At 59.9% G+C, this 113413-nt stretch carries 99 protein-coding genes and 8 tRNA genes (2 of these 107 cut by a window edge); 61 read left to right on the top strand and 46 right to left on the bottom strand.

Annotated elements, in window-relative coordinates:
* A protein-coding gene (brnQ, locus tag L8I05_RS12260) for a branched-chain amino acid transport system II carrier protein (protein WP_242169181.1) crosses the window boundary here: on the top strand, window positions 1-971 show its 3' portion. Its footprint begins 343 nt before the window's first position; the window shows 971 of its 1314 coding nt (coding positions 344-1314); the start codon falls outside the window, past its left edge; its stop codon occupies window positions 969-971.
* 233 nt (window positions 972-1204) lie between these two features.
* Window positions 1205-1939 (top strand): DUF599 family protein, encoded by a 735-nt coding sequence (locus tag L8I05_RS12265; protein WP_177018382.1) that lies wholly within the window; start codon window positions 1205-1207, stop codon window positions 1937-1939.
* A gap of 104 nt (window positions 1940-2043) precedes the next feature.
* Here the strand turns inward: L8I05_RS12265 and L8I05_RS12270 are convergent, their stop codons facing one another.
* Complete coding sequence (locus L8I05_RS12270) at window positions 2044-2301, bottom strand: hypothetical protein (protein ID WP_159955104.1); 258 nt, start codon at window positions 2299-2301, stop codon at window positions 2044-2046.
* 158 nt (window positions 2302-2459) lie between these two features.
* Here L8I05_RS12270 and L8I05_RS12275 point away from each other — a divergent pair, with 158 nt between their 5' ends.
* The 4 genes from L8I05_RS12275 to L8I05_RS12290 all read left to right on the top strand — a co-directional run bounded on the left by L8I05_RS12275 (window position 2460) and on the right by L8I05_RS12290 (window position 6174).
* Complete coding sequence (locus tag L8I05_RS12275) at window positions 2460-2936, top strand: PaaI family thioesterase (RefSeq protein ID WP_242169183.1); 477 nt, start codon at window positions 2460-2462, stop codon at window positions 2934-2936.
* A complete protein-coding gene (locus L8I05_RS12280) occupies window positions 2933-3385 on the top strand; it encodes a PaaI family thioesterase (RefSeq protein ID WP_159955106.1) in 453 nt (150 codons plus the stop codon). The genes L8I05_RS12275 and L8I05_RS12280 overlap by 4 nt, the downstream gene beginning before the upstream one ends.
* 89 nt (window positions 3386-3474) lie before the next feature.
* Window positions 3475-5379 carry a molecular chaperone HtpG gene (gene htpG / locus L8I05_RS12285; protein WP_242169185.1) on the top strand — a complete coding sequence of 635 codons (1905 nt, stop codon included), beginning with the start codon at window positions 3475-3477 and terminating at the stop codon, window positions 5377-5379.
* Window positions 5380-5445: 66 nt separating this feature from the next.
* A complete protein-coding gene (locus L8I05_RS12290) occupies window positions 5446-6174 on the top strand; it encodes a dienelactone hydrolase family protein (protein ID WP_159955108.1) in 729 nt (242 codons plus the stop codon).
* Between the two features lie 112 nt (window positions 6175-6286).
* On the opposite strand, the gene L8I05_RS12295 is transcribed toward L8I05_RS12290, so the two are convergent.
* Both L8I05_RS12295 and L8I05_RS12300 read right to left on the bottom strand, forming a co-directional pair.
* Window positions 6287-7153 (bottom strand): pirin family protein, encoded by an 867-nt coding sequence (locus L8I05_RS12295; protein ID WP_242169187.1) that lies wholly within the window; start codon window positions 7151-7153, stop codon window positions 6287-6289.
* Between the two features lie 65 nt (window positions 7154-7218).
* Window positions 7219-7635 carry an OsmC family protein gene (locus L8I05_RS12300; protein WP_242169189.1) on the bottom strand — a complete coding sequence of 139 codons (417 nt, stop codon included), beginning with the start codon at window positions 7633-7635 and terminating at the stop codon, window positions 7219-7221.
* Window positions 7636-7793: 158 nt separating this feature from the next.
* On the opposite strand from L8I05_RS12300, the gene L8I05_RS12305 reads away from it, so the two are divergent.
* A complete protein-coding gene (locus tag L8I05_RS12305) occupies window positions 7794-8816 on the top strand; it encodes an amidohydrolase family protein (protein WP_242169367.1) in 1023 nt (340 codons plus the stop codon).
* A 98-nt stretch (window positions 8817-8914) separates the two neighbouring features.
* On the top strand, window positions 8915-10543 hold the full coding sequence (locus tag L8I05_RS12310; protein WP_242169191.1) for a methyl-accepting chemotaxis protein: 1629 nt from the start codon (window positions 8915-8917) through the stop codon (window positions 10541-10543).
* A 177-nt stretch (window positions 10544-10720) separates the two neighbouring features.
* Here L8I05_RS12310 and fabB read toward each other — a convergent pair whose 3' ends face one another.
* The 5 genes from fabB to L8I05_RS12335 form a co-directional block, all read right to left on the bottom strand.
* Entirely contained in the window at window positions 10721-11941 is a 1221-nt protein-coding gene (gene fabB / locus L8I05_RS12315; RefSeq protein ID WP_017134470.1) for a beta-ketoacyl-ACP synthase I, read from the bottom strand.
* 11 nt (window positions 11942-11952) lie between these two features.
* Window positions 11953-12468 (bottom strand): 3-hydroxyacyl-[acyl-carrier-protein] dehydratase FabA, encoded by a 516-nt coding sequence (fabA, locus tag L8I05_RS12320; RefSeq protein ID WP_003210552.1) that lies wholly within the window; start codon window positions 12466-12468, stop codon window positions 11953-11955.
* 249 nt (window positions 12469-12717) lie between these two features.
* Complete coding sequence (locus L8I05_RS12325) at window positions 12718-14619, bottom strand: ATP-binding protein (protein ID WP_242169193.1); 1902 nt, start codon at window positions 14617-14619, stop codon at window positions 12718-12720.
* Entirely contained in the window at window positions 14616-15545 is a 930-nt protein-coding gene (locus L8I05_RS12330; RefSeq protein WP_177018374.1) for an ABC transporter substrate binding protein, read from the bottom strand. Before L8I05_RS12330 ends, L8I05_RS12325 begins: the two co-directional genes overlap by 4 nt.
* Before the next feature lies 1 nt (window position 15546).
* On the bottom strand, window positions 15547-17667 hold the full coding sequence (locus L8I05_RS12335) for a TonB-dependent receptor (RefSeq protein WP_347341217.1): 2121 nt from the start codon (window positions 17665-17667) through the stop codon (window positions 15547-15549).
* Between the two features lie 195 nt (window positions 17668-17862).
* On the opposite strand from L8I05_RS12335, the gene L8I05_RS12340 reads away from it, so the two are divergent.
* The 9 genes from L8I05_RS12340 (at window position 17863) to L8I05_RS12380 (ending at window position 25861) form a co-directional block, all read left to right on the top strand.
* A complete protein-coding gene (locus L8I05_RS12340) occupies window positions 17863-18888 on the top strand; it encodes an NAD(P)H-dependent glycerol-3-phosphate dehydrogenase (RefSeq protein ID WP_197623358.1) in 1026 nt (341 codons plus the stop codon).
* A gap of 10 nt (window positions 18889-18898) precedes the next feature.
* On the top strand, window positions 18899-19246 hold the full coding sequence (locus L8I05_RS12345; protein ID WP_242169197.1) for a DUF4389 domain-containing protein: 348 nt from the start codon (window positions 18899-18901) through the stop codon (window positions 19244-19246).
* Window positions 19243-19692, top strand: coding sequence for a phosphohistidine phosphatase SixA (gene sixA / locus L8I05_RS12350; protein WP_242169199.1), 450 nt, complete (start codon window positions 19243-19245; stop codon window positions 19690-19692). Before L8I05_RS12345 ends, sixA begins: the two co-directional genes overlap by 4 nt.
* Window positions 19693-19930: 238 nt before the next feature.
* Window positions 19931-21580 (top strand): AMP-binding protein, encoded by a 1650-nt coding sequence (locus L8I05_RS12355; protein WP_242169201.1) that lies wholly within the window; start codon window positions 19931-19933, stop codon window positions 21578-21580.
* 30 nt (window positions 21581-21610) lie between these two features.
* A complete protein-coding gene (locus L8I05_RS12360) occupies window positions 21611-22054 on the top strand; it encodes a hotdog fold thioesterase (RefSeq protein ID WP_169985755.1) in 444 nt (147 codons plus the stop codon).
* 97 nt (window positions 22055-22151) lie between these two features.
* Window positions 22152-22955, top strand: a complete 804-nt coding sequence (locus L8I05_RS12365; protein WP_159955121.1) for an alpha/beta hydrolase — start codon at window positions 22152-22154, stop codon at window positions 22953-22955.
* On the top strand, window positions 22952-23806 hold the full coding sequence (locus L8I05_RS12370; RefSeq protein ID WP_242169203.1) for an alpha/beta fold hydrolase: 855 nt from the start codon (window positions 22952-22954) through the stop codon (window positions 23804-23806). The genes L8I05_RS12365 and L8I05_RS12370 overlap by 4 nt, the downstream gene beginning before the upstream one ends.
* A gap of 102 nt (window positions 23807-23908) precedes the next feature.
* A complete protein-coding gene (locus L8I05_RS12375; protein WP_242169205.1) occupies window positions 23909-24727 on the top strand; it encodes a DUF4892 domain-containing protein in 819 nt (272 codons plus the stop codon).
* Window positions 24728-24799: 72 nt separating this feature from the next.
* Window positions 24800-25861 (top strand): AI-2E family transporter, encoded by a 1062-nt coding sequence (locus L8I05_RS12380; RefSeq protein ID WP_197623345.1) that lies wholly within the window; start codon window positions 24800-24802, stop codon window positions 25859-25861.
* Here L8I05_RS12380 and L8I05_RS12385 read toward each other — a convergent pair.
* Both L8I05_RS12385 and L8I05_RS12390 read right to left on the bottom strand, forming a co-directional pair.
* Window positions 25858-26892, bottom strand: coding sequence for an ATP-binding protein (locus L8I05_RS12385; protein WP_159955124.1), 1035 nt, complete (start codon window positions 26890-26892; stop codon window positions 25858-25860). The genes L8I05_RS12380 and L8I05_RS12385 overlap by 4 nt on opposite strands.
* Window positions 26892-27656 carry a response regulator gene (locus L8I05_RS12390; RefSeq protein ID WP_177018367.1) on the bottom strand — a complete coding sequence of 255 codons (765 nt, stop codon included), beginning with the start codon at window positions 27654-27656 and terminating at the stop codon, window positions 26892-26894. The genes L8I05_RS12385 and L8I05_RS12390 overlap by 1 nt, the downstream gene beginning before the upstream one ends.
* A gap of 260 nt (window positions 27657-27916) precedes the next feature.
* Here L8I05_RS12390 and pyrF point away from each other — a divergent pair, with 260 nt between their 5' ends.
* The gene (gene pyrF, locus L8I05_RS12395; RefSeq protein WP_159955126.1) at window positions 27917-28615 is read left to right on the top strand and encodes an orotidine-5'-phosphate decarboxylase; all 699 of its coding nucleotides are present in this window, start codon (window positions 27917-27919) and stop codon (window positions 28613-28615) included.
* Window positions 28616-28902: 287 nt separating this feature from the next.
* On the opposite strand, the gene L8I05_RS12400 is transcribed toward pyrF, so the two are convergent.
* On the bottom strand, window positions 28903-29910 hold the full coding sequence (locus L8I05_RS12400; RefSeq protein ID WP_242169207.1) for an NADP-dependent oxidoreductase: 1008 nt from the start codon (window positions 29908-29910) through the stop codon (window positions 28903-28905).
* A 228-nt stretch (window positions 29911-30138) separates the two neighbouring features.
* Here L8I05_RS12400 and L8I05_RS12405 point away from each other — a divergent pair, with 228 nt between their 5' ends.
* From L8I05_RS12405 to L8I05_RS12415, 3 genes are all read left to right on the top strand, one after another.
* Complete coding sequence (locus L8I05_RS12405) at window positions 30139-30900, top strand: SDR family oxidoreductase (protein ID WP_242169209.1); 762 nt, start codon at window positions 30139-30141, stop codon at window positions 30898-30900.
* Between the two features lie 203 nt (window positions 30901-31103).
* The gene (locus tag L8I05_RS12410) at window positions 31104-32516 is read left to right on the top strand and encodes a PLP-dependent aminotransferase family protein (RefSeq protein ID WP_242169211.1); all 1413 of its coding nucleotides are present in this window, start codon (window positions 31104-31106) and stop codon (window positions 32514-32516) included.
* A 113-nt stretch (window positions 32517-32629) separates the two neighbouring features.
* On the top strand, window positions 32630-34597 hold the full coding sequence (locus L8I05_RS12415) for a methyl-accepting chemotaxis protein (protein ID WP_242169212.1): 1968 nt from the start codon (window positions 32630-32632) through the stop codon (window positions 34595-34597).
* 39 nt (window positions 34598-34636) lie between these two features.
* On the opposite strand, the gene L8I05_RS12420 is transcribed toward L8I05_RS12415, so the two are convergent.
* Window positions 34637-35449: an alpha/beta fold hydrolase gene (locus L8I05_RS12420; protein WP_242169215.1), complete on the bottom strand. Its 813-nt coding sequence runs from the start codon at window positions 35447-35449 to the stop codon at window positions 34637-34639.
* Between the two features lie 116 nt (window positions 35450-35565).
* Window positions 35566-36324: a hypothetical protein gene (locus tag L8I05_RS12425; protein ID WP_242169216.1), complete on the bottom strand. Its 759-nt coding sequence runs from the start codon at window positions 36322-36324 to the stop codon at window positions 35566-35568.
* 370 nt (window positions 36325-36694) lie between these two features.
* Here L8I05_RS12425 and L8I05_RS12430 point away from each other — a divergent pair.
* The 5 genes from L8I05_RS12430 (at window position 36695) to gltS (ending at window position 38523) form a co-directional block, all read left to right on the top strand.
* Window positions 36695-36770, top strand: a tRNA-Glu gene (locus L8I05_RS12430).
* 4 nt (window positions 36771-36774) lie between these two features.
* Window positions 36775-36850, top strand: a tRNA-Gly gene (locus L8I05_RS12435).
* Between the two features lie 104 nt (window positions 36851-36954).
* Window positions 36955-37030, top strand: a tRNA-Glu gene (locus L8I05_RS12440).
* 3 nt (window positions 37031-37033) lie between these two features.
* Window positions 37034-37109, top strand: a tRNA-Gly gene (locus tag L8I05_RS12445).
* Between the two features lie 202 nt (window positions 37110-37311).
* A complete protein-coding gene (gltS, locus tag L8I05_RS12450) occupies window positions 37312-38523 on the top strand; it encodes a sodium/glutamate symporter (protein ID WP_242169218.1) in 1212 nt (403 codons plus the stop codon).
* A gap of 12 nt (window positions 38524-38535) precedes the next feature.
* Here the strand turns inward: gltS and L8I05_RS12455 are convergent, their stop codons facing one another.
* Window positions 38536-39327, bottom strand: coding sequence for a LuxR C-terminal-related transcriptional regulator (locus L8I05_RS12455; protein WP_159955134.1), 792 nt, complete (start codon window positions 39325-39327; stop codon window positions 38536-38538).
* A 139-nt stretch (window positions 39328-39466) separates the two neighbouring features.
* Between L8I05_RS12455 and L8I05_RS12460 the strand changes: the two genes are divergently transcribed.
* Together L8I05_RS12460 and L8I05_RS12465 are read left to right on the top strand one after the other, a co-directional pair.
* On the top strand, window positions 39467-40570 hold the full coding sequence (locus L8I05_RS12460; RefSeq protein ID WP_242169220.1) for a polyamine ABC transporter substrate-binding protein: 1104 nt from the start codon (window positions 39467-39469) through the stop codon (window positions 40568-40570).
* 35 nt (window positions 40571-40605) lie between these two features.
* Complete coding sequence (locus L8I05_RS12465) at window positions 40606-40857, top strand: hypothetical protein (RefSeq protein WP_177018359.1); 252 nt, start codon at window positions 40606-40608, stop codon at window positions 40855-40857.
* A 59-nt stretch (window positions 40858-40916) separates the two neighbouring features.
* Here L8I05_RS12465 and L8I05_RS12470 read toward each other — a convergent pair whose 3' ends face one another.
* Window positions 40917-42398, bottom strand: coding sequence for a PLP-dependent aminotransferase family protein (locus tag L8I05_RS12470; RefSeq protein ID WP_242169222.1), 1482 nt, complete (start codon window positions 42396-42398; stop codon window positions 40917-40919).
* A 78-nt stretch (window positions 42399-42476) separates the two neighbouring features.
* On the opposite strand from L8I05_RS12470, the gene L8I05_RS12475 reads away from it, so the two are divergent.
* The gene (locus tag L8I05_RS12475; protein ID WP_242169224.1) at window positions 42477-44132 is read left to right on the top strand and encodes a M24 family metallopeptidase; all 1656 of its coding nucleotides are present in this window, start codon (window positions 42477-42479) and stop codon (window positions 44130-44132) included.
* A gap of 29 nt (window positions 44133-44161) precedes the next feature.
* On the opposite strand, the gene L8I05_RS12480 is transcribed toward L8I05_RS12475, so the two are convergent.
* The 6 genes from L8I05_RS12480 to L8I05_RS12505 all read right to left on the bottom strand — a co-directional run bounded on the left by L8I05_RS12480 (window position 44162) and on the right by L8I05_RS12505 (window position 51584).
* On the bottom strand, window positions 44162-45901 hold the full coding sequence (locus tag L8I05_RS12480; RefSeq protein WP_242169225.1) for a dipeptidase: 1740 nt from the start codon (window positions 45899-45901) through the stop codon (window positions 44162-44164).
* A gap of 288 nt (window positions 45902-46189) precedes the next feature.
* Entirely contained in the window at window positions 46190-47407 is a 1218-nt protein-coding gene (locus L8I05_RS12485; RefSeq protein ID WP_242169369.1) for a phospholipase D-like domain-containing protein, read from the bottom strand.
* A 54-nt stretch (window positions 47408-47461) separates the two neighbouring features.
* A complete protein-coding gene (locus L8I05_RS12490; protein WP_159955140.1) occupies window positions 47462-48109 on the bottom strand; it encodes a MotA/TolQ/ExbB proton channel family protein in 648 nt (215 codons plus the stop codon).
* Between the two features lie 17 nt (window positions 48110-48126).
* Complete coding sequence (locus L8I05_RS12495) at window positions 48127-50409, bottom strand: TonB-dependent receptor (RefSeq protein ID WP_242169228.1); 2283 nt, start codon at window positions 50407-50409, stop codon at window positions 48127-48129.
* A gap of 24 nt (window positions 50410-50433) precedes the next feature.
* Window positions 50434-51174, bottom strand: coding sequence for an energy transducer TonB (locus L8I05_RS12500; protein ID WP_242169230.1), 741 nt, complete (start codon window positions 51172-51174; stop codon window positions 50434-50436).
* Between the two features lie 2 nt (window positions 51175-51176).
* Window positions 51177-51584, bottom strand: a complete 408-nt coding sequence (locus tag L8I05_RS12505) for a biopolymer transporter ExbD (RefSeq protein WP_005786670.1) — start codon at window positions 51582-51584, stop codon at window positions 51177-51179.
* Between the two features lie 190 nt (window positions 51585-51774).
* On the opposite strand from L8I05_RS12505, the gene L8I05_RS12510 reads away from it, so the two are divergent.
* Both L8I05_RS12510 and L8I05_RS12515 read left to right on the top strand, forming a co-directional pair.
* A complete protein-coding gene (locus L8I05_RS12510) occupies window positions 51775-52329 on the top strand; it encodes a GNAT family protein (RefSeq protein ID WP_242169232.1) in 555 nt (184 codons plus the stop codon).
* Window positions 52326-53900, top strand: a complete 1575-nt coding sequence (locus L8I05_RS12515; protein WP_242169234.1) for an alkaline phosphatase D family protein — start codon at window positions 52326-52328, stop codon at window positions 53898-53900. The genes L8I05_RS12510 and L8I05_RS12515 overlap by 4 nt, the downstream gene beginning before the upstream one ends.
* Before the next feature lie 187 nt (window positions 53901-54087).
* Here the strand turns inward: L8I05_RS12515 and L8I05_RS12520 are convergent, their stop codons facing one another.
* A complete protein-coding gene (locus L8I05_RS12520) occupies window positions 54088-54714 on the bottom strand; it encodes an alanyl-tRNA editing protein (protein WP_242169235.1) in 627 nt (208 codons plus the stop codon).
* 89 nt (window positions 54715-54803) lie between these two features.
* On the opposite strand from L8I05_RS12520, the gene L8I05_RS12525 reads away from it, so the two are divergent.
* On the top strand, window positions 54804-55736 hold the full coding sequence (locus L8I05_RS12525) for a LysR family transcriptional regulator (RefSeq protein WP_242169238.1): 933 nt from the start codon (window positions 54804-54806) through the stop codon (window positions 55734-55736).
* A gap of 145 nt (window positions 55737-55881) precedes the next feature.
* Here the strand turns inward: L8I05_RS12525 and L8I05_RS12530 are convergent, their stop codons facing one another.
* The gene (locus L8I05_RS12530) at window positions 55882-56289 is read right to left on the bottom strand and encodes a PA2817 family protein (protein ID WP_010567536.1); all 408 of its coding nucleotides are present in this window, start codon (window positions 56287-56289) and stop codon (window positions 55882-55884) included.
* Window positions 56290-56433: 144 nt separating this feature from the next.
* On the opposite strand from L8I05_RS12530, the gene L8I05_RS12535 reads away from it, so the two are divergent.
* The 7 genes from L8I05_RS12535 to L8I05_RS12565 all read left to right on the top strand — a co-directional run bounded on the left by L8I05_RS12535 (window position 56434) and on the right by L8I05_RS12565 (window position 64052).
* Window positions 56434-57900, top strand: a complete 1467-nt coding sequence (locus L8I05_RS12535) for a tyrosine-type recombinase/integrase (RefSeq protein WP_347341216.1) — start codon at window positions 56434-56436, stop codon at window positions 57898-57900.
* Between the two features lie 463 nt (window positions 57901-58363).
* Entirely contained in the window at window positions 58364-58654 is a 291-nt protein-coding gene (locus L8I05_RS12540) for a hypothetical protein (protein ID WP_242169241.1), read from the top strand.
* On the top strand, window positions 58647-59210 hold the full coding sequence (locus L8I05_RS12545; RefSeq protein ID WP_242169243.1) for a hypothetical protein: 564 nt from the start codon (window positions 58647-58649) through the stop codon (window positions 59208-59210). Before L8I05_RS12540 ends, L8I05_RS12545 begins: the two co-directional genes overlap by 8 nt.
* Window positions 59210-59527, top strand: coding sequence for a hypothetical protein (locus L8I05_RS12550; RefSeq protein WP_242169245.1), 318 nt, complete (start codon window positions 59210-59212; stop codon window positions 59525-59527). Before L8I05_RS12545 ends, L8I05_RS12550 begins: the two co-directional genes overlap by 1 nt.
* Window positions 59527-59910 carry a hypothetical protein gene (locus L8I05_RS12555; RefSeq protein WP_242169248.1) on the top strand — a complete coding sequence of 128 codons (384 nt, stop codon included), beginning with the start codon at window positions 59527-59529 and terminating at the stop codon, window positions 59908-59910. Before L8I05_RS12550 ends, L8I05_RS12555 begins: the two co-directional genes overlap by 1 nt.
* Window positions 59907-62156: a hypothetical protein gene (locus tag L8I05_RS12560; protein WP_242169251.1), complete on the top strand. Its 2250-nt coding sequence runs from the start codon at window positions 59907-59909 to the stop codon at window positions 62154-62156. Before L8I05_RS12555 ends, L8I05_RS12560 begins: the two co-directional genes overlap by 4 nt.
* A 666-nt stretch (window positions 62157-62822) precedes the next feature.
* Window positions 62823-64052: a hypothetical protein gene (locus L8I05_RS12565; protein ID WP_242169253.1), complete on the top strand. Its 1230-nt coding sequence runs from the start codon at window positions 62823-62825 to the stop codon at window positions 64050-64052.
* A gap of 4 nt (window positions 64053-64056) precedes the next feature.
* On the opposite strand, the gene L8I05_RS12570 is transcribed toward L8I05_RS12565, so the two are convergent.
* Window positions 64057-64407: a hypothetical protein gene (locus tag L8I05_RS12570; RefSeq protein WP_242169255.1), complete on the bottom strand. Its 351-nt coding sequence runs from the start codon at window positions 64405-64407 to the stop codon at window positions 64057-64059.
* Between the two features lie 142 nt (window positions 64408-64549).
* Here L8I05_RS12570 and L8I05_RS12575 point away from each other — a divergent pair, with 142 nt between their 5' ends.
* From L8I05_RS12575 to L8I05_RS12585, 3 genes are all read left to right on the top strand, one after another.
* Window positions 64550-65377, top strand: a complete 828-nt coding sequence (locus tag L8I05_RS12575) for a hypothetical protein (protein ID WP_242169257.1) — start codon at window positions 64550-64552, stop codon at window positions 65375-65377.
* A gap of 675 nt (window positions 65378-66052) precedes the next feature.
* Window positions 66053-66676, top strand: coding sequence for a recombinase family protein (locus tag L8I05_RS12580; RefSeq protein WP_242169259.1), 624 nt, complete (start codon window positions 66053-66055; stop codon window positions 66674-66676).
* 385 nt (window positions 66677-67061) lie between these two features.
* Window positions 67062-67799, top strand: coding sequence for a hypothetical protein (locus L8I05_RS12585; RefSeq protein WP_242169261.1), 738 nt, complete (start codon window positions 67062-67064; stop codon window positions 67797-67799).
* A gap of 631 nt (window positions 67800-68430) precedes the next feature.
* Here L8I05_RS12585 and L8I05_RS12590 read toward each other — a convergent pair.
* Window positions 68431-70878 (bottom strand): acyl-CoA dehydrogenase, encoded by a 2448-nt coding sequence (locus L8I05_RS12590; RefSeq protein WP_242169263.1) that lies wholly within the window; start codon window positions 70876-70878, stop codon window positions 68431-68433.
* Window positions 70879-71069: 191 nt separating this feature from the next.
* On the opposite strand from L8I05_RS12590, the gene L8I05_RS12595 reads away from it, so the two are divergent.
* From L8I05_RS12595 to L8I05_RS12610, 4 genes are all read left to right on the top strand, one after another.
* Window positions 71070-71729 carry a transglutaminase family protein gene (locus L8I05_RS12595; RefSeq protein ID WP_242169265.1) on the top strand — a complete coding sequence of 220 codons (660 nt, stop codon included), beginning with the start codon at window positions 71070-71072 and terminating at the stop codon, window positions 71727-71729.
* A 56-nt stretch (window positions 71730-71785) separates the two neighbouring features.
* Window positions 71786-72403: a glutathione S-transferase gene (locus L8I05_RS12600; protein ID WP_177018347.1), complete on the top strand. Its 618-nt coding sequence runs from the start codon at window positions 71786-71788 to the stop codon at window positions 72401-72403.
* 134 nt (window positions 72404-72537) lie between these two features.
* The gene (locus tag L8I05_RS12605) at window positions 72538-73470 is read left to right on the top strand and encodes an ABC transporter ATP-binding protein (RefSeq protein ID WP_159955150.1); all 933 of its coding nucleotides are present in this window, start codon (window positions 72538-72540) and stop codon (window positions 73468-73470) included.
* Window positions 73467-74246 (top strand): ABC transporter permease, encoded by a 780-nt coding sequence (locus L8I05_RS12610; protein WP_106580691.1) that lies wholly within the window; start codon window positions 73467-73469, stop codon window positions 74244-74246. The genes L8I05_RS12605 and L8I05_RS12610 overlap by 4 nt, the downstream gene beginning before the upstream one ends.
* A 96-nt stretch (window positions 74247-74342) precedes the next feature.
* On the opposite strand, the gene L8I05_RS12615 is transcribed toward L8I05_RS12610, so the two are convergent.
* Window positions 74343-74888: a TetR/AcrR family transcriptional regulator gene (locus L8I05_RS12615; RefSeq protein ID WP_242169267.1), complete on the bottom strand. Its 546-nt coding sequence runs from the start codon at window positions 74886-74888 to the stop codon at window positions 74343-74345.
* 91 nt (window positions 74889-74979) lie between these two features.
* Here L8I05_RS12615 and L8I05_RS12620 point away from each other — a divergent pair, with 91 nt between their 5' ends.
* From L8I05_RS12620 to L8I05_RS12630, 3 genes are all read left to right on the top strand, one after another.
* Window positions 74980-76167 (top strand): MFS transporter, encoded by a 1188-nt coding sequence (locus tag L8I05_RS12620; protein WP_242169269.1) that lies wholly within the window; start codon window positions 74980-74982, stop codon window positions 76165-76167.
* A gap of 114 nt (window positions 76168-76281) precedes the next feature.
* Window positions 76282-77430 (top strand): TDT family transporter, encoded by a 1149-nt coding sequence (locus tag L8I05_RS12625; protein ID WP_242169271.1) that lies wholly within the window; start codon window positions 76282-76284, stop codon window positions 77428-77430.
* Between the two features lie 67 nt (window positions 77431-77497).
* The gene (locus L8I05_RS12630; RefSeq protein WP_242169273.1) at window positions 77498-79372 is read left to right on the top strand and encodes an MFS transporter; all 1875 of its coding nucleotides are present in this window, start codon (window positions 77498-77500) and stop codon (window positions 79370-79372) included.
* A gap of 121 nt (window positions 79373-79493) precedes the next feature.
* On the opposite strand, the gene sugE is transcribed toward L8I05_RS12630, so the two are convergent.
* The 3 genes from sugE to rdgC all read right to left on the bottom strand — a co-directional run bounded on the left by sugE (window position 79494) and on the right by rdgC (window position 81984).
* Complete coding sequence (gene sugE, locus L8I05_RS12635) at window positions 79494-79808, bottom strand: quaternary ammonium compound efflux SMR transporter SugE (protein ID WP_010166396.1); 315 nt, start codon at window positions 79806-79808, stop codon at window positions 79494-79496.
* A gap of 105 nt (window positions 79809-79913) precedes the next feature.
* Window positions 79914-80879 (bottom strand): bile acid:sodium symporter family protein, encoded by a 966-nt coding sequence (locus tag L8I05_RS12640; RefSeq protein ID WP_242169274.1) that lies wholly within the window; start codon window positions 80877-80879, stop codon window positions 79914-79916.
* Window positions 80880-81063: 184 nt separating this feature from the next.
* Window positions 81064-81984 (bottom strand): recombination-associated protein RdgC, encoded by a 921-nt coding sequence (gene rdgC, locus L8I05_RS12645; RefSeq protein ID WP_003172886.1) that lies wholly within the window; start codon window positions 81982-81984, stop codon window positions 81064-81066.
* A gap of 159 nt (window positions 81985-82143) precedes the next feature.
* Here rdgC and L8I05_RS12650 point away from each other — a divergent pair.
* From L8I05_RS12650 to L8I05_RS12665, 4 genes are all read left to right on the top strand, one after another.
* Window positions 82144-82219, top strand: a tRNA-Val gene (locus L8I05_RS12650).
* 19 nt (window positions 82220-82238) lie between these two features.
* Window positions 82239-82315 (top strand) — tRNA-Asp (locus tag L8I05_RS12655).
* A gap of 176 nt (window positions 82316-82491) precedes the next feature.
* A tRNA-Val gene (locus L8I05_RS12660) sits at window positions 82492-82567 on the top strand.
* 19 nt (window positions 82568-82586) lie between these two features.
* A tRNA-Asp gene (locus L8I05_RS12665) sits at window positions 82587-82663 on the top strand.
* Window positions 82664-82741: 78 nt separating this feature from the next.
* On the opposite strand, the gene L8I05_RS12670 is transcribed toward L8I05_RS12665, so the two are convergent.
* Window positions 82742-84256, bottom strand: a complete 1515-nt coding sequence (locus tag L8I05_RS12670) for an MFS transporter (RefSeq protein WP_242169276.1) — start codon at window positions 84254-84256, stop codon at window positions 82742-82744.
* Window positions 84257-84360: 104 nt separating this feature from the next.
* Here L8I05_RS12670 and L8I05_RS12675 point away from each other — a divergent pair, with 104 nt between their 5' ends.
* Complete coding sequence (locus L8I05_RS12675; protein WP_242169279.1) at window positions 84361-85257, top strand: LysR family transcriptional regulator; 897 nt, start codon at window positions 84361-84363, stop codon at window positions 85255-85257.
* Window positions 85258-85552: 295 nt separating this feature from the next.
* Window positions 85553-86818 (top strand): M10 family metallopeptidase C-terminal domain-containing protein, encoded by a 1266-nt coding sequence (locus L8I05_RS12680; RefSeq protein ID WP_242169281.1) that lies wholly within the window; start codon window positions 85553-85555, stop codon window positions 86816-86818.
* A 157-nt stretch (window positions 86819-86975) separates the two neighbouring features.
* Here L8I05_RS12680 and L8I05_RS12685 read toward each other — a convergent pair whose 3' ends face one another.
* From L8I05_RS12685 to L8I05_RS12715, 7 genes are all read right to left on the bottom strand, one after another.
* Entirely contained in the window at window positions 86976-87668 is a 693-nt protein-coding gene (locus L8I05_RS12685) for a response regulator (RefSeq protein ID WP_197629695.1), read from the bottom strand.
* Complete coding sequence (locus tag L8I05_RS12690) at window positions 87665-90316, bottom strand: sensor histidine kinase KdpD (protein ID WP_242169283.1); 2652 nt, start codon at window positions 90314-90316, stop codon at window positions 87665-87667. The genes L8I05_RS12685 and L8I05_RS12690 overlap by 4 nt, the downstream gene beginning before the upstream one ends.
* Window positions 90317-90448: 132 nt before the next feature.
* Window positions 90449-92518, bottom strand: coding sequence for a potassium-transporting ATPase subunit KdpB (gene kdpB / locus L8I05_RS12695; RefSeq protein WP_159955162.1), 2070 nt, complete (start codon window positions 92516-92518; stop codon window positions 90449-90451).
* 12 nt (window positions 92519-92530) lie between these two features.
* The gene (gene kdpC, locus L8I05_RS12700) at window positions 92531-93178 is read right to left on the bottom strand and encodes a K(+)-transporting ATPase subunit C (RefSeq protein ID WP_242169284.1); all 648 of its coding nucleotides are present in this window, start codon (window positions 93176-93178) and stop codon (window positions 92531-92533) included.
* Window positions 93179-93188: 10 nt separating this feature from the next.
* The gene (kdpA, locus tag L8I05_RS12705) at window positions 93189-94895 is read right to left on the bottom strand and encodes a potassium-transporting ATPase subunit KdpA (protein ID WP_242169287.1); all 1707 of its coding nucleotides are present in this window, start codon (window positions 94893-94895) and stop codon (window positions 93189-93191) included.
* A 731-nt stretch (window positions 94896-95626) separates the two neighbouring features.
* Complete coding sequence (locus L8I05_RS12710; RefSeq protein ID WP_242169289.1) at window positions 95627-96790, bottom strand: catalase family protein; 1164 nt, start codon at window positions 96788-96790, stop codon at window positions 95627-95629.
* Complete coding sequence (locus L8I05_RS12715; RefSeq protein ID WP_242169291.1) at window positions 96787-98598, bottom strand: di-heme-cytochrome C peroxidase; 1812 nt, start codon at window positions 98596-98598, stop codon at window positions 96787-96789. Before L8I05_RS12715 ends, L8I05_RS12710 begins: the two co-directional genes overlap by 4 nt.
* Window positions 98599-98845: 247 nt before the next feature.
* Between L8I05_RS12715 and L8I05_RS12720 the strand changes: the two genes are divergently transcribed.
* From L8I05_RS12720 to L8I05_RS12735, 4 genes are all read left to right on the top strand, one after another.
* The gene (locus L8I05_RS12720; RefSeq protein ID WP_177018331.1) at window positions 98846-99577 is read left to right on the top strand and encodes an FKBP-type peptidyl-prolyl cis-trans isomerase; all 732 of its coding nucleotides are present in this window, start codon (window positions 98846-98848) and stop codon (window positions 99575-99577) included.
* Window positions 99578-100037: 460 nt separating this feature from the next.
* The gene (locus L8I05_RS12725; RefSeq protein ID WP_242169293.1) at window positions 100038-100493 is read left to right on the top strand and encodes a YkvA family protein; all 456 of its coding nucleotides are present in this window, start codon (window positions 100038-100040) and stop codon (window positions 100491-100493) included.
* 96 nt (window positions 100494-100589) lie between these two features.
* Window positions 100590-100928, top strand: coding sequence for a helix-turn-helix transcriptional regulator (locus L8I05_RS12730; RefSeq protein ID WP_159955170.1), 339 nt, complete (start codon window positions 100590-100592; stop codon window positions 100926-100928).
* Window positions 100925-101296, top strand: a complete 372-nt coding sequence (locus tag L8I05_RS12735; protein WP_005786715.1) for a hypothetical protein — start codon at window positions 100925-100927, stop codon at window positions 101294-101296. Before L8I05_RS12730 ends, L8I05_RS12735 begins: the two co-directional genes overlap by 4 nt.
* On the opposite strand, the gene L8I05_RS12740 is transcribed toward L8I05_RS12735, so the two are convergent.
* Window positions 101293-103059: a bifunctional diguanylate cyclase/phosphodiesterase gene (locus tag L8I05_RS12740; RefSeq protein WP_159955171.1), complete on the bottom strand. Its 1767-nt coding sequence runs from the start codon at window positions 103057-103059 to the stop codon at window positions 101293-101295. The genes L8I05_RS12735 and L8I05_RS12740 overlap by 4 nt on opposite strands.
* Before the next feature lie 118 nt (window positions 103060-103177).
* Entirely contained in the window at window positions 103178-105256 is a 2079-nt protein-coding gene (locus L8I05_RS12745; protein ID WP_242169295.1) for a carboxy terminal-processing peptidase, read from the bottom strand.
* A gap of 138 nt (window positions 105257-105394) precedes the next feature.
* Between L8I05_RS12745 and L8I05_RS12750 the strand changes: the two genes are divergently transcribed.
* Entirely contained in the window at window positions 105395-106357 is a 963-nt protein-coding gene (locus L8I05_RS12750) for a zinc-binding dehydrogenase (RefSeq protein WP_242169297.1), read from the top strand.
* 144 nt (window positions 106358-106501) lie between these two features.
* Here the strand turns inward: L8I05_RS12750 and L8I05_RS12755 are convergent, their stop codons facing one another.
* From L8I05_RS12755 to L8I05_RS12780, 6 genes are all read right to left on the bottom strand, one after another.
* On the bottom strand, window positions 106502-107155 hold the full coding sequence (locus L8I05_RS12755) for an HAD family hydrolase (RefSeq protein WP_242169300.1): 654 nt from the start codon (window positions 107153-107155) through the stop codon (window positions 106502-106504).
* 29 nt (window positions 107156-107184) lie between these two features.
* Window positions 107185-108174, bottom strand: a complete 990-nt coding sequence (locus tag L8I05_RS12760; RefSeq protein ID WP_010565203.1) for an ABC transporter ATP-binding protein — start codon at window positions 108172-108174, stop codon at window positions 107185-107187.
* A complete protein-coding gene (locus L8I05_RS12765; RefSeq protein ID WP_159955175.1) occupies window positions 108171-108971 on the bottom strand; it encodes an ABC transporter permease in 801 nt (266 codons plus the stop codon). Before L8I05_RS12765 ends, L8I05_RS12760 begins: the two co-directional genes overlap by 4 nt.
* Window positions 108958-109803, bottom strand: coding sequence for an ABC transporter permease subunit (locus tag L8I05_RS12770; RefSeq protein ID WP_159955176.1), 846 nt, complete (start codon window positions 109801-109803; stop codon window positions 108958-108960). The genes L8I05_RS12765 and L8I05_RS12770 overlap by 14 nt, the downstream gene beginning before the upstream one ends.
* Window positions 109800-110606 (bottom strand): alkaline phosphatase family protein, encoded by an 807-nt coding sequence (locus L8I05_RS12775; RefSeq protein WP_159955177.1) that lies wholly within the window; start codon window positions 110604-110606, stop codon window positions 109800-109802. The genes L8I05_RS12770 and L8I05_RS12775 overlap by 4 nt, the downstream gene beginning before the upstream one ends.
* Before the next feature lie 206 nt (window positions 110607-110812).
* Window positions 110813-111880: an ABC transporter substrate-binding protein gene (locus L8I05_RS12780; RefSeq protein WP_159955178.1), complete on the bottom strand. Its 1068-nt coding sequence runs from the start codon at window positions 111878-111880 to the stop codon at window positions 110813-110815.
* Between the two features lie 349 nt (window positions 111881-112229).
* Between L8I05_RS12780 and L8I05_RS12785 the strand changes: the two genes are divergently transcribed.
* Window positions 112230-112943 (top strand): UTRA domain-containing protein, encoded by a 714-nt coding sequence (locus L8I05_RS12785; RefSeq protein ID WP_010211607.1) that lies wholly within the window; start codon window positions 112230-112232, stop codon window positions 112941-112943.
* 163 nt (window positions 112944-113106) lie between these two features.
* Here L8I05_RS12785 and L8I05_RS12790 read toward each other — a convergent pair whose 3' ends face one another.
* On the bottom strand, window positions 113107-113413 hold the final stretch of the coding sequence (locus tag L8I05_RS12790; RefSeq protein ID WP_242169301.1) for a zinc ABC transporter substrate-binding protein. 650 nt of this gene lie beyond the right edge of the window; the window shows 307 of its 957 coding nt (coding positions 651-957); its start codon lies beyond the right edge, outside the window; its stop codon occupies window positions 113107-113109.

Raw genomic sequence — 113413 nt, forward strand, 5'->3', positions numbered from 1 at the left:
GCGAAAGCCCGCTGGCGCTGTTCCTCTACAGTTCGGTGTACTTCCTGGTGGTGTTCTTCGTCTCCCTGTACCCAGGCCGCCTGCTGGACACCGTTGGTCGTTTCCTGGCACCGCTGAAAATCATCGCCCTGGCCATCCTCGGCATCGCCGCGTTTGCCTTGCCGGCCGGTGACGTTGGCGTGGCCACACCGGAATACGTCGCTGCACCGTTCTCCCAGGGCTTTATCAATGGTTACCTGACCATGGATACCCTTGGCGCGCTGGTGTTCGGGATCGTCATCGTCAATGCCATTCGCTCCCGTGGCGTCGAGTCGCCACAGCTGATCACCCGCTACGCGATCATTGCCGGGCTGATTGCCGGCGTGGGCCTGGCGCTGGTGTATATCAGCCTGTTCCGCCTGGGCGCGGGCAGCCACGCCGTAGCCGCCGGTGCCAGCAATGGCGCAGCCGTTCTGCATGCTTACGTGCAACATACGTTCGGCTCCCTGGGCAGCGGCTTCCTGGCCGTGCTGATCTCGTTGGCGTGCCTGGTCACCGCCGTGGGCCTGACCTGTGCCTGCGCCGAGTACTTCAGCAAGATCCTGCCGCTGTCCTACAAGACGCTGGTGGTGATCCTCGCGTTGTTCTCGCTGTTTGTGTCCAACCTGGGCCTGACCAAGCTGATTGCCTTCTCGATCCCGGTGCTCACTGCGATCTACCCGCCGTGCATCGTGCTGGTGGCCCTGAGCTTCTGCAAAGACTTCTGGCTGGAGCAGGGCCGCATCGTTGGCCCGGTGATGCTGGTGTCGTTCATCTTTGGCTGCATTGACGCGCTCAAGGGCGCAGGCCTGGCCGATTGGATGCCGACGCAGTTGGCGCACCTGCCGCTGAGCGAGCAAGGCCTGGCTTGGCTGGTGCCGTCGGTGATGACCTTGGTTGTTGCTGTCGTGGTTGACCGCATGCTCGGCAAGCGTAGCGAAGCGATCGCCTAACGAAGGGTTTCGCGCTTCACTGAAATGCCTCGTATCAATCGATACGGGGCATTTTTTATGCCTGTGAGACAACTACCTTCTAGAGTTGGAACTCGGTCAATGTGGGCGCTGGCTTGCCTGCGATAGCGCAGGGTCAGACGGCGCAGTAGTGACTGAGCAGGCGCCATCGCAGGCAAGCCAGCTCCCACATTTTGAATCACGTTTGTCCCCATCCGCTGTGTTTAAGGACCCGCATGTCGTTCGTTGAAACCAATCAGATCCACCTGCTCGCCGCCCTCTGGTTCGTGCTGTGTTGGGGCGGCTACACCCGTTACGCGCTCTGGAAAGCCCGCGACACCGCCTGCCTGGCCAGCGTGCTGCACTTGTACCGCGAAGACTGGATGCGCCGCATGCTGCTGCGCGACAACCGTATCGCCGACGCCAGCGTGATCGGCAATCTGGAGCGCAACGCTTCGTTCTTTGCCTCCAGCACGCTGATCATTCTGGCGGGTATTCTCACCGTGTTGGGGGCTTCCGAGCGGGCAGTATTGTTGTTGGCGGACATTCCCATGGTGCAGCAGGCTTCCCAGGGCGTGTCGCAAATCAAGCTGCTGTGCCTGGCACTGGTGTTTGTCTACGCGTTTTTCACTTTTAGTTGGTGCATGCGCCAATACAACTTTGCGGCGGTGCTGGTGGGCTCTGCGCCGATGGTCGGTGAGCGGCAGGTGTCGGAGCAGGAGCGCAAGGCGTTTGCGCTGAGGGCGGCGCGGGTGATTTCGATGGCGGCCAACCAATTCAACTTTGGCCTGCGGGCTTATTACTTTGGCATGACCATGTTGGCCTGGTTTGTCAGCCCCTGGTTGTTTATGTTGATGAGCGGCGGGGTCGTGGTCGTGCTGTATCGCCGAGAGTTTCATTCCGACGTACTGCAGGTGATGGTCTATACCCCGACTGACAGCCCGTTGACGGAGTCGGCGAAGGAACCTTAGTGAGCGGCTTGAGAATTAGTGCAACTTTCTGGCGCCGAATAAGACGACGGACAACAAAAAGCCCGCTATATAAGCGGGCTTTTTTTGCAGCAACAACCAGGCGATTAAGGCTTGGCAGGCGCTGTTGGTGTGGCGGTGCCGTCTTCTTTTGCTTTTTCAGCGTTCGCATCAGCCTGAGCTTTGGCAGCATCGGCGTTTTCTTTTGCAGCGTCGTTCACTTTATCCTGAGCTTTGGCCATGTCTTTCTGAGCTTGCTCAGAATGCGCTTGGGCATCTTGGGCTTTGTCTTCGGATTTTTTATCGCAGGCAGCGAGACCGAGGGCAGCGGCGAACATCATGGAAATAGCTAAAGTCTTGCGCATGGGGTGTTTCTCCTTATTGAAGATATCTACTGGCCTTTCGAGCCTGGGCGTTCAGCATTAGTTCCTTTTATTCCTCAGATATATAAACGCGGGTGTTCGAGGAACTTTCACCCGTACCGCACACTCCGCGGATCAACACTAATAAGAGTCGAGAACATATGACCGAAAATCCCCTGTTAGCGCGTGCCACACGCTTTGTTTCGGCCTTGCGCCATTGCCAGGTGCTTGGCATCAGCGTCCATGCCGCGAGCGAGGAGGGCATGACGCTGGCACTGCCGTACGGCCCGCATATCGTCGGTGATCCTCAAACCGGGGTGATTCATGGCGGCGCACTCACCTCGTTGATGGACACGGCCTGCGGCATGGCCACCCTGTGTGTGTTACCCGAATTCGAGGTGTGCCCGACCCTCGACTTGCGTGTGGACTACATGCATCCCGCCGAACCGCACAAACCGGTGTACGGCTTTGCGCAGTGCTACCGGGTCACCACCGATGTGATCTTCACCCGTGGCTTCGCCTATCAGGATGACCCGCAACAGCCCATCGCCCACGTGGTGGGCACGTTCATGCGCATGGGCAAGCGCCTCAAGGGCGCACACGGACTGGGCAGCGCTATCAAGGGAGAACAGGCATGACGCATCGATTCAAGACTCGCTTGGAGCAGGCCCATGAACGCGGTAACTATGAAGCGCTGCTCGACCTGATTCCCTACGCCAAGCTGATCGGCATTGAATGCACGCGTTTGGGCGATGAATTGCTGTTTCGCCTGCCGGCCAACAAGGACAACATTGGTAACCCGATATTGCCGGCGCTGCACGGTGGCGTGATCGCCGGGTTTATGGAACTGTCGGCGGCGTTACATTTGCTGGTATTTACCGGTTCGCCAGGCATCCCGAAAATCATCGACTTTTCCCTGGATTACCTGCGCGCCGGGCAGTTTCGCGACACCTACGCCAAATGCCAGGTGTGGCGCCAGGGCCGTCGCGTAGCGAATGTGGCGATCACCGCCTGGCAAAGTACTGCGGCCGAACCGATTGCCACCGCCCGTGCACATTTCAAAATTGAGGAATCGGCCCGCCCTTGAAATCCTGGTCTTAGCCCCCAACTTTGATGACAACCCGCCGCCAACCCTCAAGGGCGCGGCCACTGCCATCCAATTGGAGTTTGATGACCATGAGTGTGGAAACTCAAAAGGAAACCCTGGGCTTCCAGACCGAGGTGAAGCAACTGCTGCACCTCATGATCCATTCGCTGTATTCCAACAAGGAAATTTTCCTTCGCGAATTGATCTCGAACGCCTCTGACGCTGTCGACAAATTACGTTTCGAAGCCCTGTCCAAGCCTGAGTTGCTGGAAGGTGGCGCCGAACTGAAAATCCGTGTGAGCTTCGACAAGGACGCCAAGACCGTCACCCTCGAAGACAACGGTATCGGCATGAGCCGCGAAGACGCGATCACCCATCTGGGTACCATCGCTAAATCCGGCACCGCCGATTTCATGAAAAACCTGTCGGGCGATCAGAAAAAAGATTCGCACCTGATCGGCCAATTCGGTGTGGGCTTCTACTCGGCCTTCATCGTTGCCGATAAAGTTGAAGTGTTCAGCCGCCGCGCCGGCCTCGCCGCCAGCGAAGGTGTGCATTGGTCGTCCAAAGGTGAGGGCGAGTTTGAAATCGCCACCATCGACAAGGCTGACCGTGGCACCCGCATCGTGCTGCACCTGAAATCCGGTGAAGACGAATTCGCCGATGGCTGGCGCCTGCGCAACATCATCAAGAAATATTCCGACCACATCGCTTTGCCGATCGAGTTGCCCAAAGAACAAGCGGCCGCTGAAGGTGAAGAGAAGCCTGCCCAGGAATGGGAAGTGGTCAACCGTGCCAGCGCCTTGTGGACCCGCCCTCGTACCGAAGTCAAAGACGAGGAATACCAGGAGTTCTACAAGCACATCGCGCACGACTACGAGAACCCGCTGAGCTGGAGCCACAACAAGGTTGAAGGCAAGCTGGAATACAGCTCGCTGCTCTATGTGCCAGCCCGTGCGCCGTTCGACCTGTACCAGCGCGAAGCGCCAAAAGGCCTGAAGCTGTACGTGCAGCGCGTGTTCGTGATGGACCAGGCGGAATCCTTCCTGCCGCTGTACCTGCGCTTCATCAAAGGCGTGGTCGATTCCAACGACCTGTCGCTGAACGTGTCGCGGGAAATCCTGCAGAAAGACCCGATCATCGATTCCATGAAGTCGGCGCTGACCAAGCGTGTGCTCGACATGCTGGAAAAACTGGCGAAGAACGAGCCTGAGCAATACAAAGGCTTCTGGAAAAACTTCGGTCAGGTCATGAAAGAAGGCCCGGCAGAAGATTTTGCCAACAAGGAAAAAATCGCCGGTCTGCTGCGCTTCGCCTCCACTCAGGGTGAAGACGGTGAGCAGGTGGTGTCGCTGGCCGAGTACCTGGCACGCGCCAAAGAAGGGCAGGACAAGATCTACTACCTGACCGGCGAAACCTACGCGCAGGTCAAGAACAGCCCGCACCTGGAAGTCTTCCGCAAGAAAGGCATCGAAGTGCTGCTGCTGACCGACCGTATCGATGAGTGGCTGATGAGCTACCTCAGCGAATTCGACGGCAAGACCTTCGTCGACGTGGCCCGTGGTGACCTGGACCTGGGTAACCTGGACTCCGAAGAAGAGAAGAAAGAAGCCGAAGAAGTCGCCAAGGCCAAAGAAGGCCTGGTTGAGCGGATCAAGACCGCTTTGGGCGACGCAGTCAGCGAAGTGCGGGTTTCCCACCGTCTGACGGATTCCCCGGCGATCTTGGCCATCGGCGAGCAGGACCTCGGCATGCAGATGCGTCAGATCCTCGAAGCCAGCGGCCAGAAGGTGCCGGATTCCAAGCCGATCTTTGAATTCAACCCGGCTCACCCGCTGATCGAGAAACTCGACGGCGAGCAGAGCGAAGAGCGCTTTGGCGACCTGTCGCACATCCTCTTCGACCAGGCGGCCCTGGCCGCTGGCGACAGCTTGAAAGACCCGGCGGCTTACGTGCGCCGACTGAACAAGCTGTTGGTTGAACTGTCGGTTTAACACCGTTGTAGAAAAACCCGCTTCGGCGGGTTTTTTCGTTCTAACGCACTTCAACTGGAGTAAATGATGAGCCAAGTCACTGTACGTTCCGTGGTCTATCAGATTGATGGCCAGTCTTACGAAAGCCGCCTCGCGTTCGATGCCGGCCACCAAGGCCCATTGCCGGGCCTGCTGATGGCGCCGAACTGGATGGGTGTGAGTGCGGGGGCCGAAGAGATCGCCAAAAGCGTGGCCGCCAAGGGTTACGTGGTGCTGATCGCCGATTTGTACGGGCAAACCGTGCGCCCCTCGAATGGCGATGAGGCCGGCGCGGCGATGATGCCGTTGAAGAACGACAACCCGGCGCTGATCAAGCGTCTGCAGGCGGCGTTCGAGCAACTGCAAAGCCAGACCGAAGCGGCGGTTGATACCTCGAAGCTGGCAACCTTCGGTTTCTGCTTTGGCGGTTTCTGCTCGCTGGAACTTGCGCGTACCGGTGCGCCGTTGAAGGCTGCCGTATCGTTCCACGGCACTATCGACACGCAGAACCCGGCAGGCGCCAAGCACATCAAGGGCTCGGTGCTGGTGTTGCACGGTGCTTCCGACCCATTGGTACCCAAAGAGCAACTGCCGGCATTTGAAGCTGAAATGAATGCGGCCGGTGTGGATTGGCAGTTGCTCAGCTACGGCGGCGCGGTGCATTCCTTCACCGACCCGCACGCCAATGTGCCGGGCAAGATGATGTACGACGCCAAGACCGCCAAGCGGGCGTTCAAGTCGATGCATGACTTGCTGGATGAAGTGTTCAAGGGCTGACGATGTGATCGTTCCCACGCTCCGCGTGGGAATGCCTGGCTGGACGCTCTGCGTCCGCTCTTTGTGACGCGGAGCGTCACGGGCTGCGTTCCCACGCAGAGCGTGGGAACAATCATCTCACCGGCAACTCAATCCTTTCTGTTTCCCCCGGCACTGTCGGCCAATCCCCAGCCGCCCAACGCTGTCGCGCCTGTTCAATCATGGCCGGGTCGCTCGCCACAAAATTCCAGTTGATCCGCCGTGGCCCATCCAGCGGCGCGCCGCCAAACACCACCACGTGGCAATCGCCTTCAGCAAACAGCGTCATGTCCTGCCCGGCAGGCAACACGACCAAGCTGTGCACCTCCAGCGCCTCGCCTTCCAGCTGCGCCTCACCCTCCAACACATACACCGCGCGTTCCTCATGCTCATCCGGGATCAGCAGCGTCGTGGCCGTCTGCATCCGCACCTCGGCATACAGGGTGGGCGACAGCACTGGCACCGGCGATTTGAGGCAAAAACCGCTGCCGGCGATCAGGCGAATCTGCACACCCAGGTTGTCACTCACCGGCAAGCTCGCCGCCGCGTGATGGCTGTAGTGCCCCGGCCCGGTCTCGTGGTCTTTGGGCGAGGCCAGCCACACTTGCAGGCCATGCAGGCTGAAACCTTCGGCCTTGAGCGCCTCGGGCGTGCGCTCGACGTGGGCAATCGCACTGCCGGCGGTCATCCAGCTGACGTCGCCGGCCTGCACCACCTGGTCCGAGCCGAGGCTGTCCTTGTGTTGCAACGCGCCTTCGAACAGATAAGTCAGCGTGGACAGCCCGATATGCGGGTGCTGGCGGATATTCATGCCGGTGCCCGGCGCATAGCGGGTGGGCAACATATGGTCGAAAAACACAAAAGGCCCGACGCTGCGGCATTCACGCGACGGCAGCGGGCGCAGGATCGGCTGGCCTTCGACATCTTCGGCGCGCGGGCGGATCACGGTGAGGGTGGTCATGGTGCGTCCCTGTCTGAGCGGGTTAGAGGCTGCTTGAGCATAACCCGCTCGGCGGCACAGTGGCGCTATTGGCTGAAGGCGCCTTCGGACAATTTCGTCTCGATGGTGACCTCGGCAGTGGTCATCAATTTGTGTACCGGGCAGCGGTCGGCCACGCGGTGCAGCTCGTCGCGCTGTGCATCGGTGAGCACGCCTTTGAGGGTCAGCTTCACGTTGAGCTTGTACTTGCCCTGCTGCTCCTCGGTACTGTCGTGGGTGACTTCCACGGTCACGCCGGTCAGCGGGATGTCTTTCTTCTGGGCGTAGAGCTTGACGGTCAGGGCCTTGCAGGATGCCAGGGCGGCATCGAAATAGTCGTGGGGGGAGGGCGCCGAGTCGTCGCCGCCCAGGCTTTTGGGCAGGTCGGTGAACAGTTCGTGATTATTGATATTCACACTGTGGCGAAAGTTGTCGTGGTTCAGGGTGTTGACGGTAACAGGCATGGTGAACCTCACGGTTTGGCAGGATGAAGGTCATGCAGTTATAGAACATGCTGGCACTTATAGAACATGCTGGCGCTGGGGTGTTCCGTGTTTTTTGACCGATGAACCCCTGGGGCGCGTGCAAGGTCTACCCGTATTCGCCGATATCGAGGTTTACCGTGCCCTGGAACCGCCTGAGTCTCGCCCTGTTGCTTGCCGCCAGCAGCCTTGCTGCGCAGGCGCGCGACTATGCCTACAGCGATGCGCACCTGCATTACGTGGATTTTTTCCAGGAAACCGCCGGCATGGACAAATTGCTCAAGGCGATGGCCGACGCGCGCATCGAGCATGTGATGATTTCCGGCATTCCCGTGGCGAAGAAATGGCACGAAGACGAACCCAAGCGCCCGCGTTACTACGCCGGTGACGATGCCGATGCCTATTGGTACAGCGCCACTGACGTGATAGTTGCCGCTGCGGTCAATAAGCTCACGCCCGAGCAGCGCCAGCATTTCCATCCGTTTCTGTCCGGGTTCAACCCTAACGACAAGAACTCTGCCGCGCATATCCAGCGCATGCTCGATCTCAATCCCGGGCTGTGGCAAGGCATCGGCGAGGTGTTTACGCGCCACGATGACCTGACCGCCTTGACCGCCGGCGACACCCCGCGCGCCAATAACGAAGCCATGGCAGCCATTTATCACCTTGCCGCCGAAAACGACCTGCCGGTGATGCTGCATTCCAATATCACCTCCAAACGCGAGCGCAACCCGCTGTACCTGGCGGAAGTCGAAGAATCACTGCGCAACCACCCGCACACCCGGTTTATCTGGGCGCATGCCGGCACCAGTAAAGAGATCCACCGGCATCAGGTGCAGATGGACTTTCTACTGCCGACCTTGAGCCGACTGTTGGAGGCCTATCCCAATCTGTACATCGACCTGTCCTGGAGCACGCTGACGCCGTACTTGCTCGACAGTGCGGGCAAGCCCAGGCCGGAGTGGGTAAAGCTGGTGGAGCGCTTCCCGGAGCGCTTTATGCTGGGTTCGGACGTGGTAGGGCGCTTCAACAAACTCGGTAAGGAGATGCGCCGCTTCGATCCTTTCCTCGATGCGCTGCCCGAGGCCGTAGCCCGCAAAGTCGCCCGCGATAACTTTCTGGCGATTCTGCCCAAACTCCCTCGCGATGAGCAGACAGATTGATATCGCCTTTTCGTCTTACGCAAAGTCGATAAAGCGCCGATACCTTTCAGGAGACCCGCTGCAGGTGGATGCAGCGCATTTTGGAAGGAATCCAGGCAATGAGTAGTATCCGTAGTCTGAATATCGCCCCCCGCGCCGGCTTGGGCTTTGGCGTACTGGCGTTGATGGTGTTCGTCTTGGGCGGCTTCGCCCTGCTGCAGATGGCCAATATGCGCCAGCAGTCGGACCAGGTCGAAAACAACTGGCTGCCCAGCGTGATGGCGGTGGGGGAGATGAGCCAGGACCTGTTGCGGGTCCGCGCGCTGACCCTGCGCTTGCTGGTTAACCGTGACCCCCAGGCGCTGGCGCAGAACGAGCAGAAACTCACCGACCTCAAAAATGGCCTGCACCAAGCGCAAACCCTCTATGAAGGGCTGATCGTGCTGCCCGAAGAGCGCACGCTGTTTGATCGCTTCAAAGCGCAGGAGCAGCAGTACCTGCAACGCCAGGAGCAGGTTATGGCGTTCTCCAAGGCCAATCAGCTGGAGGCCGCGATCAAGATCGTCAACGGCGAGATGAACCAACTCGCCGACGAGATGGCCGGCACGCTGCACGACTTGGTCGCCTTGAACAAAGCCAGCGCCAATCAGGCTGCGAACCTGGCGCAAAATGTGTTTACGCAGTCGCGCACATGGGTGGTCGGCATGATTGTGCTCACTGCACTGATTACCATCGGGCTGGCGGTGTGGCTGACGCGCAGCATCGTGCTGCCGTTGGCGCAGTCATTGAGGGTCGCCCAGGGCGTGGCCAGTGGTGACTTGACCGGTGAGATCAGTGTGACCGGCAGCGACGAGCCCGCGCGTTTGCAGCAAGCGCTCAAAGGCATGCAGGAGAACCTGCGCGACACCATCCGGCGAATTGCCGAATCCTCGAACCAATTGGCTTCGGCGTCCGAAGAACTCAGTTGCGTGACCGAGGACGCCACCCGTGGCCTGCACCAGCAGAATCAGGAAATCGAGCAGGCGGCGACGGCGGTCAACCAGATGACGGCGGCGGTAGAGGAAGTGGCGAGCAATGCAGTGGCCACCTCACAGGCCTCACGTGAGTCTGACCGCATTGCCCAGCACGGGCGTGAGCAGGTGCACCAGACGGTAGAGTCGATTGAGGCGCTGGCCACGGACGTGACCGCCAATGTGACGCAGGTCGAGGACTTGGCGCAGAAGGTCTATGGCATCAGCAAGGTGCTGGATGTCATTCGCTCGATTGCCGAGCAGACCAACTTGCTTGCGCTGAATGCCGCGATTGAAGCGGCGCGCGCCGGCGATGCCGGGCGCGGGTTTGCGGTGGTGGCGGATGAGGTGCGGGCCTTGGCCCATCGCACCCAGCAGTCGACCCAGGAAATTGAGCAGATGATCAGCGGGATTCAACAGGGCACCGATCAAGCGGTCAGCTCGATGCAGCAGAGCAATACGCGGGCACGGTCTACGCTGGACATCGCCAAGGCGGCGGGCACCGCGCTGGAGGAAATTGCATCGGCGTTTACCTTGATCAACGAGCGTAACCTGGTGATTGCCAGTGCATCGGAGCAGCAGGCGGCGGTGGCGCGGGAGGTGGATCGCAATTTGATGAATATTCGCGATTTGGCGCATCAGACCTCGACCGGGGCGAACCAGACCAGTGCGGCGAGCCAGGAGCTGTCGAGGTTGGCGGTGGACCTGAACACCATGGTGGCGCGGTTTTCGGTGTAGGGCGTTACACCGGGTTGGGCCTATCGCAGGCAAGCCAGCTCCCACAGTTTGATGTGTAAACACAGTCCACTGTGGGAGCTGGCTTGCCTGCGATGAAGGCGACTCGGTCTTGATTCAGTCACCCATAAAAAAGCCCCGAACCAGTCGGGGCTTTTTCATGCGATCAACCTGCGGGGCTTATTTACCCTGCCAGCGTTTCAGTACCAGGGTGGCGTTGGTGCCACCGAAGCCGAAGCTGTTGCTCATCACGGTATCGATTTTGGCGTTTTCAACAGTCTTGGTCAGGATCGGCATATCAGCCACCACCGGATCAATCTCGTCGATGTTGGCCGAGCCGGCCATGAAGTTGCCTTCCATCATCAGCAGGCAGTAGATCGCTTCGTGAACGCCGGCGGCGCCCAGGGAGTGACCGGACAAGCTCTTGGTGGAGCTGATGGCCGGCGCCTTGTCGCCGAATACCGCACGCACGCCTTCCATTTCCTTGGCGTCGCCGACCGGGGTCGAAGTGCCGTGGGTGTTCAGGTAGTCGATTGGGGTATCAACGGTGGACATCGCCATCTGCATGCAACGGATCGCGCCTTCGCCGCTTGGCGCAACCATGTCGTAGCCGTCGGAAGTGGCGCCGTAACCGACGATTTCCGCATAGATCTTCGCGCCACGGGCCAGAGCGTGTTCCAGCTCCTCGACCACCACCATGCCGCCACCGCCGGCGATGACGAAACCGTCACGCTTGGCGTCGTAGGCGCGGGAGGCTTTTTCCGGGGTTTCGTTGTACTGGGTGGACAGCGCGCCCATGGCGTCGAACAGGAACGACTGGCTCCAATGTTCTTCTTCACCGCCGCCGGCGAATACGATGTCCTGCTTGCCCAGCTGGATCTGCTCAACCGCAGTACCGATGCAGTGAGCACTGGTGGCGCAAGCCGAGGAAATCGAGTAGTTCACGCCCTTGATCTGGAACGGCGTGGCCAGGCAGGCCGAAACGGTGCTGCCCATGGTCCGCGTTACACGGTACGGGCCAACGCGCTTCACGCCTTTTTCGCGCAGTATGTCCAGCGCTTCCATCTGGTTGAGGGTCGATGCGCCGCCGGAGCCGGCGATCAGGCCGGTGCGTACGTTCGATACCTGGTCTTCGCTCAGGCCGGAGTCGGCGATGGCGTCTTTCATGGCCAGGTAGGCATAGGCGGCAGCGTGGCCGACGAAGCGGTAGATCTTGCGATCAATCAGTTCTTCGAGCGGCAGGTCGATGGAGCCGGAAACCTGGCTACGCAGACCCATTTCGGCATATTCCGGGTTGAAACGGATGCCAGGGCGACTTGCACGCAGGTTAGCGGTGACGGTCTCTTTGTCATTGCCCAGGCAAGAAACAATGCCCAGACCAGTGATAACGACGCGGCGCATGCGGATAACCCTTAAAAGTTGTCAGTGGAAGTGAATACGCCGACCCGAAGGCCTTCGGCAGTATAGATCTCGCGACCGTCGACAGTCACCGAACCGTCGGCGATGGCGAGGTTCAGCTTGCCCTTGAGGACGCGCTTGATTTGAATGTTGTAGGTGACTTTCTTGGCGGTCGGCAGGACCTGGCCAAAGAACTTCACTTCGCCCGAACCCAGGGCGCGGCCGCGGCCCGGCAGGCCTTGCCAGCCCAGGTAGAAGCCGACCAGTTGCCACATGGCGTCGAGGCCCAGGCAGCCCGGCATCACAGGGTCGCCTTCGAAATGGCAGGCGAAGAACCACAGGTCAGGGGTGATATCCAGCTCGGCGACCAATTCACCTTTGCCGTACTTGCCACCCTCTTCGCTGATATGGGTGATGCGATCCACCATCAGCATGTTCGGGGCGGGCAGTTGCGCGTTACCTGGGCCGAACAGCTCACCGCGACTGCAGCGCAGCAGGTCTTCCCGAGTAAAGGCGTTTTGTTTGGTCATGCGAGCTCCTCAATAATCCCATGCGGCAGGGTAGGGCAAATCTTCCCGAACCGAATGAAGCGTTCATGCCTCATGTCGGCAGCCTACACATAGACTATTGCGTTGTAGTGAAAGTCACAGCGATAAGGTACTGAATGTACACTTGTTCACTGAAATTTTAAACCGGGCCTGTTTATGGGCCCGTTCGGGTGCCTAAGACTGCCGCACTTTCGTCTTTCACGCCAGTCGCAGTTGGTTGATGGCGCGGGGCTATTGCACCCAACGCAGCAGGATTTGCTGCAAATCCGTGCGTTTGAACGGCTTGGCCAGGTAATCGTTCATTCCGGCCGCCATGCAGGCTTCGCGATCGCCCTGCAAGGCGTTGGCGGTGAGGGCAATGATCGGCAGATCGGCGCAGCCGGGCAGTTGGCGAATCTGACGGGTGGCCTCGTAACCATCGATCACCGGCAAGCGGCAATCCATCAAAATGGCGGTGAATATCAGGCTCTCGGCACTGCGTATGGCTTCGGCGCCGTCGGTGGCCAGGCTCACTTCAAAGCCCAGGCTGCGCAGCATCGCTTCGACCACCGTGCGGTTGACCGGGTTGTCCTCCACCAGCAGTACATGGCGGCCATCGCCGGCGCTGCTCTTGCCTTCGGCGTGCGGGGCAATCGCCGGCAAGCTCTGCTGGTCGATGGCCAACGGGATTTCCAGGGTAAACACCGAGCCCCGGCCTTCCTCGCTCTGGGCGCGCAGCGTACCGCCCATGCGTTCGGCCAATGTGCGGGCAATCGGCAAGCCCAGGCCGGTGCCGCCGTAACGTCTTGAAATGGAACTGTCGGCCTGCTGGAACGCGTCGAACATCAATTCCAGGCGTTCGGCGGAAATCCCGATACCGCTGTCGCGCACGGTGCAGGTGAACCACACCAACTCATGATCGAGGGTTTGCCAATGGGGCTCGACGGTCACCGTGCCGTGCTCGGTGAATTTCAACGCGTTGCCGATCAGGTTTACCAGAATCTGCCGGATACGCGTGGGGTCGCCCTGCACCCGCAGCGCGTCCATGCCCAGCGGAATCGGCAGCTCCAGCGCCAGGCCGCGTTGCTGGGCGCTGTGCTGGAAGGCCTGGGCGCAACTGCTGATCAGGTCCGCGAGGTTGAACGAAATATGTTCCAGCTCCAGCGCTGCGCGTTCGATGCGCGAGAAGTCGAGGATGTCGTTGATCACCTTGAGCAAATGCTCGGTGGACTCCGAAGCGAGTGCCGCGTACTCGGTCTGCTCCTCGGTCATCTCGGTGGTTTCCAGCAGTTGCAACATGCCCAGGACGCCATTCATGGGCGTGCGCAATTCGTGGCTCATCATCGCCAGGAAATCCGACTTGGCATTGTTCGCCCGCTCGGCTTCCTCGCGGGTCTGGATCAACTGGGCCATGGCCTGGTGCTGTTCGCGGCTGGCCTGGTTGAGGCCCTCGGCGAGGTTGTTGATATGCCGCGACAGGTCGCCCAGTTCCGAGTCATCCACAATCGGCAGCGGCGTCTTGTAGTCGCCTTGCTGGATGGCCTTCACCGCGTGGCCCATGGCGCTGATCGGCTGCGACAGGCTGGCGGCCAGGCGCCGTGCGAGCAGGAAGGTGAACAGCAGCGCGAACAGGGCAAGGATGCCGGCCTTGAACAGGATCTCCTGTTGGCGCTGGCTGAACGCATCGTTGGACATGCCAACGATCACCCGGCCGAGGTAGTCCGCACGCGGCGCCTTGGGTTCGTTGAGGTTGTCCTGGAAGAAGTCATTGCCCAGCTGGATGTGTTGCAGGCGGATGGGCGCCTGGAACACTTTCACCGACAGCGAGCGGTCGTGTTTTTCCGACGGCTGCTCGACGTACAACAGGATTTTTTCGGCGCTGTCCTGAATCTCCAGGAAGCGCACGTGCGGCGTAGCCAGTGTTGCGCGCAGCAAGCTGTCGAGCACGTCGATATTGCCGGAAATGACGCCGTATTCGGTGGCAGGGGCCAATTGGTTGGCGATCAGTTGGCCGGTGTGGTCCAGTTCCTGGCGCAGGTCCTGGATACGCACGAAGGTGAAGAAGCTGATCAACAGCAAGGTCAGCAACAGCGCCGGGCCCAGGGTGATGAGCTGGGTGCGGGTGTTGATATCCCAACGACGACGCAAGGTCATGGGCGTTTTTCTCCTTCGGCTAATCGGGCGGCGACGGCGACTTCGTCAACCTGTTCGATTCCCAGTGAGCGTGCGACTTGCGGGTTACCGACGACTTTAAAATGTTCCGGGTACAACGAACGCGGCCAACTGGTCGGCGGATGATCCAGTAGCCGGTCGAGCACATCGAGCCAGTCGGCCTGATCGCTGTAGGTGCTGGCCAGGCTGCCGGCCTTGACGAACCCCGCATTGGGGCCTACCAGCGGCAGTTGCTGGGCGTAGCTGCTGAGCAACAGGTTTTTCACGGTTTTGGGGTTGTACAACTGCGGGTCATCGAGGCCGAGCAGCACGTCACTGTTCTTGAACAGATTCTGCAGCGGGCGGCTGTCATTAATGTTGTCCCAGAGCTGCGGCACGATCTCCAGCCCCATCGGTGTCGCATACTCGCGCAGCTCCTGCAGCAGGAATTCACTGTCGGTGCCGTAGAGCACGCCGATGCGTTTAGCCTGCGGCAGGATGCTCGCGATCAGGTTGAGCTGACGCGCAAGCGGCGGGTCACTCCACAACAGGCTGATTTTCGCCGGATGAGTGTGGCCCAGGCGCTGCCGGGCTTGCAGGCGGCTGATGCGCAGCACCAGGGTCGGCGGGCCCTGGGCATCCTGCAGGCGCCAATCAAGACCGGGCAGGTCCAGCACGATCAGGCGGGTATTCGCCGGCAAACGGCTGGGTGCCGGCAGGTCTTTGAGCGGGGTAAAGGTCACGTGGTCTTCGGGACGCTGCTGGGCAAGGGCCTGCGCAAACGCTTGTACACCGGCCCCGTCTTCGGCAGAGGTCAGCAGAATGTCGGCGCTCCAGGCCGGCGCGGCCAGCAGCAGGCACACCCATAACAAGGCGCGCCTCCAGAAGCGTAAGACAAGCAGGAGGGTCATCCGTGACTGAGCGCCCATGTCAGAACTCTAACTCCGCGCTGAAGTAGAGGACGTGGCGACTGTCGTAATGGTTGTCGACAAAGGTGGTGGGCTGGTTATCGAGGCGTTGTTGCAACATGCCGGCCAGCTCCACGTTGGCTTTGCCCAGGGCAATGCGCTTGGCTACGCGCAGGTCGACCCGTTCGAAGCGATAGGTGTTGAGTGCGTCGTCACCATAATAGAACAGCGCGCTCGACCAGCCGTGGCCCCATTCACGCAGCCAGCCGGCCGAGCCGCTGTTGCGCGCGGTTTGTGCCTTATCGAGCGGGTTGCTGGAGGTGGCGTCGACGTAAGCATAGGTCAGCCGCAGGCGGTCGGCATTGCTCATGCGCCAATCGAATTGCGATTCTGCACCGGTAAACCGCGCGCTGTTGGCGTTGCTGGCAATGTATTGGTTGTTGCGCAGCGGCGAGCTGATCATGTCGGTGATTTCGTCGTAGAACAGTTTCACGTCGACATTCAGCCCGAGGTCGGCAAAGAAGCCGTTGTAGCCCAGCTCGCGCGAGCGCATCAACTCTTTATCAAGGTTGCCGGGGCCGCGTGTTACCACAAAATATTGCCCGGAGTTTTGCCCGAAGGTCGGGGAGCTCAGGTTGGTGACGCGGTAGCTCCAGTTGACGTTGTTTTCGAACATGTCCGGCGAGCGAATCGCCTCGGAATACACCGCCCGCAAGCCGTGGCGCGGGTTGATCAGGTAGTTGACCGCCACCCGCGGCGTCAGCGAATTGCCGCTCAAGTGGGTGTCTTCGTACATTGCACCGCCCTGCAACAGCCAGTGTTCGCTGGCGCGCCATTCCAGGTGGCCGAACAGGCGCCAGGTGGTGTCGTCGAGGGTGCCATTGAAGTAGGTGTCGGAGTCGGCGCGGTCGTAGCGATAATTCATGCCGCTGACCAGGCGCAGGCTATCGGACAGGCTCAGGGTGTCCTGGATCTCAATGTCATAGCGACTCTCGCGGGTGCTCTGGTCGATATCGCCACACACGCTCTGGTTGGCGCCCTGGCGCCACTGGTCCAGCACCTGGTTGCCGAGTGCTTGTTCGGCAGCGCTGCCGGGCGGCGCGGTGCCCTGGCTGTAGATATCCATGTGGCGGGCCAACTTTTCGGCGTAGTTGGGGTTGAGCTGCCACAGTTGGGTCAGTTCCGGGCTGAACGACACCTTGGCGTCACAGGCTTTCCAGACTTGCTGGCGGTCCCATTGCTGGGCCGAGCCCTGGACGTACAGGCTGTGTTCGGGGTTGAACTCGATGTTCCAGCGCATCGAGCCGGCATAGTCCTTGGCGGTAACGTCGGAATTGGTGCCGCCTTCGGTAATTCCGGCGAATACCGGTGTGTAGGTATAAGGGCGCTGATTGCTGCCTTCCTTGGCGTCCAACTGCCAGTCGATGCTCTGCTGCGCGTTCAGGGTCTGGCTCACCGCCAGGCTGAAACGGCTGAGGCGACGGCTATCACGGCGGTCGGCACCGAGCTTGTCGCTGTCAAACCCATCGTCCTGTTGCCCGGAAAGCGACAGGCGCAAGTCGCCGGTCTCCCAGCCCATGCCCTGGCTGGCGTAGAAGTCGTTGATGCCGCGTTCGCCACGGATCACTTTGACCCGTGAACCGTGGCTGTTGGACGGCGAGCGCGTGAGGATATTGACCACCGCCATCAAGGCATTGGCGCCATAGCTGACCGTGTTGGGGCCGCGAAACACCTCGATACGCTCGATGTCTTCCATGGCCACCGGAATATCGCTCCAGTCCACCGTGGCCAGGCCCGCGCGGTACACCGAACGCCCGTCGATCAACACCTGCATGCGCCGTGCATCACTGGCGCTGGTGCCGTGGTAGTTCACGGCCGCCTGGTTGCCGGTGGTGTAACCGACCATCATCCCCGGCACCAAACGCAGCAACTCGGCGATGTCGCGCGCACCGCTGGCCTTGATCAGCTCACTGTCGATGACGGTCATACTGCCAGGCACGGCGGCGGCCGATTGCTTGAGGCGCGTGGCCGTGAGTACCTGGGGCAGTGGCTGGCTGTCGAGGAACAGGTCATCCGCCAACGCAGGTGCGCTGCACAACAGCATCAATAATAGAGATGAGCGAGGAGGAGGGCCCAAATACACGGCACGGCCTTGATAATTACGGATAGCCGCCCATGTTAACTGAGGTGGGGCCATTTGCCAGTCGCCACACTTGCAATTACTTCACACAGACGTGGCATTTTCCGACAAGCGTGTGAATTGACGCGGGGGCTGGCCGCAAGCGGGTCGCCCCGTATAATGCCGCCATCGCCACTGCTATGGATTAACGGATTGCATATGACTGAACAGCGCCCTATTGCGGTCCTGGGAGGCGGAAGTTTTGGGACCGCCGTGGCAAACCTGCTGGCTGAAAACGGCCACGCGGTACGCCAGTGGATGCGCGATCCCGAGCAGGCCGAGGCCATTCGCGTCCACCGTGAAAACCCCCGTTACCTTAAAGGCATCAAGATTCACCCGGCGGTCGAGCCGGTGACCGACTTGTTGGCTACCTTGACTGACTGCGACCTGTGTTTTGTCGCGCTGCCTTCCAGCGCCTTGCGCTCGGTGTTGGCGCCCCACGCCGAGCGTCTGGCGGGCAAGCAACTGGTCAGCCTGACCAAAGGTATCGAGGCCCACACCTTCAAGCTGATGAGCGAAATCCTCGAAGAGATCGCCCCGCAGGCGCGCATTGGCGTGCTGTCCGGGCCGAACCTGGCGCGGGAAGTGGCTGAGCACGCGCTGACAGCCACCGTGGTCGCCAGTGAAGACGAGGCACTGTGCGAGCGTGTCCAGGCCGTGCTGCATGGCCGTACCTTTCGCGTCTACGCCAGCAGCGACCGCTTTGGCGTCGAGTTGGGCGGGGCGTTGAAAAACGTCTACGCCATTATTGCCGGCATGGCCGTGGCCTTGGGCATGGGCGAAAACACCAAGAGCATGCTGATTACGCGCGCCTTGGCGGAGATGACGCGTTTTGCGGTGAACCAGGGCGCCAACCCGATGACCTTCCTTGGCCTGGCGGGCGTGGGCGACTTGATCGTCACCTGCTCGTCGCCGAAAAGCCGCAATTATCAGGTCGGTTTCGCCCTCGGCCAAGGCCTTAGCCTGGAAGACGCGGTGACGCGCCTGGGTGAAGTGGCCGAAGGCGTGAACACGCTTAAAGTGTTGAAGGCCAAGGCCCAGGAAGTCGGCGTGTACATGCCGCTGGTCGCCGGGCTGCACGCGATCCTGTTTGAAGGGCGCACCTTGAATCAGGTCATCGAGTTGCTGATGCGCGCCGAGCCCAAGACCGATGTCGACTTTATTTCCACCAGTGGTTTCAACTGAGGAACGCGTCATGAACGATCCGAAAGCAGGCCCTAAATACGAGTCCATCCTCCTGCGCGTCCTGTGGATGCTGGTGTTTGCCCTGGTCTGGCAAGTCGCGCAGTTCCTGCTCGGTATTTTGGTGGTGGTGCAGTTGGTGTATCGCCTGGTCTACGGCGCGCCGAACCTGGGCCTGATGAATTTTGGCGACAGCCTCAGTCAGTTTCTTGCGCAAATCGGCCGTTTCGGCAGCTTCCACACTGATCAAAAGCCTTGGCCGTTCGCGGATTGGCCGACCCCGCGCGCACCGGAGGGCGAAGCCGCCCACAGCGTGCCACCGGCGGCGCACCCGGTGCGCGATGAGGAGCCCAAACTGTGAAGCTGTGGATTTTGCGTCACGGTGAAGCCGAAGCTCATGCCTCTTCCGACGCTGAGCGCAACCTGACCGAGCATGGGCGCGGCGAAGTGTTGCGCAGTGCTGCGCACCTGATCGGCCAGCCGATCAGCGCCATCATCGCCAGCCCGTATGTGCGCGCGCAGCAGACTGCGCAACTGGTGCGTGAGGCGTTGGGGTTTGAGCCGCAGATTCGCACGGAGCCGTGGTTGACGCCGGACAGCAGCCCGCTGCACGTGCTGGAAAAACTCGACACGGATGACAATGTGCTGCTGGTCAGCCACCAGCCGTTGGTGGGTAGCCTGATCAGCTTTTTGCAGCATGGTCATCTGCGTCAGCCGCAACCGATGCACACGGCCAGCTTGGCGGAGTTGGAAGGGGACTTTCCGTTGGCGGGGTTGATGAGCCTGGTGGGTGTGAAAAACCCGTAGGCGGTGGGCCTTCTGCACGCGACCATCGTGGTCAACGGTGCCTGTCAGATCAAAATCAGTTCTGCTCTGCTGTGGGAGCTGGCTTGCCTGCGATGCAGGCACCTCGGTACTTCTGGGAGAGGCGGTCGATGCCACCGCAGGCAAGCCAGCTCCCACAGAGATCGCCGCTTTGTGTGCTATATAGTCAACCAAGCAAGTGCTTGGTTGGCTATCATCGGATCACAAAGGAGCGCGTCCCATGCCTGTCGCTTTTCGTTTGCCGTTGCAGGTCTTCTACGAACGTGAAGCGCGGCATCCGCGCAAACCCTTTCTGGTGCAGCCGGTTGGCGGCGGCGAGGTGCAGACGCTCACCTGGGGTGACGTCGGCCACCAGGCCCGCTGCGCCGCGCATTGGCTGCGTGCCCGTGAGCTGCCCCAAGGCTCGCACATTGCCCTGATCTCTAAAAACTGCGCGCACTGGATCATCGCCGACCTGGCGATCTGGATGGCCGGGCATGTCTCGGTACCGCTGTACCCCAACCTCACCGCCGACTCTGTCGCCCATGTGCTGACCCATTCCGAGGCGGCGCTGGTGCTGATCGGCAAGCTGGACGACTGGTCGGCGATGGCGCCGGGTATCCCGTCCGGTTTGCCGACCATCAGCCTGCCGCTGTGCCCGGTGGGCGACTTCGATTACCGCTGGGCCGACCTGCAAAGCTGTGCGCCGATCCAGGACAACCCCGAACCTGCCGCGTCGAGCCTGGCCACCATTGTCTACACCTCCGGCACCACCGGCTTGCCCAAAGGCGTGATGCAAACCTTCGGCGCCTTGGGTTTCGCCGCCACCCGTGGCACTGAGTTGTTCGGCCTGGGGGAGGGCGACCGGCTGCTGTCCTATTTGCCGCTGTGCCATGTGGCGGAGCGCATGTTTGTGGAGCTGGCCTCGATCTACACCGGGCAAACCGTATTTTTCGCCGAGAGCCTAGACACGTTTCTTGAAGACTTGCGCCGCGCCAAGCCGACCGCGCTGTTTGGCGTGCCGAGGATCTGGACCAAGTTCCAGATGGGCGTCTACAGCAAGATCCCGCAAAAGCGCCTCGACCGCCTGTTGCGCCTGCCATTTATCGGCAGGCGCGTCGGCCAAAAAGTCCTTGCGGGGCTGGGCCTGGATGCGCTGCGCATTGCATTGTCCGGTGCCGCGCCGGTGCCCGAAGCCTTGTTGCATTGGTATAAGCGCCTGGGCCTGGATGTGCTGGAGGTGTATGGCATGACCGAAAGCTGTGGCTATTCCCACGTGTGTCGCCCCGGCCAGCAGACGCTCGGCTGGATCGGCCTGCCGTGCCCTGGCGTTGAAGTGCGCATCGACGCGTCGGGCGAAGTGCAGGTGCGCAGCGGCGCAACCATGCTCGGCTATTTCAAGGACCCGCAGAAAACCGCCGAGACCCTGACCGACGACGGCTTCCTGCGCACCGGCGACAAAGGCGAACAGGACGCCGACGGCCGCCTGCGCCTGACCGGCCGGCTCAAGGAAATCTTCAAGACCAGCAAGGGCAAATACGTGGCCCCGGCGCCAATTGAAAACCGCCTGGCCGAACATGCACGCATCGAACAGGTGTGCGTGGTCGGTGATGGCCTTACGGCGCCGATGGGCTTGTGTGTGTTGTCGGCGGGTAGTCAGGACCGACAGGCGCTGAGCACCAGCCTTGAACGCTGGCTGGCGCAGGTCAATGCCGTCTTGGACAAACATGAGCGCTTGCGCCAGCTGGTGGTGGTGAAAGACAGTTGGGCGGTGGAAAACGGCTTTCTGACGCCGACCTTGAAGATCAAACGCAACGTCATCGAGTCGACCTACGGCAATCATTTCCAGGCGTGGAGCGCGCGCAGCGAAACCATTGTGTGGCAGGATTAGGGTCGTAATAAAACCAATAAGGATAACTTCATGAGCTTGTGGCGCACCCAACCGAATATCGAGCAACTCAACGCCATCCAGAAAAACACCATTGGTGAGTTGCTGGATATCCGCTTTGAAAGTTTCGACGACGAATCCCTGACCGCCAGCATGGTGGTCGATCATCGTACTCATCAGCCTTACGGCCTGCTGCACGGCGGTGCGTCGGTGGTGCTGGCCGAAAGCGTCGGCTCCATGGCGGCTTACCTGTGTATCGACGCCAGCAAGTTTTATTGCGTGGGCCTGGAGGTCAACGCCAACCACCTGCGCGGTGTGCGCAGCGGGCGGGTGACGGCGGTGGCGCGGGCGATCCATATTGGCCGCACGACCCAAGTGTGGGACATTCGCTTGACCAGCGATGACGGCAAGGCCAGCTGCGTGTCGCGCCTGACCATGGCCGTGGTGCCGCTGGGCGAGAACCCGCCGGCGCGATAGGCGTGGCGTGAGTGTCATCATTCCTGGCAGTTACAGTCATTGCTGTACGGCCCAGGCGTGGTGACAATCCACTTCTGTTTTTGTAGATGAGTCCGGTATGTCGCAGCACGTGTTTTTTGCCCACGCCAATGGCTTCCCTTCGGCCACCTACGGCAAGTTGTTTGCCGCCCTGGCCCCGGAATACGCAGTGGCTCATCTGCCGCAGCACGGCCACGACCCCAGGTTCCCGGTGGATGACAACTGGCAGAACCTGGTGGACGAACTGATCCACCATTTAGAGCAGCAGCCGGAACCGGTGTGGGGCGTGGGCCATTCCCTGGGCGGCGTGTTGCATTTGCACGCGGCCATGCGCTGCCCGCAGTTGTACCGTGGCGTGGTGATGCTGGATTCGCCGGTGCTGACCCGCGCCGACCGCTGGGTGATTCGCGCCGCCAAACGCTTCGGTTTTATCGACCGCCTGACCCCGGCCGGGCGCACCTTGGGCCGCCGTGAAGAATTCACTGACCTGGACGCCGCGCGCAGTTACTTCGCCGGCAAGACCCTGTTTCGCGGGTTTGACCCGGAATGCTTTGACGCGTACCTGCAACACGGCCTGCAACAGGTAGGCGACCGTCTGCGTCTGCGCTTCGATCCGGCGACCGAAATCAGCATTTACCGCGGCGTGCCGCACACCAGCCCCGGCCAGGTGCGCCAGTTGAAAGTACCGCTGGCCGTAGTGCGTGGGCGCCAGAGCCGGGTGGTGATGCGCCACCATGCCAGTGGCGTCGGCCGCCTGCCCATGGGCGAAATGCTCACCATGCCCGGTGGCCATATGTTCCCGCTTGAACGCCCACAGGACACGGCGACCTTGATCAAGAACCTGTTCGCCCGCTGGCAAGCCCGCGAGCGCAGTTGCGCATGAGCACGCCGGTCGAAGAAGTGCGCTTGAGCCTGCCGCACATCGAGTTGGCGGCACACCTGTTTGGCCCCGAAGACGGTCTGCCGGTGATCGCCCTGCATGGCTGGCTGGACAACGCCAACAGCTTTGCGCGGCTGGCGCCGAAGCTGCACGGTTTGCGTATCGTCGCGTTGGACATGGCCGGGCATGGGCATTCGGCGCATCGGCCTGCGGGCGCCGGGTATGCCTTGTGGGATTACGTGTTTGATGTGCTGCAAGTTGCCGAGCAACTGGGCTGGAAACGTTTTGCATTACTTGGCCATTCCCTCGGCGCGATCGTTTCATTGGTGCTGGCCGGCGCCATGCCGGAACGCGTGACGCACCTGGGGTTGATCGACGGTGTGATCCCGCCGACCGCCGCTGGAGAGAACGCCGCCGAGCGGCTGGGCATGGCGTTGCAGGCGCAATTGAACCTGCAAGACAAGCGCAAGCCGGTCTACAGCACCCTGGACCGGGCGGTTGAAGCGCGCATGAAAGGCGTGGTCGCGGTCAGCCGCGAAGCCGCTGAACTGCTGGCCCAGCGCGGGTTGATGCCAGTGCCGGGTGGTTACACCTGGCGTACGGACAGCCGCCTGACGCTCGCCTCGCCGATGCGCCTGACCGATGAACAGGCGATGGCTTTCGTGCGGCGTGTGAGTTGCCCTACACAGTTGGTCGTCGCGGCTGACGGCATGCTGGCGAAACATTCCGAATTGCTTTCTCAGCTACCTTTTACGGTGAGCACGCTGCCGGGCGGCCATCATTTACACCTTAATGATGAGCCCGGCGCGGTCCTTGTTGCAGACTGTTTCAATCGGTTCTTCCACGCGCCTTGACTTGGCGCGGGCAACTGCCGAGGCTGGGCGGATTGAAAGGGAGTCAACCATGTACGATCTCAACACCGCTGCGACCTCCGATGGCCAGGGCTCTTCGATCCGATGAGCCTGCGTAAAGGATGTATCCGTGCCCTCGGGCTGTGCTGCTTCAGCCCCTTGGTGTTCGCCGCCGACGTGCCGGGCAGCCAGGATTTACCTGCCGTGTCCCGCCAGGTCGATGCGCAAATCGTCGATTACCGCCCCGCTGAGGAAAAGGAACGCATCTACCCCATGGGCGCGATCCGCAAGATCAGCGGCCAACTGCGTTACGAAGGCCAAGCCACCGCGCGTGGCCAAACCACCGCGATTACCTATGAATTACCCGCCGAACACACCTCCAGCGCCGCGTTTACCGCGACGCGTGAAGCGTTGCAGGCCAAGGGCGCGCAGCTGTTGTTCTGGTGCCAGGCCCGCGATTGCGGTGAAAGCAGCCTGTGGGCCAATGAAGTGTTTGGCAACGCCAAGCTGGTCGGCGCCGATGGCCAGCAGGAATACCTGCTGTTGCGCCTGGCAGCACCGCAAGACAACTCCCTGGTGGCGCTGTACGGCATCACTCGCGGCAACCGCCGCGCCTATCTGCATGTGGAACAACTCGACGCCAGCGCGCCGCTGGGCGACTTGTTGCCCACGTCAGCCACCTTGCTGCGCGAGTTGAAAAGCACCGGCGAGCTGGACTTCCCGGCACTCGGCGCCGAACCTGACGCCACCTGGCTGACCTTGATTTCCCGTGGCCTGAACCTCGACGCCACCTTGCGCGTCAGCTTGACCGGGCCGAACGCCGAAGCCTGGCGCCAGGGCCTGATCGACAGCGGTGTACGCGCCGCACGCCTGGAAACTGGCACCGGCGACGCTAAGGGTTTGCACCTGCATCTGATACGCTGACCGTTACACGGCGAACGGACCCGCGCCGTTCGCCTAAGCTCTCTTCCTACAGCCTTCTTTTCGAGATACCCGATGCTCAATAACGATCGCCTACTGGTGCAAATCCTGCTGCTGGTGTTGTTTGGTGCCAGCTTCTGGGTCATGGCGCCATTCTGGTCGGCGCTGTTCTGGGGCGCAGTGCTGGCGTTTGCCAGCTGGCCGCTGATGCGCTTGCTGACCCGCTGGCTGGGTGGCCGCGAATCCCTGGCGGCGGGCATCCTGACCTTGGGCTGGATGTTGCTGGTGGCGGTGCCGCTGGTGTGGCTGGGGTTCAACCTGGCCGACCACGTGCGTGACGCCGTGGGCCTGATCAAGGATATCCAGGTCGACGGCCTGCCGGCTGCGCCGACCTGGCTGGGCTCGATTCCGCTGGTTGGCGAGCGCCTGGTGGCAACGTGGGACAGCATCGACCAACAGGGCGCCGCGCTGATGATCAGCATCAAGCCGTACCTGGGCCAGGTCGGCAACTGGCTGCTGGCGCGCAGTGCGCAGATCGGCGGCGGTATCCTGGAACTGACCCTGAGCCTGGTGTTTGTGTTCTTCTTCTACCGCGACGGCCCGCGTCTGGCGACCTTTGTGCATCGCCTGTTGGAGCGCTTGATCGGCGACCGTGCCGGTTACTACATCGAACTGGTGGCCGGCACCGTGCAACGGGTGGTTAACGGTGTGATTGGTACAGCGGCGGCCCAGGCGCTGTTGGCGCTGATCGGTTTCCTGATCGCCGGCGTGCCGGGCGCGCTGGTGCTGGGCATTGTCACCTTCCTGCTCAGCCTGATCCCGATGGGCCCGCCGCTGGTGTGGATCCCCGCCACGGCCTGGCTGGCCTGGAAGGGCGATTACACCTACGCGGTGTTCCTGGGTGTGTGGGGCACATTCATCATCAGCGGCGTCGACAACGTGCTCAAGCCGTACCTGATCAGCCGGGGCGGCAACTTGCCGCTGGTGATTGTGCTGTTGGGCGTGTTTGGCGGCTTGATCGCCTTTGGTTTCATCGGCCTGTTTATCGGCCCGACCTTGTTGGCGGTGGCCTACAGCCTGTTGACGGATTGGAGTGCAACCCAGGCTCAGGTTCGGCGCGAAGACAAACCCCTTTAAGCCCTCGGCAACCACATCACGGCGGTCAAGCCGCCGCCTGGAGTTTCTTCCAGGCTCAGGTGCCCGCCGAGACGCTCCACGGCCTCCTTGGAAATCGTCATGCCGAGGCCGACGCCGCCGGAGTTGCGGTTACGCGAGCCTTCCAGGCGAAAGAACGGTTCGAACACCGCCTCACGCTTATCCGGCGCAATGCCGGGGCCATGGTCGATCACCCGAATAACCAGCGCACCACGGCTGTCAGCCAACTCAACACGCGCGGTTCCGGCATAACGCAGGGCGTTGTCGATCAGGTTGTTCAGGCAGGAACGCAGCGCCATCGGCTGCACCTGCAACGGCGCGCAGGTGCCGGAGAACTGCACATCAGAGCCCTGGTCCTGGGCGTTTTCACTCAGGGATTCGACCAGCGCCTGCACGTCGAGCCAATGCCGCGTTTCGCTGGTGCGCTGTTCATGCAGGTAGCTGAGGGTGGCGTCGAGCATGCCGATCATGTCGTCCAGGTCCTGGCGCATCTGGCCTTGCAGCTTGGTGTCTTCGATCTGTTCCAGGCGCAGCTTGAGGCGCGACAGCGGGGTGCGCAGGTCATGGGACACCGCGCCAAGCATGCGCGCGCGCTGGCTGACTTGTTCGCGGATGCGCTTTTGCATCAGGTTGAACGTTGACGCTGCCTGGCGCGCCTCCCGTGGCCCGGACTCATTCAGCGGCGGGCTGTCGAGGTCGAGGCTCAGGCGTTCGGCGGCCGCGCTCAGGCGCTGGATCGGCCGGCTCAGCAGCTTGGCGCCGTACCAGGCGGCGATGATCAGCGAAATAAACTGAAAGGTCAGCGGCACCACAGGGCCGCCAAACCAGGAACGATGGTGCCGGGGCAGGGGCTTCATCGTGCCGTCCGGCTGCTCGACGAAGGTTTCCTGCGGCGGCTGTGGCGGTGGGCCGTAATGGTGAAACCAGAAGAACGCCAGCGCATGGGCCAGCACAATAGCCACCAGCAATACGCCGAACAGCCTGCCGAACAGCGTATTGAAGGCGTTGCGCATCAGCCGATATCCCGGGCGTCGAACAGGTAGCCTTCGCCGCGCACGGTTTTGATCAGTTGCGGTGCTTTCGGGTCATCGCCCAGTTTCTGGCGCAGGCGCGACACCAGCAAGTCGATGCTGCGATCAAACGCTTCGATGGAGCGGCCACGGGCGGCATCCAGCAATTGCTCGCGGCTCAGCACGCGGCGCGGGCGTTCGATAAACACCCACAGCAACCGAAACTCGGCATTTGACAGCGGCACCACCAGGCCATCGTCCGCGACCAGCTGGCGCAGCACGCTGTTGAGGCGCCAGTTGTCGAAACGGATGTTGGCGCGCTGCTCGGTACGGTCATCGCGCACCCGGCGCAGGATGGTCTGGATACGTGCCACCAGCTCGCGCGGTTCGAAGGGTTTGGACATGTAGTCATCGGCGCCCAGCTCCAGGCCGATGATGCGGTCGGTGGGTTCGCAGCGCGCGGTGAGCATCAGGATCGGGATGTCCGACTCGGTGCGCAGCCAGCGGCACAGCGACAGGCCGTCTTCGCCCGGCAGCATCAGGTCGAGCACCACCACATCAAAGGTTTCGGCTTGCATGGCCGTGCGCATGGCCGTGCCGTCGGTGACGCCGATGGCGAGAATATTGAAGCGGGCCAGGTAGTCGATCAGCAGTTCACGGATCGGCAGGTCGTCATCGACGATCAGCGCGCGGGTGTTCCAGCGCTTGTCTTCGGCGATCACCGCGCCTTTTTGCTCTTCGTTTACAGAGACGGTAGGGGTATGCATAGTGCGATCATCTGCCTGGTTGTTGCTGTCAGCATAGGCGCCCAGCTCCATGGCTGGAAGTGCTGGACGGGCGGTCATGTGCGCGAGGCTAGACGCGGGGCGTGTTGAGGGCATGTCGGGAATGTATCAGCCCTGACACAATTGCGTGAAATGCCGGGTTTGGCGGCGCTTAATCAGTATTTACCGATCATCGGATCCCGCAACGGCGCCGCTTGCGCTACAATCCGCGCCGATTTCGACTTGCCTGAGAGCCCATTCCAATGTCCGTTTGCCAGACGCCTATCATCGTCGCCCTGGATTACCCCACTCGTGACGCCGCACTGAAGCTGGCTGACCAGTTGGACCCCGCGCTTTGCCGGGTCAAAGTCGGCAAGGAACTGTTCACCAGTTGCGCCGCCGAAATCGTCGGCACCTTGCGTGACAAAGGCTTCGAAGTATTTCTCGACCTGAAATTCCACGACATCCCCAACACCACTGCCATGGCGGTTAAAGCCGCTGCGGAAATGGGCGTGTGGATGGTCAACGTGCATTGCTCCGGTGGCCTGCGCATGATGAGCGCCTGCCGCGAAGTGCTGGAGCAGCGCAACGGCCCCAAACCGCTGCTGATTGGGGTGACCGTGCTGACCAGCATGGAGCGCGAAGACCTGGCCGGCATCGGCCTGGATATCGAGCCTCAGGAGCAGGTTTTGCGTTTGGCCGCGTTGGCGCAGAAGGCTGGCCTTGATGGCCTGGTCTGCTCGGCACTGGAAGCCCAGGCGCTGAAGACTGCGCACCCGTCGCTGCAGCTGGTGACTCCAGGGATTCGCCCGGCGGGCAGTGCGCAGGATGACCAGCGCCGCATTTTGACCCCGCGTCAGGCCTTGGACGCAGGTTCGGATTACTTGGTGATCGGTCGCCCGATCAGCCAGGCGGCGGATCCGGCGAAAGCGTTGGCAGCTGTCGTCGCCGAAATCGCCTGACGATCGTTCCCACGCTCCGCGTGGGAATGCCTCTTGTGACGCTCCGCGTCACGCTTTGGGACGCAGAGCGTCCCGGGCAGCATCCCCACGCAGAGCGTGGGAACGATCTCATCAACTGGGTATTCCTGAGACACCGAGTTGCCCGCATCGCAGGCAAGCCAGCTCCCACATTCGATCGTTCCTACGCTCCGCGTGGGAATGCCTCTTGTGACGCTCCGCGTCACGCTTTGGGACGCAGCGCGTCACGGGCAGCATTCCCACGCAGAGCGTGGGAACGATCTCATCTGTCAGCTCACTTTTAGAATCAGCTTCCCAAAGTTCTCACCATTGAACAGCTTCATCAGCGTCTCCGGGAACGTCTCCAGCCCCCCGACGATATCTTCCTTGCTCTTGAGCTTGCCCTGCGCCATCCAGCCAGCCATCTCTTGCCCGGCCGCGGCAAAATTCGCCGCATGGTCCATCACCACAAAGCCTTCCATGCGCGCGCGATTGACCAGCAACGACAAGTAGTTGGCTGGGCCTTTCACCGCTTCTTTATTGTTGTACTGGCTAATGGCACCGCAGATCACCACCCGCGCCTTCAATGCCAGGCGGCTGAGCACGGCGTCGAGAATGTCGCCGCCAACGTTATCGAAATACACATCCACGCCTTTGGGGCATTCGCGCTTGAGGGCGGCGGGTACGTCTTCGCTTTTGTAGTCGATGGCTGCGTCAAAGCCCAATTCGTCCACCAGGAACTTGCATTTGTCGGCGCCGCCGGCAATGCCCACCACGCGGCAACCCTTGAGCTTGGCGATCTGCCCGGCAATGCTGCCGACCGCACCGGCAGCGCCGGAGATCACCACGGTTTCGCCCGCCTTGGGTGCGCCGGTGTCGAGCAGGGCGAAGTAGGCGGTCATGCCGGTCATGCCGAGGGCCGACAGGTAGCGCGGCAAGGGCGCGAGCTTGGGGTCGACCTTATAGAAGCCACGCGGCTCGCCGAGGAAATAATCCTGCACGCCCAGCGCGCCGTTCACGTAGTCGCCGACCGCGAATTTCGGGGTATTGGAGGCAATCACCTTGCCTACACCCAGCGCGCGCATCACTTCGCCAATGCCGACGGGCGGAATGTAGGATTTGCCTTCGTTCATCCAGCCGCGCATCGCCGGGTCCAGGGACAGGTATTCATTGCGCACCAGCACTTGCCCCTCTGCCGGCGTGCCCACTGGCACTTCCTGGTAGGTGAAGGTGTCCCGCGTGGCCGCGCCGACCGGGCGTTTGGCGAGCAGGAACTGGCGATTGGTCTGGGCAGTCATGGCAAGGACTCTTTAGAAATGAACCATGAGTGATAGACCCTCAAGGCGCCCGGGGCAAGGTCGACCGAGCAGCGCGAATGCCCGCCGATAGGCAGGGCTAATAGTTGCACCCTGCGCCTTATCACTGCGATTCATACAGCGCCAACGGGGCTTCTGATAGTGCTGACGCGCCCGTCCTGGCGTTGGCTAGACTCGTGCCACAGCTATTTCTTGCATAGGACATCCTCCATGAGCATGACGTTTACCGGCCAGGTCGCCCTGGTAACTGGCGCCGCCGCAGGTATTGGTCGCGCCACCGCGCTGGCATTCGCCGCAGAGGGCTTGAAAGTAGTGGTTGCCGACCTGGATGTGGCGGGCGGCGAGGGCACGGTTGCGCTGATTCAGCAGGCCGGTGGCGAGGCGATTTTTGTGCGCTGCAACGTCACGCTGGAGGCTGATGTGCAGCAATTGATGGCACAGACCGTCGCCGCCTATGGGCGCCTCGACTATGCCTTCAACAACGCCGGCATCGAGATTGAAAAGGGCAAGCTGGCCGACGGCAGCCTGGATGAGTTCGACGCGATCATGGGCGTTAACGTCAAAGGCGTGTGGCTGTGCATGAAGTACCAGTTGCCGCTGCTGCTGGCCCAGGGCGGCGGGGCGATCGTCAACACGGCGTCGGTGGCAGGGTTGGGGGCGGCGCCGAAGATGAGCATTTATGCTGCGTCCAAACACGCGGTCATCGGCCTGACCAAGTCGGCAGCCATTGAGTACGCGAAGAAGAAAATTCGTGTGAATGCGGTATGCCCTGCCGTGATCGACACCGACATGTTCCGCCGAGCCTATGAAGCCGACCCGCGCAAAGCCGAATTTGCGGCGGCCATGCACCCGGTCGGGCGCATTGGCAAGGTGGAGGAAATCGCCAGTGCCGTGCTGTACCTGTGCAGCGACGGTGCAGCGTTCACCACGGGGCAGGCGCTGGCGGTGGACGGTGGTGCGACGGCTATCTAGGACTCCATGTCGCTGCCTATTCGAAAACGCCAGGCGCGCTGTGGGGCGTTTCCATGGCTGGCACAAGGCCTCGTCAGATTGTGTATCAGTAGGTAAATAACTCAATAAAATCAATGATTTAATAATTTTTTGCGACCAGTTGAACCGGGCTTCTGTGCTTAACTGTTTAGGGTTGATTAACAGACAGTTGAAGTGAGTGGCTCATGGATTTAGGCATCGATCGACAGGCCCTTGTACCGGTGGTGCAGCAAATCGTCAGTGCGGTGGCGCAATGGATTCGCAAGAGCGGCGCGAGCCCCGGCACGCGCTTGCCGTCCATCCGGCAATTGGCCCTTGATAACCTGCTCAGTCAATCCAGCGTGCTCGAAGCCTTCGAACGTATGGTGGCCCAAGGGTTATTGGAGGCAAAACAGGGCGCGGGATTTGTTGTGGCTCAACCGCCGGTTTCCCTGGAAAGCCAATGGTATGAAGGTGCGGAGCTGGGCTGGGGCGCCTATGTCGAGGGGCCGTTGGGCGAATTGAAGCTGGGCTGCGGCTGGTTGCCGGACGCTTGGCGAGAAAGCGATGACATCTGTTACGCCATCCGCGAGATCAGCCGCACCGACACCGTCGCCCTGTTCAACTACAGCACGCCGCTGGGGTTGCCGGTGTTACGCGAACAATTGCTCAAGCGGTTGACCCAGATGAAGGTGGTCACCCACCTCGATTGCATCCTCACCACCCACGGCGCCAGCCATGCACAGGACTTGTTGATACGCACATTGCTCAAGGCCGGCGATACGGTGGTGGTCGAGACGCCCGGTTATGCCAACCTCTACAGGCAGTTGGAACGCCACGGCGTCAAGCTGCTGGAAGTGCCACGCGTCGTGGGTGGCCCGGACATCCCGGTGCTGGAGACGCTGCTGCAAAGCCATCGCCCCAAGTGCCTGTTCATCAATTGCCTGTATCACAACCCCACCGGCACCAGCCTGTGCCGCGGGGTGGCGGAGCGTCTGTTGCAACTGGCGCACAGCGAAGATTTCCTGATCGTCGAAGAAGACGTCTACGGCGACTTGCAGCACGCCAGTTGCACACGGCTGTCGGCGCTGCCCCATGAAGGGCGGGTGATCTATATCTCGAGTTTCTCCAAAACCCTCAGCAGTGCCCTGCGGGTGGGGTATCTGAGCGCCAGTGCAGCGCTTGTCACGAAGATGGCCACGCTCAAGACGTTAACGGGCATCGGCACCTCGCGGTTTGCCGAAGCCGTGGTGGCTACGCTATTGGCCAACGGCACTTACCGCAAATGGGTGCAGCGCCTGCGCAAGCGTTTGAACACGCAAATGGCGGCGACCTTGCAGGTGCTGGAGGACGAAGAGTGGGAGGTGTTTGCCGTGCCCGCCGGGGGCATGTTTGTGTGGGCGCGACCTGGCGTCGGTGACCGTTCGCGGTTGCAGGCGTGCGCCCGGCGCTTGTGTGTATTGCTGTCGCCGGGGGCGCTGTTCAGTCCCAAAGGCGAACACAGTGACTGGCTGCGCATCAATGTGGCCTATGCTGCTGATCAGCGGGCGTTGGCGTTGTTCCGTGCGATGGGGCCTGCCAGATCGACCTCGACCATTCTGAAAACGACGAGCGTGTAGCTTTTTGCCATTATTGTGGCGCCAACGTCTTGTGCCGGTAGCGCGTCGTTGCGAATCTCGCAGCATGGAAACCAGGCTTGATGGCATCTGCCATTGCAAGAGGATCAAGTGCAATGATTTCGGCCGTGCAACGACGTTTCGCCAACCTTGGTATGGCGAAAAAACTGGGCGTGGGCTTCACCCTGGTGCTGCTGCTGACGGCGCTGGTGGCGGCCATTGGCGTGTGGTCCCTGCAAACCGTGGGTCAACGTTTTGAGGGCCTCAAGGCAATGTCTTCGCTCAACAGTGGCCTGCTCAAGGTGCGCCTGATCGAGCAGGATTACGCGTTGCACGCCGACCCCAAGGCCGTCGACGCCCTGCACGAACGCGTCGACGCCTTGGCCGCCCAAGCCGCCAGCCTCAAGGCCCAGTCCGCCGCGAATGTGCCGGTGATGAGCGAGGTTGAACAGGCGCTGGCCGCGTATCGCAAGGCGTTCGACGAGTTTGTCGAGTTGACCCAGACCAAGGACCTGGCCCTGGAAATGGCCAGTTGGTCGGTCTCCAGTGTGGCCAATAACCTCGACGTGTTGCAGGCAGGCCTGGCCGACGATGGCGCCTATGGCCTCAAGGAAAGCCAGGGCAAGGACGGCGCCGAGTTTATCGAGCAGGCCGGGCAGGTCAGCCAGGTGTCGCGCTTGATGTTGCAAGCCATGAACGAAGCGCGACTGCGCCTGGATCAGAGCCGCAAGGTCGATGCGGACAACGCCGAGCAAGGCAAGATCGAGCAGGCCGACCAAGCCCTGGCGCAGGTCGAGCAACTGAAAACCTCGGTCAAGGACGCGGGTTACCAGACTGTGCTCAACGAAGTGTCCGGGCATATCGCCGCGTTCAGCGAGAAACTCGGTGAGTACACCGGGCTGCTGGCCCAGGAAAAAGTCGTCTACAAGCAATTGCATGACCGCGCCGATCAAGTTGTCAGCCGCGTCAACCAGGCGTATGACGCTGAAGATCAATCCATGCAGGCGCAGCTGAAAAAAAGCGCGCTGCTGATCGTCGTTTCGTCAGCGCTGGCACTGCTGGTGGGCTTGATTGCCGCGTGGGTGATTACCCGGTTGATCGTGGCGCCGTTGCGCCGTGTGATCGCCGTGGCCCAGCAGATTGCTGCGGGTGATTTGACTGGGCGGATGGAGGTCAGTCGGCGTGATGAAATCGGCCAGTTGATGCAGGCGATGCAACAGATGGGCAGCGGTTTGAGCCAGATGGTCAGCGGGCTGCAGGCCGGCATTGAGCAATTGGCCAGTTCGGCGCAATCACTGTCCAGTGTCACCGAACAGACCAATGTCGAGGTCAGCAGCCAGAAAGAAGAAACCGAGCAGGTTGCCACGGCGATGAACCAGATGACCGCCACGGTGCATGACGTGGCGCGCAACGCCGAAGAGGCCGCGCAAGCCGCGCAGACCGCCGATGACAAAGTCGACAGCGGCCAGCAGGTGGTGCGTCAAAGCCTGCAACGCATTGAATTGCTCGCCACCTCCAGCACCAGTGCCAGCGCGAGTATCGAAAGCCTGAGCGCGGAAATCCAGAATATCGGCACCGTGCTGAGCGTGATCAAAAGCGTGGCCGAACAAACCAATTTGCTCGCCCTCAACGCTGCTATCGAAGCGGCCCGCGCCGGTGAGCAAGGCCGAGGTTTCGCGGTGGTGGCCGATGAAGTCCGGGCGCTGGCCAAGCGCACACAGCAATCGACCGAGGAAATCGAGCGGCTGGTCAGTACGTTGCGCAGCGCGGCGCAGTCGTCAGTGCAGCAGATCCAGCAAAGTGGCGAGTTGGTGAAGCTGGCGGTCAGCGATGCGCTGGAAACCGAGAGTGCGCTGGGCAGCATCGCGGCAGCGGTGTCGCTGATTCAGCAGATGAACCAACAGATAGCCGCGGCGGCCGAGGAGCAAAGTTCGGTGGCCGAAGAGATCAATCGCAGCGTCACCAGCATTCGTGCCAGTGCCGATCAGTCGGCGTTGAGCATGCAAGGCAATGCCGCGTCGAGCATCCAACTGGCGCAGTTGGGGGCGGAGCTCAAGGGCATGGTCGGGCACTTCCGGCTTTGATCGCAGCATTTGCACTGCGATCAAAGGGCAGGGCGGCGATCAGGCGTGGTTGGCGAGGAAGGTCAGCAGCGCTTCATTGACGAAGTCCGGGTTTTCTCGAGAAGAGATATGCCCCGCTTCTGGAATCAGCGTCAGGCTGCACCCGATCAGATCGGCCATTTCCTTGGATTCGGCGGGCGGCCGAGGCTTGTCCTGTTCGCCACACATGACCAGGGTGGTGTCGGTGTCCAGGCGCGGCAGTTGGTCGAGGATGTCGGCGCGGCTGAAGATCAGGCGGCCCAGCGGCACGATGCTTTGCTGCAGGCGTTCCTTGGGAAACGCCTGCAACGCGCTGCGAAAATCCTGATACAGCGCTGATTCACGATCAATCGTCGGGCGGAAGAAGATCGGTGCAACCACATCCAGCAACGGCTCGGGGATAGCGCCGGCGTCTTCGATCATCTTGAACAGCGAGAAATAGTATTGGCGGGTAGCCTCGGGCTCGGCGCCGAGGTAGGTGTCCATCAGCACCAGGCTGTTGATGCGCTCAGGTGCCAGCAGTGCAAGGCGCGCGCCCCACATGCCGCCAACCGACAGGCCGACCAGATTGATGTGGGCGATATCCAACTGATCCAGCAGCGCGAGGGTCTGGCGTGCGAGGTCGTCCAGGGAGTGGGTGTGCGCCGGCAGCGGGCCGGATTCGCCGTGGCCCCACAGTTCGGGGACGATCACCCGGTACTGTTGCGACAAAGCTTCAATTTGCGGCGCCCACATCTCGCGGCCCCACAGATAACTCGAACCCAGCAGGACGACCGGACCGGTGCCCTGGTCGACGTAGTGCAGCGGTTGTCCATCAATCACGGCAACAGGCATAGCAGGCCTCTAACTTCACGGAGTGAGGGGCACTTTTTTACGCTAGTCGGAGGCGGGGGGATAGGTGCAAAGTGATGGCATGTGGCGAGGAACTCGCCACATGGAAGGTAGTGCGATCAGTCGTAGATGGCTTTCTTTTTCCACTCGGCGTCGGCATCGACGACTTTCAGGCCTTCGGTCAACTCGTTGACTTCGTCTTCGGCGGGCTGGCTGTTGGTCAGCACCGTGGAGTTGGCGCGCGCCAGTTGCGACTCCAGCAACTGCAGTTGCGCGCTGTAGAGCACCGGCTCCGGCTGTTTGCGCAAGTACTGTACGCCGCGCTCGAACGCCAGGCGTGCCTGACCAGGCTGGCCTTGTTGCAGGGCATGCTGGCCGAGGTTGTTGAAGAACTCGATGTGCAGCAATACCAGGATATGGCGAATTTCCTTGATCCAGTGCTTGGCTTCGTTGGTCGGCAGGAAACCGTCCTGGGCCGCACGGGTGACTTGGCCGTGCAGGGCTTCGAGCAGGAAGCGCACGTCCTTGGCCTTGGCTTCGGTCTGGATCGGCGCCGGTGGGTTGGTCACCGGAATCGATTCGCCCTGGCCGATCAGTGCATTCAACTCAGCGATACGGGCCTTGAGCGGCGCGCTGGACTTGTTAAGGTTCAACAGGCGCTGGTTGACGTTGAGCTCCAGGCGGGTCAACAACAGTTTCAGCTTCGGGGTCATCAACTGGCCGGGGAACGTCTCGGTGATTTCACCGCAGCGACGCAGGCGATCGTTAAGCTCGATCTCGGTGCGCTTCTTTTCCAGTTTGTTGTTTTCCACCACGTGGTTCATGTAGCCAATGGCGATCAGTATTACGATCCCGGCTATTACCAGCAGGGTGATCATGAGTGGTGTCACCGGTGTGACCTCTTTATAGGGTTTGCTGTGGAGTGTAGTGACTGGGCCATCCGACGGATAGGATTGTTCGACCAGTTGCCCAGGTAGTTTCTTCTATATAGGTACGCTTTCCCTGCATAGATGCACATTGCCATCATTTGCTGGGGCGAACTATAGCGCCTTGTCGGACGCCAGAATATAGGCGCCAAAGCCTGGACGGGCACAATGCCCGCAAAGCCCTGGAAAGCAGGGGGAAGTCATTGATTTAAATAAATTTATCCTTGGGGGTTGACGACCTTTCAATCCATCCATAGAATGCGCGCCACTTACAGCGTAAAGCACACAGCGAAACGCGGTAGGGAGTGAATGTTGTACGTGTGTCCCCTTCGTCTAGTGGCCTAGGACACCGCCCTTTCACGGCGGTAACAGGGGTTCGAGTCCCCTAGGGGACGCCAATATGCGGGAATAGCTCAGTTGGTAGAGCACGACCTTGCCAAGGTCGGGGTCGCGAGTTCGAGTCTCGTTTCCCGCTCCAAATTTAAGCAGTGTTGCTTTCGGGCGACACTGAGTGAAACCAGGGCGTAATCTTCGGATTTAATCTCTGGGCACTGAAATACACACCATGTGTTTCAGTAGCGTGTCCCCTTCGTCTAGTGGCCTAGGACACCGCCCTTTCACGGCGGTAACAGGGGTTCGAGTCCCCTAGGGGACGCCATTTGCGGGAATAGCTCAGTTGGTAGAGCACGACCTTGCCAAGGTCGGGGTCGCGAGTTCGAGTCTCGTTTCCCGCTCCATATTTAACGAAAACGCCGATCAGTGATGATCGGCGTTTTTGTTCGTGTCGATTTTTTATCGGGCAAGACTCACCTGCCGCGTAGGCTTGGTGGTGAATCTCGTAGGAATGGTCTGTAATTAGCATCTGCCGGCTGTGTACCTGTCCCGCTGTCTCTACTCTGGCCAGATTATTCTCACTGTTCATCTCAGAGAACTGCCCAGATGCTGCAACTCGATTTCTATTCAACCTTGGTCGCCGCTTCCCTGGTGTTGTTGCTGGGGCGTTGGCTGGTGGCTCGCATCGGTTTTTTACGCACCTACAGTATTCCGGAACCCGTCGCCGGTGGTTTATTGGTTGCCGCGTTACTCCTGGCGTTGCGCGCACTGGCGGGCATTGAGGTTCGATTCGATGCGTCTTTGCAAACCCCATTAATGTTGGCGTTTTTTGCCACCATTGGCCTGAACGCGGATTTCGCCAGCTTGAAACGCGGCGGGCGTGTTCTGGGGATTTTCCTGCTGGTCGTGACGGCTTTATTGGTGGTGCAAAATGCCATGGGCATCGCTTTGGCCAAGGCGTTGGGGCTCGACCCATTGATGGGCTTGCTGGCCGGTTCTGTCACCCTGTCGGGTGGGCATGGCACAGGCGCTGCCTGGGGCGCGGTGTTCAGTCAGAAGTACGGCGTGGCCTCCGCCTCTGAACTGGCGATTGCTTCGGCGACCTTTGGTCTGGTGCTGGGCGGCTTGATTGGTGGGCCGGTGGCACGCTTGCTGATCAAGCGCGTGCAGGTGCCTGGCCTTGAACACGCGCAACCGCGCCCGGCCAAGGGCTTTGAACAGCCCAATCAGGAACGCATGATCACTTCGTTTTCGTTTATTGAGACGTTGGCGTTGCTGGCGATCAGCCTACAGATCGGCACGTTCCTGAGTGGTTTTATCCAAGGCACGGCCTTCGAGCTGCCGACCTTTGTGTGCGTGTTGTTCGTCGGTGTAGTGCTGCGCAACGGCTTGTCGGTACTCGGCTGGCATCAAGTGTTTGAGCGTGAGGTATCGTTGCTGGGCAATGTCAGCCTGTCGCTGTTCCTGGCGATTGCGCTGATGTCGCTCAAGCTCTGGGACCTGGCGGCGCTGGCGTTGCCGATTGTCATCCTGTTGGCCGCGCAGGCGTTGTTGATGGCGCTGTTCGCGATTTTCGTGACGTTCCGGGTCATGGGCAGCAACTACGACGCGGCAGTGCTGGCGGCAGGGCACTGCGGTTTTGGCTTGGGCGCCACGCCTACCGCGATTGCCAATATGCAGGCGGTAACACAACGCTTCGGCCCTTCGCAGATAGCCTTTCTGGTGGTGCCGATGGTGGGGGCGTTTTTTATCGATATCACCAATGCGGTGGTGATCAAGTTGTTCCTGGCGCTGCCGTTTCTGGGCGCGTCGGGCTGAGGCCCGGCGCATTCAATTCAGCGCGTGAGCATCCTGCTTCGGCATGAAGAAACGCGCAAACAGTTCGGACTGCGACTTGATGTTCAACTTGTTGTAAATGTTGCGCCGGTGCACCTTGACGGTTTCCGTCGACAGGAACAGCTTGCCGGCGATCTCTTTATTAGAGAAACCACTGAGCAACAATTTAAGTACGTCCTTTTCCCGCGTGGTGATCTGGGTGCCCAGCTGAATAATCGCTTCCGACCAGAGCGGTGGTTCAGTCAGGTTTTTTTCCACATCAAGCTCAAAGCACATGCGCTGGTGCATCAGCGCCATCACCCACGGCTTGATGATATCCAGTGTGGCGATCTGCTCCGGGCTGAAGCGCACGTTACTGCCAAATGATATGCACAGCGTTCTGTCCGCATCGAGCTGGACGTTGTATTGCACCTCGTCCACTGATACGTACTGGGCGAAATACTGGTGGTAATACTCAGTGGTCAGGAAGTGCTCCGGCGCGATGTCCGACAAATGGAAAAAGCCGCTCTGCGGGTTTTCACGGTTGGCGATGTAGAACGGATCCAGCAGGTACAGCCCTTTCACATAACGTTCGGTCAGGGCGTCCACTTCTTCCGCGTCGGCAACCTCGGTCACGCACACAACGTTGACCTGTTCATTGCTGAACACCAGCACCACCCAGTTATCGATCTGCACATACTCCCTTAACACGCGCACCAGCGAGCTCCAGAAGGCTGGGCGATTCAGCTCCATGATCAGCTTGCCTGCCGATCGATGCCAGGCCAGGTTATGCAGGTCGAGTGACATGTTCTACCCCTTTAGGGTTAGGGAATCGTAGGGCCGAGCTAAGTACTTGTAGGTATTTACTAATCGGCGACGCCGGGTATATTCACCAGCCTGTGAGTCATGGCCATGATGGCCTGTCGTTTTTGACAAGGAAAGTTATATGAGTCAATCACATTTGCGAGCCCTTTTTTTTGCCTCGCTGGTCTGCGTCGGTATCAGCGCGCCGGCAGCGGCCGCAGAGTCACGGGTCAATCTGTACAACTGGTTTGGGTTGATCGCGCCAGAGACCCCAAAGGAATTTGAGCAAAAAACCGGCACCAGGATGCACGTGGACGCCTTCGACAGCGCCGAACTCATGCAGAGCAAAGTCATGGCCGGGCGCACCGGGTATGACGTCGTCGTCGCCACCTCGAATGTCCTGCCAAGCCTGATCCAGGCAGGCGTGCTCGCACCGCTGGACCGCAGCCAGCTGAGCAACTATGCCCATATCGACCCCGAGATGCTGGCCCTGCTTTCGGCTAACGACCCAGGCAATCGCTACGCCATTCCCTACCTGTGGGGCACCACCGGCATCGGTTATGACGTGGATAAAGTCAAAGCCGCACTGGGTGACAACGCCCCGGTAAACAGTTGGGACCTGATCTTCAAAGAAGAAAACATCAGCAAGCTCAAGTCCTGTGGCGTGGCAATGCTCGACTCGCCGAGTGAAATCATTTCGATCGCGTTGAACTACCTCGGGCTGCCAAGTAACAGCCAGAACCCTGAGGACTACCAGAAGGCTCAGGCGCTGTTGTTGAAAATTCGCCCCTACGTCCTCTACTTCGATTCCTCCAGAACCGACGCCGACTTTGCCGATGGCAATATTTGTGTGGTCGTGGGCTGGGCGAATGGGGCGCTGGCGGCACAGGCCATCAACGAAAAAAACCACACCGGCCGCAAGATCGCCTACAGCCTGCCGCGCGAGGGCGGGTTGGTATGGTCGGAGAATTTTGTGCTGCTCAAAGACGCACCTCACGCAAAAGAAGGCTTGGCGTTTATCAACTACATGCTTGAGCCCGAGGTGATTGCCAAAAGCTCCAATCACACGCTTTACCCCAACGCCAACAAGGATGCCACGGTATTTGTAGAGCAGAAGCTGCGCGACAACCCTTGGGTTTATCCGTCCAAGGAAACCATCGCCACGCTGGTCCCGCTGGAACCGTTGCCGTTGAAGTTGGAGCGCATCCGCACGCGCGTGTGGACCAAAGTGAAGAGTGGTACGTGATCGGGTGAGTAAAGTCCCAGAGAGGGAGATAAAGCATGGGCCAACGTGATTACCAGTGCGACGTGAAATCGGACGACTACCAGGCGTACAAGGAAATCGAAGAGCAGATCGGTCACTGTACGCCGGAACAAGCCTGGGCCATGTATTACGTCTCGACCGGGATGGTGCGTGAACACGTGACGCGAGCGGTCATGGAGCACATCGGCAGGGGCAACCGGGCACTGCTGCTGGAATTTCCCGAACTTGCCCGGCAGGAAGAGAACTCTCGTTTAATGCTCCCTCTCTGAACGCTGTAACCCGCCAAAACGCCGATCACGCCTGATCGGCGTTTTTTTGTGCGCGTGTTTCAACGGAAGTTCATGGCCCGCGCCAGGCGCAGCGTGGCTTCACGGATCTCGTCTCGATCCAGCGAGGCGAAACCCAGGCGCAGTGCGTTTTCCGGCAGGTTCATCGGCGAAAACTGCCGTGCGCTGCGCACCACAACGCCGTGGCCCAGGGCATTTTCTACCAACTGATCGACGTCGATTTCATCCTCGAAACGCACCCACAGTGCCAGGCCACCTTCCGGTTCGCGCACCTGAATGCGTTCGCCGAATGCCGCGTACAGGCAGCCCTGCAGCACCTCCCGACGCGCCGCGTATTCTTTCGAAACCCGGCGCAGGTGTTTCTTCAACTCGCCCTGATTGATCAGGTCTGCGAGCATCTTCTGCGCCACCGCGTCGGTGTCGCCCACCACCAAAGCGGCGCTGCGCTGCAGCACCTCAATCACACTGGCGGGGGCGACCACGTAACTGCAGCGGAACGTCGACCCCAGCGCCTTGGATAACGAACCGATATAGATCACATGGCGTTGCGCGTGATCACTGGCCAGTGGCAGGTAGGGCCGCCCGTTGAAGTGATATTCGTGGTCGTAGTCTTCTTCAATGATGCACAAGTCATGCAAGGCCGCCAGGGCCAGCAAGTGTTGGCGCCGCGCCGCATGCAGGCTGACGGTGGTGGGGAATTGATGATGCGGTGTGAGGTAGATCATTCGCACGTCATGCGCCTGGCATAACTGCTCGATGTGGTCGGTGCGGCAGCCTTCATCGTCCATGTCCACGGTGATCAACCGCGCGCCCAGCTTGCGGAAAATCTCCCAGGCCGGCGGATAGCTCAGGCGCTCCACCAGCACCACGTCGCCGGGCTTGATCAGCAGGCTGGCGGTCAGGTACAGCGACACCTGGGTGCCGGGCGTCAGGCAGATATTTTCAGCGCTCACCCTCAGCCCGCGCGTGTTGCGCAGCATCTCTGCCAGCGCGCAACGCAACTCATGGCCGGTGCCTTCACTGCCGTAGCGCACGCTGTTGGAGGCAAAACTGCTGCGCAGGGCGTTGCGGTAGTAACGATGCAACACCGCCTGGGGCAGCAAGCGGTGATCGCAGGCACCGTTATCGAAAAACAGCGCGTCATGCCGGTGTTCGAGGGCAATAATCTGGGCGTTCTGGGTGAAATACGGAACCACGGCTTGCGCCAGGAGCGGCGGTGCAAACGACGGTTGCACACGGCTGGGCAGTGGCGTGGGGGCCAGTTGCGCATTGACGAACGTGCCGCGCCGCGGCTCGCTGACCAGCCAGCCTTTGGTCAAGGCTTCTTCGTAGGCCAGGATCACGGTCTTGCGGTTGACGTCGAGCAGCTTCGCCATCTCCCGCGTGCCGGGTAGCAGTGTTCCGGGCGGCAACCGCCCCTCAAGGATCGCCGCGACCAGGCCTTCGGCAATTTGCCGGTAGGACGCCTGGCGTGCACTCGCATCCAGCTTGAGCAACGGGCGCCATTTACGCATCTGGACCATCTGAAGTATCCAAAACTGGAGGTTCTAATGGGCCTAGTCTAGCGCAACAATCAAGCCTCACTCAGCCCTGAGGTTTTTATGCACACACGCCATGTAATCGAACTGTCTCCCTCGGGGAAAACCTTTGAAGCCGGTGACGAACTGTTGCTCGACGCCATGCTCGCCAGCGGCCTGTCGGTGCCGTTCTCGTGCCGACGCGGTGCCTGTGGCTCGTGCAAGGTGGTGGTCACGCAAGGGCAGTACCGGGCCAAGCAACTGGCGCCCGGCGCACCCGCGCCCTGTTACCCGCTGGCGGCCAATGAACTGCTGTTGTGCCAAAGCCACGCCTGCGCCGACATGCGCCTGGAGATTCCCGGCTGGTCGCTGGACACGCCTGCACTGGTCGTCGAGGCGACGGTGCTGAGCAAGCGCGCACTGAGCCCCGACATCATTGAGTTGGTGGTGATGCCGGATAGGCCGCTGGCCGTGCGGGCCGGCCAATACCTCAAGTTCCGCCTGGTCGACGGCGACTCACGCTGCTTCTCGATCGCCAACCTGCCGGCCGAGGGCGATGGCCGCCTGGTGTTTCAGATTCGCCGGGTGAGCGGCGGGCTGTTCTCCGAGACCCTGCTGGGCGACCTTGAGGCCGGCGATCTGCTGCAACTGGAAGGGCCGTTTGGTGCCTGCACCTGGCAGGACGATGACGCTGCGCCCGTGGTCCTGTTCGCCACGGGCACCGGCTACGCGGGGATCAAGCCGATCCTGCTGACCGCTTTGAAACGCGACGTCGAGGTGACGTTTTACTGGGGCGGCGCGCAGGCGACCGATTTTTACGACCGCGCATTTCTGGATCAGGCAGTCATCGACCATGCGCATTTTCGCTGGCATTCGGTATTGGCCACAGAAGGCCGTGTGCAGGAAGTAGCGCTGAACCATGGGCACGCCTGGGAAGCGGCGCAGGTGTATGCCTGCGGCAACGGCGCGATGATCAGCCAGGCGCGTGCGAATTGCCTGGAAGCGGGCCTGCCGAGCCATCGTTTTGTCGCCGAAGCCTTCGTGCCCAGCGGCCAGTCGAGTGTTGATACGTTGCTCGGTTCGCTGGATGACACCTGGGAAAAAGTCGGCCCCCGCTATTCGCTGGACGGCATGCTCGCCGCGCGGGACAAAACCGTGCGAGCGCTGGCCGCCATCGCCAGCCAGTTGAAGGTCGGCATGACCACCGGCGCCGCCCTGGAAATGGCCAGCCAGCAATTGCAGGCCATGGGCGCCTCGCACACTTGGCACCCGACTTACATCCGCTTTGGCGACGACACGGTGCGCCCGTCCCGGGAAGGGATTGACCCACTGCGCACATTGCGCCCGAGCGACATCGTGGTGGTGGACCTGGGGCCGGTGTGGGACGGCTACGAGGGTGACTACGGCGACACCTTCATCTTCGGCGAGGCACCGTTGCACCTCGAGTGCAGGAAGGTGTTGCATGAAGTCTTCGACGAGACACGCGAAGCCTGGCTGCGCGGCATGACCGGTTGTGAACTCTATGACTTCGCCGAAGCCCGTGCCATGGCCAAAGGCTGGCGGCTGTCACGTAATCTGGCCGGTCACCGCCTCGCGGATTTCCCCCATGCGTTGTTCGGGGACAAGGAGCTGGCTGACTTGGCGATCACCCCCAGCGAAATGGTGTGGGTGCTGGAGATCCAGATCTGTCATCCGACGTTGCCCATCGGCGGGTTCTTCGAAGACATCCTGATGCGATGAGCCCGCCATTGCGGCGGGCTCAGAGGGCGTCAGAGCTTCGGTAATTGCCCGACACGGCCGATCATTTCAGTGACGATCTGCAGGTCCAGCAGGAACTGGTCGACGGTCTTGAACTCACCGTCGGTGTGCCCGGTGTACTTCTCTTCCGGGCGCGCCAGGCCAAATTGCACGCCATTGGGCAGTTCATGCACGGACGTGGCGCCGGCCGAGGTGCCGAACTTGTGTTCCATGCCCAGGTTTTCAGTGGCCACGGCCAGCAGAGCTTTCACCCATTCGCCTTCCGGGTTGCGGTACATCGGCGCGGCCACCGAGTAAGTGAAGCTCACGTTGACCTTGGATTTCTTGTCCCAGGCGCTGAGCTTGTCGGCGATTTGCGCTTTGAGTGTGTCCGGCGACTTGCCTTTCGGCACGCGCAGGTTCACTGCCAGCTTGAAGGCTTTGGCATCCTGGCCGACAAAGGTCAGCGAGGTGGTCAGCGGCCCCATAAAGTCGTCGGCGAAGCCCACGCCCAGTTTGCCGCCCAGGTAATCCAGGCCCCAGTTATCGGCTGCATAACGCGCGGCGTCGGTGATGTGGTTGTGTTTGAGGGCGATCTTGCCGTCGACGCCGTGGATCAGCTCCAGCATGCGGGCCACCGGGTTGACACCGGATTGCGGCGCGGACGAGTGCGCGGACACGCCGGTGACGGTCAGCTTGACCTCTTTGCCGACGACCTTGGCATCGACAGCAAAGTCGCCGCCATTGGCCTTGACGTATTCTGCGCCGGCTTTCTGCAGGCTGGCAGCCAGTTCCGCGGGCTTGTCGCTGACCAGGGTGGCCACCGACACCGAAGGAATCTGGTTGGTCGCCGCGCCACCGGTCATCGAGATGATTTCTGCGCCTTTACCATCGCCCTTGCGCACCGGGAAGGTGGCCATGACGGTGCCGTAGCCTTTTTCGGCGATCACCACCGGGTAGCCGCCGTCCAGCGCCAGGTTGTATTGCGGCGTCGGGTTGTGTTCGAAGTAGTAAGGAATCGCGTCGCCGGAAGTTTCTTCGGTGGTGTCCACCAGCAGCTTGAAATTGCGCGCCAGCGGCAGCTTTTCTTCCTTGATCACCTTCATGGCGTACATCGCCACCACGATGCCGTTTTTGTCGTCCTCGGTGCCACGGCCGTACATGCGGTCGCCAATCAGCGTGACCTTGAACGGGTCGAGCTTGGTGCCGTCCTTGAGCACCCAGTTTTCCGGCGTCACCGGCACCACGTCGGCGTGGGCGTGGATGCCGACCACTTCATCGCCGCTGCCTTCCAGGGAAATCTCGTAGACGCGGTTGTCGACGTTGCGAAAGTTCAGGTTAAAGGCCTTCGCCAGGCTCTGGATCTTGTCGGCGATCTTGAGGAATTCCGGGTTCTTGTACTGCGGCAGGCCGTCGACATTGAAGGTCGGGATCTCGACCAGCTCGCGCAGGGTTTCGAGGGCGGCCTTGCCGTATTTAACGCGGGTGTAAATACCCAGCAGGCGATTGATTTCGTTCTGCTGGTCGGCGGTCAGGGTTTTGTTGGCGAGAAAGGCGTCGATGGCCGGGCCGACGTCAGCGGTTTTGCCCAGGTCGCCCTTGGCCACGGTGCCGAGGAAACCACGGAAATCGGTGACCGACGTGTCGCTGAAACGCTTGATAATCGCGGTGCTTTGTTCGGCGCTGATGTTGGCGAAGGCAGGCGCGGCGAGGGTCGAGAGGCCGGCGGCGAACAGGCTGGCAGCCACCAGTTTTTTGAGTGGAAAGTGCATTGCTAGAGGCATTCCTTTGCAAAATGGGAGTGGGAAATTTCTGATCGAAATGTCAGAAACAATTTCACACACTACCATCACCAAGGAGCGGTGGGGGAGACTTGGATGAAGGAAATGTCGGACCTGAATTTCCGAACAGTAGAGATTCAAATGTGGGAGATAAAAAATGTGGGAGCGGGCTTGCCCGCGATGACGGAGTATCAGTCACCTCCTACTTTGACTGGCACTCCGCTATCGCGGGCAAGCCCGCTCCCACAGGGGAATTGTTGTGGTGTTTGCAGCGGGTTATCACGGCTTACCGGGATGCGGCTCCGGGTACTTTGCCGCTACATCCAACGCCTTGGCATAGGGCCCATCCCACAACTGCTCATGCAGTTCCCCTACACGCTTGGCCATCGCCTCGCTGCGCATCACCACCTCCAGGTTGCGCGAGTTATCCAGGTAACCGCCCAGCCAGTTGCTGGTGCCGACCCACGCCACTTGCCCGTCGATTTCCATCGTCTTGCTGTGAATCACCCGCGCGTAAGGGATAAACCCTTGCTTGGCCTCGGGCAACGTGACGATCTTGACCTCTACGTTGGGCAGCACGGCCAGGCTCTTGAGGTAGGGCAGTTCGAGCGCGTCAGTGTTCCAGTTGGACACCATCAGCTTGACCGACACCCCACGCGCGGCGGCGGCGCGCACGGCGTTGTCGATCACCGCGTAGTACGGCCGGGTGCGGTCCGGACCGTAGGACAGCGGTGCATAGTCCAGCAGTTGCACGCGGACTTCTTTCTTGGCCTCACTCAGCAAACGTGGCAATTCCAACTGCGAATCGCCCACGCCCGGCGGGTTGTAGCGTTGCGGGCTGGCCACCAGGTAATTGCCGGTGCGTGCAGGCTCGGGGCCTGTCGCCGGCAATGGCACCGGTGTGTGTTCCGCCAGCGCCGCCTGGGCTTGCCAGTCTTGCTCGAAGATCGCCTGGACCTGGCCGACCACCGCCTTGTCCGTGATCCGCAGCCCGGTCTCGTGAATATGCTCCAGTGAGCGCCAATCGAAATTCTGGCTGCCGATAAACGCCTGTTGGCCGTCCACCAGCAGGTATTTGGCGTGGATGATGCCGCCGCTCAGCTGCCCGTACGAGAGCACGCGCAAAGTCAGGTTGGGAATGGCGCGCAGGCGCTCCAAGGTGGAGGCTTCCGACAACTTGATGCCTTTTTCTTCCAGCAGAAAGCGAATCTTCACACCGCGTTTACCGGCCGCTTCCAGGTGTTCGATCACCCTGTCCATCACCGAGCCGGGATGGTCGGCCGCGTAGAACTGGCCGATATCGATGCGGCTTTTTGCACCGTCAAACAGCTCGATCCACACCGGCCCCGGCTGGCGCAAATCGGCCGTGCCCAAGGTGGTGTCCACCGGCACGGTGTGCACCAGTTCAAAGCCTGGAATTGAAAAGTCCGCCTGGGCCAGCGGACTGAGGAACAAGCCTGCAAGGCCTGCGATACGCAATTTCATCGAGAGGGACATAAACGTCTCACCGGGCAAAAAGTAGGGCGGGCGCATCACGCGCCCGCCCGCAGGTCATGCAGTGCGGCTGTGCAGCGGGGTCGGCACCAGGTGCGGCACTTCACCTTGAACCCGTGCGCCGGTGGCGGCACGAATCAGCAGGATCTTCAGTTGATCGTTGATGCGCTCCAGGCTGTCCTGGAAGAAGTTGTGGAACACCACGCAGAACAGCGCGATGGCGATCCCCAGGCCGGTCGCAAACAAGGCCGTCCCGATACCACCGGAAATCTGCCCTGGGTCGGACACGCCGGCACTGGCCAGGGCCTTGAAGGTGTCGATGATGCCGAGGATGGTGCCGAGCAAACCCAGGAGCGGCGCGGCGGTGGTGATGGTTTCGATGATCCACAGGCTGCGCGACAGTGGCGCGCGAGTCTTCAGGTACTGGGTTTCGATTTCATCGTCCAGGTCCTTGCGCGAACCGTGGGAAGCCTTTTGCGCCAGGATCGGCAGCACCATGTTCAGCGGCAGGCTGTCACGGCGGGTCAGGCTCTCGGGCAAATCGCGCTCGCTGTGCACGTTGGCGCCCAGCACCTCGGTCAACGCGCGGGCCTGGCGGCGCACGTAGGCGAAGTAAATGCCACGCTCGATGGTGATGAAAATCGCAATCGCCATGGCGGCGTACATGACATAAAAGGTGATGTCGTGAAGCAGGTTCATATCCATGATCTATAGCCTCGCAGTTAGAAATTCGCTTCCAGGGAAACCGTGACGGTACGGTCCAGGCCAACGATGTACGCCGGGTCGCCATCGCGGAAACCGCTGTAGCTCGCCGAGTTGGTCTTGGTGGTGTACACGCCGTCCAGGTACTTCTTGTCGAACAGGTTGTCGACGTTCAGGCGCAGGGTCGCGTCCTTGACGACTTTTTTGTCCACGGGCAGGTAGATACCGGCGCCGAGGTTGAAAACGGTGCGCGCAGAAATGGCTTCATCGTTAGTCAGGTCGCCGTAGAGCTTGCTGGTGAACTTGCCGCCGAAGGTGCCGTAGAAACGCCCGTCGTCATAACCGATGTTGGCCGCCAGCATGTTGGTGGGCACGTTGGCGAACTGCTTGCCGCTGGTGGGCAATACGATGGGCTTGCCCGCGCTGAAGACGGTCAAGTCGTCCTGTTGCTTGGAGCTGGTGTAGGTGTAGGAGGTGTAGTAGTTGAAGTGGTGGGGCAGTTGGCCGCTCCACTCCAGTTCCAAACCTTTGTTGATGACAGTGCCGGCGTTGATGTCGGCCGAATCACCGTTGCTGTCCAGCGAGGTGAGCTGGCGATTCTTGAACTGCATGTAGAACAGGGTGGCGGCGAGGGTGGTGTCTTCGCCGGTGTAGCGCCAGCCCAGTTCCTGGTTCCAGCTGAGTTCGGGCTTGGAGTCGAGGGAGCCGACGCCTTTGTCGTACAGCACGTAGTTCTGTGGAATACGCATGTTGCGCGAGAGGCTGTAGAACAGCTGGTCACGCTCGTCGATCTGGTATTTCAGGCCGGCGTTGGGCAGCAACTTGTTGTAGGTCTGGTTGGCTTTGCCCGGTTGCTCGGTGAGGCTGCCGTGGTTGGTGCCTTCACGCTCGACATTCATGTAGGCAAGGCCGGCGATCAGCGTCCAGTCCGAGTTGATGTACCACGTGTCCTGGGCCCAGACTTTTTGCGCCGGGGTCACGGTGTAGCGGTCGCGACCTTGTACGGTGTTGCCGTTGGCGTCGACCACGGAGCTGCCGTCCGGCCAGGTGTCGCTTGGCTTGCCGCTGTTCTTGAGGGCAATGAACGGCTGGGTCTGGCTTTGGCGGGCGCGTTCGTACCAGTAGCCGAATTGCAGGCTGTGGTCGCCCAGGTCCCAGTTCAGCTTGGTGGTGATGCCCGGGCGCCAGGTCTGGGTGCGCGAAGGGCGGTAGTAAACGCCGGTGGTGGCGGAACCGTCGGCGTTGTATTGGGCTTGCGTCGGCAGGTTGCCGAGGTCGAACACGCCGCCCTTGTTCGAGCCGCTGTTCAGCGCATAGGCCGAGGAGCCCACGCCGCTGCCGTTGCCGTAGTAGTAATACGGGATCACCGAGAGGGACAGGTTGTCGCTCAGCTTGTACTGGGTGTTGAGCACGGCGGTGAAGGTCTGGAACGGGTTCTGCGCCAGGTCGTAGTAGCTGCTGACCTTGCCGTTGGCGCCCAGCGCCGGTTTCGCCGGGTACGGGTCGTATTTGCGCCCGTACTGCTGGAACTGGGCCTTGGTCAGTTGGCTGTAACTGTTGTTGTCCTGCTCGTGGTACTTGAGGATCAGGTTGGCGGTGTTGCCGTTGCCGGCATCGAAGAAGCTGTTCCACTCCACCTTGTCCGCCCGCACGGCACCCGAGCCACGCCACATCTGGCCTTCGGTGTGGGACGCCGACAGCCAGTTGCTCAGGCCGTTGATTTCACCGGTGTTGAGGCGGGCAAAGGTCTTGCGGGTGGCATTGCTGCCGACCACTTGTTTGACGAACGCACCGGTTTCCTTGGTCGGGCGAATCGTCACGATGCCGATGTTGCCGCCGCTGGAACCGATGTGCGGGCCGTCGGCTTCAGAGGAACCCTGGGTGACGAAGATCTGGTCGATGTTTTCCGGGTCGCCCAGCAGGTTCGAATACAGCGCGTAGTTGCCGGAGTCGTTGATCGGCATGCCGTCGACCGACATACCGACCTGGTCGGAGTTCATCCCGCGCATGGTGAAGCGAAAGCCCGACAGACCGGTGTTGTCCTCACTGGAAATGTTCAAGCCCGGCGTGTACTTGAGCTTGTCGATGGCGTTGCCGGTGGCGGTCTGTTTGTCCAACGCTTCCTTGGTGATGGTCGAGCGGCCCTTGGCGCTCTCTTCCTGGACCATGTAACCGCCCCCCGCGGTTGCCTTGCCCTGTACACCGATCGTGCCGACGTCACTGTCGCTGTTATCTGCCATGACCACTCCATGGGTCATGCTCGTCGCGGCAACGAGTGCCAGATGAATACGGGTGAACCTCATCACTGTCGTCCTGGTGTCGGGTGCTTATTGCACGCTGTAGTTGAAGGTGGCGGTGAAGCGTTGCTCGTTACGTCCACCGAAGGCTTGTTCGGGGAACGGCTTGACCTGCTTGATGCGGCGCAGGCTATTGGTAGCGGCCCGATTGAGCAGCATGCTCGGCGCCGGGGTCTGGATCCCGGAATCGAGGACGCGGCCTTGTCGGTCCACCATCAACCAGACCACCACCTCGCCACTCGGACGTTCGAGGGACGCCTGGCGCCCGGTGGGGTATTGCTTGTAGGTGTCCAGCTCGTTGCGCAGGCCTTTGAGGTAACCGCCTTCCAGCGCCTGGCCGTCGACCTTGGGCGGCGCCGGTGGGGCGGGCGGCGCAGGTGGCGCAACGACGGCGGCCTGGACCGGTTTGGCGGCCACCGCAGGGGCTGGCGTGGGCGTCGGTGTCGGCTTGGCGGCCACGACGGGCTTGGGTTTGGGCACCGGCTTGGGCTTGGGTTCGGGTTTTGGCAGTGGCTTTGGTGGCGGCGGCGGCGGTGGTGGGGCCGGTTCGGCCTCTTCGTCCTCGATTACCGGTGGCGGCGGTTCCTGCTCCACCACCGGCTCAGGAATCACTTCAGGCTCAGGCTCGACCAGTGCCAGCTCGACCGCCGATTCGTCGTACACCGGCTCGACCTTCAATGTCTGTGACTGGATGCCCATTGCAATCAGCACCAGGGCGATCAGGGCCGGGACACTGCCCAGCAGCTGACGCGCACGAAACAAGGCATACATGATCAGGACTTACGCGTAGCGATGGACACGGAGGTAAAGCCACCCAGGCGCAGGGTGTCCATGACCTCCACCAGGCGCGAAACTTCCACGCCTTTGTCACTGTTGACGATGATGGTGGACTTGGTATCGGGCTTTTCGGCGGCCTTCAGCGCCGGCACCAACGCGTCGACCGTGAGGTCCTTGCCATCGAGCTGCAGCTGACCTTCAAGGCCCAGCGTCAGGATGAATTTATTCTGCGGTTTGAGCTGCTGCGAACTGCTGGCGCTGGGCAATTGGGTCTTCATGCCGAGTGCCGGAATCACGTTCAGACTCACCAGTACGAAAAACACCAGGAGGAACATCATCACGTCGATCATCGGAATCAACTCGATGTGCGCCTTGCGTTTCTTGGGTTCATCCCAGGTTCTCATTCTGTTACCCCGTTATTGAATTAGGGGCGACACGCTAACAACCAAAAATGACCGAATGGTTAACTTTAATTTACGTTTTAAAGGCTCTAGGATGCGTCTTACAGTGAATTCGCCTTGCAGTTTTATGACGTAATGCAATTGACATGAAGGCCCTACATTCTTGAAGAATTTATCTCGAGAGCCTGCTCGTATGCCCACTGCATTGCCGCATTTATCCACCTCGCGACTCCTATTGCGCGCGCTGCAAATGGACCAGGCCGAGGCGCTTTATTCGCTCGCCAACGGGCCGAAAATTGCTGACAACACGGCCAATATTCCGTCGCCCTATACCTTGCAGACCGCCCAGGACTTTATTGCCGGGATCGCCGAAAAATACGCTGCCGGTGAGGTGCTGAACCTGGGGATGCATGTACGAGCAACCGGCGAGCTGATCGGCATGGTCAGCCTGCGTCTGAATGCTCGTCATCACGCCGGGCATTTGGGCGGCTGGGTGGCGGCGCACGCTCGCAACCAGGGGTATGCGGCGGAGGCGGCGAGCGCGGTGATGGACTTTGGGTTTGCCACGCTTGGGCTGCAGCGCGTCGGCAGCCAGTGTTTTGGTCGCAACAAGGAGTCGGCGCGGGTCATGCAGAAAATTGGCCTGCATTATGAAGGCTGCCTGCGCGAAGCGTTTCTCAAGAACGGCGTGTATGAGGATTTGCTCACATTCGCCAGCGTGCGCGGCGACTGGGAGCGTGCGTTGTGAGTGGCGCCGTGGACCCTGATCGGCGCCGCGTACTCGCCGGGCTGGCGGTTGCCACCGCGTTTTCGATCCTCAGCCCGTTTGCGCGCAGCGCCGGTGTGGATTACCCGTTCACCCTCGGCGTGGCCTCCGGCGACCCGTTGCCGGATGGCTTTGTGCTTTGGACGCGCCTGGCGCCGCTGTTCAATGCCGCGGACGGGCGCGGCGGGTTGAGCCGCGCCGTGCCGGTGCGTTGGCGCGTGGCCAGTGATGCGGCGATGACGCGTATCGTCCAGCAGGGCGAGGTCATGGCGACTGAGCGGTTTGCCCATTCGGTGCATGTCGAGGTTGCGGGGTTGCAGGCGGGCAGACCGTATTGGTATCAGTTCGACGGCCTCGGCGCACAAAGCCCGGTGGGCCAGGCACGTACCGCGCCGCCGCTGCACGCCATGGCTGCGGCCAGCGTGGGGTTTGTCTCCTGCTCGCATTGGGAACGCGGTTATTTCAGCGCGTATCGCCACCTGGCGGCGGAGCAACCCGACCTGGTGTTTTTCCTCGGCGACTACATCTACGACAGCTCCTACGCGCCTGACTCGGGCAAGATCATCCGCCCCCATGGCAGCGGCAACGCAGTGAGCCTGAGTGACTATCGCAACCGCTACGCGCTGTATAAAACCGACCCGGACCTGCAAGCCTTGCACGCGGCAGCACCCAGCGTGGCCACCTGGGATGACCATGAAGTGCAGAATGACTACGCCAACCGCTGGTCCCAGGACCCGAAGATTCCGGTTGAACAGTTTTTAAGGCAACGGGCGGCGGCGTACCAGGCGTTTTACGAACATATGCCACTGCGCGCCAGCAGTGTGCCGAAAGGCCCGGACATGCGCATTTACCGGCGCCTGGATTATGGCCGGCTGGCGCGTTTTCATGTGCTGGATGGCCGCCAGTATCGCTCCGAACAACCGTGTATCCAGGCCAACGGCAGTCACCAGGGGCATATTGCGGCCAACACCTGCAAGGACTTGCGCGACCCTGGCCGCACGATGCTTGGCTGGCAACAGGAAGCCTGGCTCGACCAGGGTTTTGCCCAGTCGCAGGCGCAGTGGAATGTGATCGCTCAGGACTTGCTGGTGGCGCCGCTGATCCAGCGCGACCTGACCAACCACAAGGTCGGGCATTGGACCGATGGCTGGGACGGCTACATGGCCAATCGTGGTCGAATGCTGGCGTCCATCGAGCGCCGCAAGCTCAACAATCCGGTGTTCTGGGGCGGCGATATCCATTCGTTCTGGACCACCGACCTGCACGCCGATGGCAATAACCCGGACTCGCCCATCGTCGCCACCGAATTTGTCGGCAGCTCGGTGACCTCCGATGGTCCGCCGTTTGAGGCGTTCAGCCAGATCTTGCCGCTCAACCCGCATGTGAAGTTCTTCGAGAGTCGTCAGCGGGGGTATGTGTCGGTGCAGCTGGAGGCGTCGAAGATGCTGACGAACTTTCGGGTGATTACGGATCCACGTGACCCGGCGGCGACAGTGTCGACGCTCAAGTCGTTTGTGGTGGAGTCGGGGAGGGCGGGGGCGATTGCGGTTTGATGCACTGCTGGGGAGTGTGCAGGTTTGATCGGGCAGGCGGGCTAGCCGCAGCGAAGATCCCTTGTGGGAGCGGGCTTGCCCGCGAAAGCGGTGGGTCAGTCAACTTTAATGTTTGCTGGGCCGCCGCCTTCGCGGGCAAGCCCGCTCCCACAGGGGGCTTGCAACTACCAGCGAGCCCGCTGTGCTGTCAGTCAAGGCTGTAACGCACCGAGAGTGCGCCCTTTTTCTCCGACAGGGCCAGAATCGTCACGTGGCCCAGTTCGCTCAAGGCTTGCACATGGGTGCCGCCACACGCGTAGGCGGGCAATTCGCCGAAGCCGACTTTGCGTGTGCCATCTTCCAGGGTCATGTGGCGCGCATGGTCCTCGGCGATCCATTGGTTGATCCGCGTTTGAATCGCCTCGGCATCGATGGCTTGCGCCGCGTGCCCACGGGTAAAGGTGATTTTGCATTCGCCCGGCCAGTGGTGGGCCTTGATCGGCATCCAGCCCAGGCTTTCCCCGGCATTGCCAATCAGATGCCCGGCCGAATGCAGGCGCGTGTACAAGGCGCGGCGTTGTTCATCGACCCGCGCAATGACCGGGCCGGGCTCCACGGGCCGGTCGACATAGTGCACCACGCGGTCGGCTTCCTGAGTGACGCGCAGCACCTGGCTGTCGCCCAGCCAGCCGGTGTCGAAGGGTTGCCCGCCGCCCTGCGGATGAAAAATCGTCGACTGCAGCGTGACGGCAAACTGCTCCTCGTGCGGTGTACAGCTCAGCACTTCAAGCTCGGCGGTCAGGTGGTCGTGGGTAAAAAACAGGTGTTCGGTCATCATCTACATCCGCATCAGGGTTCTACGGGCAGTATAAATAGTGCGCGAATGAGTGATAATCCGCTCAACTATCAATGGACCTGTGCGTCATGAGCATCAATCTTCCTTTGCCGCTGCTGGGCGAGATGGCGATATTCGTCAAAGTGGTGGAAACCGGCAGTTTCTCTGCAGCGGCGCGACAACTGAGCGTTTCGCCTTCGGCGGTGAGCCGCAGCATCTCGCGCCTCGAAAAGGCCCTGGCCACGCGCTTGCTGCAACGCACCACGCGAAAATTGCGCCTTAGCGAAGGCGGTGAAGAGGTGTTCAAGCGCTGCCAGGAGATGGTCAATGCGGCGCGTTCGGTGATGGAGATCAGTGGCCAGTTCACTCACGAAGCCGAAGGCCTGGTGCGGGTCAGCGTGCCCAAGGCCGTAGGGCGATTTGTGGTGCACCCGCATATGCCGGAATTTCTGCAGCGTTACCCCAAGGTGGATGTGCAGTTGATCCTTGAGGACCGGCATGTGGACCTGATCGATGACAATGTCGACCTGAGTATTCGCATCACCGACAGCCCGCCACCGGGGCTGGTGGGGCGACAATTGCTGCCCATTGAACACTTGCTCTGTGCGACGCCGCAGTACCTGGCCGAGCATGGCACGCCTGGCCATCCACATGATTTGCTGGCGCACAGCTGCATCTATCTCGGTGAAACCCCAGGCGATTCGCGCTGGAAATTCCGTCAGGCCGGCAAAGCCGTAACGGTCGGCGTGCGCGGGCGCTATGCGGCGAACCACACCGGCGTGCGCTTGGATGCGGTGTTGCAGCATGTGGGCATTGGCAGCTTGCCGTATTTCACGGCGCGGCATGCATTGGAGACGGGGAGTGTGGTGCAGGTGTTGCCCGAGTGGGACTTTATTGCGTCGTACCACGGCGAGGCGTGGTTGCTGCATTCACCAACGCGGTATCTGCCGCCGAAGTTGCGAGTGTTTATTGATTATTTGGTGGAGTGTATGGCGCGCGAGCCAACCCTGCGCCGTCGGTAGCTGTGGGGGCTGGTTTGTGTGGGAGCAGGCTTGTGTGGGAGCTGGCTTGCCTGCGATGGCATCGCCTCGGTTCGACCCACAGACCGAGTCGCCAGCATCGCAGGCAAGCCAGCTCCCACAGAGAAAAACAGGGTGTCAGCCGGGATCAGTGCTTGCTCTGATCCTGCGGCATGGCCAGCAGCTGTTTTTCCTGGTTCCAGTCGAACGGTTCGTCGTTCTGTTCGGCTTCGAAGCGACGCTCTTCCAGGGCCTGGTACAGGTCCAGTTCTTCATCCGGCATGAAGTGCAGGCAGTCACCGCCGAAGAACCACAGCAGGTCGCGCGGCACCAGATGGGCGATTTGCGGGTAGCGCAGGATGACCTGGCTCATCAAGTCCTGGCCCAGGTACTGGCTTTCGATCGGGTCGATTGGCAGCAGGGCGCGCAATTCGTCGAAACGCTCCAGGAACAGGGTGTGGCTTTCCTCGGGTACCTGTTCGGCTTCGCCGACGGCAACCAGGATGCTGCGCAAGTGGTCGAGCAAGACGAGATGATCGGCAACGACGTTGGACACGAGATAAGTCCTCAAAGCAAAAACGGGCGCGAGAGTATATAGCTCACGCTAAAATGGAGCAAGCGCCTTTAAACACGGGGCCTACTGGCTTCGCAGCTAAAATTGCGTAGAATCTTGCGTAGAAATGGCCCGCAGGAACTGGCAATGGATAAGGCGCACAATTTACAGCTTCGGGGTGGGACGTACCACGTCAGATTCGACGTTCCCGCTGACGTACGTAAGGCGTTCGGTGGTAGGCGTGTTATGTCGAAGTCCCTTAAAACGGGTTCGTTGACTGAGGCCATGCATCGTCGTAGTCAGTATCTCCTAGCGTGGTGGGAACGGGTTGATGCTGCTCGTGATGGCGTACCGCTGGCAGAGGGCTGGCAGGATGGTGTCTTGGAAACGATCACTGCACTCGATGGGATGATGCAGGACCAGAAGCGCGGCCTGATTGGCGAGAAAGTGCCACAGGTAGAGATCGACCCTGCTGTCGAGGCGCGTATGCGATCAAACCCAAGGTTTGTGGCTGCCTTCGAGGCATGGGTCAGGGACCACTTACAAGACGGCATGGATGGCAAGGTGCGACTCTTTGATGAGTTGGGGCAGGGTATCCAGTCGCTCATTCCCGCCGCCCTGACACGCTCTCAGAACATCCCAGCGGGTCAACTCCAAGAGCTAAAGGCGCTGATCGCTGATCCGTCTACACACAGATCTAAATCACCGATCACGTCAGCGGCCTTGGAGGCGTTTCGCGCTTTCAGGACGAAGCATGGTGTGTCATCTGCAAACATAGCTACGCAGCACAAGCGGCTAATGCACCTGTCCGCATACCTCGCTGAAACGGGCAAGGCTTTAGACTTCGATTGTGTGGCGGCTTGGATCGATTCGCTAGGCTTGGCAGGCAAGACGCAGCAGCAATATTTGCTCGCCGGGAATGCTTTTTGGCGATGGGCAATGAAATACGACCCCCGATGGCGGGAGACCTTCAAGGGGGCGGTTAGTCCGTTTGAACGCCATGCTGTGGCTCTACCTAGGGGCAAGGCTGCTTTGGATGCGAAGCGTAAGGAGTTCACGCTACCCGACATGAACCGCCTGTACGCAGCAGCACAGGAGGCAGGCAATGTTCCGTTAGCCGACTTGATTAAGTTGGGCTACTACACCGGCATGCGGATCAGCGAGTTGTGTAGTTTGCGTACAGGCAACGTAGTCAACGTTGATGGCGTAGAAATGCTTGATGTCACAGACAGCAAAACTCCAGCCGGTATACGGTGCGTGCCTATCCATCCTGCGATATCCAGTCTCGTCATCCGTCTGGTGGAAGATTCGAGAGATGGGTTCCTCGTGGTCACTGATTTTGTGGGCAGGCAGGGTGACAGAACCGGCGCGATAGGTAAGGCATTCGGGGCACTCAAGACATCCCTCGGCTACGGTGGTCAGCACGTATTCCACTCAATCAGAGGTACCACGATCACCCAGCTTGCCCGCCATGATGTGCCCTACCCAATGATTTGCGAGCTTGTGGGTCATAAGACTAAGACAGTCACCTTTGATGTGTACAGTGCAGGTTTCAGCGCCCAGCAGAAGCTCACTGCAATATCGACGGTGCCTAGGCTGAGGACTGATTGTTGATGCAGTGGCTACCACAAGTCCGAGAACTCATGTGACGCGATACTGCCAAATCATGCAGAAATCGTGCCACAAAGTGAAATACTGCTTGACAGAATCACGTTTTGCGTGGTAAACTTAGGTACATAAGTAGAGAAAGATTCTCTCGCCCCTCCTTCCGCAATACCCCCACGTTTTCTCCTAGCTTCACCCGGCCCGGTCCTCCATGCCGTCCAGACGTAGCTTGTCGTCGGCCATACAAGTTAGTTCGGGCTCGGAAGGCCCTTCGTACCTAAGTCCTAGGTTGAACGAAATGGACAACTAATTCGTAACACTGAAGCCAAGCATCGGCTCAAAAAGCCCTTGAGGCATGAAGTTCCCTCTAGCTTCGTGCCTTTCTTTTCGTCGTCAGCACTCTTCGGTGCGTTTCGGTTCCAACTAAAACATCCCAACTACCCAAGCCACCTAGTTCAAAAGGAGCCAGCCTATGGCCGTAGTAAAGCGAAACTGTATCCACTGCGGTGCAACGTTCGATTCAAAGAATTCTCGCGGAGTGTATTGCAGCGCCGCATGTAAGTCCCAACATCACCGGATTCGAAAAGTTACCGAGCGAAGAGTAGTCGTTGGGCGGCTCGAAGTTATCTTTCGCGATGTCAATCCGACAACAACACAAGAAATGCTTGAGCAGATGGTGCATGACGCACTAACGCCTGAGATTTTGAAAATTATCCACGACAACAACGAACAACCAATCCAACTAGGAGAATCTCATGCTTAAATCAGTAGACACTAAAGAGCTTGCTCGCCGTATTGCCGAAGCTCAAGCGCTATACAAAGACCGCAAGAGCGGAATCGACCATTACGCCGAAGTTGACCCTGTATCCGGGCGCCCCATCAGTAAATACATTGACGGCGGCGTTGAAACATTCCCTGTGCCAAGCGCCTTTGAAGTACTTCCCGTGTACCTTGAGGCTATGGCGGCAGGTAACACGCTTCACCAGCTTGGACTTGTTCAGGTTGGTTTGGACTTTCATGGCAATCCGCAGTTCGAGTTGTACACGCACCGGCCTGCTCAGGTTCAGAAGCTTGCACTAGACAAGATTGCAGCGGACGTAACAACTCAGTACACCAAAGAGATCGAAGAGCATAACGAGGCATTCATCCAGCAGGCCGTTACTGACCAACTCCGTGTAGACGCTGCTCGTGAAGAGCGTGAGCGGGCTAAAGCTGCTGCTGAGAAACGCGCTGAAGTTGAAAAACAGATTCGTGAAACTTTCACTGTTCAGCCAACTACGGAAGTTACAAAGTCCGCTCCAGCCCGAGGAAAGCGCTGATGGATGGTTTAACCAAGTTGCTGTTAACCAAGTACGCACCAGATAAGCTACAAGAACCTAAAGTAATAAATAAAGTAGAGGCGCCACTAGTTCAGCACCTTGCAACCAAAAGCGCCCCAGAGGCTCTACAGGAGGTTGTAGATATGGTTGTTATCATGAGTTCAAACGATTATAGCGAGAGCACCATTTTCAAAGCACTTCGCGAGTTCAACACGTCACACCCAGAGTTGATGTCCAGAAGCTTCACATTGCCAGTTGGTCAGCATGGTATCCCGGTTGGCTCATGGGTGTTTGTTACATCACAGGAAAACGATTAATGCAAAAACCAGCTACACCGGAACAAGTTCTGAAAAATGAACCACAGCAGTACTACAGCATCACTCGCATTACCGGCTCACGCAACATTACGGGCTTTGCATGTGCCTTGGGCCAATACCTTCGTAGCTATATTGCCCCTGATATCTACTTTAGTTATAAGTGGGTCAAACTTCCTGATGGCACCGTACATTTTGCTATTGTCGGTTCGAGAGCCGTACAGGATGTGTTTGAACAATACCTGACCATCAATCAAGGTGATTACTTCGACCAGACGAGCTTTGTCAGCTTTGGGCGAAATGACCGGGCATTTAACCGAGTGTTCAACGGGCACTTCGAGCAGCGTCAGCAACCCTACGGTTACGCCAGTGGGGGTAGTCAGTGAGTGCCCATAACGAAGAGATTGCACGCCTAACAGGTACGTTGGTATTCGATGTAAAGGCAGGCCCGCTGCTTGCGTTTGAGCAAATGCTAAAACGAGTGCAGGGCACTATGTTGGGTGTGATGAAAACAGCGGATGACTTGAACAAGAAGCTGGACAAGAAATTCAGTATCACATCACGTCGTGATGCATCAACAGCAGCTAACGCAGCAGTTCAAAAGAGTCTCGACAAACAGATTGCCACTGAGGGAAAGCTGGCTCGACTACGACAATCTCAGTTTAGGGCTCAGCTTGCCGAGCAAAAGCTAACATCTGCTGGGAAACGTGAAGAGTCGTTTCTGCAAAGTGCAGTGCTCAAGCAACAAGTGACCGCTGCTGTGCTATCAGCCAAACAACACAAGGCCGAACAAGAGGCATTGAAAGTTGATCTTGGAAGGGCGAAGCTACAGGCTACGGCAGAACAGTCAAAGATTCGAGAGGCGCGACTAGCTGACATCCTGCAACGTCGCCAAGAACGTACAGTTCAATTGCAGCAACAGGCTGCGCTGCATCAGTCCAAGTTGCAGCGTGCCGAGGCTAGCCTAGCTCGTGAACGTGGTATTCGACTTGCTGAGCGCCATCAAGCATCCAAACTTGCGGCAACTCTCCGTGACAGTAGGGCCGCTGTACGGGCCGAACAAGGCGCTGGCCGATACTCGATGGCTCAAGAGCGCTTCGCTGCGTGGAAAGCTCGTCAGGACCGTCCAGAGAGCGGCGGGCTAGGCGGACTCACCGTTGGCCTTGGCGCCGCTGGGGCAGCGTTGTACGCCCTCACCGAGGCTGCCAGTTATCTTGGTAAGCGTATCGAACAGCGCCAAGAAACAGCCGCCGACAATCAGCAGTTCGACAACACGTTGCTGGCCGCTGGCAACAACGACAAGGAGCGAGCACGAATCAAAGCAGCGTACATCGGCAACAGCCAAGAGTACGGAATGAAGATCGACCGCGAATCCGCCGTCGCTTACTCAAACATGATTCAAGGCTTCCGGGCTCAGGGGAAAACACTGGAAGAGGCCATCCAGTTGCAGAAGGATCAAGCCGCAGTGTTCCGTATCGGTAACTTGGACAAGACGCAGCAATACTCTGCCGCCCTCCAGCTCAATCAGGGTTACTCGAAAGACCGATTCATGGGGCAGGATCTACGCCCTCTGACCGACGCCCTTGGCACACGTCTAACAACGATCCTATACCAAGCAATTGGTAAGGCGCTTGGTTACAAAGGTGACGTGAACAAGCTCGCCGGTTTCGTGCTGGAAGCGCAACACGATGGCCGTGTAAATGGGGCGATGGTTCAACAGGGGCTACGTGACATCGTTGCACAGTCGCCTGAGCTACTTGAACGCCACAAGCACTCACTTGACGCACAAGCGGTACGTGTCGAGAACGATCAGTACTTGCGGAGCGTAGGGGTTAACGAAAATCCCGAGCTGATTGCCGCTCTAGGTGATCGCCTGACAGCGGAGCGCCAGTTGATTGAAAGCACCACTGGCCTACAAAACGCTTTTAGAGACTTCGATACCGTATTGGTGAAGCTTCAAACCAGCATGCTAAACATGATGGCCGGGAAAAACGCGGACAACAGTTCGAAAACTGCGCAACAACGAGCTGAGGAAGTCGGAGCTGCGTACATGATTGAAGGCTCTGGGATTAGCCCCTTCGATATTAACGGTAAGGGTGGTAGTTCCCTCACTACACAACAGCGGCTTGATTCCGACATAAATGATCCTGTGTCGAAGCTGTGGCGCCTCCTTGGTGTTGGCAAAGACTTACAACAAGTGGCCGATGACAACCGCCAGCGTTGGGGTCAAGTTGGTTTTGATGAGCAGCATGCTCCACTTGATCCGCGAATGCCTCCACTGGACATGTCAGGTTTGAACACCAAGAGTCTGCCGAACTTTGGTCGCCATCTTGAAGACCTGTTGAGCCAGTCCGACCCAAACAATGCAGTTGCCAAGGTTGCTGCTCAAGCAGTTGCGACAGCATCGCGTGCTACTCCGGGTAGTCGTGGCGAAATGGTTGCTGATGATCAGTCTGCTAAAGGCGGTACAACCATCAATAACCAAACAACTGTAAACGCTCCCCCTGTTGAAATCACAGTGAACGTGAAGACGGATGCTAACGCTACTGAGATTGCGACCGCTGTTAGCGGACAAGTACGTGAGGAAATGCAGAAGACTTTCCAGAGTTATTTGCCGAAGGAGGTTCAGTGAGGTACGACGATATTTCAAGTCAGCTTGACTACCACGCTGCTGCAACCCAATACGTGATCGAAACATACGGAGAGCAAGTTGCCCAGCAGCTCCCCGGTGTCGCTGACACAGTTTGGTCTTGCGTGATGATGGGTATGCCAGAAGGGCTTTGCTGGTTAACCGTCTTGGGCGATCACAGGTTGCCACCGCCAGAGCGTGACTAACAAACAATCGTGCCTCTAGTAGGCGAATGCTTCCTCTCGCATATGCCGCAACCCGCGTTACATAAGGGCTGGAGCCACTTTTCAGTGGACATCTTCCGTGTGCCTCGCACACAACATTACCCACTCACAGGAGAAACAATATATGGCTAGGCCATACGAATTCACATCATCGGGGGCGGCGCTTACAGCCGCCATGACTCTGTGCGGGACAACCCGCAAACGGTTCATTGTTCAAGAAGTGATTAACCACCAAGGGCTCCACCGCTGGGTGGTAGTTCACCCGGATGGTAATCCGGCCATTCCCTATCTGGAGTTTTCAGCATGAAGACATGCACATGCCGCGCCTGTGGGCGAACTTTCACCGTTTCCAAGCCAATGCCCTTTTGTTCTGGGGCATGCCGTATTACGTACCAATCAAGTAACCAAACCAATACCTCGACGACCCAAGTAGGAGTCAGCACTAGTGACAACAGCAGCACCGAGCAAGACCACCACTAAGGCAGTTTACCGCCGCCCGACATGCCCCGAATGTAAACAACGATTCCGTACAAAGAGCGCTACAGCCATCTACTGCACCCGCCAGTGCAAACAGTTCGCCGCCTCCACCAAGAGACGAACTGCACGCCTTGCCAAAGCTACCAACTCCGCCTTCTTGTACCACCTAGCCTACGAGTGTGAACGTGCGGGAACACTACAAATCCTCACCGGCCACACCGTAGACTCGCTGGTAGCACTTCACGACGTATACAAACTCAAGCTCAAGGCCAACCAGTACGGACAGACCAAAGGCTTTGAGATCAGCCACGTTGTCCCAGTGCAAGGCCACGCCTTCATTGGTCTCTACCACGCTGAAAACCTTGTAGTGGCACCCACTCAGCTCAACCGTACTCACGGCACAAAATACTACGGCCATGGCCTCAGCATCAGTCGTAGCGCCTTGGTATCCAAGCATGCTGTAGAGAGGGGCGCCCCCCGTAAGCAAACAGTAGAACGCATCATCAGGTTCCTTGGGCCTGATGTAGTAGCCGACTTGGTGAAGGCTGCCAAGATCCAGTCAACCCAGCGCCATGCCCTGACAGCTTGGCTACAGGATCACCTAGACCCAGTTGTTCCAGAGCACCGCGATTACCTAGACAGCCTCGACGGCATGACCACTCAAGCCTTGAGGGCTCTCAAGGCGACATTGGAAGGCAAGGAGGGAAGTAGGGCATTCGTGGTGAAGACCACCACGTACACAGCCTCTGACGTGTCCCTGCTGGAGCTAGAGCGCCACTCCACATACAGGCCAGAGCTAGCTCACGTAGTGAACATTCTTCGCAAGCGTGTAGCCCCGTTTATGTCGCAGCACTTGAGCCGTATCAATCTCAACGCCCAAGAGCAGCAGGCAGTCTTTGACCTGTTACACGGCCAGCCTGTTGAAGCCATCCAGAACGTCCTAGATGAATACATTGCCCGCCACACGAGTGTCATGGATCACGGCGAGCGTATCCCTGCATACGCTCCTATCGTGTTCGCCGTTCCATCCAAGCAAACAGCAACACCGGTCATTCCCGTTGCACAGGCTTCTGTAAGGGTGTTGGCGAGACTGAAGGGTTTTGCTAAGTCTCTTGATGACCCAGTGCTAGACGTGGTTCCTGTGATGCCTCGTGTACGCCAAGCGGTGGCGGTTGATCCGCTTCCGTGGGAGCGATAGCTAGTTACAGTCCCTCGATGTATTTGTTGGTCAGGTTCGGATACAGCTCCAGAATGGTCAGGCTAGATTCTTCCCCCGTCTTGGTGTCGATCTTGTTTCCTACAGCTATGCCGAAACTGCCTGCTATGCCGCCAATCATGACTGCTTCTGTCTTGGATGCATTTGTAACATCTGCTACCACGAACGCAGCAAGAGAGCCTACGGTCGCTCCAGCGGCATTGCCAACTGTTAGGCCGCTGCGTAGCATTTCTTGTACTCCTATGCTTGCTGCCGTCACTGCTGCCAATGCTCTCGGGCTGAATCCTTTCTTTCTGTCTCCTCGTATAGAGGTAGCAGCTTTACTTTTGTCGTTCATGTGAGACCCGTCAGTGACGATGGCGTATTGGATAACTAAGTGATAGCACATTGCTTTCTTTCCGTCATCACGGCATTGCCCTCCGCCTAATCTCCCTGCCATGCTAGGGCGAACTGATCCAAGGCACCATGGAGCGATAACCTTGAGCGGGAAGCAAAGCAAACGGAAGCGTAAGAACCAAGCCGAACAGTCCAAGCCGAGACTCGATGCTGTGTACGGTACAGCCTCGGGTGATCTCTCTTTTCTCACGATTACCTTCGATGAGAGCGGTCGATTAACTATCCCTGAGCTAGACCCAGGTTCGATACAGCGTCGCATCACCTACGAGCGTGACGGGAAGAGGGAGAAGGTGGTGTATGCCGCTCCTGCCGAAGACTTCACCCAGGATAAAAGCCAGTGGGGGGAGTTGGTTCAGCGGTTCGACTACCTGATGGCCGTCGATACGAACACGCTTAAAGAGCTTCCAAATGGTATTCGCGTCAGTGTTTGCACAGTGTTTGGCTTTTCAAATGCCATTGCCCGGCTTGGGCCAAAAGATCATTCCAAGCATGTCGAGTCGTACCTTATATGCGATACGAACACAGACTTTACTATCAGCCATGAGCCTATAGGATGGCACCTCGCAGTTACCCGCAGTGTTGTGCCATTTCTCCAGGGTGGTAAGAGCGTCGGATTGATAACCGATCACGATTTTGGAGGGATTGCCGATTATAACAGTGGCCGGTCGCCGTATTTTGCTGACTTCACATTGCCTGACAGCATCGCCTTCCTCTACGCGTCGTCTGACAAGACGGATAACTTTGCAAACACCTTGATTCGTGAGTGTGATCGCGGGGCGACCAAGATCCTTGAAAAGGTAAAGGACCGAACCATTCGCAGCTTTCTCCACGCGGGAGACCCTATTGAACTTGGTTCAGCGCTTTGCTTCCGTGTAAGAGTAGAGCCTACGCCGAAGGAAACCCCTCCATAACCTACCCAAAACCCCACGGAAACCTCCTGCGTGAGTGTCGTCCCCCTAGAACGGAGTTCTACGGCGATAGGGCTGTAGCCCAGTGTCCATGTGGCTTGTGGAGGAGTGTTGCTAAGCTTTTTCCCGTGGCTACGTTCAAATCGAGGTTTTGACGCCAGAATCCCCAAAATGAACCGGGATCACCGTTTTTCCACGGACGGCAACACTCGGCCCCACCTACGTCTTGGGCGAGCTACGCTCCTTGCATCACCTGGGCGGAAGCGCCCATCACCAGCGCAAGGGAAGTTGAAGATGCCCGCATACGGATCAGAAGTGCTTGATGAACTACTCATGCGAATCCACAAAGGCCAACACGAAGTATCCGGGAGCGATCTTGGCCCGTTCCAGAACCTGTTAGCGATGGGCCTTGTTGAGTTCACCGGCGAAGGTGGCCCCAGCCGTTACACGGGCGTTCTGCCCACCAACGCAGGCAATCTGCGGATAATGGCCCTGATAGCGAGTTCTAAGAAACCTTCCGATGGTCAAGAGGGTTAACTATCAAAGAAGTAGACTTCTCTAGTAGTGGGATAACCGCCTGTCCGATAGGTGATTCTGCTATCAAATATCTATCCACTATTGGCTATAAGATAGTTTATCTTTGATCTATCAACTCAATAGAATAAAGGATAGCCAGCCATGAACGCACATTTGTACTTGAGGGCCAGCACCAAGGATCAGGACGCAAATCGTGCCAAGGAGTCCCTTGAGGCATTCGCTGCTGAGAAGTCCCTCACCATTGCAGGCGTTTACGCCGAGAACATCAGTGGGACGAAGCTCAACCGCCCTGAACTGATGAAACTGCTTGATGTAGCTCAACCGGGCGACATCCTCCTTTGCGAGTCTGTAGACCGTCTCAGCAGGCTTTCCCAAGAAGATTGGCTGACCCTCAAGACGACAATCAAGACAAAGGGCTTGCGTCTGGTTATAGCTGACTTGCCTACCAGTCATATGTTGGTGGTAGACAGGGGCATCAGCGGGCAAATCATGAACGTGATCAATGACATGCTGATCGAACTCATGGCTACCATGGCCCGCCTTGATCAAGAGAAGCGTGTTGAACGGATCCAGCAGGGCTTGCAGAAGAAACGGGCAGAAGATCCCAGCTGGAAGCCAGCCGGTAAGGGCAAGAATGCCGAATTGTGGAAGAGGGTAGAGGCGCTGATCGTGAAGAATCCAACCCTGTCGGCGGATGATGTTGCCAAGCTGGCAGACTGCGGCGTTGCCACGGTGTACAGGATCAAGCGTGAACTGAAAGCCTAACTGTAACGGCCCACAGAGCCCGCCTTGAGCGGGCTTCATTGCATTTGATCAAGTTGACAGCGCAGCCCCTTACGCCCTCCAGAATCGACCCCAGCGGCACCCAGTCCATACTGTTATTTGTATATTAAGAACGGCTTGCGAAGCTCAGTGTTGCCGTTGTTAAGTTCATAGTTGAAGTATCCGAATTCGCCCCAGCCAAACCCAAATCACCGTCGATGGGCATCAAAAAATTCGGCGGGGGGGGTGGTTAGGGTTATTTCTTGCTGGATGAGAATCAATCGCCCATCTAGTTGCATTTGATTTTTGGGGGCGGGGTAAGCTCTCGCAGAAAAAGTGCCTCTGGTTCGCTACCATTCTGAAATGCCCTCAGTGATCAGGATGAACCATGACAACTGCACACCCATGGAAGCTTTCAATAGCAGACGCCTACGCCAACCGATATGGAGAGGTGGCACAAGACTTCTTGAACCTAGTGGTAGAGCCAGCGTTGGCGGGCCTCGACAGGAAGGCTGTTGAGCTTGCTAAGAACCCAGACCAAGCTATTGCATCGATTCAGGCGCTCGACCACATCAACCTGACCGCTAAAACATCAATGGCGCTTTGTCTCGGTATCCAATCCGTGTGGGAGCAGCAATTGAGGAGTTACCTGAGGAATTGCATCGGGTCTTTGCAACTGGGCGATGAACTCCAGAAGCGTCTTGACGATGTGAAGTGGGGCGACAAAATGAACAGTCTGTTCCTAGATGTAAGGGGCATCGATTTCCAGAGTTTCGATTCCTACGGGCACCTTGATCTACTTCAAACCCTTGGCAACGTTTGTCGCCATGGTGAGGGAAAATCTGCAATGAAGCTGCGAAAGAATCACACCGGCCTATGGCCTCATTGGGCCGATACCGTCAAATATCCAAACGTGCCGGTGACTTATCGTGCCCCGGTTGATGGAATCCGTATTCCCGTTGGACTGCTGCGAGAGTTGGTTAATGCAGTGGTCCTGTTTTGGCTTGATATGCGGCGTCTCGGCACTGAAAGTCTGTTGGATGACCAGCCAGGCTTGCAGGGTGAAGTTGAATCTCTTCTGGCCCGGCGTACGACTTTTCTGCCGTCGCGTAAGCCATTGATTTAACTGGGGTCATACAAGTGTCGATATAGCGTTGTATTAGACAAAGCAGAATCGCTACCACACTCAAATCATACTTGCAAGAAATATTCCTTGGCGCGATAGTGGCATTTTGGTATAATGCCCTTGACCTTTCACGCCGGTAACACCACCACAACGCTTGGATCAGCCCACAGATACCTACATACGTGTCCCCACAAATCAAAGCTTCGCTTTTGATCTTGACTCACCCGAAAGCGTGAGCTTTCAAGTTATCCGCCCTTCGACGTTCCGTCGCTACTGAGTCAGTGGATAGCGCTAAGCTATCAATTTCGCCAACCCAATAGAGCAGAAGCAAGATCAAAAGCTAAAGGCTGGTTTTGTGGATCATGGGTATTGGTCGAGGTACATCCCGGAGGATGGTGGTGTTGCCACCTCAGGGGTGGGTCTTGACCTTCGGTCGAAGGGGATCACCTGTCATCGGTGCTGACGGTGAAGGGGGCAGGAGTAGAAGAAATTTTGCATAGAATCTTGCGTAGAAAAATCCAGGCCAGGCTTTTGTTAACTGATTGATTTGTAAGTAAAATAAAAACTGGCGCGAGAGTATATAGCTCACGCGCCCGTATTTATATGACCTTCGCTGTATGGGTATGAGCGGTTAGCGGACTTTACCCTCAGCCTGGGTCAGCTCTTCCTTGCTGAAATCATCCACGTCGATCACCTTGCGGCGTGCCGCTTCAGCGTCCCGCAAGGTTTGCGCTTCGGCCGGTTGCAGCACCCCGGCGTGCAGTGCGGCGTCGATGGCATGTTCGCCGGCAGACGGCTTGACCTGGCCGCTTTTCAGCGCGGCATGCAGTTTTTTCTGCAGCGGATGGCTGGCACCCAGCAGGTCGTAGGCATGCTGCAGGGCGCCGACCGGGTCCTCCGCCGATTGCGGGCGGTAGCAGCCGGCCAGCAGTTCTTCGAGGGTCGGGTCGCCTTTGGCGCGGCCGATCACTGCGGCCACTTCGGCATCCAGTGCGTCGGACGGCCCGGTATGGCGACGGCCGAACGGGAACACGATCACCCGCAGCAGGCAACCGAGCACCTTGTTCGGGAAGTTGCTCAGCAGCTCATCCAGCGCGCGTTCGGATTCGCCAAGACTTTCTTCCATGGCCCAGGCGAACAACGGCTCCAGGTGGTCCGGCGAATCCAGGTCGTGATAACGCTTAAGCGCGGCCGACGCCAGGTACATGTGGCTCAGCACATCACCGAGGCGCGCCGACAGGCGTTCGCGGCGTTTCAATTCGCCACCCAGCAGCATCATGCTCAGGTCAGCGAGCAGGGCGAACGCAGCGGCCTGGCGGTTCAATGCACGGAAATAACCCTGGCTCAGGCGGTTGCCCGGGGCTTTCTCGAAGTGGCCCACGCCAAGGTTCAGCACCAGGGTGCTGGCGGCGTTACTCACGGCGAAACCGATGTGTTGCATCAGCAGGCCGTCGAACTCTTTCAGCGCCTGGTCACGGTCTTCACGACCGGCCAGGGCCATTTCCTTGAGCACGAACGGATGGCAGCGAATCGCACCCTGGCCAAAGATCATCAGGTTGCGCGACAGAATGTTCGCGCCTTCCACGGTGATGAAGATCGGCGCGCCCTGCCAGTTACGGCCCAGGTAGTTGTTCGGGCCCATGATAATGCCCTTGCCACCGTGCACGTCCATGGCGTGGCTGATGCACTCGCGGCCACGCTCGGTGAGGTGGTACTTAAGGATCGCCGAAAGCACCGAGGGTTTTTCCCCCAGGTCCACGGCGTTGGCGGTGAGCATGCGCGCGCTGTCCATCAGCCAGGCGTTGCCGCCGATACGCGCCAGGGCTTCCTGGATGCCTTCGAAGGCCGACAGCGGCACGTTGAACTGCTCACGCACCTGGGCGTACTGGCCGGTCACCAGGCTGGTGAACTTGGCCGCGCCGGTGCCGACCGCAGGCAGCGAAATCGAGCGGCCTACCGACAGGCAGTTCATCAGCATCATCCAGCCCTTGCCGAGCATTTCCTGGCCACCGATGAGGAACTCCAGGGGGATGAACACGTCTTTGCCGGAGTTGGGGCCGTTCATGAACGCGGCGCCCAGGGGAAGGTGACGACGGCCGATTTCTACGCCTGGGGTATCGGTCGGGATCAGCGCCAGGCTGATGCCCAAGTCTTCTTCTCCGCCCAGCAAGTGGTCCGGGTCATGCGCCTTGAAGGCCAAACCGAGCAAGGTCGCGACCGGGCCGAGGGTGATGTAGCGTTTTTCCCAGTTCAGGCGCAGGCCAAGGGTTTCCTTGCCTTCCCACTCACCTTTGCAGATCACGCCGGTGTCGGGCATGGCGCCCGCGTCCGAGCCGGCCAGCGGGCCGGTCAGGGCAAAACACGGAATGTCATCGCCACGCGCCAGGCGCGGCAGGTAGTGGTTGCGTTGTTCGTCGGTGCCGTAATGCAGCAGCAACTCGGCCGGGCCGAGGGAGTTGGGGACCATCACGGTAGAGGCCAGGTCGCCGCTGCGGGTCGCGAGTTTCATCGCGACCTGGGAGTGGGCATAGGCGGAAAAGCCCTTGCCGCCATATTCCTTCGGAATGATCAGGGCAAAGAAGCCATGAGTCTTGATGTGTTCCCAGGCAGCGGGCGGCAGGTCCATGGCCTGGCCGATTTCCCAGTCGCTGACCATCGCGCAGAGTTCTTCGGTGGGGCCGTCGATAAACGCCTGTTCTTCTTCGGTCAGTTGCGCCTTGGGGTAGGCCAGCAACTTGTCCCAATCGGGGCGACCGCTGAACAGTTCGCCATCCCACCACACGGTGCCGGCGTCAATCGCGTCGCGCTCGGTCTCGGACATCGGCGGCAGGACTTTCTGGAACCAGCTGAACAGCGGCTTGGTGAAGTATTGGCGGCGCAGGTCGGGCAGCAGCAAGGGCAGGGCCACGGCCGCGATCAACACCCAGAAGATCAGCAGCAGCCAACCCGGTGCGTGGCTCCAGGCGCCCATCGCCAGCAGGTAAACGGCGACCACGCCCAGGGCGGGCAGGGGCGCGGTGCGGCGGTGTGCCAGGTAGGCAATGCCGACCACCAGAACCAGTATCCACAACAACAGCATATTCAATCCTCCGTGAAACCAGGGGCGAAACCACCATGGAGCTTAGTCGGCATCCGAAAAAGCGCGGTGATCAGGGTGTAACGAGTTGTACAGCGGGCGCCGATCACCAGGCGCCGACATTTGGCCGAATCGTCGTTATCGCAAGGGCAGACCTGTGGTTAGACTCAAGCCTTCCTTCGGAGATAACGCGCATGGATACGTACCTGAATCCCAGCCGCTTCATCGATAGTGACCACCCTGCGGTGGTGGAGTTCGCTGAAAAACATCGCGGTCCCAGCGCGGGTTTGCGTGACCAGGCAGTCAGTCTTTATTACGCCGTGCGTGAGACGATTCGCTACAACCCCTACACCTTCAGCCGCGACCCAGGCACCTTGAACGCCAGCTTCGCCTTGGCGGCCGGTGAGAGTTATTGCGTGCCCAAGGCCACGCTGCTCGCCGCCTGCGCCCGCCACTGCGGTATCCCGGCGCGCATCGGCCTGGCGGACGTGCGCAATCATCTGTCGACGCCGCGCCTGATCGCCTTGCTCAAAAGCGATGTGTTCGCCATGCACGGCTATACCGAGGTGTACTTGAACGGCCGTTGGGTCAAGGCCACCCCGGCGTTCAATAGCCAACTGTGCGAAGTGTTCGATGTGCCGCCATTGGCGTTCGATGGCATTCACGACAGCGTGTTTCACGCGTTTAATCGCCAGGGCCAGCGTTCGATGGAGTATGTGTTGGACCACGGGCAGTTTTCCGACGTGCCCGAAGCGTTTTTCTTCGCGCATATTCAGCAGTGTTACCCGCACCTGTTCGCCGAAGACATGCCGCAACAGTTGGGCGATAGGCAGACCGATTTAAGCCGCGCGTGAACCGGCGTATGCTGCTGCGTTCATCAAGCCATGTTCACCAACAATAAGGCGCGGTCATGCTGAAAATCTGGGGTCGTAAAAATTCATCAAACGTCAGGAAAGCACTGTGGTGCGCCGAGGAACTCGGCCTGGATTATGAGGCAATTGATGCGGGCGGGGCTTTTGGTGTGGTCGACACGCCGCAATACCGAGCCTTGAACCCCAATGGCCGGGTGCCGATGATCGAAGATGGCGACTTTGTGCTGTGGGAATCCAACACTATCGTGCGTTACCTCTGCGCCAAGCAGGCATCGAGCTGGTACCCGAGCGACCTGCAAGCGCGGGCGAATGCCGAGAAGTGGATGGATTGGACCACCTCGACCCTCGCCGAACCGTTCAAGGCTGTGTTCTGGGGCATCCTGCGCACCCCGGCGGAAAAACAGAACTGGGACAGCATCAATGCCGGGCGCCAAGCCTGTATCGATGCACTGAGCACCGTGGACAAAGCCCTGGCCGAGCAACCTTACCTGTCCGGCAACGAAATCGGCATGGGCGATATCCCTTTGGGCAGCTTTATCTACGCCTGGTTTGAAATGCCCATCGAACGCCCTTCGATGCCCCATCTAGAGGCCTGGTATCAACGCCTGCAACAGCGGCCGGCGTACCGCAAAGCCGTGATGACCGCGTTGACTTAATACCCACTATTAATACGGGTGACTGTACTTGTGCGGCGCGGGCAAGCACCATGCCTGTCATGCGCCGCCGTTGAACTACCTGGGCTGCGCCCTCATCTATTCTTTCTATTCCCTTCTTTGGTGCGTATTCCGATATGAGTTCCGCTCTGTCCATCCGGCAGCTAACCAAAACCTACGGCAACGGTTTCCAGGCCCTGAGTGGTATCGATCTGGACGTTGCCGAAGGTGACTTCTTCGCCTTGCTCGGCCCCAACGGCGCCGGCAAATCCACCACCATCGGTATCCTTTCCACCCTGGTCAACAAGACCAGCGGCTCGGTGAATATCTTTGGCCATGACCTGGATAAATCCCCGGCGGCGCTCAAGCGCTCCATCGGCGTGGTACCCCAGGAATTCAACTTCAACCAGTTCGAAAAAACCTTCGACATCGTCGTCACCCAGGCGGGCTATTACGGCATCCCGGCGAAAATCGCCAAGGAACGTGCCGAGCAGTACTTGACCCAGTTAGGCCTGTGGGACAAGCGTGACGTGCCGTCGCGCTCACTCTCCGGTGGCATGAAGCGCCGCCTGATGATCGCCCGCGCCCTGGTGCACGAACCGCGCCTGCTGATCCTCGACGAGCCGACCGCAGGTGTGGACATCGAACTGCGTCGCTCGATGTGGACCTTCCTCACCGAGCTGAACGAGAAGGGCATCACCATCATCCTCACCACCCATTACCTGGAAGAGGCTGAGCAGCTGTGCCGCAACATCGGCATCATCGACCACGGCACCATCGTCGAGAACACCAGCATGCGTAACCTGCTGGGCCAGCTGCATGTGGAAACCTTTCTGCTCGACCTGAAAAACAACCTGACGGTGGCGCCGCAATTGCTCGGCTACCCAAGCCGGCTGGTCGATGGCCACACCCTGGAAGTCCAGGTGGACAAGGCCATGGGCATTACCGCGTTGTTCACTCAATTGGCAGCCCAGAACATCGAAGTGCTGAGCCTGCGCAACAAAACCAATCGCCTTGAGGAGTTGTTCGTGTCCCTGGTGGAGAAAAATCTGGCGAAGGTGGCGGTATGAGTTCCGAACTGCAACCCAACATTGTCGCGCTGCAAACCATCGTCTACCGCGAAGTGAAGCGCTTTACCCGGATCTGGCCGCAGACCCTGCTGCCGCCGGCGATCACCATGGTCCTGTACTTCGTGATTTTCGGTAACCTGATCGGTCGCCAGATCGGCGACATGGGCGGTTTCACCTACATGGAGTACATCGTGCCGGGCCTGATCATGATGTCGGTGATCACCAACTCCTACGGCAACGTGGTCTCCAGCTTCTTCGGCAGCAAGTTCCAGCGCTCCATTGAAGAGCTGATGGTCTCGCCGGTGTCGCCGCACACGATTCTGATCGGCTACACCTTGGGCGGTGTGCTGCGCGGCTTGATGGTTGGCGTGATCGTGACCTTGCTGTCGCTGTTCTTCACCCACCTGCAAGTGCATCACCTGGGCGTGACTATTTTGGTGGTGGTACTGACGGCGACGATCTTTTCGCTGCTGGGCTTTATCAACGCCGTGTTTGCACGCAATTTCGATGATATTTCGATCATCCCGACCTTTGTGCTGACGCCGTTGACTTACCTGGGCGGGGTGTTCTACTCCATCACCTTGCTGCCGCCGTTTTGGCAAACCGTATCGTTGGCCAACCCGGTGCTGCACATGGTCAATGCGTTCCGCTACGGCATTTTGGGCGTGTCGGATATCAAGATCAGCGTGGCGATCACCTTCATGCTGGTGGCGACCGTGGTGCTGTATGTGGGATGCGCGCGGTTGTTGGTGAGCGGGCGTGGGATGCGTACGTAAGCGTCGTTCCGCCATAGAAAAAGGCCTCCATGTGAGGCCTTTTTTGTTGAGTGACACAGCACAAAGGTGGGAGCAGGCAAGCCAGCTCCCACATTTTTAGGCTTTCAGTGCCAACTCAATGAGTTCATACAGCTCTTCAACCGGCAGCGGCGCACTGGAAAACAAACTGCGATACACCGTCGGCGCCGCAATCAGATTCAGCAGTCGGTCCAGACTCGGCAGCACATCCGCGCCGCCCTGATAACGGTCGAGAATAACCTGCATCTGGCCCATCAGAATGTTGCTGCAATAGTCCCTGGGATGGCTGCACTGCACGTCGCGCATCATGTTGCGGCCCAACTCGGAACTCATTTCATCCAGATACTGTTCGCCCCACGCGCGCAGGTCGCCGCGCAGGCTGCCAGTGTTGGCGGGCTCGCTGTCGGGGCGCAGCCGCTCCAGCGCCACGTCGGCGAGCAGCGCGGAAAGGTCGCCCCAGCGTCGGTAGATGGTCGACGGCGTAACACCCGCGCGCGCAGCAATCATCGGCACGGTAACGCTGGAGCGCTCATGGGCTTCCAGCAATTCGCGCGCGGCGTTATGCACTGATTCTTGAACCCGGGCACTGCGGCCCCCCGGGCGAAGGCCTTCTTTAATCGCCATGCATAAAACCTTAACACAAAGAATTTGCTTTAAGCGCTTGCCGGTAGCACACTCTGCAAAAGCAAAATATTAGCTTTAGCGGAGTGTGCACATGCCTAGCGTCATTTCTCAACGTTCCAGCCTGGCGTTCCTGGTCATCACGATGTTGACCTTCCTCGCTGCGTCCAGCGCACCGACGCCGTTGTATCAGGTTTATCAGGACAACCTGCATTTTTCCGCGGCGATGCTGACGGTGATCTTCGGTGTGTATGCCGTGAGCTTGCTGGCGGCGCTGCTGACCGTGGGTTCATTGTCGGATTACCTGGGGCGCAGGCCGGTGATTTTTGCTGCACTGCTGCTTAATAGTGTGGCGATGTTGCTGTTTATCAACGCTGACAGCACCGCCTACCTGATTGCCGCCCGAGCGCTGCAAGGTTTTGCCACCGGCACGGCGACGGCGGTGCTGGCGGCGACGCTGCTGGACACCGACCGCCTGCGCGGCCCGATGCTCAACAGCCTCGCGCCGCTTTTAGGCATGGCCAGTGGCGCTCTGGGCAGCGGCTTGCTCGTCGAATACGCACCACGTCCGACCCAGTTGATTTACCTCACGCTGCTGGGCTTGATGGTGCTGCAAGCGCTTTATGTGTGGCGCTTGCCGGAGACCGTCAGCCGCATTCCGGGTGCCTTGAAGTCATTGTCGCCAACCCTGCATGTGCCCGAGCAAGCACGCCGGGCCTTGTGGCTGGCGATGCCGCTGAACGTGGCGGTGTGGGCGCTGGGCGGGTTCTTTTCGTCGCTGGCACCTTCGCTGGTGCGGGCTTCAACCGGCTCGACTTCGCACCTGATCGGCGGCGGCCTGGTGGCCGTCGTGACCCTGAGCGGTGCGGTCATGATTTACAGCCTGCGCGAACACCCGGCAGACAAGGTCATGCGTCTTTCGGCGGTGCTGTTGGCGGTGGGCGTGGCCTTGCTGTTGGTCGCGGTGCAGAGCGCCAGTCTGTGGCTGTTTTTTGTCGCCAGTGTCATCGCAGGCTTTGGTTTTGGCGGCGGCTTTATGGGCAGTGTGCGCAGCATCGTGGGCTTGGCGCTGCCCCATGAGCGCGCCGGTTTGATGTCGGCATTCTATGTTTTGAGCTACCTGGCGTTCTGCGTGCCCGCGCTGCTGGCGGGTAACTTGAGCCGGGTGTTTGGCCTCATCGCCACTACCGATGGCTATGGCGCCGTATTGATCGTGCTGGCCCTCGGCGCGCTGGGCGGGTTGCTACTGCAGGGGGCGACACGGGCCAAGGCAGTGATCTAACCTATCCCTATATATTGGTAAAGTAGATAACAGTTAGAGATATTACCCGTTATATAGATATTCGATCAGGTTCTATGATGGCCTCAACCTCATGCGAGGAAGAGGATTACAGACATGACCTGCTCAAGCACCATCAGCTATAAACCGTTCAGTCACTTGACCCGTCCACGGGAAGTGATTCGTCAGTTCACCCCCAACTGGTTTGCCGCGACCATGGGCACCGGCGTGTTGGCCCTTGCCCTGGCCCAATTGCCGATCAACCTGCCCGGCGTGCACGCGATTGCCGAAGGCCTGTGGATGTTCACCGTCGGCCTGTTTGTGCTGTTCAGCGTGTTGTACGCGGCCCGTTGGTTGATGTTTTTCCACGAGGCGCGGCGCATTTTCGGGCACTCCACCGTGTCGATGTTCTTCGGCACCATTCCCATGGGCCTGGCGACGATTATCAACGGCCTGCTGCTGTTCGGCCTGCCGCGCTGGGGCGCCGATGTGGTGCCGTTGGCCGAAGCCTTGTGGTGGCTGGACGTGGCAATGGCGCTGGCGTGTGGCGTGTTGATTCCGTTCATGATGTTCACCCGCCAGGAGCACAGCATCGACCAGATGACCGCCGTGTGGCTGCTGCCCGTGGTGGCGGCCGAAGTCGCCGCCGCCAGCGGTGGTCTGCTGGCGCCGCACCTGGCCGACGCGCATTCGCAACTGGTGATGCTGGTGACCAGCTACGTGCTGTGGGCGTTTTCCCTGCCGGTGGCGTTCAGCATCCTGACCATCCTGATGCTGCGTATGGCCCTGCATAAGCTGCCCCACGCCAACATGGCCGCGTCGAGCTGGCTGGCCCTCGGGCCTATCGGCACCGGTGCGCTGGGCATGCTGTTGCTGGGCGGCGACGCCCCCGCGATCTTCGCCGCCAATGGTTTGCCGGGCGTCGGCGAAATGGCCAACGGCCTCGGCTTGGTGGCCGGCATCACCCTGTGGGGCTTCGGCTTGTGGTGGATGCTGATCGCCGTGTTGATCACCCTGCGTTACCTGCGTGCCGGCATTCCATTCAACCTGGGTTGGTGGGGTTTTACCTTTCCACTAGGCGTCTACGCCTTGGCCACGTTGAAGCTCGCTAGCTTGCTGAACCTGGGTTTCTTCAGCGTATTTGGCAGTGTGCTGGTGGTGGCGTTGGCGTTGATGTGGCTGATCGTGGCCTCGCGCACGGTGCAGGGCGCCTATAAAGGCGAGCTTTTTGTTTCACCTTGCATTGCGGGGCTAGCGAATAAGTAAGCGGGATTAGGTAAAGTCGTGGCCTGAAGATCAACAACAGCCTACAGGCCACGCAGGAACACGGACGATGAGCCACCCCTCACAATTCACCTTGCTGCGCACACGGCGTTTTCTGCCGTTTTTCATCACCCAGTTGCTGGGCGCCTTTAACGACAACATCTTCAAGCAATCGCTGATCCTGGCGATTCTCTACAAGCTGACCATCGACGGTGACCGCTCGATCTGGGTCAACCTGTGTGCCTTGCTGTTTATCCTGCCGTTCTTCCTGTTCTCGGCGCTGGCCGGGCAATTCGGCGAGAAGTTCAACAAGGACGCATTGATCCGCGCGATCAAGATCGGCGAGATCGTGATCATGGCCGTGGGCGCCACCGGCTTTTTGTTCAACCACCTGGAACTGATGCTGCTGGCGCTGTTTGCCATGGGCACGCACTCGGCGCTGTTCGGCCCGGTGAAGTACTCGATCATGCCCCAGGCCCTGCACGACGATGAGCTGGTGGGCGGCAACGGCCTGGTAGAAATGGGCACGTTTCTGGCGATCCTGGCAGGCACCATTGGCGCCGGGATCATGATGTCGTCCACCCATTACGCGCCAATCGTGGCGACGGCGATTGTCGGCGTGGCGGTGCTCGGTTACCTGGCCAGCCGCAGCATTCCGCGCGCGGCGGCGTCTACGCCGCAGCTGCGCCTGAACTGGAACATCTTCAGCGAGTCCTGGGCCACCTTGCGCCTGGGCCTGGGGCAGACGCCGGCGGTGTCGCGCTCGATTGTCGGCAACTCGTGGTTCTGGTTTGTCGGCGCGATCTACCTCACGCAGATCCCGGCCTACGCCAAGGAATGGTTGTACGGCGACGAAACCGTAGTGACGTTGATCCTCACCGTATTCTCGGTGGGCATCGCCCTGGGCTCGATGCTCTGCGAAAAACTCTCCGGGCGTAAGGTCGAAATCGGCCTGGTGCCGTTCGGCTCGTTCGGCCTGACGGTGTTCGGCCTGCTGCTGTGGTGGCACTCCGGCGGCTTCCCGCAGAATGTGCAGGCCAACGACTGGCTGGCGGTGCTCGGCTACGGCCAGGCGTGGTGGGTGTTGTTCGATATCCTCGGTTTGGGCGTGTTCGGTGGCTTCTATATCGTGCCGCTCTATGCGCTGATCCAGTCGCGCACCGCCGAGAACGAGCGCGCGCGGGTCATCGCCGCCAACAACATTCTCAATGCGCTGTTCATGGTGGTCTCGGCCATCGTCTCGATCCTGCTGCTGAGCGTGGCCAAGCTGTCGATCCCCGAGTTGTTCCTGGTGGTGTCGCTGCTCAACATCGCGGTCAACACCTACATCTTCAAGATCGTCCCCGAGTTCACCATGCGTTTCATGATCTGGCTGCTCAGCCATTCCATGTACCGCGTGGAGCACCGCAACCTGGAGTTGATTCCGGATGAAGGCGCGGCCTTGCTGGTGTGCAACCACGTGTCGTTTGTGGATGCGCTGTTGATTGGTGGCGCGGTGCGTCGGCCGATTCGCTTTGTGATGTACTACAAAATCTACCGGTTGCCGGTGCTCAACTTTATCTTCCGTACCGCCGGGGCGATTCCGATTGCCGGGCGCAACGAAGATATCCAGATCTACGAAAAGGCCTTTACGCGGATTGCGCAGTATCTGAAGGATGGCGAGTTGGTGTGCATTTTCCCGGAAGGCAAGCTGACCGCGGACGGTGAGATGAACGAGTTTCGCGGTGGCGTGACGCGGATTCTGGAGGAAACGCCGGTGCCGGTGATCCCGATGGCGTTGCAGGGCTTGTGGGGCAGCTTTTTCAGCCGCGATCCGAACAAGGGCTTCTTTCACCGGATCTGGTCGCGGGTGGTGCTGGTGGCGGGTGAGCCGGTGACGGTGGAGGCGGCGACGCCGGCGCAGTTGCAGGAGCGAGTGGGGGCGTTGCGGGGGAGTGTCAGGTAGATGATCGTTCCCACGCTCTGCGTGGGAATGCCGCCATGGACGCTCTGCGTCCGCTTTTAGGGGCGCGACGCGGAGCGTCACAGGATGCGTTCCCACGCGGAGCGTGGGAACAATCTGTTATCTAGGCGCTGATCTTGAGGCCAATAAGCCCACAAATAATCAACGCCACACTCGCCAATCGAAACAACGCCATGGATTCCCCAAACAGGATAATCCCGGCAATCACCGTGCCCACCGCACCCACGCCGGTCCAGATGGCATAGGCGGTGCCCAGCGGCAGTTCTTTCATCGCAAGGCCCAACAGGCCGAGGCTGATGGCCATGGCGGCGATCGTCAGGGCCGTCGGCAGTGGCTTGCTGAAGCCGTCGGTGTACTTCAAGCCGACCGCCCAGCCGACTTCAAACAACCCGGCAAAAAACAGAATGATCCAGGACATGATGACCTCTCTTTAAAAGTGGGGTCGTCCCCTGAATAAGCGCTCGACAGCGTCGCAAGGTCGTCCCCGCGAAGCTCGGTAGAGTGCCGAAAATTGATCAGGCGATCAAGTTTCGGGTGTGTTTGCCAACGCGCGGCGGTCTTCCTTTTCGCTCATGCGGCGGAAGTACGTCGACAGCAGCGCCCCGGAAATATTGTGCCAGACGCTGAACAATGCGCTCGGCACCGCCGCCAACGGCGAAAAATGCGCACTGGCCAAGGCGGCGCCCAGCCCGGAGTTCTGCATGCCCACTTCCAGTGCCAGCGACTTGCGCTGCGCCAACGGCAGCTTGAACAGCCGCCCGGTGAAGTAGCCCAGCAAATAGCCGAAGCTGTTGTGCAACATCACCACGGCCATGATCAACAGGCCTGATTCGGCGATCTTCGCCTGGCTCGCCGCAACGACCGCCGCGACGATGATCACGATGCTCACCACCGATACCAGCGGTAATACTTCCACTGCATGGCGCACGCGCTCGCCGAGCACGCGTTGCGCGATCACGCCGAGCACGATCGGCAGCAGCACCACTTGCAGGATCGACCAGAACAACTCCATGAACGACACCGGCAGCCACGCCGACGCCAGCAGCCAGATCAGCGCCGGCGTAAGCAGCGGGGCGAGGAGGGTGGTGACGGCGGCAATCGCCACCGACAGCGCCAGGTCACCCCGTGCCAGCCAGGTCATCACGTTGGACGAGGTGCCACTTGGGCAGCAACCCACCAGGATCACGCCGACGGCGATTTCCGGCGGCAGGTGGAAGGCCTGGCACAGCAACCAGGCCACGCCCGGCATGATCACAAAGTGCGCGACCACGCCCAGGGCCACGCGCCACGGATGGCGGGCAACCTCGCCGAAATCTTCAAGTTTTAAGGTCAGCCCCATGCCGAACATCACCAGGCCCAGCAACGGCACGATGGCGCCTTTGAGACCGATGAACCAACCGGGCTCAAGGAAGGCGAGCACCGCGAAAATCAACACCCAGTAGGCGAAGGTATTGCCGACGAAGCGGCTCAAGGCGGCGAGTGCGCGCATGGGGGATGTCCTTGTTATTAGATTTCGGAAATGCGAATGCAATCAAATGTGGGAGCGGGCTTGTGTGGGAGCTGGCTTGCCTGCGATAGCATCAACTCGATCTAGCTGAAGACCGAGGTGTCTGCATCGCGGGCAAGCCCGGCTGTCACACAAGCCCGCTCCCACATTTTGATCCTCACATGGCTTAAATGCCCTGTGGGGTTTCTTCGCCGCCCAGTGCTTCAACCAGCGCCGGCAGGAACTCGCCGAACGTCAGCATCATCAGGGTAAAGCTGGCATCCAGTTGGCCCAGGGCTTCGTCGCCGCCGTCCTGTTCCGCCTGGTCTTGCAGCAGGTCTTCGAACTTCAGGCGCTTGACGGTCATCTTGTCGTCGAGCATGAAGGACAACTTGTCCTGCCAGGCCAGCGACAGTTGGGTCACGACTTTGCCGGTGGTCAGGTGCAGCTGGATTTCTTCGCCGGTCAGGTCCTGGCGCTTGCAACGCACAATGCCGCCGTCTTCGTGGGTGTCGCGCAGTTCGCATTCGTCGAGGACGAAGAAGTCATCGGCCGGTTTCTGGGTGGTGACCCAGTCGGTCATGATTGCGGTTGGCGCAGTTTTGACCGTGAGTGGACGAACCGGCAGGGTGCCGATCACTTCACGCAGGGTCGACAGCAGGTCTTCGGCGCGCTTGGGGCTGGCCGAGTTGACCAGGATCAGGCCCTGTTTTGGCGCGATGGCGGCGAAGGTCGACGAGCGACGAATAAAGGCGCGCGGCAGGAAGGCCTGGATGATTTCATCCTTGATCTGGTCGCGTTCCTTTTTATAGACCTTGCGCATTTGCTCGGCCTCGATCTCTTCGACTTTCTCTTTGAGTGCGTCGCGCACCACGCTACCCGGCAGGATGCGTTCTTCCTTGCGCGCAGCGATCAGCAGGAAGTCGCCGCTGACGTGAACCAGGGGAGCGTCTTCGCCTTTACCAAAAGGCGCGACGAAACCGTAAGTGGTCAACTCCTGGCTGGCACACGGGCGTGCCAGTTTGGTGGCCATGGCCGCTTCCAACGCCTCGGCATCAACAGGCAGATCTTGGGTCAGGCGATAGATAAGCAGGTTCTTGAACCACATGGGGTGAGTCTCTCCTTTATACAAAGGGGGGCATTATTCTCTTGATATCGCCTGAGGCCAACCCTGCCTAAGCCATTGGAAGGGCTGAAAAAAAAGATTTAAGAAAGTGCTTGCCAGACCCAGGGTCGCTCCGTAGAATGCGCGCCACACCGAAACGAAGGGTGATTAGCTCAGCTGGGAGAGCATCTGCCTTACAAGCAGAGGGTCGGCGGTTCGATCCCGTCATCACCCACCATTCGCTTCATGTGTTACGCGCAGCGGTAGTTCAGTCGGTTAGAATACCGGCCTGTCACGCCGGGGGTCGCGGGTTCGAGTCCCGTCCGCTGCGCCATATTCGGTCACCTGGAACGCTGAACGCCAGGTCACCACAGAAAGCCCGCTCATTGAGCGGGTTTTTTTTGTCCGAAATATGGCGAAAAATCGCCCGATGAAGTTTTTTTAAATAAATTGCATTTAAATCAACACATTACGATTTTTTGTTGTATGATGCGCACACACCGAAACGAAGGGTGATTAGCTCAGCTGGGAGAGCATCTGCCTTACAAGCAGAGGGTCGGCGGTTCGATCCCGTCATCACCCACCATTCGCTTCATGTGTTACGCGCAGCGGTAGTTCAGTCGGTTAGAATACCGGCCTGTCACGCCGGGGGTCGCGGGTTCGAGTCCCGTCCGCTGCGCCATATTCGGTCACCTGGAACGCTGAACGCCAGGTCACCACAAGAAGCCCGCTCATTGAGCGGGCTTTTTTTGCCTGCGATTCAGCTTAATCGCTCGACGGCGGGTGACGCGTGCATCGGTGCTGCATCGCGTCGGCCAAGAAACGTAAAGACCACCGCCGCCGTGAGCACCGTAAGCCCCGCCAGCCCTTGCAGCAATGTATTGAACCCGCCGATGTAGGCGGTGCGCAGCAATGCCAATGGCATGTTGGCGCTGGCGTGCCGGGTATCTCCCATGACCAACTGCTGGGCGACGGTTGAACCCAGCTGCACAGCACTGGCCGGCAGATGATGCGCAACCAGCGCGCTCAACACTGCCACGGTGATTGCCAGCGCGACACCTTCACTGGCGACCCGAGTCGTATTGAAAATCCCCGCCGCCATCCCTGCACGTTCCTTTGGCACAACACTGATTGCCAGGCCATCCATCAAGCCCCACGGCAACCCCGTGCCGATCCCGATGATCAGCATCGCCGCCACAGTCTGCAGGGGCTGGCCAACGTCGGCCAGGCTCAGTCCATACAAACCCACGGCCGCGATCAGCAGGCCAATGGCGCACAGCACGCCCGGCGACAGCCAGCGCGTCAGCGTCGCGGCGAGGATCGGCACCACCAGCATCGGGGCCGACAGCCCCAGCATCATCAACCCGGCTTCAAATGCGCTGGCGCCTTCAACGCCGATAAACCGCAGTGGCAGCAGCACGATCAGGACGATATAGCAGTAACAGGTGCCGATTGGCAGCAACTGCACGCCGATGAAGCGGGGGAAGCGAAACAGGCGCAAGTCCAGCATCGGTTGCCTGGTGCGATGTTCAACGACTATAAACGCCAGTAAAAACAGCGCTGCTGCGCCCAGCAGGTAATAGGTGGTCGCAGTGGCCCAACCCTGTTCCGGTGCCAGAATCACCGCGGTGGTCAAGGCCACCAGCGTGGCCGAAAACGTCAACATCCCCGCCAGGTCCAGGCGCAGTGCGTTCGGGTCGCGGCTTTCGCGCATTGTGGGTGCCGCGAACAGCAGTGAAAGCCCCGCGAGCAAGGCCGTGGCGAGGAAAATCGCGCGCCAGCCCCATTGTTCAATCAGCAGTCCCGACAGCAACGGGCCAAACGCCAGGCCCGCGCCAAAGGTCGTGCCCAACAGGCTGAAAGCACGTGTCCTGGCATGGCCATCGAACTCCTGCGCCAGCGCCGCACAGCCACTGGACAACGCAATGGCCGCCGCCACACCTTGCATCCCGCGCAACAGGTCCAACCAGAGAATGCCCGGTGCCATGGCCAACAGCAGGGAGACTGCGCTGAACAGCGCCATGCCCCACAAGAACAGACGTTTGCGCCCATAGAGGTCGGCGAGCGTACCGGCAGCCATCAACAAGCTGCCGAAACTCAACATGAACGCGTTGGTTATCCACGCCAGCTGTGTGGGGCGGGCGGCGAACGCCTCACCGATAAAGGGCGTAGCCACTGCGCCCCCGGTAAAACTCATGGGTAATACCAGGGCCGCCAGGCAGACTGCGGCCAGGATGGCATAGCGGCCATGGGTGGAGGAGGTTGTAGTGCTCATGGGGGATTCCCGCAGGTCTGGAAAGATAAAGACTCTAGGCGGGATGCAATTGGCGATAAACAGGCCTACATTCCGTTCATAGCGGACAAAAAGGAAGTAATGGCGTGACGGACAACCTCAGCGGCGTTATCGCATTCGTCAAGACGGCTGAAGCCCTCAGCTTTATCGGCGCGGCGCGGGCGATGGGTATTTCCGCGTCGGCGGTGGGCAAAAATGTCGCCAAGCTGGAGGCTGAGCTGAATGTGCGGCTGCTGCACCGCAGTACCCGCAAAGTCAGCCTCACCGCAGAAGGCCAATTGTTCTACGAGCGCAGTCGCAAAATTCTTGATGACCTGCAAGACGCCCGCGCCATGCTCTCCCATGTGATGCAGGCGCCACGTGGCAAACTGCGTGTCAGCCTGCCCACCATCGGTTATCGCTTCCTCTTCCCGCACATGCTCGCGTTCCGGCAAGCCTACCCGGAGATTGAGCTGGAGCTGGATTTCAACGACCACTTGGTGGACGTGATCGAGGAAGGGTTCGACGTGGTGATCCGCAGCGGAGGGCTGGCTGACTCGACATTGATGGCGCGCAAACTCGGGCCGTTCCGATTTGTGTTGTGTGCAGCCCCAGAGTACCTGCGCACTCACGGTCGGCCGACCACCCTCAGTGACCTTGAACACCACCAGTGCCTGCGTTATCGCTTTGCCAGCACCGGAAAGATCATGGACTGGACCTTATCCGCCAACCCGGCGATCACCCAATTGCGGCTGCCCACAGCGCTGACGTTGAACAATATGGAAGCCATGCTCAGGGCTGCGATTGATGGCCATGGGATCGCCTACGTGCCGGACTTCCTCGCCCGCGAGGCGTTGGCTCACGCACAGCTGGAAACCGTATTGGACACGCACTCCGACGATCAGGGCCAGTTCTGGGCGCTGTGGCCTTCCAGCCGGCACCTCTCGCCAAAAATCCGCGTGTTTGTGGACTTTGCTGCCGAGTGCTTGTTTACACCTCTTTGAATCGGCTATCCGCTCGCACTGGTAATGAAGGGCAGGGGCTGCGCGGGTCATATTGATGTTAGTAATTAAGATGTAAAAGAGTTTTTAGTGAGTGTTCTAAATGTTCGGAACGATTATATTGATGTAGGGATATTCTGTTGAGAGGGGTTAGTTTTTGGCTGGTTTGTTGCGGAAGTTTGCCCGGTTTTAGACGTGAAATATCTGCTCAAATTATCCCTGTTTATTTTTTATTTATGGGGTGTGTAAGGTGTGCGTGATGTAAGTTTTCCTTTATTAATTTGCGCAGGTGGTTTTTATGAGTATTGGCTCCTCCACATCGACTCCCTCTCCGTCTTTCACCCCGGTTACTCATTCGCTATCGCCGGGACAAGGAAACGATACCCTGACAGCCTCTCGGAATAACGTGGACACCGCTACGTCCTTTAAGGATAGGGATGGTAATGGGTGGGTAGATATCGAAGTGGATTATGACAGTGGGCCTGGCACACACTTTGAAAATCTTGGTAATCGCGGGTATCAACCGCTTAATGCTGCGCAGAGGCGCGAATTATACGCTCAGATGAGTGACTTGGGCGTCGATTTACAAGTCAGGTTTCATCGAAAGGGTACTTACGCCACCCCCGATGGGAAGGTAAAGTTTGGGACTTTCAAGCAGAATGAAACACGCTCCAACCTGGTGGTGGGTTATCCATCAACTGACCCAACCAAACCGACCGAGGTTTATATTCGTAGCAACCCTGATAACCCCAAAGATCAGGCTTTCCTGGCGCCTACCGGGAATAACAGAGGGGGGAATTTGCTTGCTCGCGCGTTGTTGTATTCATTGGGTGTACCTGCTCGTACACCTGCGCAGGGTGAACCTGACTCCAGAGGTTACAGCGTTCACAGTCGAAATTCGGAAATGACTACAGGTCAAGACTTTAAAGATAAGGCTGTCTCGCGTCCGCAAGAAAAAGACTACGAGCGGTTGATCTCCGCTTACAAATTAAATACAGATATTTCCGGGGCTGAATATCTGATTGGTAACTTGGGGCGTGATAATAATCCTGCGACGATGGTCATAGTGAACGGGTTTGGACATGATTCCCTCGATGCAACAGGTGATACGCATGATCAAGTTATCGATATGCATTCCGGGGCGCGCTCTAGTGTAGGCGGATTTAAGGGGAATGTAGTGATTGCGTCGCACGCGGTCATTGAGGATGTTAAGACGGGGTCGGGGACTAATAGGGTTGTTCCGAATGTCGTGCCTAACACGATTACTTTAGGGCCAGGCAAAAACACGGTTGTCTTTCAAAATCAGTCGGACTCCACCCCGGACAGGCTTGATACTGTCGTCGGGTTTAAAAGCGGCGTGGACAAAATAGATATCAGTGCTTTTGCTACTTCTCAAGGCAGTACGCAATATGCTGTGCCTAATGGCTCTCACTTGGAAATTCAATCAGGTGCGGCGGGTGAGACGTATGTGTTGTACTGGAAGGACTTTTTTACTCGTGACAGTCAAGCACCCGATTTTAAAGTGCGGGCGGACGGCGTCCAACGGCGCGATATCATTAAATAATTGCCTTAAATGGCGGGAGCCTGTTGTTAATGGCTCAGCGGCGGATGCTCTCCTGTCTGATCGGAGGGCGCCGCCAATTCAGGCTATAACCGCCCAGGCAACATCTGATGGCCCTGGTGTGCCGTATCGACCCCGAGCCAGGTGAGCGAGTATTTTCCTATAACCCCATCAACCGATACCCCACCTGCAACTCGGTAATAAAGTGCTTTGGCTGCGCCGGGTCCGCTTCCAGCTTTTGCCGCAAATGCGCCATGTGCACGCGCAAATAGTGGGCGCGGTCGACGTAATCCAGCCCCCACACGTCCAGCAATAATTGCCGATGCGTCAGCACTCGGCTCTGGCCGCGAATCATCGCGCAGAGCAGGCGGTATTCGATGGGCGTGAGGTGCACCGGCTGGCCCTGGCGCCACACCTCATGGGTCGACAGGTCGACTTCAATCTCGCCAAACGCCACCTTGCTAGTGGCCGCCACGGCGCCGGTCTGCCCATGCCGGCGCAATTGCGCGCGGATGCGCGCGAGCAGCTCGGGCACGCCGAACGGCTTGGTCAGGTAATCATCCGCGCCGGCGTCGAGCGCGGCGACTTTTTCTTCTTCGCGATCACGCGCCGACAGCACCAGGATCGGTACCGCCAGCCAGCCGCGCAATTCGCTGATCAGTTGTTTGCCATCGCCGTCCGGCAGGCCGAGGTCGACGATCACCAGGTCCGGCTGGCGGCTGGCGGCATGGATCAGCGCGCGCTTGACGCTGTCGGCTTCGAATACCTGAAAACCCTCGTCTTGCAGGGCTATCCCGACAAAGCGGCGAATATTGGCTTCGTCTTCAACAATCAAAATGCGTGCAGTGCTCATAGGGCTTCCATGGGCGGCGGAGTGCCCGCCGGTAACGTAATGATGAAGTGCATGCCGCAGGCATCGCCGGGGTTGGCGTGGATGCGCCCGCCATGGGCCTCGACAATGCGTTTGGCCAGTGCCAGGCCCAGGCCGATGCCGGCGACGGATGATTCCTGCTGGCCGCGCGCGAAGGGTTCGAACAGGTTCGCCGGCGCCTTACCCGGGCCGGTGTCGCTCACTTCCAGCACGATGCTGTCTGCCACTGCGCGTGCGGCGACAGTAATGGCGGTGCCCGGCGGGGTGTACTTGGCGGCGTTGTCCAGCAGGTTGACCAGCACCCGTTCGATCAACAGCGCGTCGATGTCCACCAGGGGCAATGTCGGGTCCAGCAGGGTGTGCACGCGGTGACGGGCGAGTGGCTCACGCAACTGGCGCAACGCACTGCCGACGATTTCTTCCAGCGAATGCCATTGCCGGTTCAGGCGCACGCCGCGTTCCTGCATGCGCGCCATGTCCAGCAGGTTTTCGATCAGGCGCTGCATCGACGTGGCCTGTTCGTGAATGCCATTGAGCAATTCGGTCAACGGCCCCGGTGGCGCGTGGGGCAGGGCGGTGTCGGCGGCGCCGATCAGGGTGGTCAACGGTGTGCGCAAGTCGTGGGAAATCGCCGCGAGCAGGGTGTTGCGCATCTTCTCGCCTTCCATCTGCACCAGCGTGCTTTGCGCCACTTCGACGAAGTGCACGCGCTCCAGCGCAATTGCCAGCTGGCTCATGCAGGCTTCCAGCAGGCGACGTTCCTGTGGGTCATTCAGGCGCTCGCTTTGCGCCAGCTCCAGTACCAGCACACCGCGCACGCGCATCGGCGCCTTGAGTGGCAAATAGCAACCTTTGGCCGCCGACAACGTGTCGGTGCCTTGGCCGGCGGCTTGGCCGTGGTCGTAGGTCCATTGCGCGATGCTGTCGTCAATCGGCAGCCCGCTGGCACTGACGCTGTGCACGCCATCGGCGGCGTCCGGCAGTGCCAGGCCGACCCGTGCTTCGAACACGCCGCTGAAAGTGCGCAGGGCCACCTCGCTGATGTGCTCCACGGTCAACGCCGCCGACAGGTCACGGGCCAGCCGCGCCAACGAGGTCGCGCGGCGTTCGCGCGCGGCGGCGGTGCGTGCTTCGTGGCGCAGGCGCGCGGTGAGTTGCCCGGTGATCAGGGCGATGCCAAGCATCAACGCAAAGGTGAAAAAATACTGGGTGTCATTGACGGTGAACGAGTAGCGCGGCTGCACAAAAAAGAAGTCCAAACACAACACCGCAAGCATCGCCGCCCACACGCCGGGGCCACGGCCAAAACGCAGGGCTACCAGCACCACCGTGAGCAAAAACAGCATGACCACGTTGGCCAGGTCGAACACTTGCAGCAGCAAAGCCGCGATGGCGCTGGCGGCGAAGCAGGCGAGGGTGGCCCACAGGTAGGCCAGGGCTCGGCCCGGTGCAGGCGTCGACTGTTTGATCGCAGGCGTTGGGCCAGGCAATACGCCGTGGGCGATCACGATCTGATCGATTTGCGGATGGTGCCGGCTGATCCGGTCGCTCACCGACGGGTGCCAGAACCGCCAGGCCCGGCGCGGGTGGTGGCCGAGCACCAGGCGATTGGCATTGTGTTCGCGGGCGCAGGCGGCCAGGGCTTCGGCCACGTCCATGCCCGGCAGCGTCGCGGTGTCGGCGCCGAATTCAGTCGCCAGCGCCAGGGTCTTCATCGCCGTCAGGTAACGCCTGGCGCCGCGGCCCTGGTGGGTGGCCACATGCACGACGATCCAGTCGGCTTCGAGTTTTTGTGCCAGCCGCGCGGCTTCACGCACCAGGCGTTCATCACCGGTGTCTCCGGCGATGCCCACCAGCAGCCGCTCGCGAGCCGGCCAGAGGGTTTTGATCGACTGTTCGCGGCGGTACACGCGCATTTGCGTATCGACCCGATCCGCTGTGCGCCGCAACGCCAGCTCGCGTAACGCCAGCAGGTTGCCCTTGCGGAAAAAGTGCTGCGAGGCGCGCGCCGCCGCAGGGCCCAGGTACACCTTGCCGTCCTTGAGACGTTGCAAAAGGTCGTCGGGTGGCAGGTCGATCACCACCACTTCGTGGGCGTTATCGAACACGTGATCCGGCACGGTTTCGCGCACGCGAATGCCGATGATGCCGCTGACCAAATCATTCAGGCTTTCCAGGTGCTGAACGTTGAGCGTGGTCCACACGTCGATGCCCGCGCTGAGCAGTTCTTCGATGTCTTGCCAGCGTTTGGGGTGGCGCGAGCCGGGCGCGTTGCTATGGGCCAGTTCGTCCACCAGCACCACCGCGGGGTGCCGGCGCAGGGCGGCGTCGAGGTCGAATTCGCTGAGGGCGAACTCGCGGTGCAGCAAGGTGGCGCGGGGCAGTTGTTCCAGGCCTTGGAGCAACTCGGCGGTCTCGCCGCGACCGTGGGTTTCTATCACCCCGGCGAGCAGGTCACGGCCAAGGGCGACTTCGCGTTGCGCCGCCGCGAGCATGGCGCAGGTTTTGCCGACGCCCGCGTTGGAGCCGAAGTAGATACGCAATTTGCCGCGCAAGGCGGCCTGTTCTTCCAGCTGTACCCGGGCGAGCAGGGCGTCGGGGTCGGGGCGCTCATTTTTTAATGCGGGCATATTCTTCCTGTTGAATGCAGTGCTGTTCCCTGTGGGAGCTGGCTTGCCTGCGATGGCGGTGTGTCAGTCGGTACAGGGCAAGCTGACCCACCGCTATCGCAGGCAAGCCAGCTCCCACATTGGATTTTGTCGCTACACGAGACCCAACCCACTCAGCAGCATGTCGATCAGCTTGATCCCGGCAAACGGCACCAGCACACCGCCCAGGCCATAGATCAACAGGTTGCGATTGAGCAACGCCGCCGCTCCGATGGCGCGGTAGGTCACGCCGCGCAACGCCAGTGGAATCAACGCGACAATGATCAACGCGTTAAAAATCACCGCGCTGAGAATCGCCGAGTTGGGGCTGCTCAGGTGCATCACGTTCAACGCGCCGAGCTGCGGGTAGGTGGCGACAAACGCCGCCGGGATGATTGCGAAGTACTTCGCCACGTCATTCGCCACGCTGAAGGTGGTGAGGGCGCCACGGGTCATCAGCATCTGTTTGCCGACCTCGACCACTTCGATCAGCTTGGTCGGGTTGCTGTCGAGGTCGACCATGTTGCCGGCCTCTTTCGCCGCCTGGGTGCCGCTGTTCATCGCCACCGCCACGTCGGCCTGGGCCAGCGCCGGTGCGTCGTTGGTGCCGTCGCCAGTCATCGCCACCAGCTTGCCCTGGGCCTGGTAGTCGCGGATCAGTTGCAGCTTGTCTTCCGGGCGGGCCTCGGCGAGGAAGTCATCCACGCCGGCTTCCACCGCAATCGCGGCAGCGGTGAGGCGGTTGTCGCCGGTGATCATCACGGTCTTGATGCCCATGCGCCGCAGTTCGGCGAAGCGCTCCTTGATGCCGCCCTTGACCACGTCCTTGAGTTCGACCACGCCCAGCGCCTTAGCGCCGTCGCTGACCACCAGCGGCGTGCTGCCGCGTCGTGACACTTCATCGACTTTGGCCTGCAACGCTGCCGGAAAACTCCCACCCAAGGCTTCGATGTGGCTGCGAATCGCATCCGCCGCGCCCTTGCGAATCGCCCGGCCTTCGGGCAGGTCGACGCCGCTCATGCGGGTTTGCGCGGTGAAGTGCACAAAGCTGGCGCCCAGGGCGTTGATGTCCCGTGCGCGGATGTCGAATTTCTGCTTGGCCAGTACCACGATGCTGCGGCCTTCCGGGGTTTCGTCGGCCAGGGACGCGAGTTGCGCGGCGTCGGCCAGCTCGGCTTCCTTCACGCCGGGTGCCGGTAAAAAGCTGCTGGCCTGGCGGTTGCCCAAGGTGATGGTGCCGGTCTTGTCCAGCAGCAACACATCGACGTCACCCGCCGCCTCGACCGCACGGCCCGAGGTGGCGATGACATTCGCTGACATCATCCGGCTCATGCCCGCCACGCCGATGGCCGAGAGCAGGCCGCCGATGGTGGTGGGAATCAGGCACACCAGCAACGCCACCAGCACCGTGGCGCTGATCACGCTGCCGCTGCCGCTCATGGCCACGGCGAAGATCGAGTAGGGGCTCAGCGTGGCGATCACCAGCAGGAACAATAGGGTCAGGCCCACCAGCAGAATCGTCAGGGCGACTTCGTTGGGCGTTTTCTGGCGCTTGGCCGATTCGACCATCGAGATCATGCGGTCCAGAAATGATTCGCCAGGGTTGACGCTGATGCGCACCACCAGCCAATCCGACAACACCCGCGTGCCGCCGGTGACCGAGGAAAAGTCGCCACCGGCCTCGCGAATCACCGGCGCAGATTCGCCGGTGATCGCGCTTTCATCCACCGAGGCCACGCCTTCAATCACCACGCCGTCCAGCGGCACCAAGTCACCGGCTTCGATCAACACCACGCTGTCTTTGCGCAGCAGGCTGGCTTCCAATGGCAGCCAGGCCGCGCCGTGGCGCGGCTGCTGCAGCAACTTGGCCAGGGTCTGGCGTTTCATCCCGCGCAGGCTCGCGGCCTGGGCGCGGCTGCGACCTTCGGCCAGGGCTTCGGCGAAGTTGGCGAACAGCACGGTGAACCACAGCCACAAGGTGATGCTGAGGATAAAACCACTGGGCGCTTCACCCTTGCCGCCCAGGGATTGGAACCACAGCAGCGTGGTGAGGATGCTGCCCAGGTACACCACGAACATCACCGGGTTTTTCCATTGGGCCTGGGGCAGCAGTTTCTTCAACGCGTCGATGCCGGCAGTGAGCACGATGCGTTGGTCAAACAGGGGTAAACGAGCATTCTTCATGGGGGCAATCTCTTACTCACTGACCGCAATAGAGGGCTGACGCGCATCCAGCGCCAAGTTGAGTTGCAGCACATTCACCCGTGGCTCGCCGAGCAGGCCGAGGGTGCGTGCGGCGGTGTGGTCGTTGAGCAGTTGCAGCAGGTCGGTTTCAGGGATGTGGCGCAAGCGCGCGACCCGCGCCAATTGCAGCCGGGCGTTGGCCACCGAGATGTGTGGGTCCAGACCCGAGGCGGAGGCGGTGACCGCGTCGACCGGCACCGGGGCGTCGGCGGCCAGGCCGTTGTCCTGGCGATAGGCCTTGGCACGTGCGGCGACCTGGTCCAGCAGTTTCTGGCTGGTCGGGCCGAGGTTGCTGGCGCCGCTGGAACCGGCGTTGTACGGCTGCGCAATGCTCTTGCTCGGGTCTTGCGGGTCGGCGCCGAGGGTCATGCTGGGGCGGCCCTGGAAGTACTCGGGCTTGGCGAAGTTCTGGCCGATTAACGCCGAGCCGATCACCAGGCCGTCGCGCTCAATCAAAGAGCCCTGGGCCTGAAACGGGAACAGCAATTGCGCAGCCACGGTGGTGAACGCGGGGTACGCCAGCCCGGTCAGCAGCATGAAAAACACCGCCGACACCAGCACTGGGCGCAGCAGCCCTTTGAATATCGATTGAGTCGTCATCAACAAGTCCTTAGTTGTACGTCTGGCCGGACAGCAACTGCAGTTGCTCCACCAGCGGGCCGAGCGCGAGCGCCGGCAGGAAGGTCAAGCCACCGACCACCAGCACCACGAACACCACCAGCAGCATGAACAGCGGGGTCGCGGTGGGGATGGTGCCGGCACCGGCGGGCACGGTTTTTTTCATCGCCAGGGAACCGGCCACAGCCAGCATCGGCAGCATGGTGAAGAAGCGTCCGATCAACATCGCCAGGCCGATGGTGGTGTTGAAAAACGGCGTGTTGGCATTCAGCCCGGCAAACGCCGAACCGTTGTTGGCGGTGCCCGAGGTGTAGGCGTACAGCACCTCGCTGAAACCGTGGGGGCCGAGGTTGTTGAGGCTCGCCAGAGTGCCCGGCCAGAGGGCGGCGAGGGCGGTGAAGCCGAGGATGCTGATGGGGTGCGCGAGCACCGAGAGCATCACCAGTTTCATCTCCCGGGCTTCGATCTTCTTGCCGAGAAATTCCGGGCTGCGGCCGATCATCATGCCCACCAGAAACACCGTGAGCAGCGCGTACTGGATCAGGTTGATAAAGCCCACGCCGTCACCGCCGAACACGCAGTTGAGCATCATCTGCGCCAGGGGTACGAAGCCGCCCATGGGTGTCAGCGAGTCGTGCATGGTATTCACCGAACCGGTAGTGGCAGCGGTGGTGGTGGCGATAAACAAGCTGCTGTCGGCGATGCCGAAGCGCAGTTCCTTGCCTTCCATATTGCCGCCGCTTTGCTCAATCGACAGCGTCTGGTTGGCGCCGGCCTGGGTCAGCAGCGGGTTGCCGGTTTGCTCGGCGCCATACACCAGCGCGAGGAAGCCGATGAACATCACCAGAAACGTGCCGAAGAACACCCAGCCCTGACGGCGTTGCAGCAGCATGCTGCCGAAGGTGTAGGTCAGCGCCGATGGGATCAGCAACATGCTGAGGATGTGCAGGATGTTGGTCAGCGGCGTCGGGTTTTCGAATGGGTGGGCGGCGTTCATGCTGAAAAAGCCGCCGCCGTTGGTGCCGATATGCTTGATCGACTCAAAGCTGGCGACCGCGCCAACGATCAACTGCTGCTGCGCGCCTTCAAGCGTCGTCGCCAGGGCTTGGGAAGCGAAGGTTTGCGGCATGCCTTGCCACACATACACCAACGCCATGCCGACGCAGAGGGGCAGCATCACCCGGTAAAGGGTACGGGTGAAGTCGACCCAGAAGTTGCCGATATCCGCCGCGCTTGAGCGACTCAAGCCGCGAATGAAACCCGCCGCCGCGACCACGCCGGAGGTGGCGCCGACAAACATCAGAAAGGTGATGACCGCCATCTGGCTGAAGTTCGACAGGCTGGTTTCACCCGAGTACGCCTGCCAGTTGGTGTTGGTAATAAAGGACGCGGCGGTGTTGAACGCCAGGTCCGGGGTTTGCGCGGCCAGCCCCAGCGGGTTGATCGGCATCACCGCCTGCAGGCGCAGGACGATATAGCCGAGCAGCATCATCGCCGCGTTCGACAGCAACAAGGCCGAACCGTAGCGGGCCCAGCCCATGGTCTCCAGCGGGTCGATGCCCAGCAGGCGATACGTGCAGCGTTCCGGCAGGGCGTGGCGGTTCCCGGTAAAGACCCGGGTCAGCCACTTGCCCATCAGCACGGCGAGCGCGGTCATCAACCCCAGGACCAGCGCAAATTCCAGCAGAGTGCTTAACATGTCGTGGCTCCGTTCAAATCTTGCCCATGGCGACAATGGCCATGGCAGTCGCACTGAAAAACACCAGGGAGAGGCCTATAAACATCACGTCGTACATGGCGAACTCCCTAGAACTTTTCGGCGCGAATGAGGGCATAGCCCAAGTAAGCGAACAGCCCCACGGCACATACGCCGCTGGCAACATAGATGAAGGTCAGTGTGAGCACGGTGTAACTCCCCTTTTGGAATAAGCCGGGGAGGTTATGTGTTCGGGTATCAAGCTTGGGCACTGATTACGGGGCGCGGTATTAAGACGGTATATAGATGAGATTTTGCTGGGCGAACGAAAACAAGGGACAGCCCGCTGCCGGGGTATCCCTTGAAAAACTGGGGTTCTGCTGATTTCAGTGATCAGCTTATTTGGCTTTCTTTTTCTTTTCGCCGCGGGTGGCGAGGTGCTCGAAGCAAAACGCGGCGGTGCCGAAGAGCGCAATCATTGACAGGACGACCATGCCTAAAGTTGAACTTTCCACGATGAATTCCTACGGGTGTTGGGGGTAGGAAGTGACGGTAAAGTGTGTAGGGTTAGTGGCTCAAGAGGGACGACGTAATCGTTATGGGGAAGCTGAAATCTATACGCGTTCTTTACGATTTGAGTTGTACATACCCATTATCCAGGTAACGGCTAAGATGTGCTTTTCTGTGGGAGCTGGCTTGCCAGCTCCCACATTGATTGACTGCAGCCTCAGTGATCACAAATTTCGACTATGCCGATAGTCGCTCACCGCCTCATACACCGCTTTGCGCAACCGATTAATCCCTCCAATCGGCCGATGCGCCTCCAACCCGAACCAGGGGTTAAACGACTGGTTATCACAGGCCAGATTCAACGCCGGTGTATCAAAATCCTGCGCAGGGATCCGCACCTTGGCCACGGTTTCATAAGGCGCATCACTTTCCTTCCATTCAATGCTGGTGTCTTCAATCGGCATGAACTTCTGCGGGTTCTGCCGCTGAATCTGCAACACAAAGCACGCCGACACGCGATCAGTCGACAGTTGCTGGTTCAACGCGCTGCGCAGAAAATTCGGCAGGTCCTGGTTCTGCTTGGGCAACACATATTCCGGGCAGCTTTGCGGGTCGGGCGCCACGCGGAACTTGGCATTCGCCGCGCCGAACTTGTAAGGCGAAACCGAAAAGTATGTAGTCTGCGTCGGGCTGGCCGGGGCGGGTGCCAGGGTCGCCAGGGCGATAAACAAGTGCCGCACCTGCCAACTGCGCGGGTCTGCCTTGGGAAAGAACGCGAGGACTTTCTTGCCATCGGCCTGGGCACCGATGTTCTGCGCATATTCCGCCACATCGCTGACAAAAAAGTTCGGATGGCTGAACATTACGAAGTCTTGTTCCGTGCGTGCCTGCTGGTCCGCCATCAGCTGTTTGCCCGGTACGTCCAGCAGTTTGAGGGCCATGCCGCGCGCATCGCGGATGCTGTCGAATTGCGGGTAAGCGTTGCCGTTGGACAGGCGTATCAGTGCTTGCCAGGTCTTGCCCGGCTCGGCGAATACGCCTTGGCGCAATGCCGGGTCGAGGTCCGCCATTACGCTGACTTCAGCCTTCACGCAGCCGTGGGCCTTGGCATGGGCATCACGCAAGTAGCGCGTGCCTTCGCGGTGCTGGTCGACGATGCGCACCGCCGTCTGGATGATGCCCTGGCTCATGGCCGCTTCACCGGGCGGGATTTGCTCGTTCGGTGACACCGGGCCGCTGTGTTGCCAGGCGAACCAGGCGGTAGCGATCAGCCAGCCCAGCAGCCCAAGACCCACGAGCCACAACAGGGTCTTACCCAGAAACGCGCCGAGGCGCAGCCACAGACGAGCGAGCATGGAACGGTCCTTGTATTGCGATCGGATAATCATGGCAATTGTTGCTCCAGCGGGCCGCCCAGCACTTTGAGGTATTCCAGCAGCGCCCAGCGTTCCTGCGGCAGCAGGCCACGGCCGATCACGCCATTGCCACGCTTGCCGTCACGGAATTCATGGCCGCTGTTGTGGTTGCCGGTGATTGAGGTGTCGAACAGGAAGGCGTTCTTGAATGCGCCGGTCTCAAAGCCCAGGTGGCGCGGATCGTAGGCGAACGTGCCTTTATAGAAGGTAGTGCTGCGCTCATCCTGAGGCGAGAGCAGTTGGTAGATCGTCGGCACCGAGCCGTTATGCAGGAACGGTGGCGTGGCCCATACGCCGGCCAGGGGGCGCGCCTTGTAGGCACGCAGCTCGCGCACGCCGATGGGCAAGCCGAACCCATCCAGGCTCGGCCGCTCGGTTGGAGTCACGCCAGCGGCGCGATAGGCGTGGTCTTCGACAAAAGCTGTGACGTAGGCCAGGCCTTGGGCCACGGACATTTTGTGCAGGTCCAGCGCTGCGGTCGGCGTGGGGTGCAGCTCGACGTTGAGCTTGGCCAGTTCTGCCGGGTCCCATTGCAGGGCGCTGAGGTCGTAGCGCTGGTCGGCGATGTTGCTGGCGGTGCCGGGGTCGGTGCCGATGTACTCCACGGGGAGCATTTTCAGTTGTTGCACCGGGCGGCCATTGACCTGGCTGACGGCGGGCACATGGCAGCCGGCGCAGTTTTCGGCAAACAGCGCGCGGCCTTGGGCGGCGAGGGGTTTGTCGACGGCGCCGAACAGGTCTTGCGGCCAGGTGGGCGGCTTGAGGCGTTGCAGGGTTTCTTCGATCAGGTTGAGGTCGCGCACGCGCACGCTGGAGGGATAGCGGGCAGCGCCTTGAAGTGGCTGGCCGGCACTGTCGAAGAAATCCAGCGTCGCGCCGACACCGAGGGCTTCGCCGATATTGCGCGCCATGGGTTGCTGGGCCGAACCGTTCCATTGCACCCAGTCGAAGGTCCAGATATCCCACAGCTGCGGGTAGTCCACCGGCGCATTGGCGACACGGTAGTTGTCCGGCGAGATGGCGTCGCCAAAGCTGGCGTTGGCGATACGGCCGAACGCGTCGGTGCGGCCCGGGCCTTCTTCGGTGGGGTAGAGGCCGCGATGGGTGTCGTTCCAGGCGACCTTGAGGAACTGGTTCAGGGACTGTTTGAAGTCCTGACGCAATTGCTGCTTGTTGTGATCGTCATAGTCGTGGCCGAGCACCTTGCGGGCGAAACGGTCGAACTTCCACGGGGTGTAATAGGTGGCGGCAAGGCTGGCCACCAGCGCCTGGCCGAAACTGCCGCCGCGCAATGTGGGCACGCTGGAGGGCAGCACGTGCTGGGCAGAACCGCCATCGATGCGCAGGGCCTGGCCTTTGAAGTGCAGCTCGCCGGTGTGGCAGGCGGCGCAGGTGATGTCCAGGTATTCAACCTGGCTGCCGGCGTTCTGGTGCCGGGCGAAACCTACGGGCAGGTTGCCAGGGTTTTGCGCGGTAGGGACTTGCTTGGGATCGACCAGGAAACCAAAGCGCGCCAAGTACTCGGGCGTGGCGAAGCGCTGATCTGAAAACGGCAGTTCCAGAGCGGTGAACCAGTCGTAATGCAGGCCTTTGACCTGGGTGCCCTGGGGCGTGAAGTAGAAGGTCTGGCGGTCGGCGGCACTCCATTGGTCCTGATAGTGGACCTGCTCCACGGGCACGTAGTCCGGCAGCTTGGGGTTGACGGTGTAGTAGAGCACCACGGCCAGGAGCAGGCCGAGTGCCAGCAAAATCAGAACCAATACACGGGAAAAAATGCGCAAGATAACTATCCTTGTCGAGTTGTAGCGTTGTTATGCCACTGCGTCACAGGTGCGGCAAGTGGCCAGCAGTCTGGTTGCAGCGGGTCCCTCGATCCTTCGCGGGCCCCCATCATGAATGAAAATGCTTTTAAACACGTGAACTTATCAGAAGTTTCCTGCTCACATGCCGGTAGCCATTGGTCGTGGCCGCCTGATAAGCTCGCGACTTTACTCGAATGCCCTTTTGGCGCACGAACAAGGAAATAGCATGAAACAGCATCGGTTGGCGGCGGCGGTGGCCCTGGTTAGCCTGGTACTTGCGGGTTGTGATTCGCAGACCAGCGTAGAGCTGAAAACCCCGGCGCAGAAAGCTTCCTACGGTATCGGCCTGAACATGGGCAAAAGTCTTGCCCAGGAAGGCATGGATGACCTGGACTCCAAAGCGGTAGCCCAAGGCATCGAAGATGCCGTCGGCAAGAAAGAACAGAAGCTGAAAGACGACGAACTGGTCGAAGCGTTTGCCGCACTGCAGAAGCGTGCAGAAGAACGCATGACCAAAATGAGTGAAGAGTCGGCAGCCGCCGGCAAGAAATTCCTCGAAGAAAACGCCAAGAAAGACGGCGTAGTGACGACTGCTTCCGGTCTGCAATACAAGATCGTGAAGAAGGCCGACGGGGCCCAGCCCAAGCCGACCGACGTGGTGACTGTTCACTACACCGGCAAGCTCACCAACGGCACTACCTTTGACAGCTCCGTGGATCGCGGTAGCCCGATTGACCTGCCGGTCAGCGGCGTGATCCCGGGTTGGGTCGAAGGCCTGCAACTGATGCACGTTGGCGAGAAGGTCGAGTTGTACATCCCGTCCGACCTGGCCTACGGCGCTCAGAGCCCGAGCCCGGCGATTCCAGCCAACTCCGTGCTGGTATTCGACCTGGAACTGCTGGCCATCAAGGACCCAGCCAAGGCTGACGCACCTGCTGCTCCAGCTGCCAAGAAGTAATCGGCAACTGAACAGACAACGCCCCGTTTAGACGGGGCGTTGTTGTATCTGGCGCCAGGTAAATGATTGTTAAATGATTGTTCCCACGCTCTGCGTGGTAACACCTCCGGTGACGCTCCGCGTCACGTATCCCTGGCATCTAGCCTCGTGCAGCCATCAGGACGCGGAGCGTCCCGGGCGGCATTCCCACGCAGAGCGTGGGAACGATCGTAAAGCCCGCTGAAAATCCAAACGAACCCCTGCAACCTGAAACAGTCTGATATAAGACTCGAGCACGGGTAGCCGTACATCAGCGCCAAGTCAATGAAATCTTGGGTTTTTTTTATGTGCGCAAAAAACGCCCGATCTGAGTGTAGGCCTTGTAGTCCGTGGCTTTCAGCCGATAAAACAGGCTCTGTTCACAAGGTTATCCACAATTTGTGTGGATAACCTTTTATGTCGCCTGGAACTGGAGTGACCCATGAAACCACCCTTCAATTTCACCCGATTCCTGCCGATGGCCGCGCGCTTGCTCGGTCGTGGGCGTCTGTCGACCCTACTGTTTGCCGTCGCAGCCAAAGGCTCAAGCCAGGGCAACCGCCTGGGCAAGCTCAAGGATGACCTCAAACTGCTACAGGCTCTGTGCCTGGCCTACTGGCGCGGTGAGTACCGGGCAATCAGCCCCAAGGCGCTGATTTCGGTGGTGGCAGGGCTGATGTACTTCCTGAGCCCAATTGACGCGATCCCGGACTTTATTCCGGTATTCGGCATGCTCGACGACATCGCCGTGCTGGCATGGGTCATGAAGACCCTGGATGGCGAACTGAGCGCCTTTCGCGCCTGGCGCGACGCGCAGCGCCCGGAGAAGCTCGCGGTGGTTGAGCGCTTGCCTGCGACGCCTGCGCTGCTGGCCCAGGAAAACCCGCAAAAAAACTGACGACGCTTATATCCCCCTGCGACCTTTGTGGCTGTTAGGATTACACTCTTAAGGAAAGAGCTTACTTAGTGAGTGTTGTTATCCTACGGGGCAGTCATGGATATTCAGATAATTTCACGCGATGGCGAACCCGAGTACGCGGTGTTGCCATGGGACCAGTACCAGGCGCTACTAAAAGCAGCCGGTCAGCAACAACCAGCGCCAACGCCATCTTCTACCGCTCAGGTCACTCCCGACCAGGCATTGCGCCCGCTCGCGGACCTCAGTGGCCTGCGTGAAGCCAAGGGCCTGGCCATAGAAACGCTGGCCCGCACAGTGGGCATCAGCCCCTCGTATCTCGGATTGATAGAAAGTGGTGAACGCCAGCCGGATGCCGCCATTCGCCGCAGCCTGGCCTGGGAATTGGGCGTTGCAGGTTGGAGGGATGAATCTTGAGCCTACGTATCAGCCGTCAACACTGGGATGGGCTACTCAACGAACTGGACCAGGCGCGCCGCCAGCGCCATCTGCTGACCTATCGCGCGCTGCTGGAGCGCCTGCAATTCCCCACGCCGGCCATGCAAACCCTGGCCGCCGCCCTTGAGCACCTGGCCGCACTCGACGCCAAGGCCGAGCAGCCATTGCGCAGTTCGCTGGTGATCAGCCAGGGCGCGAGTCGCCTGCCGCGTACCGGTTTCTTTGAATGCGTGGAGCGCCTGGGGCGGTTCAGCGGGCCTTCCGATGGCGTCGCCGCCGCGTCCTGGCATGCATCGGAAGTGGTGCGGGTGTTCGAATACGAGTACCCGGAGTCTGCCGAGGCCTAAGCCTGGGCCAGCAGTTCCAGGCTGTCGATCACATGAATGCTGTAGCCGGCCACGTCCTTGGCGTGGTGCTTGGCCTGCGAGGCCAGCTCGGCCAACTGGCTGGCATCCAGTTGTGCACAGGCCTGTGGATATAAATGCACCACGCCGATCGACAGTGACAGCAAGGCAAACTCTTGGCGCACACCCTGGCGGTTCAGCGCCACGAAACAACCAGCGTCGAGGTGTTCAGCACGGTAGAACCGTCGGCATTGGGTGTGGAAATCATCCAGCAGCTGGTTGAGCCGCTTGCGCCAATCCTGCGGGCCCAGCACCAGCAAAAAATCATCGCCGCCGATATGCCCGACAAAGTCGCGGCTCGGGTCGACCCGGTCGTTCAGGCACTGCGCCAGGCACAGCAACACCTCATCCCCGCGTCCGTAGCCGTAGATGTCATTGAACGGCTTGAAGCTGTCGATATCCACGTAGCAAATCACTGATTCTCTTTGTTGCTGCAATAGCCGTGTCAGGCATTGCTGGATCGGCACGTTGCCCGGCAGCAATGTCAGCGGGTTGGCATAACGCGCCTGCTGGATTTTCAGCTCGGTGATCAATTTGAGCACGTCGATCACGCGGCCCAGGCCTAGGTAGTCGCCGTTGAGCGTGATGATGAAGTCTTCCTCAATGCGTTGCCGCGCACGGCTGGTCAGCAGGCGGCTGACTTGCTGCAGGGATTGGCTCAGCTCCACGGCCAAAAAGTCATCACTCATCAAGCGGCTGATTGGCTTGCGTGCGAACAGGTCGGTGGCGAACGGCTTGAGCAGCGCGTCCGACAACGAATGCCGGTGCACGATGCCCACCGGGTGGCCACGCCCGTCGAGCACCGCCAACGAATTGAGGTTGGCCTGGCGGCGGAACGACTCCAGCACCTGGGCGGTGGCGGTGTCCTGGTGCACCGCCGGTTGTTCGTTGAGCAGCGCGCTGAGGTCGCTGCCTTCTTCGCTGAGGGCGAGGTTGGCGTTGTCCGGCTTGGGCAGCATCAGCCGTGCTTCCTGGGGCGGTTGTTCCTGCGGACGGCAAAGCAGATAGCCCTGGACCAGGTCGACACCCATCTCCGTCAACACCGCCAGTTCTTCCGCCAGCTCAATGCCCTCGGCAATCACCTGGGCGCGTGATGCCTTGGCGATTTGCAGGATGGAGCCGACGAATTCGCGCTTGAGCGCATCTTGATGGATGCCGTCGATAAAGTGTCGGTCGATCTTCACGTAGTCCGGGCGCAGTTCCGACCACAGGCGCAGGCTGGAATAGCCGGCGCCCAAGTCGTCGAGGGCGATGGCGAAGCCCATGTCGCGGTAATGATGCAAGGCGGTTTGCAGCAGGTCGAAATCGTCGGTGGGGGTCTGCTCGGTGAGTTCGATCACCACCTGGCTGGGCGGGATGCCGAAGTCGCGCAGCAGTTGCAGGGTGCGCCCCGGTTGATGCGCGGTCTCCATCAGGGATTCCGGCGAGATGTTCAGGAACAGTTTGCCCGGCAGTTTCTGTTCACTGAAGCGCCGGCAGGCGCTTTCGCGGCAGGCCATTTCCAATTCGCTGAGGCGCCCGGCCTGGCTGGCGACCGCGAACAGGGCGACGGGGGAGTGCAGCGGGCTGTTCGATGGGCCACGGCTGAGGGCTTCGTAGCCAAGAATGCGCCGTTCAGAGAGGCAAATGATCGGTTGGAACAGGCTGTGCAAACTGCCTTGAGCCAGGATAGAGCCCAATGCATTCAGCTGTTCGGTCATGGTCATGGCGATCTCGATCGAAAAAAAAGGACCGCAGGCTCAACGCCTGCGGTCCTTCATTTCACGACAGAATGATGTCTATATGATGACACTCCGAGGACCGTTCACATTAAATTGCCATCATTTACTGCTTGGCCACCTGCTTGCTGATTTTCAGGTAGTCCAGCAGGATCCGACCGGTCTCAGACAGGTAGGCGTCGTCTTCCGGCTTGGTTTTTTCCGGCTCCGGCAGCGCATCTTCATCTTCTTTCTTCAGCTCTTTGAGCGGGTCTTCGCCTTTGGCCTTGCGGCGGGCGTTCTCCAGCACAAGCTGCTGATTCTCGATGCTGGTGTGCTGCGCACGGCGATCCGCTTCGTTGAGGCTGACGGTTTTTTCTTCCATCAACTTCTTGGCCAGGGCCAGTTTGTCGCGGATGAACACGAACTCGGCATCCTTGGCGGAGCGGGTATCGTGGTCAGCCTTCAACTGCGTCAGGTACGGTTTGAACGGGTCCGAAGCCGGCTTGATCGCAGGGCGAATGGTGTCCCACGGCATGGCTTCAGGCAGTGCGCTTTCGCCGATTTCCTTGGTGTCGATGATCGACGGGAAATCCACATCCGGCAGTACGCCCTGGTGCTGGGTGCTCTGCCCGGAAACCCGGTAGAACTTGGCAATGGTCAGCTTCAGTTCGCCGTGGTTCAGCGGTTGAATGGTCTGCACGGTGCCTTTGCCGAAGGTCTGGCCGCCGATGATCAACGCGCGGTGGTAGTCCTGCATGGCGCCGGCGAAAATCTCCGAAGCCGAGGCCGAGAGACGGTTCACCAGCAACGCCATCGGCCCTTTGTAGAAGGCACCCGGGTTTTCGTCTTCGAGCACATCGACACGGCCGTCAGCGTTGCGTACCAACACGGTCGGGCCTTTGTCGATAAACAGGCTGGTCAACTCGGTGGCTTCCTGCAGGGAACCGCCGCCGTTGTTGCGCAGGTCGATAACCACGCCGTCGACTTTCTCCTTCTGCAGCTCAGTCAGGATTTTCTTCACGTCGCGGGTGGTCGACTTGTAGTCCGGATCACCAGCGCGGAAGGCTTTGAAGTCGAGGTAGAAGGCCGGGATTTCAATCACGCCCAGCTTGTAGTCCTTGCCATCCTGCTTGAGGTTGAGGACTTTCTTCTGCACGGCCTGGTCTTCGAGCTTCACCGCTTCGCGAGTAATCGAAACGATTTTGCTGGTCTGGTCGTTCGGTGCGTTGGTGTGCGGAATCACTTCCAGGCGCACCACGCTGCCTTTCGGCCCACGGATCAGCTTGACCACTTCGTCGAGGCGCCAGCCAACTACGTCGACCATCTCTTTGTCGGCCTGGGCCACGCCGATGATCTTGTCGGCCGGGGCGACCTGCTTGGTTTTGTCGGCAGGACCTGCCGGCACCAGACGCACGATCTTGACCTGGTCGTTGTCGCTTTGCAGGACGGCACCGATGCCTTCCAGCGACAGACTCATGTTGATATCAAAGTTTTCTGCGTTATCTGGCGACAGATAATTGGTGTGCGGGTCGTAGGACATCGCGAAGGTGTTGATGTAGGCCTGGAAGATATCTTCGGCACGGGTCTGGTCCAGACGTGCCAGCTGATTCTTGTAGCGCTTGGTCAACAGCTCTTGAATGGCCTTCGGCTCTTTGCCGGCGATCTTCAAGCGCAGCACTTCGTCCTTGACGCGTTTGCGCCACAGGTCGTCAAGCGCGGCGGTGCTGGTCAGCCAGGGCGCGTCCTTGCGGTCCACCAGAAGGGTTTCCTTCTGAGTGAAGTCGAGCTTGTCGACGCCCTTGTCCAACTCACCCAAGGCGAAGTCCAGACGCGCTTTGACGCGGTCCAGGTAACGCTTGTAGATGGTGAAGCCGGGCTGCAGGTCGCCGCTCTTGAGGAAGTCGTCGAACTGGGTCTTCCACTTGTCGAACTCAGCGATATCGCTGGCCAGGAAGTAGCTGCGCGACGGATCCAGCAGCTTGAGATAGCTGTCGTAGATGATCACCGAGCGAGCGTCGTCCAGCGGCGGCTTGCTGTAGTGATGACGCTTGAGCAACTCGACGACGTTAAGGCTTGCAATCACCTCATCGCGATCAGGCTGAAGGTTGTCCCAGCTGTTGGCTGCGAACGTATTGGTCGACATCGACGCGAAGCCGAGACCAATGAAAAGAGCGAGGGCGGTGCTGGGGAACAGATGCTTCATGCTGATTCGACGCGGGGGCAATTGATAACGCATATTAGGCCGTCTTTGAGGGAGCCGGTTCCATATGATCCGGTCGCATAATGCAAAAAGCCCGGCGCTACAGCTACGGGCTCAGTCCAGACTCACTATGGAGGCACTGTGAAAGCATTGCAAGGCGTTGAAGGTCATGTGGAGTGGCTGACAGAACCCAGTCCTACCTGCGATGTAGGCCAAGTTCGCATTCGTGTAGCGGCTGCGGGCCTCAATCGCGCCGATTTATTACAGCGCGCGGGGCTCTATCCGCCCCCGCCGGGCGCCAGCCAAGTGCTGGGTCTTGAGTGTTCCGGGGTGATCAGCGAGGTCGGGCCGGGGTCGTCCTGGCAGGTCGGCGACCGCGTCTGCGCGCTGCTGGCCGGTGGCGGCATGGCTGAAGAAGTGGTGGTGGATGCGCGCCACGTGTTGCCGGTGCCGGAAGGCCTGTCGCTGACGGAAGCGGCAGCGCTGCCGGAGGTGTACAGCACGGCGTGGCTGAATCTGTTCCAGTTGGCGGGCCTCAAGCCCGGTGAAAAAGTATTGCTGCATGCCGGCGCCAGTGGCGTGGGCTCGGCGGCGATCCAGCTGTGCAAGGCGTTTGGCAGCCCGTGCTGGGTCAGCGTCGGCTCGGCGCAGCGCCTGGCCTACTGCGAAGAACTCGGCGCCCAGGGCGGCGTAGTACGTACCGACGGCATTGAAGGGCTGCGCGATTTCGGGCCGTTTGATGTGATCCTCGACCCGGTCGGCGGCGACTATGCGGCGATGGACCTCAAGCTGCTGGCCCTGGACGGTCGCTGGGTGTTGATCGGCTTGATGGGCGGGCGTGACGCGCAGCTCGACCTGGCGCAAGTGCTGGGCAAGCGCATTCAATTGCTTGGCTCGACCCTGCGCAGCCGCAGCGATCAGTTCAAGGCGGACCTGTTCAGTGATCTAAGCCAGCATGTGTGGCCGTTGTTTGCAGAGGGACGCTTGAGCCCGCAACTGGCCAAGACCTTCCCGATCAAGGATGCCGAGGCGGCGTTTGCCGAGTTGGCGAGCAATCAGATTTCCGGGAAATTGGTGTTGGTGATTGACGAAGGCCTGAGCTGATCCCAGGACTGCAATGCGGTCAATGTGGGAGCTGGCTTGCCTGCGATAGCGGTGCCTCAGTGAAGAATGTTTCATCTGATATGGCGCTATCGCAGGCAAGCCAGCTCCCACAGTGGAGTGGATTTCAATTCAAAGAGGTTGGCGTCAGACCCAATTGTGGATCGGCCACCCAGCCTTCTGCGCATGTTCACGCAACACCGGGTCCGGGTTCACCACCTGCGGATGGTCCACCTTCAGCAGCAACGGCAAATCATTGCGTGAGTCCGAGTAAAAATACGCGCCCTCCAGGCTTTCACCTTCCTGCTCCAACCAGGCCAGCAACCGCGTGATCTTGCCTTCACGATAGGTCAGCACACCCACGGTATGGCCGCTGTACACGCCGTGGCTGACGTCCAGGTCAATGCCCAACACTTCGTCGATACCAATGCGCGCCGCAATCGGCTTGACCAAATGCGTGCCCGAGGCGGAAATCACCAGGATCCGATCGCCATTCGCACGGTGGCGGGCGATGGTCTTGGTGGCTTCGCTGTAGATCAGTGGCTCAATAACGTCCTCGACCCACGGCTCGACCAAGTGCTCGATCTCTTCCGGTGTGCGGCCGATCATCGGCTCCAGGCTGAAGTCCATGAAGTCTTCCATGCGCAACTTGCCTTGGCTGTAGGCGTCCATCAGCTCGTTGTTCTTGCGCATGAACGACTCGGGGTCGACCCAGCCCAGGCGGCCCATCTGCTCGCTCCACAGGGTGGCGCAGTCGCCGTGGATCAAGGTGTCGTCCAGATCAAAAATTACCAATGCCATCCGTTTCGCTCTCTCAATAAATCGTGGCGTCAGGCTACTTCACACAAGGCGCTCGGGTCGATGGAAAGTGCCAAACGCTGGCCATCCGGGTGCAGGTCGTCGGCGGAGCGGTTGAGCACATCCACCACCAACTCCACGCCACGCGCTTCGATGCGGTAGCGAATCACGTTACCGAGCAGGCTGTGGCTGCGCACCAGTGCGTCCAGCTCGCCGCTGCGACTCAGTTCGATGGCTTCCGGGCGAATCGCGATGCGCCCGCTGATCGGGCGCTGCAGCAATTGGCTGGCCTTGTCGGCGTCGAGCAGGTTGTAGTTGCCGATAAAACCGGCGGCGAACACATCCACCGGCGCGGTATAGAGAGTCTCGGCATCGCCGCTCTGTACGATCTTGCCCTGGTTCATCAGGAAGATGCGGTCCGACATGGTCAGCGCTTCTTCCTGGTCATGGGTCACGAAAATCGTGGTCAGGCCCAGTTCACGCTGGATCTGGCGGATCTGTTCGCGCAGGTGTTTGCGAATCCGCGCATCCAGCGCCGACAGCGGCTCATCCAGCAACAACAGGCGCGGGCGAGTCACCAGGGAGCGGGCGAGGGCCACGCGCTGGCACTGGCCACCGGACATCTGGTGCGGGTAGCGGCCCGCCAGCTCCTTGAGTTCCACCAGTTGCAACACTTCCTGCACGCGCTTGTGACTGTCGTCGGCGTTGACCTTTTGCATGCGCAGGCCAAAGGCGACGTTCTGCTCCACGGTCATGTTGGGGAACAGCGCATAGCTCTGGAACACCATGCCGATATGCCGTTTCTGTGGGCTCAGCGGCACGATGTCCTGGCCATCCAGCAGGATTTTGCCACTGTCCACCGAGGTCAGGCCGGCGATACAGCGCAGCAAGGTCGACTTGCCGCAACCGGACGGGCCGAGCAGGGTGACGAATTCGCCCTTGGCGATCTCGCAGTTGATGTCACTGAACACCGGGGTGCCGGCGTAGCCTTTTTGCAGGTGTTGGACGCTGACGAAGCTCATTGGCTTTTGTCCTTGTTCAAGATATTGGCGGCCCAGGTCAGCACCAGCACAAAGAAGAAATAGGAAATGACGATGGCACTGGTGAAGTGGCCGCTCGTGTTGCGCATGTTGTTCAGGTAGACCTGCAGGGTTTCATAGCGGGTGCCCACCAGAATATTGGCGAACACGAACTCACCGAACAGGAACGAGAACGACAGCAGCAGCGCCACCATCAGGCCTTTGCGCAGGTTCGGCAGCACCACCAGGATCGCCGCCTGCCAAGTGCTGGCGCCGAGCAGCTGCGAGGCGTCCATCAGGTCGCGCAGGTTGATCGCTTGCAGGTTGTTGGTGATCGCGCGGTACATGAACGGCAGGGCCACGGTGAAGTAGCAGCCGATCAGGATCCACGGCGTGCCCACCATCGCCAGCGGCCCGGAACCGTAGAGTTGCAGCAGGCCCACCGACGACACCACCGGCGGCACCGCGAAGGGCAGCAGGATCAGGATGTTCATCAGCGCGTCGAGCCGGGGGAAGTGGTAATGCACCACAAACAGCAGCGGCAGAATCAGCACCACCGACAGGATCAGCGCACCCACACACACCAGCAGCGACTGGCCAAACGCGGCGAGAAAGCGTGGGTCGCTCCACAGTTGCACGTACCACTTCACCGTAAAGCCGGCCGGCAAAATAGTCGCGGACCAGCTGCTGGCAATGGAGTAGACAAAGGTGCCCACCAGCGGCAACACCAGAATCGCAAATAACAGGTACACCACTACCCGATGGTAGAGGGAGGCCGAGCCGGCTTCAGCGCGAGACATGGTAGCTCCTCTTGAGCAGCAGTTGATGGACCACGGTGACCACGGTCATCAGCGCCACCAGCACCACGGCCAGGGCACTGGCCATGTTCGGGTCCAGGGAAATGTCGCCGGAGACCATTGCCGCGATGCGAATCGGCAGCACGTTGAAGTTGCCGGTGGTCAGCGCGTACACCGTGGCGTAGGCGCCGAGGGCGTTGGCCAGCAGAATGACGAAAGTACCGAGCAGCGCCGGGGTGAGCACCGGCAAGCCGATGTGGCGCCAGAACTGCCAGCCACTGGCGCCGAGCAGTGAGGCCGATTCGCGCCAGTCTTCACGCAACGCATCGAAGGCCGGGTAGAGCAGCAGCACGCCCAGCGGAATCTGGAAGTAGGTGTACAGAATGATCAGGCCGGTCTTGGAGTACAGGTTGAAGTCCTGAATGATCCCGGCCTGCTTGAGCATGATGGTGATGCTGCCGTTGAAGCCCAGCAGGATGATGAACGCGAAGGCCAGGGGCACGCCGGCAAAGTTGCTGGTCATGTTGGCGAAGGCGGTCACGAAATTGCGCAACGGCCCGTCCACGCGGCGCAACGAATAGCTGCCGAGCACCGAGATGATGATGCCGAACACGCTGGAGTAGAAGCTGATCTCCAGGCTGTACTGGATCGCCTGCAGATAGAACTTCGAGCTGAAAATCTTGGTGAAGTTGGCCAGGCCCCAGCCGAATTCTTCCGATTGCAGGCTATTGATCAGCACCCACACCAGCGGGGCGATTTCGAACACGATAAAGAACAGCGCAAACGGCACCAGGCACAGGATCGCCAGCCATTTGCCACGGGTTATGGAGTTCACTTCAACAGCTCCCGGCATACAGGTTTGTCGTGGGGCACCCCGAGCAGTTCGCAGACGGTGCCGCACAGTTCGGTTTGCTTGGGGGTAGCGGCAGGGTCGAAGCTGAAGGCCGAACCCAGCACGAACAGCGGCACTTCGCGCTCTTCCGGCAGCAGGCCGTTGTGCGAGCGATCGTTGTTCATGCCGTGGTCGGCGGTCACCAGCACCTGGTAGCCGGCGTCGAGCCAGCCTTGCAGGTAGTCGGCGAGGATGATGTCGGCCGAGCGTGCGCTGTTGCGGTATTGCGCGGTATCCAGGCCATGCTTGTGGCCGGCGTCATCAATGTTCATCGGGTGCACCACAAGGAAATTCGGCGCGTGTTTGCGGCGCAGGCTTTCGGCGTCGGCGAACAGGTGCGAATCCGGGTAGTGGTCATTCCAGTAGAAATGCCCGTGCTGGATCGCCAGCGCCTTGTCGTCGGTATGACGATCACGCGCGGCAATAAAGGGCGTGCGGTTATACAACTCGCTGACCCAGTGATAAGCCGCCGCCGCCGTGGTGAGACCGGCGTCGGTGGCGTAATGGAAAATGCTGCGCTGGTTGGACAGGCGCGAGACATTGTTGTGGACGATGCCGCTGTCAATCGGTGGCACGCCGGTGAGGATGCATTCGTACAACGGCCGCGACAGGGCCGGCAGTTCACAGTCCAGTTTGTAAAGCGCTGCGCGTCCTGCGCCGATATAGGCCTGGAGATGCCCCATGGCATGTCGGGCAACCTCGTAGTTCAGGCCGTCGAGCACCACAAGGATGACGTTGTGCTTCATAGGGGCTGTGGCTCCGCAACGGATTAATCTTGGCTCGGTTTTCTTGGAGGAACGGGGTCAACAGTGGGAGCTGGCTTATGTGGGAGCTGGCTTGCCTGCGATAGCATCACCTCGGTTCACATGAAGCACCGAGTCGTCTGCATCGCGGGCAAGCCCGGCTCCCACACAAGCCAGCTCCCACACTGACCGCGTTTACAGCTCAGGCCTTACTGCATATTGATAATGACTTCTTCCTGCCACTTCTGCGGCAGCGCCTTGGACGTCTTCTCCCACGCCTCGGCATCCTTGATTGGCGTGACTTTCTTGTACTGCTCGTTCGGCAGCAGCTTGGCCTGCACGTCAGCCGGCAGGGTCAGGTGCTCGGCACGAATCGGACGCGCGTTGCCACGCGCCAGGTTGGTCTGGCCGGCGTCGCTGAAGATGTATTCACGGGTCAGCTTGGCGGCGTTCGGGTGCTTGGCGTATTTGTTGATGATGGTGGTGTAGCCGGAAATCACCGAGCCGTCCGATGGGATCAGCACCACGTAGTCATCCGGGTTGGCCATCTTGGCTTTGTAGCTCAGGCCGTTGAAGTCCCAGACCACGCCCACTTCCACTTCGCCTTTTTCCATGGTGGCGATGGTCGGGTTGGCCAGCGACAGGCGACCTTGCTTGGCGATCTCGGCAAACATCAGCAGCGCAGGCTGGATGTTCTTCTCGTCGCCACCGTTGGCCAGGGCAGCCGCGAGCACGCCGTTGGCGGCTTGGGCGGCGGTGCTCACGTCACCGATGGAGACTTTGTATTTGCCGGTTTTCAGGTCAGCCCAGCTTTTTGGCGCTTCGGAACCGTGCAGCAGCTTTTTGTTGACGATAAAGGCGATGGTGCCGGTGTAGGCCAGCGCCCAGTTGCCATCTTTATCTTTCGCCCAATCCGGCACTTGTGCCCAGGTGGTCGGCTTGTACGGTTGGGCCACGCCCTGTTTCACCGCAATCGGGCCGAAGGCGGCGCCGACGTCACCGATATCGGCGCTGGCGTTGTCTTTTTCGGCGGCGAACTTGGCGATTTCCTGGGCCGAGCTCATGTCGGTGTCGATGTGCTTGAGGCCGTAGGTCTTGGCCAGGTCTTCCCAGGTGCCTTTCCAGTTGGCCCAGTCATCGGGCATGCCGACGCTGTTAACGGCGCCTTCCGCTTTCGCGGCGGCTTCCAGAGTCTTTAGATCGGTATCAGCAGCCATGGCGGCGGTGCACATGGCAATGGTCGAGCCTAACAGTGATGCCAGGAAAAGCTTTTTCATCCGAAGCTCCTTTGGGCGTTTTCAACGCGGCGTTTTTTTTCGACGGGTGGTGTTGGTCTAGGTCAGAGCAATACCTGAGCCAATCTAGGCTCGATGGATGACAGTTTCATGTCGATGTCGTTTTTAAATCACTTTTGTCGCTCAGTGCAGACTCAGCGTAGACCATGCTCAAGTACCCGCAGGCCCTGGACTTGGCCGATGTATTGCAGGGTGTGGTGCAGGGCCGCGACAGGGGCTGTCATCTGTCGGTCATCTGTAGTGCCTAGGCTGGCAAGCAGTAGCAAAAGCCCATTTACGGAGCGGTTTGTGCACCTGAACGGTGCTGGTCTAGTCCAGATAGGTAACGTTGATGCGTGATGAGGCAATCAAGGCGGTGACATCCATCGGCCTGGCGCTGCAAGAGCAGATCGACCACGGCCTGTTGCCGCCTGCCAGTAAGTTGCCCGCCGAGCGCAAGCTCAGTGAGTTGTTTGGAACCACGCGTATTACCGTGCGGGAAGCGTTGTTACAGCTGGAAGCCCAAGGGCAGATTTATCGCGAGGAGCGCCGGGGCTGGTTCGTTTCGCCGCCCCGGCTGGCCTATAACCTGATGCAGCGCAGCCACTTTCACGCAATGGTCAGCGACCAGGGGCGGGTGGCGTCGACTGAGGTGATTTCGGCGCGGCTGCAACCGGCGTCGGCGGCGGTGTGTGCGTGGTTGCAGTTACCGGCGCTGTCCAGCGTGATCCAGATTTGCCGGGGCCGACGAATTGATGGGCGGCTGGTGCTGTATGTGGAGCACTACCTGAACCCGCAGTATTTTCCGGGGATTCTGGCGTGTGATTTGAATCAGTCGATGACTGAGCTGTACGCGCGCAAGTACGACCTGCATTACGGCCGCGTGCGCTTCGAAATAGTGCCGACGTCACTGCCGGTGGAAGCCGCCGCCGCGTTGCGCGTGTCGGTGGGCAGCCCGGGCCTGCGCATTGCCCGGGTCAATTATGACCAGCACCAGCGGTTGATCGACTGCGACCTGGAGTTCTGGCGGCATGATGCGATTCATGTGGGCGTGGATGTGGTGTGACTGGCGGGTGTGGACTGATCGAGCTGATGCACCGCGATATAGATGTGGGAGCTGGCTTGCCTGCGATGCGGGCGACTCGGTACATCAGACATACCGAGTGGAGCCTATCGCAGGCAAGCCAGCTCCCACATTTGAACCGAGCTCGACTTGAAGCATCTCTGGCCTATGGCATCAGCGCCTTGATCACCTGATCCACATTACTTTCCAACTCTGCCACCGGGTCCGCGCCGTCGACGTTCAACACCACCAGCTGTGCACCACCTGCCGTCACCGCGGCTTTCACTGCCTCACTCGGCTGACGGTGATGCAGCACCACGGCCACGTCGCTGTCCTTCAAGCTGGCGGTTAACTGCTGCAGCGCTGCAGGCGTCCACTCGGCATCCGGCCGTGCATCGGTGCTGACCACTTCCAGGTTCAAGCTGCTGACCAGATACGCAAAGTGATCGCTCAGGCTGACCACGCTCAGGTTG

Origin of the sequence: Pseudomonas sp. MONT-RG-20F-20-E-7-02, from assembly GCF_022662395.1 — a bacterium.
In the GTDB taxonomy this organism is placed as follows: Bacteria; Pseudomonadota; Gammaproteobacteria; order Pseudomonadales; family Pseudomonadaceae; genus Aquipseudomonas.

What these genes read in the sequence shown, in the direction of transcription:
- L8I05_RS12265 (WP_177018382.1), top strand. Translation starts at nt 1,205, where the DNA reads ATGTCGTTCGTTGAAACCAATCAGATCCACCTGCTCGCCGCCCTCTGG.
- L8I05_RS12270 (WP_159955104.1), bottom strand. Translation starts at nt 2,301, where the DNA reads ATGCGCAAGACTTTAGCTATTTCCATGATGTTCGCCGCTGCCCTCGGT.
- L8I05_RS12275 (WP_242169183.1), top strand. Translation starts at nt 2,460, where the DNA reads ATGACCGAAAATCCCCTGTTAGCGCGTGCCACACGCTTTGTTTCGGCC.
- L8I05_RS12280 (WP_159955106.1), top strand. Translation starts at nt 2,933, where the DNA reads ATGACGCATCGATTCAAGACTCGCTTGGAGCAGGCCCATGAACGCGGT.
- htpG (WP_242169185.1), top strand. Translation starts at nt 3,475, where the DNA reads ATGAGTGTGGAAACTCAAAAGGAAACCCTGGGCTTCCAGACCGAGGTG.
- L8I05_RS12290 (WP_159955108.1), top strand. Translation starts at nt 5,446, where the DNA reads ATGAGCCAAGTCACTGTACGTTCCGTGGTCTATCAGATTGATGGCCAG.
- L8I05_RS12295 (WP_242169187.1), bottom strand. Translation starts at nt 7,153, where the DNA reads ATGACCACCCTCACCGTGATCCGCCCGCGCGCCGAAGATGTCGAAGGC.
- L8I05_RS12300 (WP_242169189.1), bottom strand. Translation starts at nt 7,635, where the DNA reads ATGCCTGTTACCGTCAACACCCTGAACCACGACAACTTTCGCCACAGT.
- L8I05_RS12310 (WP_242169191.1), top strand. Translation starts at nt 8,915, where the DNA reads ATGAGTAGTATCCGTAGTCTGAATATCGCCCCCCGCGCCGGCTTGGGC.
- fabB (WP_017134470.1), bottom strand. Translation starts at nt 11,941, where the DNA reads ATGCGCCGCGTCGTTATCACTGGTCTGGGCATTGTTTCTTGCCTGGGC.
- fabA (WP_003210552.1), bottom strand. Translation starts at nt 12,468, where the DNA reads ATGACCAAACAAAACGCCTTTACTCGGGAAGACCTGCTGCGCTGCAGT.
- L8I05_RS12325 (WP_242169193.1), bottom strand. Translation starts at nt 14,619, where the DNA reads ATGACCTTGCGTCGTCGTTGGGATATCAACACCCGCACCCAGCTCATC.
- L8I05_RS12330 (WP_177018374.1), bottom strand. Translation starts at nt 15,545, where the DNA reads ATGGGCGCTCAGTCACGGATGACCCTCCTGCTTGTCTTACGCTTCTGG.
- L8I05_RS12340 (WP_197623358.1), top strand. Translation starts at nt 17,863, where the DNA reads ATGACTGAACAGCGCCCTATTGCGGTCCTGGGAGGCGGAAGTTTTGGG.
- L8I05_RS12345 (WP_242169197.1), top strand. Translation starts at nt 18,899, where the DNA reads ATGAACGATCCGAAAGCAGGCCCTAAATACGAGTCCATCCTCCTGCGC.
- L8I05_RS12355 (WP_242169201.1), top strand. Translation starts at nt 19,931, where the DNA reads ATGCCTGTCGCTTTTCGTTTGCCGTTGCAGGTCTTCTACGAACGTGAA.
- L8I05_RS12360 (WP_169985755.1), top strand. Translation starts at nt 21,611, where the DNA reads ATGAGCTTGTGGCGCACCCAACCGAATATCGAGCAACTCAACGCCATC.
- L8I05_RS12365 (WP_159955121.1), top strand. Translation starts at nt 22,152, where the DNA reads ATGTCGCAGCACGTGTTTTTTGCCCACGCCAATGGCTTCCCTTCGGCC.
- L8I05_RS12370 (WP_242169203.1), top strand. Translation starts at nt 22,952, where the DNA reads ATGAGCACGCCGGTCGAAGAAGTGCGCTTGAGCCTGCCGCACATCGAG.
- L8I05_RS12375 (WP_242169205.1), top strand. Translation starts at nt 23,909, where the DNA reads ATGAGCCTGCGTAAAGGATGTATCCGTGCCCTCGGGCTGTGCTGCTTC.
- L8I05_RS12380 (WP_197623345.1), top strand. Translation starts at nt 24,800, where the DNA reads ATGCTCAATAACGATCGCCTACTGGTGCAAATCCTGCTGCTGGTGTTG.
- L8I05_RS12385 (WP_159955124.1), bottom strand. Translation starts at nt 26,892, where the DNA reads ATGCGCAACGCCTTCAATACGCTGTTCGGCAGGCTGTTCGGCGTATTG.
- L8I05_RS12390 (WP_177018367.1), bottom strand. Translation starts at nt 27,656, where the DNA reads ATGCATACCCCTACCGTCTCTGTAAACGAAGAGCAAAAAGGCGCGGTG.
- pyrF (WP_159955126.1), top strand. Translation starts at nt 27,917, where the DNA reads ATGTCCGTTTGCCAGACGCCTATCATCGTCGCCCTGGATTACCCCACT.
- L8I05_RS12400 (WP_242169207.1), bottom strand. Translation starts at nt 29,910, where the DNA reads ATGACTGCCCAGACCAATCGCCAGTTCCTGCTCGCCAAACGCCCGGTC.
- L8I05_RS12405 (WP_242169209.1), top strand. Translation starts at nt 30,139, where the DNA reads ATGAGCATGACGTTTACCGGCCAGGTCGCCCTGGTAACTGGCGCCGCC.
- L8I05_RS12410 (WP_242169211.1), top strand. Translation starts at nt 31,104, where the DNA reads ATGGATTTAGGCATCGATCGACAGGCCCTTGTACCGGTGGTGCAGCAA.
- L8I05_RS12415 (WP_242169212.1), top strand. Translation starts at nt 32,630, where the DNA reads ATGATTTCGGCCGTGCAACGACGTTTCGCCAACCTTGGTATGGCGAAA.
- L8I05_RS12420 (WP_242169215.1), bottom strand. Translation starts at nt 35,449, where the DNA reads ATGCCTGTTGCCGTGATTGATGGACAACCGCTGCACTACGTCGACCAG.
- L8I05_RS12425 (WP_242169216.1), bottom strand. Translation starts at nt 36,324, where the DNA reads ATGATCACCCTGCTGGTAATAGCCGGGATCGTAATACTGATCGCCATT.
- gltS (WP_242169218.1), top strand. Translation starts at nt 37,312, where the DNA reads ATGCTGCAACTCGATTTCTATTCAACCTTGGTCGCCGCTTCCCTGGTG.
- L8I05_RS12455 (WP_159955134.1), bottom strand. Translation starts at nt 39,327, where the DNA reads ATGTCACTCGACCTGCATAACCTGGCCTGGCATCGATCGGCAGGCAAG.
- L8I05_RS12460 (WP_242169220.1), top strand. Translation starts at nt 39,467, where the DNA reads ATGAGTCAATCACATTTGCGAGCCCTTTTTTTTGCCTCGCTGGTCTGC.
- L8I05_RS12465 (WP_177018359.1), top strand. Translation starts at nt 40,606, where the DNA reads ATGGGCCAACGTGATTACCAGTGCGACGTGAAATCGGACGACTACCAG.
- L8I05_RS12470 (WP_242169222.1), bottom strand. Translation starts at nt 42,398, where the DNA reads ATGGTCCAGATGCGTAAATGGCGCCCGTTGCTCAAGCTGGATGCGAGT.
- L8I05_RS12475 (WP_242169224.1), top strand. Translation starts at nt 42,477, where the DNA reads ATGCACACACGCCATGTAATCGAACTGTCTCCCTCGGGGAAAACCTTT.
- L8I05_RS12480 (WP_242169225.1), bottom strand. Translation starts at nt 45,901, where the DNA reads ATGCACTTTCCACTCAAAAAACTGGTGGCTGCCAGCCTGTTCGCCGCC.
- L8I05_RS12485 (WP_242169369.1), bottom strand. Translation starts at nt 47,407, where the DNA reads ATGTCCCTCTCGATGAAATTGCGTATCGCAGGCCTTGCAGGCTTGTTC.
- L8I05_RS12490 (WP_159955140.1), bottom strand. Translation starts at nt 48,109, where the DNA reads ATGGATATGAACCTGCTTCACGACATCACCTTTTATGTCATGTACGCC.
- L8I05_RS12495 (WP_242169228.1), bottom strand. Translation starts at nt 50,409, where the DNA reads ATGAGGTTCACCCGTATTCATCTGGCACTCGTTGCCGCGACGAGCATG.
- L8I05_RS12500 (WP_242169230.1), bottom strand. Translation starts at nt 51,174, where the DNA reads ATGTATGCCTTGTTTCGTGCGCGTCAGCTGCTGGGCAGTGTCCCGGCC.
- L8I05_RS12505 (WP_005786670.1), bottom strand. Translation starts at nt 51,584, where the DNA reads ATGAGAACCTGGGATGAACCCAAGAAACGCAAGGCGCACATCGAGTTG.
- L8I05_RS12510 (WP_242169232.1), top strand. Translation starts at nt 51,775, where the DNA reads ATGCCCACTGCATTGCCGCATTTATCCACCTCGCGACTCCTATTGCGC.
- L8I05_RS12520 (WP_242169235.1), bottom strand. Translation starts at nt 54,714, where the DNA reads ATGACCGAACACCTGTTTTTTACCCACGACCACCTGACCGCCGAGCTT.
- L8I05_RS12525 (WP_242169238.1), top strand. Translation starts at nt 54,804, where the DNA reads ATGAGCATCAATCTTCCTTTGCCGCTGCTGGGCGAGATGGCGATATTC.
- L8I05_RS12535 (WP_347341216.1), top strand. Translation starts at nt 56,434, where the DNA reads ATGGATAAGGCGCACAATTTACAGCTTCGGGGTGGGACGTACCACGTC.
- L8I05_RS12540 (WP_242169241.1), top strand. Translation starts at nt 58,364, where the DNA reads ATGGCCGTAGTAAAGCGAAACTGTATCCACTGCGGTGCAACGTTCGAT.
- L8I05_RS12545 (WP_242169243.1), top strand. Translation starts at nt 58,647, where the DNA reads ATGCTTAAATCAGTAGACACTAAAGAGCTTGCTCGCCGTATTGCCGAA.
- L8I05_RS12550 (WP_242169245.1), top strand. Translation starts at nt 59,210, where the DNA reads ATGGATGGTTTAACCAAGTTGCTGTTAACCAAGTACGCACCAGATAAG.
- L8I05_RS12555 (WP_242169248.1), top strand. Translation starts at nt 59,527, where the DNA reads ATGCAAAAACCAGCTACACCGGAACAAGTTCTGAAAAATGAACCACAG.
- L8I05_RS12570 (WP_242169255.1), bottom strand. Translation starts at nt 64,407, where the DNA reads ATGAACGACAAAAGTAAAGCTGCTACCTCTATACGAGGAGACAGAAAG.
- L8I05_RS12580 (WP_242169259.1), top strand. Translation starts at nt 66,053, where the DNA reads ATGAACGCACATTTGTACTTGAGGGCCAGCACCAAGGATCAGGACGCA.
- L8I05_RS12585 (WP_242169261.1), top strand. Translation starts at nt 67,062, where the DNA reads ATGACAACTGCACACCCATGGAAGCTTTCAATAGCAGACGCCTACGCC.
- L8I05_RS12590 (WP_242169263.1), bottom strand. Translation starts at nt 70,878, where the DNA reads ATGCTGTTGTTGTGGATACTGGTTCTGGTGGTCGGCATTGCCTACCTG.
- L8I05_RS12595 (WP_242169265.1), top strand. Translation starts at nt 71,070, where the DNA reads ATGGATACGTACCTGAATCCCAGCCGCTTCATCGATAGTGACCACCCT.
- L8I05_RS12600 (WP_177018347.1), top strand. Translation starts at nt 71,786, where the DNA reads ATGCTGAAAATCTGGGGTCGTAAAAATTCATCAAACGTCAGGAAAGCA.
- L8I05_RS12605 (WP_159955150.1), top strand. Translation starts at nt 72,538, where the DNA reads ATGAGTTCCGCTCTGTCCATCCGGCAGCTAACCAAAACCTACGGCAAC.
- L8I05_RS12610 (WP_106580691.1), top strand. Translation starts at nt 73,467, where the DNA reads ATGAGTTCCGAACTGCAACCCAACATTGTCGCGCTGCAAACCATCGTC.
- L8I05_RS12615 (WP_242169267.1), bottom strand. Translation starts at nt 74,888, where the DNA reads ATGGCGATTAAAGAAGGCCTTCGCCCGGGGGGCCGCAGTGCCCGGGTT.
- L8I05_RS12620 (WP_242169269.1), top strand. Translation starts at nt 74,980, where the DNA reads ATGCCTAGCGTCATTTCTCAACGTTCCAGCCTGGCGTTCCTGGTCATC.
- L8I05_RS12625 (WP_242169271.1), top strand. Translation starts at nt 76,282, where the DNA reads ATGACCTGCTCAAGCACCATCAGCTATAAACCGTTCAGTCACTTGACC.
- L8I05_RS12630 (WP_242169273.1), top strand. Translation starts at nt 77,498, where the DNA reads ATGAGCCACCCCTCACAATTCACCTTGCTGCGCACACGGCGTTTTCTG.
- sugE (WP_010166396.1), bottom strand. Translation starts at nt 79,808, where the DNA reads ATGTCCTGGATCATTCTGTTTTTTGCCGGGTTGTTTGAAGTCGGCTGG.
- L8I05_RS12640 (WP_242169274.1), bottom strand. Translation starts at nt 80,879, where the DNA reads ATGCGCGCACTCGCCGCCTTGAGCCGCTTCGTCGGCAATACCTTCGCC.
- rdgC (WP_003172886.1), bottom strand. Translation starts at nt 81,984, where the DNA reads ATGTGGTTCAAGAACCTGCTTATCTATCGCCTGACCCAAGATCTGCCT.
- L8I05_RS12670 (WP_242169276.1), bottom strand. Translation starts at nt 84,256, where the DNA reads ATGAGCACTACAACCTCCTCCACCCATGGCCGCTATGCCATCCTGGCC.
- L8I05_RS12680 (WP_242169281.1), top strand. Translation starts at nt 85,553, where the DNA reads ATGAGTATTGGCTCCTCCACATCGACTCCCTCTCCGTCTTTCACCCCG.
- L8I05_RS12685 (WP_197629695.1), bottom strand. Translation starts at nt 87,668, where the DNA reads ATGAGCACTGCACGCATTTTGATTGTTGAAGACGAAGCCAATATTCGC.
- L8I05_RS12690 (WP_242169283.1), bottom strand. Translation starts at nt 90,316, where the DNA reads ATGCCCGCATTAAAAAATGAGCGCCCCGACCCCGACGCCCTGCTCGCC.
- kdpB (WP_159955162.1), bottom strand. Translation starts at nt 92,518, where the DNA reads ATGAAGAATGCTCGTTTACCCCTGTTTGACCAACGCATCGTGCTCACT.
- kdpC (WP_242169284.1), bottom strand. Translation starts at nt 93,178, where the DNA reads ATGACGACTCAATCGATATTCAAAGGGCTGCTGCGCCCAGTGCTGGTG.
- kdpA (WP_242169287.1), bottom strand. Translation starts at nt 94,895, where the DNA reads ATGTTAAGCACTCTGCTGGAATTTGCGCTGGTCCTGGGGTTGATGACC.
- L8I05_RS12710 (WP_242169289.1), bottom strand. Translation starts at nt 96,790, where the DNA reads ATGATTATCCGATCGCAATACAAGGACCGTTCCATGCTCGCTCGTCTG.
- L8I05_RS12720 (WP_177018331.1), top strand. Translation starts at nt 98,846, where the DNA reads ATGAAACAGCATCGGTTGGCGGCGGCGGTGGCCCTGGTTAGCCTGGTA.
- L8I05_RS12725 (WP_242169293.1), top strand. Translation starts at nt 100,038, where the DNA reads ATGAAACCACCCTTCAATTTCACCCGATTCCTGCCGATGGCCGCGCGC.
- L8I05_RS12730 (WP_159955170.1), top strand. Translation starts at nt 100,590, where the DNA reads ATGGATATTCAGATAATTTCACGCGATGGCGAACCCGAGTACGCGGTG.
- L8I05_RS12740 (WP_159955171.1), bottom strand. Translation starts at nt 103,059, where the DNA reads ATGACCATGACCGAACAGCTGAATGCATTGGGCTCTATCCTGGCTCAA.
- L8I05_RS12745 (WP_242169295.1), bottom strand. Translation starts at nt 105,256, where the DNA reads ATGAAGCATCTGTTCCCCAGCACCGCCCTCGCTCTTTTCATTGGTCTC.
- L8I05_RS12755 (WP_242169300.1), bottom strand. Translation starts at nt 107,155, where the DNA reads ATGGCATTGGTAATTTTTGATCTGGACGACACCTTGATCCACGGCGAC.
- L8I05_RS12760 (WP_010565203.1), bottom strand. Translation starts at nt 108,174, where the DNA reads ATGAGCTTCGTCAGCGTCCAACACCTGCAAAAAGGCTACGCCGGCACC.
- L8I05_RS12765 (WP_159955175.1), bottom strand. Translation starts at nt 108,971, where the DNA reads ATGTCTCGCGCTGAAGCCGGCTCGGCCTCCCTCTACCATCGGGTAGTG.
- L8I05_RS12775 (WP_159955177.1), bottom strand. Translation starts at nt 110,606, where the DNA reads ATGAAGCACAACGTCATCCTTGTGGTGCTCGACGGCCTGAACTACGAG.
- L8I05_RS12780 (WP_159955178.1), bottom strand. Translation starts at nt 111,880, where the DNA reads ATGAAAAAGCTTTTCCTGGCATCACTGTTAGGCTCGACCATTGCCATG.
- L8I05_RS12785 (WP_010211607.1), top strand. Translation starts at nt 112,230, where the DNA reads ATGCGTGATGAGGCAATCAAGGCGGTGACATCCATCGGCCTGGCGCTG.